Raw genomic sequence first — 112,316 nt, 5'->3', positions numbered from 1 at the left:
CGCCGGCCGCACGGCCGAGGTCGCGTGGGATGCCGCCGTCCAGCTGATGAGCGAGGAGTTTGGTGCGCTCTCAGACGAATATCAGCGCGCACGAGCCGCGGACGTGCGGGCGGTGGGGGATCAGGTCCTGCGCCAGCTGATCGGCGAGCCGGGCGTTTTTCCTTCGCAGACTGGCATTTTGGCCGCCGACGAGCTGAGCCCGGAAGAGGTGAGTGGGCTCGATCCGGATGTCGTGACGGGGATCGTACTCGCCAGCGGCAGTCCGACCGCGCACAGCGCCATTTTGGCACGTGCGAAGGGGATCCCCATGGTGGTCGGTGCGGGATCGGCGATCCTCGGTGTCGAGGCCGGCACGATGGTCGCGATGGACGGCGGCAGCGGTGAGCTGGTCATCGACCCGCGCGCCGAAACGCTCGCGAGTTTCGTGTGGAGAGCCGGAAAGCATGACTCTGAGCGGGCCGAAGCCGCGGCTCGAGCCGACGAGCCGGCGCGTACGGCCGACGGCGTCGGCGTCGAGGTGGCCGCCAATGTCGGAGCCGTTGCCGATGCCGCTCTGGCCGAATCGGCCGGAGCCGACGCGATCGGCCTGGTGCGCACCGAGTTCCTCTTTCTGGGACGGACGAAACCGCCGACCATCGACGAGCAGGAGGCGACCTATCGCGGCATCGCCGAGACGTTCGGAGGACGCCGGATCACCCTGCGTACGCTGGATATCGGCGCTGACAAGCCGTTGTCGTATCTGCCGTCGGTGCCAGAAGCGAACCCGTTTCTCGGCCTGCGTGGCATCCGGTTGGCGCTCGCACAGCCAAAACTGCTGCGCGACCAGATCACCGCGATCCGCAGGGTCGCCGCCGACCACGTCGTCGACCTGATGTTTCCGATGGTGTCCACAGTGGACGAGCTGCAGGCGGCGGTGGCGGTCGTCGGTGACGACCGGCCGGCCGGACTGCGGATCGGCGTGATGGTCGAGGTGCCGTCCGCCGCTTTGAACGCCGCCGCGCTCGCGCCGCTCGTCGACTTCTTCAGCATCGGCACCAATGACCTGACTCAGTACGCTTTGGCCGCGGAGCGCGGAAATCCGGCCGTCGCGGCACTGGCCGACCCGTTCGACCCCGCCGTGCTGCGGCTGGTCGATCTGGTCGTACGCGCTGCCGGCGATCGGATGTCGGTGTCGGTCTGCGGCGAAATGGCCGCCGACGAGTCGGCCGTGCCATTGCTGATCGGTCTGGGCATACGCGAGCTCAGTGTCGCACCCGTTGCCGTCGCGACCATCAAGCAGGCCGTACGCGCGACCGATGCGAAGGACGCGAAACTCCGTGCTCGGCGCGCGTTGAGCCTGCCGCACGCGCGAGCCGTACGCGAGCTGTTCTGAAATCGGTTGGACATCGGGCTGGCGGATCGGTTAGCTGGCCTGGTGACACGGATGCACGCCGACGAGTTCGACATCGACGCCGCGCTGGTCGAGAAGCTGGTGGCCGAGCAGTTTCCGCAGTGGGCCGGCAAAACAATCGCTCGAGTGGCATCGTCAGGCACGGACAACGCGATTTTCCGGCTCGGCGACGATCTGTCCGTACGGATGCCGCGGATTCCTGGCGCCGCCAAGCAGATCGAGCTGGAGGACCGCTGGCTGCCGAGGCTCGCGCCGCACCTGCCGGTGGCGGTCTCGGCGCCGCTCGCGAAAGGTGTGCCGACCGCCGGCTATCCATGGCCGTGGGCCATACATCCGTGGCTGGACGGGGAAAATCCGGTCGTCGGCCAGATCGGCGATCCGCGCCAGCTGGCGATGGAGCTCGCCGCCTTTGTGAAGGCACTGCGTGAAATCGACACGACCGGCGGTCCGGTGGCCGACCGCGGCCTACCGTTGGCCAGTCGCGACGCGTACACGCGAGATGCGATCGCGCGCAGCGAAGGCCTGATCGACACCGCGGCGGTCACGAAAGCATGGGACGCGGCGTTGGCCGCACCGCGATGGGACCGGCCACCGGTGTGGATCCACGCTGACCTCTCGCCCGGCAACATCCTGGTCAGGGACGGCCATCTCACGGCGGTCATCGACTTCGCCGCGCTCGGCGTCGGCGAGCCGGCCTGTGACCTGATCAACGCGTGGAATCTGCTGCCAGCCTCCGTACGCGCCGATTTTCGCGCGGCCGTCGACGTTGCCGACGCGACCTGGGCTCGCGCTCGCGGGTGGGCCCTGTCGATCGCGATCATCCAGCTGCCTTACTACAAGGACACCAATCCGGCGCTGGCCGCCAACTCCCGCCATGTCCTCAACGAAATCCTCGCGGAGTCCTGAGACAACTGTGCCAGGGGGCCGTCGGCTATCAGTTCGGCAGCCACGAGGCGCCGCTGACGTTCTTGGCAGCGGATGATACGGCAATGCGCGCGCCGAGCCGATCGTCCACAGATTCCGCCATATGCGTACGACGGAGAACCAAGTGACGCAGCATTTGGCGTGAGAACGCCCACGAGACTTCCTTGATCGTTTGCCGGCCGGATCAACCGCCGCCACAGGAATCGAGGTCGGTGGCTTTGCCGAGCGCGATCGAGTCGGCGATTGCGACGAAACACGGCAGCTCGCTGGGCAGTTCGTCCTCACCTGGATCAGGATGCACCCAGTCGCTCAGCCGAAGGACGGGGTGCAGACCGGGCTGGTCCACTGCCGCCAGCACCGCGTCCTCGTCCAGCAGCAGCTGATCGGGATGACGAGCGGCCAGCAACCGGATGAAGGCGAGCTCGCGCGGTGTTTCTTCGAGGTCGATCCCGGCTTCTGCGTAATCTTCGGCAGAGTACGAGAAGTGCTGTGGAGAGCCGCCGATGGTGACCTCGTAGTCGAACAGGTCGGCCTGCAGCTTACCTTCGATGAAAAGCGGAGTTTCGCCGGCCGCCGCGACCACCTCGGATGGGAAGAGCTCGCCGGGTTCCTCCAGCCGGTTTCCGAAGACCTGAACGAACCGTACGAACTGAGCCTCGGCTTTTCCCCACGCCACGAGCTGGATGGTGAGCAGCCAATCCGTTTCCGAGACATAGGCGATGAGCCGCATCGCGGCGTCGGGATAGTTGGAATTCCCTGGGGACAGCAGTGAATAGTCTTCCTGGGCCGCGTCGAGCTGACGCAGCACCTCGGCCTTGCGGCTGTCGTCCTGAGAGTTGCTCACCGGCTCCCCTTCAATGCCTTGATCTCGGCCTGTATCGTCTGCGCTTCGGCTTTCATCCGCTCGTACTTCGCGATCTTGCTCTTCAACCCTGTCACCGTACCGCCCTGCTTGACCGAGCAACTCTGGCAGTGCGGATAGAGCAGTTGTGCGCCGGCCGGAACGACCGGCTTGCCGTCCAACATGATGTCGAACAGTTCGCTGGCCGGCTGGTGGTCCGGAATGTAGAGCGGCTTGTCCGTTCTCGTGCAGGTGTGGCAGCCGTGTAGTGGACCCTCGCGGTTGGCCCACGCGCGATCGGCGTCCGTTGGCACCCGACTGGACGCCGGTCTCGGTGTGCCGGCATAGCTGCCGACCTTGAGGAGTGGCCGTACGGTGTGGTCGAGAATGCTCTGGCGCTTGGCCGCGATCGCGTCCTCGCTCTTCTTCAGCTTGGCCTCGAGTTTCTCCAGCTTCTTCTTGTCTTCTGGCGAGATGATCCGTTCGGACGGCGTGTCCGACCGTTGTACGGTCGCCTCGGCGTGGACGTACTCGTAGACGCCTTCCTTGCGGTCGACGACAAGGCGAAGGCTGGCAAGTCCGTAGCGGGATGTGATGCCGGGCAGCTTCGACTGGACGGCCGGCTCGTCCGGACCGCGCTTGATGGCGCCATGCGCGGCCTTGAGGCCACCGTCCAGATTGCCTTTCTTCCCGCCCCTGCCGAACTTCGCCTTCATCTTGGCCCAGATCTTCTTGCCGAAACCGACGATCTTGTCGGTGATGAAGTCGATGGCCTTGTTGACCGGCTTGGCCAGCGACTGGAAGAACGACTTGACCTTGTTGGCGATGCCGCCAACGCCGAGGATCGCCGCGAGCGCACCGATCAGTACGGGGATGGACTTGGCGAGGGCTTTCTCGATGAGCGCTGGTACGCCGCCCGAGCCGCCGCCGGCGATGGCGATGACGGCGTCCAGGACGGAGTTGACGAACTCGATGATCTGCGCGCCGCGTTCGACGATGAAGGTGACGATGTCGATGATCATCTTGCAGGCCTTGATGAACGCCGAGGCCGGGTTGAGCAGCGAGATGATCCAGGTGATGCCGGCCATCAGCACCGTCGGGATCAGATATTCGCTGATCTTGGAGAACAGGTTTTCCTTGATGTCGCCGACGCGTTCCTTGATGTCCTCCCACACCGCGCCGATGCCGCCAGAAGCGATTTTCTGCGCCACCGGTACGGATTTTTCCACCGCCTCCATGGCCGGTGCCGGTACGCCGCGCGAGATGATCCGCGCTTTGATGGAGCCCCAGGTCAGGCCGAGCATGGACGCGATCATGGTGATGATGCCGCGCAGGTCGAACTTTTCCGGCAGCTGTACGCCGGCCTCGGCCATCGAGCCCATCAGCCAGCCGACGAGGCCTTTCTTCAGGTGCGTACCGATGTTGGCCATGAAGGCCTTCAGGCCGGCACCGACCGCGGAGACCAGGTTGGACAGGAAACCGATGGGGTCCTTCAGGATCGCCATCACGGCGGAGGCGGCTTTGGCGAGTACGCCGAGCAACAGGTCCTTGAGTTTCAGGATGGTGTCGATGACACCCTTGACCGCGTCGACGGCCTTGGCGATCAGGCCCTTGTTTTTCTCTTTCTCCGCGGCGATCTCGTCGTCGACGCCTTTGAGCGCCTCGGTGTATTTGGAGGCCAGCGTGTTGACCAGGTCGTTGCCTTTGGCATCGACCGACTCGGTCAACTCGTCGAACTTCGACCCGAACTCGCCGGCGGCCTGCTTGCCGATTGCCTGCAGGTCCTTCGGCAGTTTCTGCACCTCGGCCTGCAGCTCCGTACGGCCCTGCGCGATGCGCGCTTTGGCGCGGTTGAGCTCACCGCCGATCAGGTCGGCGATCCCGGAGATGACGGTCTGCATACGCGACACGTAACCTTGCCGCGCGGTGACGAAAATCTGGTTGGCCTCGGCCGGCAGGCCGGCGAACTTGTCCTTGATCCACCGCAGTTTTCCGGTGAAGCCGGAATAGCGCTTGTCCTTGTATTCGTCCATCCGCCGCTTGTGGTCGGCGGTGAACGCGTCCCGCGCGGCCTTCTCGTCGGCGGTGAACTTGTCGTCGACCTGCTTGTCCAGGCCGGAAAGGATCGCCTCGACGTCGGTTTTGGTGGTGTCGAAGACCTTTTGCAGTTTCGCGGTGACCTGCGCGCGCTGCGTCTCGTTTTTGCTTTGCGCGCCTTGCTTGCCGGAGGTCACCTGCGCGCCAGCGGTCTTGCGGTCAGCGGCCAGCGCGTTCATCGCCGTCGCACCGGCGGACGCGGCGTGCGCCTTCGCGCCGGCCAGTGTCTTGTCCTCGGCCGCACGCACCTGACCCGGCGCGATGGCGGAGTGTTTTTCGCCGTCCTTCTTGGCGTGCAGCGCGTCGGTGAACTCCGGCTCGTTGGACTTGGCCAGCTGGTCCTCGGTGACCTGAGCCTGCGACATCTGGTCGTCGACCTGCTTGGGGCCGGCGGAGAAATCTGTCGCCGAGGCCGGTGCCTTGTCGGGGATGGCGTTGGCCGGGTTCGGTGCGCCGGGTGCTGGTGGCGGCTGGTCGGGTTTGAGTGGAGTGACCGGTTTTTCCACGGCTTTCGACGTGTCCGGCGCGGCCTTGGTGGCGGTGTCGATCGCGCCGGCGGAGGCTTTCTTGCCGTCGGCGACCTTGCCGGCGACCTGGCCCTTGACCGCGTCGGCCTTGCCGGAGGAGGAGAAATGGTCGGCCTCGTCCAGGTTTTTGGGCGCCTGCGCCGCGATCGCGTCGTTGACCGCCTTGATGAACGCCGCCTTGTTGAACTCGCCCGGCTTGGCGGCGTTCATCTTCTCCGCGTTGGCCGTCTTTCCCTGCGCCAGCTTGTCGTCGGCCGGCGGCTTGGCGGCCGCTCCGGCCGCGTCCGCCTCTGATTTCGCCGGCGCGTGCTTGGCCATTGTCTGCTGCTTCGACTTCACCTCACGCTTGAGCGCGGTGAACTTCGCATCAGACGCGGGGCCGCGACGGCCACCGGCATCGGGCGCCAGTCGCTGTACGGGAACGTCCTCGAGCGGAGCCTCGGCCGAGCCGCCGGATGTCACCGTGGGGGTCGGCGGCGCGGGAGCGACCATCCGCGACACGGCACGGTTTCCGGCCGTACGCTGCAACCGCTGCATGGCCGCGGCATTGAGCCGCTGGCCCGGTGACATGCCGCGATTTTCGTGGTGGTCGGCCGATTTCGGCGGTCGGTCACGCGGCACGGCCGGCTTCTGCTGTTCCCTGTCGGCCGGTGCGCGCACCGTTCCTCCCCACGGGTCGAATCCCCGTGTTTCAAGGTATCCGACGCGGGGTAGTGCTTTCGTGCCTGAAAGGGCAGAAGACCTTAGAAGTCGGCGTCGATCCCCAGATAAAGCTGCGCAAATGCCACCAGCGCCTCGCGCGAGCCGAGCAGTCGGCGGACCCGTGCCTGGGACAGCCGAGCCTTAAACGGATCCGCCGTGCCACTGTGGAAGATGTCGGACAACCACTGCGAAAACTCCTGGTATTGCCAGACTCGGCGCAGGCAGGCCGTCGAATAGCCGGCCAGCCGCGACGGGTCGCCGCGATAGTACGCGGCGATCGCTTCGGCCAGCAGAAGCGCGTCGTTGATCGCCAGGTTCATGCCTTTCGCCGCGATCGGCGCGACGACATGCGCCGACTCGCCAGCCAGATGCAGCCGGCCGTAGGACATCGGCTCGGTCACGTAGTTGTGCATGTCCAGCACGCGTTTCTCGAAGATCGGGCCTTCGTTGATTGGTCCGTCCGGGGTGCCGAGCCGCGCGTGCAGCTCCGTCCAGACGCGATCGTCCGGCCAGTTTTCCGGTGTGTCGCCGGGGCGGCATTCGAGATAGAACCGGGTGACCCGCGGGCCGCGCGCCATGTGTGCGCCGAAACCTCGCGGATGGATGCCGAAAAACACGCAGTCGGCCGATGGTGGCGCCTCGGCCAGCATGGCGAGCCAGCCGATGCCGTAGTCGTGCCGCGCTCGGATCGTTGTCGCGGCGGGAAAGTAGGTCTGTGTGACGCCGTGTGCGCCGTCGCAGCCGGCGACGAAGTCACAGTCGATCCGGTGTTGCCGGCCGGTGGTCGCGTCCACGTACGTGACGACCGGCCGCGCGCTTTCCAGCTCTGCCAACCGTACGTCGCTGACCTGGAAGCGTGCGTCGCCGCCGTTGGACGTGTGCAGGCCAACCAGGTCGGCCACCAGAAACTGTTGTGGATAGAGGAAATGCCGGCCTTCCACCACCTCGCCATAGCGTACGACGTGGCGCGCGCCTTCGAACCGGAACTCGAAGCGGTCCTGCTGCTCGGCCTCGCGCAGCAGCTGGTCGGCGAGGCCGTGCCGGTCGAGTGCGCGTACGGCCCATTCCTCGATGAATCCGGCACGCGGCCGCTGTTCGACAAACTTTCGGCTCTGTTCCTCAAGAAGTACGGTGTCGATGCCGCTTTGTCGCAGCAGGTTGGCGACCGCCAGTCCGGCCGGTCCGGCACCGACGACCGCCACCTGCGTACGCGTCGAGTCCATGAGAGTCAGTTTATGGGGAATTCAGCGCCCGCCAGGCTTTTCTGGCAGCCGGGGCCCACGCGTTGTGCCGGTGGGTGAACAAACGCGCGGCTTCGACGCCGGACCAGCGCGCCGGCAGCAGCTCGCGCGGCAGCGCCGGGTCGATGGCCGGAAACCGGCGCCACGCGTGCACCAGCTCGACCTGGCTGGTCAGTGGGTCCGTGCGCGCCTGGTCGCCGAAGTCCTCGATGAAGTTTTCGTACAGCGCCTCGACGGCGACCAGGTCCCACGCCTGCCGCACCATCGCGCGTACGTCCCCGACGCCTGGCCGGGTGGCGACGAACAGGTGCGCGTCGCCGGCCACGCCGGCCTCCCGCAGCACCTCGGTGACCTCGGCCTCACGGTCGGGATGCGTGCTGATCCACAGGCCGGCGCCGAGCGAGCCGAAACCGGCCCAGCCGAGCCGCGTACGCAGCAGATGCCGCGCGCGGCGGTCACTCTCGGGCACGCGCACCGACACGAGCAGCCAGCGGCCGTCCCAGTCCTGCGCCGGACCGGTGAAGGAATAGATGCGCTGGGCGCCGTCGGTGAGCATCCGTTCGGCGGTGGGCGTCAGGTGCCAGCGCGTACGCCGGCCGACCCGCTCGGCGGTGAGCCAGCCGTCGGCGGCCGTCCGCATCAGTGCCTGCCGGGTCGCCTTCTGGTCGACGCCGAGCTGCGTGAGCACCTCGATCAACGCGGACGTCCACGCCGTGTGGTCGTCTACCAGTGCAAACTCGCCGAGCACGGTGAACAGCAGGCCGCGCGCACTCGGCGCGCCGGCGGCGTCGCGGCGCGAGAGTGTCGGCTGGCTGCTGGTCATGGCGTACCTATTGTCCCTGATCTCGTCTCGCGGGCCGGCGACGTACGGCGTTATTCTACAAGCTGTTGACAGATAGTGGCCTGAGTGTAGAACATTGGGTCAGCAGCGAGGAGGCGTCGAGATGACCGAGCCCCGGGTCGACTTCAGGGTGGCTCCGCAGACCTACCGGCACTGGAAGCTGGCCACCGACGGCCCGGTCGCGACGCTCACGATGGACGTGGACGAACGCGGTGGCCTGCGTCCCGGCTACGAGCTGAAGCTCAACTCGTATGACCTCGGCGTCGACATCGAGCTCTACGACGCCGTCCAGCGGCTGCGGTTCGAGCATCCGGAGGTGCGCGCGGTCGTCGTCACCGGCGGCAAGGACAAGATCTTCTGCGCCGGCGCCAACATCCGGATGCTGGCCGCGTCACCGCACGCCTGGAAGGTCAACTTCTGCAAGTTCACCAACGAAACACGCAACGGCATCGAGGACGCGACCGCGCACTCCGGCCAGACGTACGTGGCGGCGCTGAACGGCACGGCCTCCGGCGGCGGTTACGAGATCGCGTTGGCCTGCGACCACATCATGCTGGTCGACGACCGCTCGTCGACGGTTTCGTTGCCGGAGCTGCCGTTGCTCGGCGTGCTGCCGGGGACCGGCGGACTCACCAGAGTGGTGGACAAGCGGCACGTACGCCGTGACCTCGCCGACTATTTTTCCACCCGTTCCGAGGGAATCGGCGGCCGTAAGGCGGTGCGGTGGCGGCTGGTCGACGAGGTGGTGCCGCGGCCGAAGTGGCACGAGACGGTCGCCGCTCGTGCCGCAGAGCTGGCCGAGCGCTCGTCCCGCTCCGGTGAGCGGGGGATTTCGCTGACACCGCTGGAAAAGAAGCGTGAGGACGATCGCATCTCATACGAGCACGTGACCGCGGTGCTGGACCGCGACGCCGGCACCGTCGAGATCACCGTGCACGGACCGGCCGACGAGCCCGGCGACTTTCACGCGCAGGGCGCGGACTTCTGGACGCTCGCGATGACCCGCCAGCTCGACGACCTCATCCTCGACCTGCGCACCAACGAGCTGGAAGCCGGCACCTGGATCCTGAAGACCGCCGGCGACGCCGATAAACTGCTCGCGCACGACCGGTTGCTGCTCGCGCATCGGGACGACTGGCTGGCCAGCGAAATCCTGCTTTATCTGAAACGTACGCTGAAACGGTTGGACGTCACCAGCCGCAGCCTGATCGCGCTGATCGAGCCAGGCAGCTGCTTTGCCGGCTCGCTGCTGGAGCTCGCGCTCGCCGCGGACCGGTCGTACCAACTTTTCGGAGTTTTCGAGGACATCGATCCGGACGCGACGCCGGCGACGATCGTGCTCGGCGAGATGAGCTTCGGCGCGTTGCCGATGTCCAACGGCCTTTCCCGGCTGCAGACCAGGTTTTTCGGTGACGACGCGTCTCTTACCGCGGCGCGCGAGAGGATCGGCGAGCCGCTGGAGGCCGACGCCGCCGCCGACCTCGGCCTGGTCACCTTCGCGCCGGACGACATCGACTGGGACGACGAGGTGCGGATCGCGGTCGAGGAGCGCGGCAGCTTCTCGCCCGACGCGCTGACCGGCCTGGAGGCAAACTATCGCTTCGTCGGCCCGGAAACCCTGGAAACCAAGATCTTCGGCCGGCTGACCGCATGGCAGAACTGGATTTTCAACCGGCCCAACGCCTCCGGCGAAAACGGCGCACTGCGCAAGTTTGGCACCGGACAACGCGCCGACTTCGACAGGAAACGGGTCTGAGAGATGCCTGACAAGGCCGATTACGGCGAGAAGATCCCCAACAACGTCGACCTGCACGAGGATCGGCGGCTGCAGCGGGCGCTGGAGTCGTGGCAGCCCAACTTCCTCGGCTGGTGGGAGTCGATGGGACCGGCGCTGCCGACGCAGGACGTCTATCTGCGTACGGCGGTCAACGTGGGCCGTGAGGGGTGGGCCCACTTTGGCCACGTGGCGATGAAGGACTACCGGTGGGGGATCTTCCTCGCCGAGCGCAACCGCGACCGGCGGATCGCTTTCGGCGAGCACAAGGAAGAACCGGTCTGGCAGAAGGTGCCCGGCGAATACCGGGCCGAGCTGCAGCGGCTGATCGTCATCCAGGGTGACACCGAGCCGGCTTCGGTGGAACAGCAGCGAAACCTCGGCGCCACCGCGCCGAGCCTCTACGACCTGCGCAACCTTTTCCAGGTGAACGTGGAGGAAGGCCGCCACCTGTGGGCCATGGTCTATCTGCTGCACGCGTATTTCGGCCGGGAAGGCCGAGAGGAGGCCGAGGAGCTGCTGCACCGCAACTCCGGCAGCGAGGACGCGCCGCGCATCCTCGGCGCCTTCAACGAGGAGACGCCGGACTGGCTGTCCTTCTACATGTTCACCTATTTCACCGACCGGGACGGCAAATACCAGCTCGGCACGTTGAAGGAGAGCGCGTTCGACCCGCTGTCGCGTACCTGCGAGTTCATGCTGAAGGAGGAGGCGCACCACATGATGGTCGGCACCACCGGTGTCGACCGCGTGGTGGAGCGTACGGTCCAGGTGATGAAGGAGCACGACACCGACGAGGTGGCCTCTTTCGGTGCCATTCCATTGAAGGTCATCCAGAAGTACCTGAACTTCCACTACAGCGTGTCGCTGGACCTGTTCGGCGGCGAGACCTCGACGAACGTCGCCAACTACTACACCGCCGGACTGAAGGGCCGGTGGATGGAGGAACGGCGCAAGGACGACCACAAGCTCACCAACGACTCCATCATGGTCGACTCGATCGACACCGACGGCGAGATCGGCCAGACCGAGGTGGCCGCGCTGGTTGGCCTGAACACCGATCTGCGCAGGGAATACATCTCCGACTGCCAGAGCGGTGTCAACCGGTGGAACCGCATCTTGGAAAGCGCCGGCCTCGCGCAGCGGCTGAAGCTGCCGCACCAGGCCTTCAACCGTAAGGTCGGCGCCTTCGCCGGCATCCAGGCCACTCCAGACGGTGAGAAGATTTCGCCGGAGGAGTGGGAAATGCGCAAAGGCCAGTGGCTGCCGACCGATGTCGACAAGGCGCACGTACGCTCGCTGATGCGTCCGGTGTACGAGCGCGGCAAGATCGCCGCGTGGATCGCGCCGCCACGCAACGGCATCAACAACCAGCCTTTCGACTACGAATACGTACGCTTTCCCTAGTGTCCTGGCGCAGGACACTAGTGTCCCGAGTCAGAAATTCGTCACTTGTCTCGGCGCCCAGACGGCGACTGAGCGCACTGGAAATGCGCCCGATACGCCCGGCATGAGGGCGCTTTTCCGGCACACGCAGTTACCGCCTGGATCCCCGAGCTAAGCAACGAATTTCCGACTCGGGACATTAGCCGTCAGCCTGGCGCGGCGGAGGTCGCCGCGCCAGGACTTGTTACGGCATAGGGCCTGTTTCGAAGTCCTACGCGGCGATAGCCGAGCCGCTGTCACATCTGTCTCGGGCCGCCTGACGGCGCGACGAAACCGCCCACGTGGCGCTGCCACGCCGGGCGGTCCCGCCGCACCGCCAGAGGACGTTTGGATCTCGACTCTCATCCACGTGGGACTTCGAAACAGACCCTAGCAGCAGATCTGCCGGCCAGGCTGGTGCACGCCGGGGAACCAGCCGCCGGGCGGGGGACAGCCGCCGGTGTAGATGCAGCGGCCTTTCGCCGGACTGGCCGCGGCTTCGGCCTTCGGTGCCATTCTGGCGATCGTGATGTCGACGATCCGGTTGACGATTTTCATACCAGACAACCCTTTCGAGTCCGACTGCAGAGGCGAGAACAGATAATCCGAAGGCATCGGCGCTGTCAATGCCGATACGCATTCGTGCGTACGAAAATCCGGTTTCAGGAGACCAGTCGGCGGACGACGACGGCGCGGACGCGGTCAACCGCAACAAAACCCTCCTGGCGAGAGTCGACGCTTTCCGCGCCGTTGTCGCCGACGACAACCATGTGACCGGCCGGGACCGGCTGACCGGCAACCGCGGAAAGCGCCGGGCCGAGGCCGGGCGGCACCGGATCCCCTGGTCCGGCGACCAGCCGTTTGACCAGCCAGAGGCGACCACTGGCCGGCATCGAGGCCGGCACGGGCTGACCATTTTCCATCAATGGCGCGAAAACCACCAGCTCTCCGACAGCTGGTAGGTGCGCTGTGGCGCGCCGCGCGAGCAGTCGCTCCCCATCGTGCAGCGATGGCTCCATGCTCGGACCATGGACGGTGACGACGACCAACGTGTGGCGTACGACCGCGACCACCGCTATGCTGATTAGCGCTAAAATCGCGAACGAGGCAACCATCTCACGCCAACGCCGGTGTGGCGTACCCGTGCGCGCTGATGCGCTGATCCGCGCCAAGGCGGCAGAAAGCCGGCGTGCCGTGGACGTGGAAGGCCCTGGCGACCGGGCCGCGGCGGCGTTCCACGACCACCCTGCTGACGCCGGACAACGCCGACACCATCTCCTCTTGTTCTTCGTCGTCGCGGATGACCGCCAGAGACCGTACGCGCGGCTGCGTACGAGCCGCGGCGGCGAAGTGCGGCAGGTTTTCGTGGCAGCTCTCGCATTGCGGATCGAAGAAGCCGACGAGCGTGCCGTCGGCGAGACTTTCGCGGCGCAGCAGCTCGCCGTCGGTGGTGACCGCTTCGAAGTCGTCGATCTGCGCGCCGACGGCCAGCAGCGGCTCGGTCGCCGCCTGGTCGCTGGAAATCCGGCTCTCGATGTCACGGATCCGGCGTAACAGGCCGAAAACCAGCGCCAGGTTGAGCAGGCACAGGACGGTCAGAAGGATGACGAGCGCGACGACGGCTGGCACGGAATCCTCCAAGGGTCGGCAGCCGGAGGATTTTATCGCTAAATGCGGTGCGCGCCAGGTCTCAGCGGGCTGACTGGCGGCTGGTGGCCGGCCGGAAGAGGTCGACGATGTCGTCCAGCGCGACGACCAGCGCTCCAGCCACCGCACCGGCCACGGCCGCGACCGCGGCGCCGGCGAGGTCGACACCGGCGGATCCGAGTGTGCCGGCGGCGCCGGCGATCGTTACGCAGATCAGGAAAATGTTTCGTACGACGTGGACTGGGCCGAGCGGCGTCGTCGACTTGCCGAAGCAGCGGCACGGCGTACGCTCGCCGCGTCGCACCGAGATGACGATGCCGACCGCGAAGGCGGCGAGCAGGACGGCGGCGATCGCGAAGCCGGCGACCGCGCTGCCGGCGTACGGCACCGCGACCAGCACGACGATCAGCGCTTCGGCGGCGACGACGACGTACGCGACCGGCCGCGCGAACGTCCCCGGCACGACGCGCATCTGCCGGACGGATGTGACGAACGCGGTGAACGCCGACGGCCCGACGAGCTTGGTCGCGGCGGAGGCGGCGAACACCACGCCGATCAGCAGGCGGCAGGCGATCGCCACGTAGTCCATGTCCCCGCTCCTCGGCTCGACGTGCGCGCAGGATATGTCCGGTCTGGCGAACGTGTCGAGATCTCCATCGCCGCACGCGGCACATGCGCGCCAGGCATCGATCTCGGTGGACGTGTCCTGATCAGGCAAAATGACTGTCGCTTTACGACCTTTTTCCTGGTCGTACGCGGTAAAACCGAACGACACGGTTGTGATTTGGGCGACCTGCTGAAACTTTGCCGGAGGTCGTGGTTAGAGTCATCGTGTTCGTCCGGTTCACCCGTCCTTCATCCGGAAGGCAGCCGGGCGGCCGCCGAGTCCCTCCGCGGAGGGAGCCGGGGACCCAGGTTCCTGGGGTGAATCCGCCACGTGCGGTAGGGCGACTCCTGGCCCGAACCCGTCAGCTAACCCGGTAGGCAGCCGAAGGAGAGGAGAGTCGCGTGGTCCACCTCCACGCAGTTCACCGTCCCGCTGTGCCGAGGACGGTGGACGAGTAGGGGTCCGACGTTGAGGTACGCGACCAACGATCCGCCGCCGGGCACGCTCCTGCAGGGCAGCACCAAAGCGTCGTACTTCTGGGACGACGGCTCCGGCATCGCCGGCGACACCGGTGATCCGGCCGGTGGCCAGGGGATGCACAAGGGCGTCTTCGCCAGTCCGAGCTGGCCGCTGGGCACCGAGGGCTACGTCACGTACAACGGCCGCAAGGCCGACTTCGTGATCGGTGACCGCGGCCCCGGCTTCCCGTCCGACCACGGCGTCATGCTGGACATCGACGGCCAGACGTACGCGCAGCTGACCGGCGGACACTGGAACAGCGAGACGCACATGGTCGACGGCTTCGGGCCGGGCCACATCCAGGTCACGTACGTGGTGACCAAGTGGGGCAGTGGCACCGGGGTCAAGGGTCCGCCGCAGCCGTTCTCCAGCGGCGCGTGGAAGGTGCACGACCCCCGGCCCAACCTGCCGAAGGTGCAGGTCACGACCACTCCGGTGACCGGTCCGGCGAAGAGCAAGACGCTGGTCGAGCACGGCACGATCGCCGACAACAACGTCACCGCGACCGCGCCGGCCGCGGCTCCGCACGCGCTGGCTGACCCGGTGGTCGCTCCGGCGACCGCGGTGTCGGCGATGGTCGGCATCGGCCTGGCCGCCGCCGTCGTCAAGGTCCGCCAGCCCGGCGGCATCGGCGCGCCGGCTGGCCGCCACCGGCACACCTCTGGCCGTCACCGCCGCGGCGCGATCACCTTCGCTCCGGCCGTACGCCCCTCCTTCGCCATGTAGCTCGTCACCCTCGCTGGGTCAAGCGTCGCCGTCGGCGAGTGCGGCCGGCGCGTCGGCGAGTGAGAAACGGTCGCGCAGCCGGCGGAAGAAGTCGCCTGGCCGGATGCGTACGAGCTGCGCCGCGTGCTCGGCCGGATGGACGGTGATCCAGTCGCCGGGGTCGAGTACGCCGCGCAGCTGCCCGTCGACGCTGACCGCCACCTGACCGGAGCGGTCCAGCACGCGTACGGACGCGGCCTCGTCGGCGGCCAGCACCACGCTGCGGTTGAAGATCATGTGCGGCGCGACCGGCGTGAACACCAGGCCGCTCAGCTTCGGCGACAGGACCGGACCGCCGGCGGCCAGGTTGTAGGCCGTGGAGCCGGTCGGACTGGACACGATCAACGCGTCCGCCGAATACGAGGCGAACTCGCATTCGCCGAGGTAGACGGCCAGGCTGGCCTGCCGGTCGCGGGCCAGCTTCTCGAACACCACGTCGTTGAGCGCGGTCACGTCCAGCTCGACGCCGACTCCCTTGGTCTGGCTGACGACCCGTCGCGGTGGCGGCGGCAACAGCGGCCCGCGACCGTACGTAAGCAGCGCCTGGATGCCCTCCGGGATCTCCAGCGGCCGCGACGCGCGCATGGTGAGCATCAGCCGGTCGTCGATGCGTGCCTCGCCGGAGAAGAACGCCTCCAGCGCCTTCTCGACCTCCGGCGGCTCGACCTCGGTCAGGAAGCCGACCCGGCCGACGTTGACGCCGAGCACCGGCACGTTGTCCTGCGCCGCGACGCGTACGCCGCGCAGGAACGTGCCGTCACCGCCGAACGTGACGATCAGCGACGGATGGCCGGCAGCGGCGGCCTCCTCCTTCGCGTGCCGGCGCACCTGGTGGCCGTCGTCCCACTTCCACACGTCGATGAGGCTGGTCGCGATCTCGTTGCGCGCGGCCCACTCGGTCACCTGCTGAGCGGCCCGCACGGCGGCCTCGCGTCCCTCGTGTACGACGAGCCCGATGCGGCGGTCGGTCATCCGGTCCTCCTTGGTTTGCCCTCTCAGTCTTACCGAAGGGGTACGACTGCGACCGTCCGGTCCGATCGCTGGCCCTCTGTGTGACTTTTGACCTCAGGAGGGCCGAGGTGGCAGCGACTGTGGCGGTTTCACCGGTGACCACGCCGGCGGACCAGATCGCCGAGCTCCGTCGCGCCTCGGCGCGGCGGATGGTCGTCGGCTTGTACGAGCTGACCGGCGACCTCGCGGAGGCGCAGGAGGCGGTGCAGGAGGCCTTCGTACGCGCGGTCGCCTCGCCGGCGAAGGTACTGGCCGCCGACTCGCCGGAGCAGTGGATGTGCGCGGTCGTCTTCAACATCGCGCGTACGCGCTATCGCCGCCGCCGAAGACTCGACATGCTGATGCGCCGCGAGCCGCCGAACCCGGTCGCCTTGCCTGGCGTCACTCCCGACCGTGTCGCGTTGCTCGACGCGATGCGCAAGCTGCCGCACAAGCACCGCGAGGCGATCGCCTTGCACTACCTCGCCGACCTGGACGTGGCCGAGGTCGCCGCGATCCTGTCCGTACCCACCGGCACCGTGAAGTCGTGGCTCAGCCGCGGCCGCGCCCGACTCGCCGCGGTGCTAGGGCCTGTCGATGACGCTCGATCTCAACGGTCCGAGCCTGGACGAGAGCATGGTCGAGCTGCCGGCGTACGACCGGATCCGCACCGCCGGACGGCGCCGCCGCCGGGTCAGACGCGCCGGCGGTCTGGTCGCAGTCGTCCTGGCGATCGGGATGGTGACCGGCGGCGGCGTGGTGTTCGTCAACGGAACCGCGGTGGTGCCGGCGACAGCCGTCGCGGCCGAGCCGTGGACCTTCCGGCAGCCGGCGACCCTGGTCACGCAGGTCGTCACCCCGGCCCGAGACGGCTCCTACTGGTTGGCCGGCGACGGCCAGGTGGCGGTCAGCCACGACCGCGGTCGCACGTGGAGCCGCGGGTCGTTTCCGTGGCCGACGACGTACGCGGCTAGCTATGACGGCCGCATCGGATACGCGCTGACCAGGCACAACGTCAGCCGGACCAGCGACGGTGGCCGCTCGTGGTCGGCTCCGCTGCCGGCCGCGATCGACAATCCGGGCGCGCTGGAGGTCGCGCCGTCCGGCCGGCTGCTGACCTTCGACATCCGCGACCGCGGTTCGGTGGCGATGGCCAGCGGGGACGGTCGGACGTACGAGTTCGCCTTCGGCAACGACGTGCTGAAGGTCGACGGCCTTGTGCGGACCGCCACCGACGCATACGCCTATCGGCTCTCGGGCGCGTACGCGGGCCGCATCGTCACCGTCTTCGACGACCGGTTCGCCATGACGATGGTCCCGCCCAATGTCACGATCGGTCGGTGACCAACTCCGCGGCGACGGTGGCCTGGACCCAGTCGCGCCACCGCGCCGCCGTCCAGCCGCGCTCGGCGACCAGCATCGTGTGCGTGTCGACGCTGAACACCGTGTAGATCACGTCGCCGAGCCGGTCGGCGTCGGTGTCGGACCGCGCTCCGGGCAGCGCCAGCAGGAGAGTGGCGAGCCGCTTGCTGAACTCGCCGCGCGCTCGGTGGAGCTCCTCGACCAGCTCGGCCACCGCCGGATCGGCCGCCGCCGCGTGGATCGCGCGATAGATCGGTGCGACCCGGCCGGTCGACTCCCACATGTGCCGCACGGCGTGCCGCCAGCCGGCCATGGCGTCCGGGCACTCGGCGAGCTGTGCGACCCAGTCGCGCTCGAGCAGCGGCACCGGTGCGTCGTCGCCGACGATCGCCACGTCGTGTGCCGCCGACAGGATCGCGACCTTCGACCCGAAGGCCAGGTAGAGCGTCTGTACGGCGACGCCGGCTTCGGCGGCGATGTCGCCGACCGTGGTCGTGACGTATCCGTCCGTCGTGAACAGCCTGGTCGCCGCGCGGACGATCTTCTCGCGCGTGGCGGTGCCGCGCCGCGTACGACCTCGGTCGCGCATCACAACCCCCTTGCCCTGACTGGAATGCCATTACACAATAGCGTTCTAGCCGTCGTCGTACCAGCTTAGGAGGGTCACCAGCCATGACTCGGATTGCCGTCGTCTACTACTCCTCGACCGGGTCGGTGCATGCGATCGCCGAGGCGGTCGCCGAAGGCGCCGTCGACGGCCGTGCCGAGGTGCGCCTGCGACGCGCCGCCGAGCTCGCTCCGGATGCGGTCATCGAGGCCAACGCGCAGTGGCGCGCACATCGCGACGCCACCGCGCACATCGAGACCGCCAGCACCGACGACCTGGTGTGGGCCGACGGGTTCGCCTTCGGTACGCCGACGCGCTTCGGCCAGCCGGCCTCGCAGCTCAAGCAGTTTCTGGACACCACCAGCGGCGTCTGGCAGGCGGGCCACCTGGCCGGCAAGCCGGCGATCGGCTTCACCAGCACCGCCGAGCGGCACGGCGGTCAGGAGTCGACGCTGCTCGCGCTCTATCACACGCTGCACCACTGGGGTTCGATCATCGTGCCGACCGGATACGTCGACTACGAGCTTTCCCATGCCGCCGGCGGAAACCCGTACGGCATCAGCAGCATCGGCGGCGACGGCCTGCCGGACAAGCACGTGTTGGCGCTGGCGCGCTTCCAGGGCCGCCGGCTGGCCGACCTCGCGAAGGCATTGGCACCAGTACGTTTGGCGGCGTAGGGAATATCTTCTCTGGCAGCTGCCGTTGCCGTCGATGGACGCCTGCTGAGAGGGGATCGCTGTGCCTCGGTTCGCCAGCCCGGCCGACGTGGCGGCATACGGTGAGTATCGCGTCGTACGCGACGACCGGCCGCTCTACCGGTTCGCCGGACGCCTCGGTTCCGGAGATTTTCCGGCCGAGGCCGGCAGATATCACCTCTACGCCGGCTGGTTCTGCCCGTGGGCGCAGCGCTGTGTCATCGAGATCGGCCTGCACGGCCTGGAAGACGTGATCAGCGTGTCCTATGTGGACAATGACAGGGACGCGCGCGGCTGGGCCTTCCGCGAGACCTATGGACCCGATCCGGTCAACGGTTTCGCGTTGTTGCGCGAGGCGTACGAGGCGACCGAGCCGGGTTTCGACGGACACGTGTCGGTGCCGACGCTGTGGGACCGTCAGACCGGCCGGATCGTGAGCAACGACTTCGCCGGCATCGGCGTCGACATCGCCACGCGGTTTGCCGAGTTTTCCAACGGTGCCAACACTTATCCCGCGGCGTTACGCGACCAGATCGAGGAGCTCGACGGCTGGCTCGGCGCGGCGGTCAACCGCGGCGCCGGCGCCGCCGCGGCGGATCCGGCCGCACGTGCCGCTTTGCTCGACGCTTTCGCCGAGCTGGACGCACGGCTGGCGAAATCGCGTTACCTGCTGGGATCGCGGCTGACCGAGGCCGACGTACGGCTGTGGGTCACGCTGGTCCGCTATGACGCCGGCCCCAACGCCGAGCGCACGATCAACCCCGGACTGCCGGAATATCCGCATCTCTGGGCGTACGCGCGCGAGCTCTACCAGATCCCGGCGTTCGGCCGCAGCACCGACTTCGCCAGCTTCAGCCGACCCGGTGCCACCGTGCCCGACTGGGACGTCGTCGTCGAGCGTTCGTACGCGGCATGAAACAGATCCATCTCGCCGCGCACTTTCCCGGCGTCAACAACACGACGGTGTGGAGCGATCCGCGCTCCGGCAGCCACATCGAGTTCGCCTCCTTCGAACGGTTCGCGCGCACGGCCGAGCGGGCGAAGTTCGATTTTCTGTTTCTCGCCGAGGGTTTGCGGCTGCGCGAGCAGGGCGGCCAGATTTACGACCTGGACGTCGTCGGCCGGCCGGACACCTTCACCGTGCTCGCGGCTTTGGCCGCGGTGACCGAGAAACTCGGCCTGGCCGGCACGATCAACTCGACCTTCAACGAGCCCTACGAGGTGGCTCGCCAGTTCGTCAGCCTCGACCACCTCTGCGGTGGCCGCGCCGGCTGGAACGTCGTCACCTCGTGGGACGCCTTCACCGGCGAGAACTTCCGGCGCGGCGGATTCCTGCCGGAGGACCAGCGATACGAGCGCGCCGAGCAGTTCATGCGGACGGCATGGGAGCTCTGGGACTCGTGGCGTGACGGCAACACCGGCGCGTTTTCGCACGAGGACAGGCATTTCCGCATCTCCGGACGGTTCAACGTGCCGCCTGGACCGCAGGGCCGGCCGGTCATCCTGCAGGCCGGCGACTCCGACGCCGGCCGCGAGTTCGCCGCGGCGACCGCCGACGCGATCTTCACCCGGCACGCGACTTTCGAGGCCGGCAAGGCATTCTATGCCGACGTGAAACGGCGGCTGGCACGTTACGGACGTACGCGCGACCAGCTCGTCGTGCTGCCGGCGGCGACTTTTGTCCTCGGTGACACCGATGCCGAGGCGGAGGAATACGCGGCGGTGGTGCGTCGCCAGCAGGTCAGCGGCCAGACCGCGATCAAGTTTCTGGAGCAGGTCTGGAATCGCGACCTGTCCGCGTACGACCCGGACGGACCGCTGCCGGAGGTCGATCCGATCGTGGGGGAGAACACCATCTCGCGTGGCCGCGCGAGCGTACGCGCTTTCACGGATCCGTTGGAAACCGCGCGGAAGTGGCGCGAGAGGGCGGCGGCCGAGAAGCTGTCGATTCGCGACCTGATGGTCGAGGTGATGAGCCGGCAGACGTTCGTCGGATCGCCGCGGACAGTGGCCGGACGGATCAACGACTTCGTCCAGGCCGACGTCAGTGACGGCTTCATCATCGTCCCGCACATCACGCCGAGCGGCCTGGACGACTTCGCCGACAAGGTGGTGCCGCTGCTGCAGGAACGCGGTGTGTTCCGCACCGACTACTCCGGCGACACATTGCGCGATCACCTTGGAGTTTGAGTAAGTTCTGCGTCATGCGCTTCATGATGCTGATGATCCCGCGCGAATACGCCTCGGCGCCGGCCCACGACGAGATCGACGCGATGGCGCGTTACAACCAGACGCTGAAGGAGGCCGGCGTGCTTCTGGCGCTGGACGGCCTTCTGCCGCCGTCCGCCGGCGCACGCGTCTCGTTTTCCGGTGCCGGCAAGCCGGTGGTCACCGACGGCCCGTTCGCGGAGGCGAAAGAAGCGCTCGGCGGCTATTGGGTCATCGACGTACGCTCGCGGGAGGAGGCCGTCGCGTGGGCCAGCCGGTGTCCGGCCGGGCCAGGTGACGTGATCGAGATCCGCCAGGTGGACGAGGCCGATCCGTTTCCGGCCGAGTAGATGGACGCGCATCGCACCGTCGAGGCGGTCTGGCGGATCGAGTCGACCCGGCTGATCGCCGGGTTGACCAGGATGGTGCGCGGCGATGTCGGACTCGCCGAGGAGCTGGCGCAGGACGCGCTGGTCGCGGCACTGGAGCAGTGGCCGGCATCCGGTGTGCCGGACAATCCTGGCGCCTGGCTGATGGCGATCGCCAAGCGCCGGGCCATTGACCATTTCCGTCGTCGCGAGCGGTTGGACCGCAAACACCGGGAAATGGCGCGAGATCTGCGGATCGCCGAGGAGTTGCCGGATCTGGACGACCACGTCGGCGACGACATCCTGCGGCTGATGTTCATCGCCTGCCATCCGGTGCTGTCGACCGAGGCGCGGGTGGCCTTGACGTTGCGGCTGCTCGGCGGCCTGACGACCGAGGAGATCGCGCGCGCCTATCTGGTGGCCGAGTCGACGGTCGCGCAGCGGATCGTACGCGCCAAGAAAACCCTTGCCGCGAAACGGGTTTCGTTCGAGCTGCCGAGCCTGCCGGAGCGGCTGCCGTCGGTGCTCGAGGTGATTTACCTGATTTTCAACGAAGGTTACGCGGCGACCGCCGGCGACGACCTGGTCCGGCCGGCGCTGTGCCGCGAAGCGTTGCGGCTCGGCCGCATTCTTTCCGAGCTGGCACCCGGCGAAGCAGAGGTGCACGGCCTGGTCGCGTTGATGGATTTCCAGGCCTCACGCGCGGCAGCGCGCGTCGGACCGGACGGCGAAATGGTGCTGTTGCTGGAGCAGGACCGAGCGCGCTGGGACCACGTGCTGATCGGGCACGGCTTGGCCGAGCTGCGCAAAGTCGAGGAACTGGGCCGAAAACCGGGACCGTACGCGCTGCAGGCCGCCATCGCCGCGTGCCATGCGCGCGCTCACACCGCCGAGGCGACCGACTGGCCGCGGATCGCCGCGCTCTATCGGGTGCTCGCCGAGCTGACGCCGACACCGGTCGTCGAGCTGAACCGCGCGGTCGCCGTCGCGATGGCTTTTGGCCCCGCTGTTGGCCTTGAGCTGGTCGACTCGCTCGTCGACGAGCCGGCGATGCGCGACTATCACCTGTTGCCGAGCGTACGCGGTGACCTGCTTGTCAAACTCGGACGGCTGGACGAGGCCCGCGCCGAGTTCGAACGCGCGGCGGCGCTGACCCGCAACACTCGCGAACGGACGTTTCTGCTCGGCCGTGCCGCGGCCTGCTGATTGACATTTGCCGCGGATTTCGCGTATCTTCCCTCGCATACGTTCTTGTCTGTGAAGGCATTCATATCCATGAACCGATATGAAGGAGGAACGGTGAGCAGACGGGTCATCGTCGGCTGCCTGTTGGCGGCCGGCCTCGCGGTGAGTACGGCGGCGCCCGCGCAAGCGGCACCGGCCTGGACCAGCTATTCGCCGTCATTCACGGTGCAACAACAGGGATGCGGATCGGTCAGCGGCCTGACGTTCACGATCAACTGCACGTCGAGCAGCGGCTATGACCGCGCCGAGCGGCGCTATCAGAACTACACGCACAGCCAGCACCGCTTCCAGGGATCGTTCCGCATCACCAGCATGGGTGGCACGCGGATGAGCCTCAAGCAGACCTTCCGCGACGGTGTCGGTCCGTTTTTCCTGCTGGCGGTGGAAAGAGGCGGCCGGCTCTACTCGGTCGAAGGTGGCGCGACGATCGCCACCGGCGCGACCGTCGGCACCACGGTGGCGGTGCAGACGATCCACCGGATGGGGAACGACTATCGGGTCTACATCAACGGATCGTTGAAATACACCGAATCCGCTCCACCCAGCGGCAACTATTACGACAAGATCGGTGCCTATCGTACGGCCAGCGGCAGCGGCTCCATCTCGGTGGTCTGGAGCAACCTCTCCTTCGCATACCAGTGAAAATCGTCTGGCTGTTGATGGTGGCCGTGGTGGTCGCCGGATGCGGATCGGCGACCACCACGCTCACCGCCCGGTTGGATTCGCCGGTCGACGTCACGCTTTCCTGGCATGACAGCGGTCCGGCGCCACTGGGCCGTGTCGTCGAATACGCGAACACCGCGGCCGGGCCATACACGATCCTGGATTTCCTTGCGCCGTCACGGATGTCGTACGCGCACCGGAAGCTGATCCCGCGGACGGCCTTCTCCTACCGGGTCGTTCCGTACTATGGCCAGGTTTCCGCGATCGTGGAGCTGGCGCTGCCGCCGGGAAAATACGACGACGCCCCGGCGGACTGGGCTCGGCCGCGTACGGTGGCGCAGCCGGCCGTCGCTCGGCAGCCGCTGCGCGCCGGTGGCCGGCCGACGGACCTGCGCACAACCGTCATGAACGCCAACGGAGTGCGGCTGACCTGGACGGATCGCGCCAGCGACGAGGCCGGCTATCTGGTGGAGCTGAGGCCGGCCGGCAGCGCCGACTTCCGGGTCGTGCAGCTGCTCGACGCGAACGTCAACTCGACCGGGATCGTCACCCTGCCGGACGAGAAGGTCGCGGCATGTCGGGTGGTTGCCTTCTATTACGGCGAAAGCTCCAACACTGTCAGCGTCACTACCGGCGACGGCTAGCACGTGGTAACGTCGCGTTTCTAGAAACGGACCGTTACCGAATGGCGGGTCGATGGCCAGGCTGACGCGCGCTGAGCAGCAACGACGTACGCACCAGCAGCTGCTTGAGGTCGGCCTGGCGGTGTTTCTGCGGCGTGGTTATCTGGCCGCCACCGTCGAGGAGATCGCGTCCGAGGCCGGCTTCACCCGAGGGGCCGTCTACAAGCATTTCGGCGGCAAAGAGGGCTTGTGGACGGCGATTGTCGACAGCCGCGCTGACGCGCTCCTGGCGGGATTGCGCGAGGCTCTGGACCGCGTGTCGAGCCGCGACGAGTTGGTCGCCACGCTCGCCTCCGGCGTCGGCTCGGCCGATGGGGACGCGGCCAGGTGGACCGTCGTGTCGACCGAGTTTTTGGCCGGAGTCGCCGACAAACCGGAGCTTGCCGCCGCGATCGTCGCGGCGCAGCGACAACGCGAGGAGCAGATCGCCGAGCTGCTGGCCCGGCATTGCGACCGCTTGCGCGTACGGCCGACTTTGCCGTTGTCGCTGGCAGTCGTGGCGCTGCCGTCGCTCGGCGGGGGGCTGGCGCTGCGGCGTGGTGTCGATCCGGCCGTCGACCTCCGCGCCACCGTCACCGCTGTCGTGGAGGTGATGTTCGATCATGACTGATCTGCTGGTGACCGCCGTCTGGATCTGCTTTTTCGCGCTGAACATGGGATTGCTGGTCTGGCTGGCCAGGCGCGTCCGGCGGCGCGGAGTGGGGGACAGCGTGCTGAGTCCGATCGAGGAGATCTGGCATCCGGCGATTCGCGAATATCGCTTCGAAACGCAGGCGCAGGAGGAGCGGATGGTCGCGCGTACGTCCCCGGACGACCCGCTGGACAAGGACGCCTAGCCAGTTTTTGGCCGTAGGGCGTCGATGATGAGGTCGAGCAGCCGCGCCGTCTGGCCGGGAGTGTCCGCGCTGGCCAGCAGTGTGCCGAGCAGCAGCACGGTCACGTCGTCTGGGTCGGTGTCCGCGCGGAGCATGCCGGCCTCGGCGCCGCGGGCCAGCAGCGTGGCCAAGGCGGCGCCGATACGTTCCCGCGTGGCCGACGTGGCGATACGGCCGGAGGCCCAGCCGGCGCGGAGCGTCTCGGCCATCGCGCGTTTGGTGGCGACGAAGGTCGCATAGCGCTCCATCCAGGCACGCAGCGCGGCGTCCGGCCGATGCCGGCGGAGCAGGTCAGGCACGCTGCCGGTGACATCGTCGAGCTCGGCGGCGTAGACGGCTTCGACGAGTGCATCGCGAGTCGGGAAGTGGCGATAGAGCGTACCGATGCCGACGCCGGCGTCGCGCGCGATGGTTTCCAGCGGCACCGGCCCGCCGGCCGCCGTGTAGGCGGCCTTCGCCGCCTCGATGAGCTTGTCGCGGTTGCGCTCGGCGTCGACGCGCGTACGCCGCGGTGTCGGTTCGGCGGTAGCCAAAACGGAGGAACCTCCGGTACGGTCGTAGTGAAGCGGAGATTCCTCCGCTTCGTTGAGCGTACTCGGAGGGCCCGGTTATGACCACGAACAGTGCCGGACGGCTCGGCGAGCGTACGGTGTCGCGCGTCGGCTTCGGGGCGATGCAGCTGCACCGCCTGCACGCCGACCGCGACGCGGCGATCGCCGTGATGCGGCATGCGCGTGACCTCGGTGTCGATCACGTCGACACGGCTCAGTTCTATGGCGACGGCTTCGTCAACGAAGTCATCCGCGATGCCATCGGCGACGATGACGGCGTCGTGATCGTCAGCAAGGTCGGCGCTGAGCCCGACCCGGACGGTCCTCGTCCGTTGCGGCTGGCGCAGCGGCCCGAGCAGTTGCGGGCCGGCGTGGAGGCCAACCTCGCCACGCTCGGCGTCGAGCAGATCCCGGTCATGAACCTCCGCCGGGCGGACGGCGGGCCAGGCATTCGCGCCGAAGGTGACCAGGTGGTCGATCTCGACGACCAGCTCGCGGTCATGACGGCGCTGCGTGACGAGGGCAAGATCGGCGCGATTGGCCTGAGCGGCGTGACGATCGAGATCCTGCGCCGGGCCCTGCCCGCCGGCATCGTGTGCGTACAGAACGCCTACAGCCTGGTCGCGCGTGAAGACGAGGACATGCTGCGGCTCTGCGCCGACGAAGGCATCGCCTGGGTCCCGTTCTTTCCGCTTGGCGGTGCTTTTCCCGGCCTGCCCAAGGTCGCCGACGAGCCGGCCGTGACCGCCGCCGCGCAGGCCCTCGGCCACAGCCCCGCGCAGATCGGTCTCGCCTGGCTGCTGCACCACTCGCCAAACGTGCTGCTCATCCCGGGGACCGCCGACCGCGACCATCTCGAGGCCAACCTGGCCGTCGGCGCGATCTCGTTGGACGACGCCACGATGGCCACGCTGGACGCCGTACCGTCTCAGTCAGCCGAGGTCACCCTGGGCTGAGTGGAGGGTCTCGATGGACCGGCTGGCGGCGGCCGGATCGTCGCCGAAGCCGACCGCGAGGCGACATGTCATGTCGGTCAGCAAAAACCGGACCTGGTCGAGCGGCAGAAGCCCGGTCAACGCCAACGTGATCATGCCGTGTCCGGCGGTCCACAGCTCGGCGGACCAGCCGCGCAGGAGGGCCGGCTCGGCCGGCTCGAACCGGCCGGCGTCGACGCAGCGGTCGACGGCGGCGACCAGGCGCTCGAACACTCCGGTGCCGGCGTCCTCCGTACGCTCCGGCGGACGGTCGACGAACATCGCGCGATACAGGTCGGGGTCGCCGAGCCCGAACGCGAAGTAGGCGAGGATGGCCGAGCCGAGGTCGGCGACCGGATCGTCGGTGCGCGGGATCGCGTCGAGGTCGGCCTCAAGCCTGCCGAAACCGTCTCGACGCAGCTCCCGGCGCAGCTGGTCCATGCTGCCGAAATGCGTGTAGACGGCGATCGAGGACGCACCGACCTCGGTGGCCAGCCGGCGCGTCGACAACGCCTGCGGCCCCTCGGTGCTCAGCAGGCGTTTCGCCGCGGCCAGCAGGGCCGCGCGTACGGCCGGATCGGCGGATCGAGGACTCACGCTCCGAACAATACCATTGCAGCGTTATATAACAGTGCTATCGTACCTCGTGTGAAAAGACAGACGTCTGGCGCGGTGCTCGGGCTGGTCGTGGACATCGGCCTTCCGCTCGTCGCGTACTACGCACTGCACGCTCTCGGCGCCGTCGACTGGGTCGCCCTGCTGGCCGCCACGGCCGCGGCCGGCGTACGACTCGTCGCCGTGGCCGTGTGGACGCGACGGGTCTCCTGGTTTGCCGCGATCATGCTCGCGATGTTCGGCGTCAGCCTGGCACTGGCCTTCGTTCGCGGCGATCCGCGGTTTCTGCTGCTCAAGGACTCTTTCACCACGGCCGCGCTCGGCCTGGTGTTTTTGCTGAGTCTGCTCGGAAAACAGCCGCTCACGCTGGCCGGTGCGCAGACCTGGCGGCCGGCGCTGGCGCGGGAGCTTGCCGCGCTGTACGACCGCGATCCAGCCGCGCGTCGCGCTTTCCGTGCCAGCGCGCTCGGCTGGGGCGCTGGACTCCTCGCGGAAGCGGTCGCGCGGGTGCCGCTGATCTATCTGGTGCCGGTGGACGTGATGGTGGGGCTCTCCACCGGCATGATGATCGCCGCCATGGTCGCGTTGGCTGGTTGGAACGCGCTCTACATCGCGCAGGTCGCGCGGCGGCATCCCGCGCTCGCCGTGCTGCTGCCGCCCGGTTTCAGGTTTTGATGCCGTAGTGGCCGAGAGCCGGCTCGAGGAGGTCGAAGGCATCGCGTGCTTTCGCAGCGAGCAGGCGGCGGATCGTGGCGCGTGACTGGCCGTCGAGAATGCGTCTCACGCTTTCGGCGAAAAGTACGCGGTGGACCGATGCCAGCTGTGCGGCGACGACGCGTTGCCGCGTATCGTCGACGCCGGTCTCGGCGGCGATCGCGTCACCGAGTGCCTGCTCGCGTAAGTCGGCGATCTCGCGCGCTCGGCTGATGAGTACGTGGCTGTTCTGGACTAGTCGCGCGAATGTCGCGGTCGGTGGACCGAGGCTCACCGCGCCGGCGGCGAGCCGGTCGAGGTAGTCGCGGCGTACGGCTGTGAGGATGCTCTCGCCAACGGCGCGTGCGGTGACCGCGTCGGCCAAGCCGTTGATGGCCGCGTCGGCATGGTCGAAGACCAGGTCCTCTTTACGCGGAAAGTGGTTGGTCACGGTCATTTTCGACACGCCGGCGGCCTCGGCGACCTGCGCGATCGTCACCGCGTCGAAACCGTCGGCGGCGAACAGCTCCATCGCGACGTCCGAGATCGCCTGCCTGGTCTGCTGTTTCAGGCGATCCCGTAGTCTCATGCCGCTCAGCTTAGATTAGGTTGGACCAACTGGCTATGTTCGACCTATGCTAGCGGCATGTTCGATGAAGCCGCCGAGCGGCGGGCGATCCTTGAGATTGGCCAGGCGATGCGGGATGCCTGGAATCGCGGTGATGCCACCGGTTTCGCGTCGCTGTTCACCGATGACGCCAGCTTCGTGGCGTGGACCGGAGCGCACGGATACGGACGGCAGGCCATCGCCGAGGCGCACCGGCCGCTGCTGGCGGGACCGCTGGCCGGCTCGCGGCTGACGATGACGGACGAGTCGCTGCGGTTCATCCGCGCCGATGCTGCCGTCCTGGTCACGACGGGTGCGGTGGTGTCGACCGAGCGGGACCATCGGTCCATTCAGACATTGGTGCTGGTCAAGGACGACGGCCGGTGGCAGGTGTCGGCGTTTCAGAACACCAGGGCGGAATCGTGAACCGCATCCCACCGCCGGTCACCCTCGCTCGCGTGCTTCTCTTGTTGATCGCGTTGTCGCATGTGGCGATTCCGGTCGTGATGTGGTTGCGGAAAGGGGAGATCGCTCAGGAAATCGCCGCTCAGCATCCGGAGGTTTCGGTTGCGGCCGCGACGACGGCCGCGTTGGTCGCGGCGGCCGTCTTTCATGGAGTGCTTTTCGTGGTCAACGGTTGGTTGGCGTGGATCGTACCGTCCGGGCGGCGCTGGACGCGTTGGGTGGTGACCGGCGTACAGGTTGCCGCCGTGGGTTTTGGTTTTGTGTCGTGGGGAAGCTCGGGGATGTTTCATTTGGTTATTCCGGTCGTGGATGTGGTTGCGGTGGGTGTGATTGGGTTGTTGTGGTTGCCGAAGGGGCCGAGGGGTTTCTTTGCGCGGAGGAGTGCTGATACGGCGGCGGGTTCTGGCTGAGGATTAGGGGTTCCGGTTGTTGCGGTGGTGGGTGCGGGGTCTTGGGTTGGGGAGGTGGTTGGGTTTCTGGTTGGTGCGTGGGGAGGGGTTGCGATTTTGATTGGTGTGGTGGGGAGGTGTTGGGTTTTCTGTTTGTTGCGGTGGGGGGGTGGTTGCGTCTTCCCGTTTGTTGCGGTGGGGAGGTGGTCGCGTCTTCCCTTTGTTGCGTTGGGGAGGTGGTTGGGCCTTCATGTTTGTTGCGTTGGGTGGGTGGTTGGGTTTTTCGCCTGCGCGGCGGGCGCTCCTGCGCGGAGGGCGACCTCAAGGGAGGGGGCGCGTGGATGCTAATCGGTGTGCGTGGGGGTGCGGGCGGTGGTTTGTGGGCGGGGCTGGGTTTTCTGGGCTTGCTCGTTCTCCCCGTCGGCGCCCGGAGGGAACCACATTTTCGGAGGGGCCGCCGAGCTTGGGTGGGTGGTTGCGTTTGTTTGGCGGCGGCCCCTCCGACAATGTGGTTGGCTGCGCCCGCCGACGGGGAGAACGAGCAAGCCAGGTCACGTGTGGGAAGCAACCCGTCGGCATGGACGCCATCACAGCGTCCGGGTGGTGCTGGTGTGGCTACTGTGGCTGGCAATGCGGGCGAGGCGGCTCTGCTGCGTAATACTTGTTTAACAAGACATCAAAATAGACATTTGGTGCAGCCCAACAGCCACAACAGCATTATCAGCCTCAGTAGTCACACCCGTCACAGCCTCCGGTGATCGCGGGGTGTGAAAGCCTTGTTCCTTGCGTCCAACGCAAGTAACTCGACATTCATGCCATCCGCGACCCTCACAAGCCGGACATTTAGCGCTCCACACGCCTTCTCATCCCACATACTGGACCTTCACGCCACCCACCGGGACGCCACGGCACCGCCGGCGACCCAGCCACACTCCACACCACAAACAAACCGCACCCGCCGCACCCAACCGGACCAACAACGAAACCCCGCGCACCCCTCCCCTTGAGGTCGCCCTCCGCGCAGGAGCGCCCGCCGCGAAGGCGCCACCACCCCAAAACGCAACAACCAGGAAAACCCCACCACCCCAAAACGCAACAATCAGAAACCCAACCCTCCCAGGGCTGAGTTTGCATCCGCTGATACCTAACAGTACGATGCATCGCACCGTTAGGTATGGGAGGACCGTGAAAGTCGCGAAGGACTTGGTGGCCGCGTCGGCGACGCCGATGGTGCTTGGCATTTTGGCGGAAGGCGAGAGCTATGGCTATGCCATTCTGCGGCGGATCAGTGAGCTGTCCGGCGGTGAGCTGGACTGGACCGAAGGCCTGCTTTATCCATTGTTGCACCGGCTCGAACGCCTAGGGTATGTGGAGGCGAGCTGGCAGGCGGCGGTCGGTGAGCGGCGGCGGAAGTATTATCGGATCACTGACCAGGGGCTGGCCGAGCTGGCCGAGCAGCGGCGGCAGTGGGACACGGTCGCACAGGCGCTGAAAAAACTGGGCGGCACGGGCGTGCTCGCGGTGATGCCGTTGGAGGGGCCGGCGTGACCGCGCGTGAGGACGAGCTGGAGAAGCAGTTCGCGCAATGGCGGCATTATGTGCAGCGGCGCAAGGAACTGCGGACGGCCGATGTCGATGAGTTGGAGGATCACCTCCGCGGTTGCGTCGACGAGCTGGTCGAGGCCGGTCTGACCGCCGACGAGGCGTTTTTGGTCGCGGTCAAGCGAATGGGAAGCTTGGACGAGCTGTCCCGCGAGTTTGCCAGAGAGCATTCCGACCGGCTGTGGAAACAGCTGGTGCTCACCGGCGACACCGGTGGCTCGGAGACCGACCGGCGGTCGCGGCTGGACCTGTGGGTGATGTGCGTCTGCGCGGTCGGCGCGGCGGTTTCGGTGAAGGTGCCGGAGCTTTTCGGCGTCAAATGGCAAGGCAACATCGAGTTCTACGCGGCGAACTTCAGCCTCTTCGCGTTGCCGTGGCTGGCGGCCTACCTCGGCTGGCGCCGACGGCTCAACAGCGTGCTGATCGCGATTTTGGTGGCGTTGTTCGCGATCGGAGCGGTGGCGGCCAACGTGTATCCGGTCGCCGAGACCTCTCAGGCCGTCGTCATCTCGGCCATTCACCTGCCGATCGCCCTGTGGTTCGTGGTTGGTCTGGCGTACGTGGCGACCGACTGGCGTTCGTCTCGGCGGCGGATGGATTTCGTCCGCTTCACCGGCGAATGGTTCGTCTATTTGGTGCTGATCGCACTCGGCGGCGGCGTACTCGTCGCGTTTGTCTCCGGCACATTCGCCGCCATCGGAATCGCGCCGTACACGTTCATCTCGCAGTGGCTGGTGCCGTGCGGTGTGATGGGCGCGATCGTCGTAGCCGGATGGCTCGTGGAGGCGAAACAAAGCGTCGTGGAGAATATCGCGCCGGTGCTCACGCGGCTGTTCACCCCACTGTTCACGGCCGTGTTGCTGGCGTTTCTCGTCGCCGTCGTCTGGACCAGTGCTGGCATCAACATCGAGCGTAATGCGTTGATTCTTTTCAACCTGTTGCTGGTCGTCGTGCTGGGCCTGCTGCTTTATTCGCTGTCGGCACGCGATCCGCTGACCCCGCCTGGCCTGTTCGACAGGCTCCAGCTCGCGCTCGTGGTCAGCGCACTGGCCATCGACGTGCTGGTGCTGGTGGAAATCACCGGCCGCATCACCGAGTTCGGCACCACTCCCAACCGGATCGTGGCGCTCGGCGAAAACGTGGTCCTGCTGGTCAACCTCGCCTGGTCGGCGTGGCTGCTGGCGCGGTTCGTGTTGCGGCGTACGCCGTTCGCGGCACTCGAACAGTGGCAGACCGGCTACCTGCCGGTGTACGCGGCGTGGGCCTGGATCGTCGTCTTCGTCCTGCCGCCATTGTTCAACTACGCATGACCCGTCGCCAATGTTTGGCGCGCTCGACGAGATCTCCGCTGAGTACGTCCAGAAACGCGCTCATGCCGGCGAGCCGGTCGCCGGCCGGGGTGCCGGCGCCGAGGATGCCGGCGGCACGTTTGGCGGCCTCGGAAAGCCGAGCCGTACGCCGCGCGCTCGCCACAGCGGAGTGAAACCAGACATCTTTGTCGATGACGTAACGATAAGCGCGCCGTCCCGGCTCCCGCTCACGACGGATCATCCGTTGCTCAAGCAGATAGCGCACCGCCGTTGAGATCGACGCGGGGCTGACGCGCAGCCGGTGGACGAGTTCGGCAGCGGTGCTGGCGCCGGACTCCGTGGTGCAAAGAAAGGCGAGCACTCTGGCCGGCATCCGTGCCAGGCCGGTGCTCGCCAGCACCTCGGTGAGCTCCGCCTCGATCGCGCGCACAGCCGGCGCGCGCTCGTACGAGGCGGGAGCCGGCGGCGGTCCGCCGCGGCGGCCGCGCCACTCGGTCTGCAGGTGAGCGCGTCGCGGGTCGTATCCGCCCGGTCCGCTGTTTCTGCTCACCTCACGGCTGATGGTCGAGGTCGGCCGGCCCAGCCGGCGCGCGATTTCGGCGTACGCGAGCCGCTGCGCGAGCATTGTCGCGATCCGTTCACGGTCTCGCTGTGTCAGCCTCGGCATGATCGACAGTATTGCGTTCCGCGCCATCTCAACGCAACGGTGGTCGTTGCGTTCAGCGCCATTCTTAGCTGCTGAAACGCGACAACACCTGTCGGGACCGGGTCGTTGCAAAGTACGTTTCGACGCGTTCTGAAGTCACGTACGAGGAGACAGTGATGTCCGTCCAGCAACTGCTCGACAGAGCGGTGTCCAACGGCGAGGTGCCCGGCATTTTGGCGCAGGTGTGGCACAACGGCGACACGTGGTGTGGCACGGCAGGTGTGTCGGACCTGGAGAGCGGTCGCACTCGCCAACCAGGCGACCATTTCCGGATTGGCAGTGCCACCAAGACATTCGTGGCTGTCATTGTGCTGCGGTTGGTCGCGGACGGCCGGTTGAGCCTCGACGACACGGTCGACACCTGGCTTCCCGGAGTCGTACGCGGCAACGGCCATGACGGTCGGCGGATCACCGTACGACAGCTGCTCAACCACACCAGCGGCCTGTTCAACTACGCGATGGATCCGGTCTTGATTGAGCGCTATTACACGCCGGCGCTCTTGGAGCACCGCTTCGACGGTTATACGCCGGAGCAGCTGGTCGCGTACGCCATGGCGCATCCGCCGTTGTTCGAGCCCGGGACGGACTGGATGTATTGCAACACCGGCTATGTCCTGGCCGGCATGATCATCGAGAGGATCACCGGCACGACGTTCGGCGAGGAACTGAAGCGGATCGTGACCGGTCCGCTGGAACTGTCCGGCACGTACATGCCGAGCCGCGGTGACTCGGGCATCGCTGTCCCGCATGGCCGCTATTACTCGAATCTGAGCGTTTCGCGGCCAGAAGCGCGCATTCACGACCTCACCGAGATGAACGTGAGCATGGCCTGGACCGGCGGCGGGATGATTTCGACCGCTGGCGACATGCTCCGGTTTTTCGGCGAGCTGCTGGCCGGCCGGTTGCTGCCACCCGAGCAACAGAGGGAAATGTTCACCACGGTCCCGACCCACGACTGGCATCCGAAGCTGCCTGGCGCCGGCTATGGCCTCGGCGTCGCGTCGATCGTGCTGCCGGACGGCACGACATTGTGGGGAAACGGCGGCGCGATCAACGGATCCTGGTCGTACGTCTTCGGCCGGCGCGACGGCTCACACCTGATTGCCGCGAATGTGAACGCCGACTGGACGTACGGCGACTGGAGCGACCCCATCGGCGTCTTCACCGACCTGGTCGCGGCTGAATTCGGCTGATTCGTCGCTGCCGTCTTGACGCGTGGCGAGTCTGATCGTACGGTGCCGCTCGGCAATCGTTTTCTCGGTCTGGAGCGCCGCGATGAGATGGTTCCGTTCCGCAGCTGCCGTCGTCGCCGTCGCCGCCGTCGCCCTGTTGCTCGCGCCTGTTCGGCCGGCCGCGGCCGCGACCGCACCGGCCGCGCCTGGCACGATCGTCGAGCCGTTGGGCACCGGCGCCGCGTCGATCATCCGCAGTGACTTCGTCTCCAACGGACACCGCAACTTCGAGGTCGCGGCACTGCAGGGCAACACGCTCGTGCATTACTGGAAGGACAACGGCGACACCAACTGGGCCTGGCACCGCGGCCAGGTGATCAGCACCGCGGCGACCGGTCCCGGCGCGATCGTACAAAGCGACTTCATGTCGGGAGGACACGGAAATCTGGAGGTGTTCGTCCAGGAAGGCGACCACATCCAGCATTACTGGCACGACAGCGGCCAACCGAACAGCCGCTGGCAGCGCGGCGGCAACTTCGGTTCCGGCGTCACCGGGCCGCCGTCGGTGATCACCAGCGACTTCGTCTCCAACGGGCACCGCAACTTCGAGGTCGTCGTGCCCGAAGGCAACAATCTCGTGCATTACTGGCACGACAACGGAAACGCCAGCAATCCGTGGCAACGCGCGAAGGTCGTCACGACCACCGCCAGTGGTCCAGGCTCGCTGATCCAGACGACTTTCATGTCCGGCGGCCACGGAAACCTCGAACTGGTCGTACGCGAAGGCGACCACCTGGTGCACTATTGGCACGACAGCGGCGCGCCGGACAGCGCGTGGCAGCGCGCGACGAGCTTCGGCTCCGGCATCACCGGCGCGCCGTCATTCATCCAAAGCAGCTTCGGATCGGGAAACTTCGAGGTCGTCGCGCCGGCCGGGTCGGAGCTGGTGCATTTCTGGAAGGACAACAGCAACACGGCGAATCCCTGGGCGGTGGCCGGTGAGCCGCGGATCACCGGGATCAACTCGGCGGCATCGCTGATCCAGACCGACTTCGGCTCGCCCGGCAACCTCGAGCTGGTCGTGCTCGGTCCACGCGCGCCGGTGCCGGACGGCGCGCAGGTCAGCGGGAACGCCACCGACTACCGGCTGATCCATTATTGGCACGACAGCAGCAATCCCGGTGCGGCCTGGGGACAGGCACAAGATATCGCCTACCGTGGCCGCAGCGAGAAAGTGTGTCAACAGAGCGGAAAATGGGACCTGGAGCGGCTGGCGCCGACGGTCAACGGCACGAGCGGGCTCAACTACAGCGAATGGGCCACCGACCTGGGCTATCCCGTCGACGACGGCACCACGCTGAGCCTGATGTTCGGTGACACGCACCTGAACCACACGCCGATTTCCACCGACGAGAAGAACAGTCCCGACGACGTCGTCCTGCAGACGCGGCAGACCACCGCGCCAACCGACACCAACTGCCTGCAGTTGACACCTGTGCCGGAGGGAAACACCGTCACACCAGCGATCGTGACCGTCAACGGCAGCCGGGACACCAACTTCCTGCAGGGCTTCTTCAACGTGCCGACCAGTGGGTTCGCCGCGGGCGGCAGCACGTACGCGGCGTTTTGGACCAAGCACTGCATGACCGCGACGATCTGCAACTACGGCACCAACCAGGTGGGCGAAGGCTGGATGACCAGACGCAACGCCGACGGCACGACGTACGAACGACTTTTCCGGCTGCCGCCGGCATTCGTCTACACCGCCTCGGTCAACTCCGACACGATCGCCGGACTGCCGGCGGACCAGAGGAAAGGCGCGTACGTCTACGGCGTGCCCAACTATCGGGCGAGCTACCCATATCTCGCGTACGTGCCGGCCGGCTCGGTCGCCGACCAGAGCAGCTGGCGGTATTTCACCGGTCTGGACGCAGGCGGCAGTCCGCTGTGGAGCGCTGATCCGGCGCAGGCCAGCAACGTCTTCAACACCGGCGACCAAAGGCCGTGCATCGGCGAGTTTTCGGTGTCGTGGATCGCGCCGCTGCAGAAATGGCTGATGCTCTACAACTGTGACCCCGGCGTGGTCGCCCGGTTCTCCGACACGCCATGGGGTCCGTGGTCGGCGCCGAGCACGATTTTCAGTCCTGGCGCCGACAACGGCCTGTGTCACTTCATCCACGACGGCTCGCGCGACTGCGACAACACACACGAACCCGGTGCCACCAACGGCGGCGGACCGTACGCGCCGTTCATCCTTTCCCGCTACACGTCCGGAAACTCCACCTCCGCGACCATCTACTACCTGCTCTCCACCTGGAATCCATACCAGGTCGTGGTCATGCGCGCGACACTCCATGCCTGACGATGCCGGCCACAATGCGTGTGTCTGGCATGATGCCGATGCAGCGCGCGATGATGCGCCGGCTTGTGCGGCGCCGGTTTGGCCACCGTACGGGCCGGCTCCGGCTGACCGACGAAAGATGCGGTCAGCGCCTGTTCCTGCGGGCTGTTGTGTGCCAGCGCCGGCGCGACGGATGTGTCGTGCGAGACCGTCAACGCGATCGTCGAAGCCGTGCCGGTGGCGAGTACGGCAGCGACACCGGAATAGGAGATCAGCTGCTGGAGGCGGCGTCTGCGCCAGTAATAGTCAAGTCGCAAGGTGGAGTCCTTTCGTCACGAAGATCAGGTCGGGGCCAGCCGGAGCAGTTGTACGCGTCGGTCGCGGAGCGCGCGCGATCGCACGCGGTGGTGCCGGCAGTGCCGACTCCAACTCCAGCGTCAGCCGCAGAAGCTCGCGTGGCTGGTCGAAAGCGATCACACCGACGCGTCGAGCGCCTTCGTCGTAACCGAAAACCGCTCTTCGCAGGTGTTTCAGCTTGCCGGACAAGGGAACGCTGTTGGTCGCGAGCGCCGGGAGGCCGACACCCTGGATCCGCCGGCCATACTGTTCCGACCAGAACGCCGGCATCGGACAGTACGGCCGAGCACGCGATCGCCCCGCCAGCAGGTTTTGCGCCGCCGCGCGTCCCATTTCCACCGCGTTGAGCCAGTGTTGGCAGGTCCGCGGCGTTTCATCGAAGCGGAGATTCGGCCAACGCGCCACATCGCCGGCGGCTACCACGTCCTCCGTGCCTTCCACGAAACACGTTGGATCGCAACGGATTCCGCCGTCGGTGTCGATTCCCGCGCCACGAAGCCAGTCCGTGTTGAAGACGCTGCCGATGGCGACGACGACGCAGGACGCGGTCAGCACCCGGCCGTCGGACAGCCGTACGGCCACGTGGTCCGGCCGGCGGTCCCAGCCGGCCGTTGTCACGCCCAACACGAGGTCGGTTCCGTTGCGGCGGTGGAAATCGTTCATCGCCTCGCCACATTCCTCGCCGATGACACCGCCGAGCAGCGTCGCCGAGCGCCCGACCAATGTGACGGCGCGGCCGGTTTCCCGGAGGCTGGAGGCGATTTCGCAGGCGGTGAATCCGGTGCCGATGACCACGACGCGACCACGCGACCGGCTCAGCGTCGCGCGGATGGACCAGGCGTCGTCGAGCGTACGCAACACATGTATGCGCGGATCTTGTCGTGGTGCGCCGGAAAGATGCCGCGCTTGTACGCCGGTCGCGATGACCAGGCCGTCATAGCGCAGTTCTTCGCCGCCCGGCAAGGACACCACATGCCGGCCGGGAGCGAGCCGCCAGGCTCTTGTGCCGATCCGCCAACAATCACCAAGGTCGACGTACGACCGCAGCGTGATGTCGTCGGCGCCGCCGCGTTGCGTGAGCACCTGCTTGGACAGCGCCGGGCGATGATAGGGCGCGTACGGCTCGTCGCCGACGATCAGGATGTCGCCGTCGAAACGCAACTCACGCAACCGTTCCGCGGCGCGCAGGCCGGCCAGTCCGGCACCGACGATGACGATCCGTTGCCGGCCGCGCGTCACGGCGTACGCTCACCGGACACATGGATCGCACGCATCGGACACATTCGCGCGGCGGCGATCACCTGTTGTGCCTGGGAGGCAACGACTCTGCCGGCGTACCGGAGCCGTTGCCCTGGCGCCAGCTGGAAATACTCCGGAGCCTCCAGCTGGCAGAATCCGTACAGGTGGCAGCGCTGGTTGTCGACGCTGACTTTTACGGCGTGGCGCAAGGTCCTGCGATGGCGCGGCGTCCGGTCGTCACGCATCGCGACTCCGCGCCGACGTGAGGAATCCGGTGGATTCCAGATATCTGGTCGGTGTGAACCGCAATGCGGCCACCAGCACGGTTGGGGCGAGTGCGGAGAGTCCGGCGATCCACAGCACCGCGAGCGTGCCATTCGCGACCGCGCCAAGCCAGGAATGCGCGACGCCGAGCGCCACCGCCAGATATGCCAGCCGGTGAAAACGCAGCCATCGGCGGTAAACGATGAAGCGCATCAACGCCGTCGACAACACGACCGCGATCATGAGGTCGACCGCGATAATCCCCAATGTCCAGCGGGTCGGCGCGTTCGGAAACAGCGGCACGACCAGCGCACCGACGCTGAATCGCTCGTCGAGATCGGTCAGGAACAGGAATGTCGCGGCGTGCGCCACCGACAATGAGATGGCCAGGACGGCCAGCGTCGCATGGCTCCGGCGCATCGGAACACGCCCGGTGATCCGGCCGATCCAGCCGGTGGTAACGAAAACTCCCCAACTCAGGCTCAGGCACAGCGCCACGTACGCGGTGTGCGCGAATGCCTGCGCGACGGACCGTACGACCGCGTCATGGGCCGAATGTGCGGTCGTGGCGGTCACCAGGTGCGGCCACACGGGATCGTCCTTCCAGTGTTTTCTGGAATGTCGAGCCCCCGACTTGCTCGGTTATACACCAAAACAGCGCCGGTGAATATATGCCGCACTCATACTTGCCGCGGTGAACCAGGATGGTCGCCGACGGGCGAAACGAGCAAATGGATTCCTCGCTGGAATAATGCGAAACGTTACTGATCGGCCGCTTGTGGTCGCGAGTCCGCCGGGTCGGGTGTTTCTTCGGCACGCGATCCGACGGTTGACGGTCGGTGGCCCCTCGGTCGTGATCGGTCACTGGCTCGGTTCACAGGGTGGGTCGAATGGCGTCGACTGGTGTCGGCGGATCTCGCGGGTCGTTCGACGGCGGGGTCCGTCCTCGCCTTTGTTAGCCATCACGCCACGCCGGCACCCCTACCCTCTAGCCTGGCACTTCTAGCTTTCTCGATCAAGTAAGAGCGCGGGCTTCCCAAATCGTCCAGCGTCGGCCTAGGGTGCCTAGTTAATCGTTTAACTAGCGATCGGGACGGACGTGATGGCGGTACGGATGCGCGACGTGGCGGCGGCCGCCGGCGTGTCGGTCGCCGCTGTTTCGCTTGCTCTGTCCGGAAATCCGCGTATCCCGACCGAGACCCGGGACCGGATCGCGGCTGTCGCGCGGGAGATGGGCTATCGGCCACATGCCGGTGCTCGCGCGCTGCGTACCGAGTTGACCGGCTCGCTCGGGCTGGTGATCAGCGACGTGGCCAACCCGTTCTTCGCCGAGCTGGCCGGCGAGATCCAGCGCGCCGCGGCGGCGGAGGGATTTTCCACCGTACTCTGCAATTCCGACGAGGATGCCCGAGTCCAGGACGAGTATCTGCAGACGCTGCTGGCCGGCAGTCGGGTCGACGGCGTGATCCTGGTGCCGGCGGCGGCGATGACGGCCGGGCTGGAGGCGGCCGGAAAATCCAAGGCACGGCTGGTGTTCCTGGACCGGCCGGTCGAGGTGTCCGGCCGGGGTGCGGCGGCGCGGCACCTGGCCGGCTGCCCGGTCGTACGGAGTGCGGCGGCGGACGCGTTGGCGCAGGTGGCCGACCTGCTGACCGGTCTGGGTCACCGCCGGATCGGGATCATCGCGCCACCGATGGCCACCGCCGTCGGCGTGGAACGCACCGAGCTGATGATCACGTCTTTGACCGCTCGCGGTGTCGCGGCCACCGACATCACCGTCGCCGAAGGCGATTTTCGGCAGGACAGCGGCGAACGCGCGGTCAGCCAGCTTCTCGGCGCGGCCGCCCGGCCGACCGCGATCTTCGGCGCCGACGGCCTCATGACCATCGGCGCGATCAAGGGTCTGCGCGCCGCCGGCCTGCGCATTCCGGCCGACGTTTCGGTGGTCGGATTCGACGACGCGCCGTGGTTCGACCTTTTCGACCCGCCGCTGACCGCGGTGGCGCAGCCGATCGCCGGCCTTGCCACGGCGGCCGTACGCGCGATGATCCATCTGGTCGACGGCTCCTTACCGGCTCTGCCGGACGCCGCCGCCGCGACGCCGCCGTGCGCACTGGTACGGCGCGCGTCGTGTGGACCGGCGCCGGCCTGATTCTTCGTTGACGTACAAGGAAGGGATGCACTGATGCGTTACCCGCAGTCTCGCCGGTTCCGGATCGCGACCGGCGTCGTGCTGGCGGTCGGACTGGCCGTCACCACGACGGCCTGCAACCGCGGCAGCTCGGCCAACTCCAGTTCCGGCAGCGGACAGGCCAAAATCGCCATCGTGACCCGCGACTTCACCAACCCGTACTGGGCCGCGCTGCGGGACGGCGCGATCGCCGAAGGCAAGAAGCAGAACGTCACGGTGAACGTGCAGGCCGGCGACAACGAAACCGACTCTTCGGGTGAGAACGCCAAAATCTCGACACTGGCCGGTCAGAACTACAACTGTTTTGGTGTGGTGCCGGTGAACGCGACCAATGTCATCACGCCGTTGGTGCCGGTCGCGCAGAAAGGCATCCCGATCCTCAACCTGGACACCCAGATCGACCCGGCCGCGTCCAAGTCGGCCGGTGTCTCGTACGCCTCGTTCATCGGCTCGGACAACCTGCAGGCCGGCACGCTGGCCGGGCAGGCGCTGCAGAAGAAGGTCGGCAGCGGAAACGTGGCGATCCTGCAGGGCATCGCCGGCGAGCAGAACGGCATCAACCGCGAGAAGGGTTTTGCCGCCGCCACCACCGGGAAACTGACGGTCGTCGCCAAACAACCCGCCGATTACGACCAGAGCAAGGCACAGACGGTCACCGAGGCCATTCTGCACGCTCACCCTGACATCAAGGGAATCTTCGCGGCCAACGACACGATGGGCCTCGGGGCAGCGCAGGCGGTGAAGAACGCCGGAAAGTCCGGCCAGATCACCATCATCTCGGTCGACGGCATCAAGGCGGCGCTGCAGGCCGTGCAGTCCGGCACGCTGTCGGCGACCATCACGCAGTATCCGTACGCCGAGGGCCAACTGGCCGTCCAGGCGTGCATCAAGGCGGTGGCGAAGAAATCCGTGCCGGCCCGGATCGTGGCGCCGATCAAGCTGATCGACAAGTCCAATGTGGACAAGGCGATCGGCAGCTTCCCGCAGCCGTTCGAGCCCTACCAGAACCCGCTGGCGGGCTAGCGCTGTGACCACCACCGTCGTTTCCGAGCCGCAGCGGCGGCGTACGGCCACCGTCGTCAGCGCCGGAGCCCGCTATGCCGCGCCGATCGGACTTGTCCTCGTCTTCCTCGCTTTTTTCATCGCCACACCGGACTTCCTGACCGTCTCCAACCTCAGCGACCTGCTGGTGTCGGCGTCGATCCTGATGGTGCTCGCGATGGGGCAACAGTTGGTCGTCACGGTCGCCGGCATCGACCTGTCGATCGGTGCCAACCTGCCGTGGTCGGCGGCGTTGCTCGGCTTCGCGGTCACCCAGGGCTGGCCGCTGCCGGTCGCGATCCTGCTGGCCGTGGCCGGCGGTGGTGTCATCGGCGCGATCAACGGCATTCTGGTCGCCCGGCTGAAAATGAGCGACTTCATCGTCACGCTCGGCTCGCTCAGCGTGGTCAGCGGCGTGACTTTGCTGCTGACACAAGGCAACACCGTAGCGGTCAACTCGGGTTTCCTGCGTGGCCTCGCGTTGGGCGGCGTCGGACCGATCCGCTGGTTCTGGCTGGTCGCGCTGGTCGCCGCGCTGGTGGTGGCGTTCCTGCTGTTTCGTACGCCGACCGGCACGCATTTGCTGGCCACCGGTGGAAACATCGATGCGGCCAGGGGAGCCGGCATCCACGTGTCGCGGATGCGGCTCTACGCCTACCTCGGATCGGGCCTGTTCTGCGGGCTCGCCGGCGTGCTGCTCGTCGCGCGCACCGGCGGCGCCGATCCGTCGCTGCAGACCAACCTGCTGCTCAGCTCGATCGCGGCGGTCGTGCTCGGCGGGTCCAGCCTGTTCGGTGGCCGCGCGTCGGTGCTCGGCTCGGCGACCGGCGCCGTACTGCTGCAAAGCCTGATCAACGGCTTCACGCTGATCGGGATTTCGCAGTACTACCAACCGATCGCGGTCGGTGCCGTGGTGCTCGGCGCGGCTTTCATTTCCAGGTTCCAGAAATAGCGGGGGTGCGACACTCATGACCGACCTGGTGAAGTCATCGACCCTGCTCGAGGTGCGTAATGTGCACAAGGCTTTCGACGCCGTACGCGCGTTGCAGGGCGTCGATCTGACCATCTACAAGGGAAAGGTCACCGCGTTGCTCGGCGACAACGGTGCCGGGAAGTCGACGCTGGTACGCTGCCTGACCGGCGTACATCCACCGGACTCCGGCGAGATCCTGTTCGAGGGATCGCCGCTGCGGCTGAGTTCGCCCGACGACGCGCGAAAACGCGGCATCGAGACGGTCTACCAGGAGCTCGGACTGATCGAGGACCTGCAGGTCTGGCAAAACCTGTTCCTCAACCGAGAGCTGGTCTATCCGGTCCCGTTCGTACGGATGCTCGACAAGAAGCGGATGATCAGCCGCAGCAGGCAGATCCTCACCGAGCTGGACGTGAACGTGCCAAACGTCCGCACCACGGTCCGGCGGATGTCAGGTGGACAACGGCAAAGCATCGCCATCGCCAGAGCCGCCAACTGGGGAACGACGCTGGTGATCATGGACGAGCCGACCGCCGCACTGGGCGTCCGGGAAACGGCCGCGGTGGAGGCTTTGATAGACAGGCTGCGAAAAGCCGGCGTGACCGTGCTGCTGGTGAGTCACGACATGGCACAGGTCATGCGGGTCGCCGACAGCGCCTGGGTCCTGCGCCGCGGCCGCGCGGCCGCACACCGCGACATCGGCTCCACGACCGGTGACGAGCTGGTCGGCCTGATCACAGGTGCGATCGCCGGCGACATCGATGCCTGATCAGGTCGTGGTGATCGGCTCGGTCAACGTCGACCACGCCGTACGAGCCGACTTTTTCCCGGCACCGGGCGAAACCATCGCCGGCCGGGAGGTGCGCACCGGGCTCGGCGGAAAAGGCGCCAACCAGGCGGTGGCCGCTCGGCTGGCCGGCGCCGCCGTCCGGATGGTCGGCCGGGTCGGCGCCGACAGCGACGGCGAAAAGGCGAAACAACGGCTCGCCGACCGCGGGGTGGATGTGGCCGGCGTCGGTACGGTCACGGACGTGCCGACCGGCAGCGCCTGGATCACCGTCACGCCGGACGACAATTCGATCATTGTCGTGCCCGGCGCGAACGCTCACTGGGACGACGGGCAATCCCTGTCGTCGGACGGCGTTACGTTATGCCAGCTGGAAATCCCGCTGGCAGTTGTCGAACGAGCGGCATCGGAGTGCACCGGCACCTTCGTACTGAACGCGGCGCCGGCCCAACCGCTGCCCGACTCGTTGCTCGCGCAGTGCGACGTTCTCGTTGTCAACGAACACGAACTGGGCGTGGTCGGTCCGGGTTTCGACGTACGTGCGGCGCACGCGGCTTTGCTCGATCGCGGTGTCGGCGCTGTCATCACCACGATCGGTGCGGCCGGCGCGGTGCTCACAGATGCCGGCGAAACACTGGAACTACCAGCGATTCCGGCCGATGTCGTCGACACGACCGGCGCCGGCGACGCGTTCGTCGGCGTACTCGCCGCGCGGCTGACCGCCGGCGACAGCCTGCGCGAAGCGGTCCGATGGGGGATGGCGGCCGGTTCGCTGGCCGTCCGGCGGGCCGGTGCGCAGGAGTCCTTTCCGACCGCTATGGACATCCGGCAACTCCTGGGCAGTTGACCTGCCCCAGTCCGAAAAAAGGGGAGAGCCATGCGATTCAACCGTATCTTTCTGGGGATCTCCGCGGCCCTGAGCGCCACCGCCATCGCGGCCGCCGCTCCGGCCACGTCGGCTCCGGCGGCGCCGAGCGCCGCCGGCCAGAAAGTCATCTTCGACACCGATTTCGGCCAGCTCAACGACGACTCGCAAGCGCTTTATCTGTTGCTGCAGGGAGGCGCCGACATTCTCGGCGTCACCACGGTCAGCGGCAACACCTGGGCCGCCGAGGGCACCGCGTACGCACTGAAACAACTGGAACTCGTGCACCGGCAGCACATCCCGGTCTACCAGGGTGCCTCGGATCCGCTCCTGGGCAGCCGGCAGGACAAGCTGGCGACCGAGGGCGAGATGTTTGGCAAGGTCACGTACAAAGGCGCGTGGAGCCGGCAGCGGCCGACCGACTATCGCCACCTGGCCACGCCGCCATATCGCGGGTATGCACACACGGCCAAGGCGAACGGCTCGGCCGTCGACTTCATCGTGAACCAGGTGAAACGCAACCCGCACCAGGTCACGCTGTTCGTCCTCGGTCCGGCGACCAACATCGCGCTGGCCGTCAAGCAGCATCCGGAAATCGTGCCGCTGGTCAAGCAGGTCATCTACATGGGTGGCGCGTACGACGTGCCGGGAAACCAGGGACCGTCGGCGGAGTTCAACGTCTGGTTCGACCCGGAAGCCAGCCGCATCGCGCTGAACGCGGCATTTCCGCAACAGACGATCGTGCCGCTCGACGTGACGGACACCGTGCTTTACGGCAAGGCCCAGTACGATCGCATCGCGAGCGCTCCGGCGACGCCGATCACGCAGGAGTTTCGCGATCTGCAAGGCCCCGGATTTGCCAAGGATCCCAACAAAACCGAGTATGTCTATGACGCGTTGACCTCCGGCATCTTCCTCGATCCGACGCTGGTCACCTCGGCATCGACGCGAAAGGTCCAGGTCGACACCGTCTACGGCTACGACTATGGCCGTACGCTCGGATACCAACCGTCGCTGGCACCGACCGGCACTCAGTCGGCGCGCGTCGTACAGCGGATCGACGTCGACAGGTTTTTCGAGCTCTACGTCCGCGAAATGACCAGCCCGGTGCGCCACTGACGACTGTACGCGTGCATATCGCACATGTTTCGCCGTTGTTTCCCGCGCCGGCCTCACCGATCCGCGGTCCGCAGAACCGAACGGTAGTACGTCCGGGCGTCATCCAGCACGGCGACCAGATCACCGAACCGCTCGGCCCGTGTCGAGGGCGCGAAGTTGCCGTGCTCGGCGACGAACGCCTGCAGAGTGTCGAGAAAGTCCAGGCACCAGCGGGCGTCGGCGAGCCGGCCGACGCGGCGGCCGCCGACATCGACGTATACCGGCGAGGTGTGCGCGAGGACGCTGCTGTCCAGCGTGTTCGGATGGCCTGGACCGCGGGCGATCGCGGCATACCATCCCGGTCCGTCCACTGTGGACGTGAAGGCCAGCTCACCCGGCGCTCCGCTGGCCAACACGCCGTCCGGGCCGACGATCGTCATCTCCTCCACACCCACGCCGGTGACCGCGGCGGTCATGTCCAGGCGGTCGCCAGAAGAGAGCTCCAGGACCTCACCAGGACCGTGTCCGTTCACGGCGAAAGTCAGCCATGGACCGTTGGTCACGATCGTACGACCGGCCCGGATCGCCTGCTGGAAGGCCTCGACCGAGAGCGGCTCGTCATCGAGTTTGGCATAGACCCGCGCCCAGCCGGGCGGGTTGGACGCGACGACCGGACCGTGCGAGAACGACAGGAACACGTCCGTACCAGCCGTCGCGGCCAGCCGGATGCCGCAGGAAAGCAGGCGATGGTAAAGGAAAATGGCACCCTCGTGCATGAGCGGCGACAGTACGTCCACCGAGTCGACGACACCGAGCGCGGCGTCGGCGACCAGCTCCCGTGCCTCCACCGACCGCGGAAAGCTGAAGAACCGGTCGGTCGACCAGTCGTCGGGAAATGCCGAGTTGGACGGATGCGCGTAGCCGACGGTCGCCGACAGCGACCGCAGCTCCTCGCAGGCGGCTTTGTTCGGCGGCCAGTCGTCGGGATGTTCGGTGCCGTCGAACCCGGAGAAATACCGCTTCGGGGGCGCGGTCACGCCGAGACCGTGGACATGACCGAGCAGGTTGTTGCGGTATTCCACACCCATCCGCGCGACGGCGTCCGCAGACGAGAAGGGCAGGTCCGCGCCGGCGAAACTTTCCAGCATTTCGCGGTCATAGACATGGGCGCCGGAGAAGTTTCCCGCCACCAGGTTCATCAGGTGCAGGCCCTCGCCGGCCTGCATCCGCGCGGCGTCGAGCGGATGGCACACCAGATCGCCGCTGTAGTTCTGGTGGACGTGCAGGTCGCCGCCGTACCATCCGTCCGCCGCCGGGTCGATCAGCCGGGACGGCTCGCATTCCACCGTGACAGTCCGTCCCGCCTCGGGACGGACCTCGAACTCGGTCCGGTCGAACTCCAGCCCGCGCGTGCAGGCGACCCGCAGGTCATCGGCCGGTACGGCAAGCGTCACGGTGTCGGCGTGAAAGAACGGCCGATGGTGGATGTCCCATTTCCGCAGGACCCCGTCCGGAAACCAGGCCCCACCGGTCGAGTCGACGACAGACCAGCGAGCACACCCAGACGCCGACAACCGCAACTCGGCCGCCTCGCACGGCCGAACGGCGTCTGTCACCTCCAGCCGCACCTCGCCGAACCGGAGGTCGAAGGCGTCGTGCACGTCCGTCACGACGATCGCCGCTCCCCGAGGTGCGACCGTCACGTCCTGTCCGGCGACGACGAGCGAGATTTCCCGATCCAGAGCCGAATCGACGATGACGTCGATCTGCCGCCGATGGCCGGCGATCACCGGGCGCGCCGCTCCACGGCGGGCGGCCAGGGCGCCGGACTCGCTCACGGTGACCACCACGACTCCGGCCGGGACCTCGTCGCCGATCAACTGGCGGACCGCCGCCGCCGAGTCGCCGCCGGTTCGTTCGAGCGCATCGAAGAACGGCCCCAGCAGGGAGAACCGGGCCCACCGGAAGACATCCGGCATCGCCTCGTCGCCCCAATCCCAGCCGATCCGGTCCCGCAGCCGCCGATAATGTGCCAGCGCCTCGATAACCTCGGCGGGCAGGTCGAGTGTGGTGGTCTCGTGGCAGCACATGGTCCAACTCTGCCAGAACATCTCGGATCCGGCAGGATCAGTTAGCCGAGGTCCTGATCTTGCTGGTGGGCGTTTTTTCCGGCTCGAACAGTGGCCGGGCCGGTTCGGGGATGCCGCGGCGGATGTCGCCGGGGCTGCGTTCGGGCCGGCGTGGCCGGGTGGCGATGGAGTCCAGTTGCCAGGGCACGCTGGTGACCATCACGCCGGGTTCGAACAGCAGCCGGCCTTTCAGCCGCAGCGCACTTTGGTTGTGCAGCAAGTGTTCCCACCAGTGGCCGACGACGTATTCGGGAATGTAGACGCAGACCACGTCACGCGGACTTTGTCGTCGTACGTTTTTCACGTATTCGACCAGTGGACGAGTGATCTCCCGGTACGGCGAGTCGATCACGGTCAGTGTGACGGGGATGTTGTTTTCCTGCCATTTCCGGCGAAGTTCGTCGGTGGTCGCCGGGTCGACGTTCACCGTGATCGCGGTCAACGTGTCGGGTCGGGTGGCGCGCGCGAACGCGATCGCGCGAAGGGTCGGTTTGTGCAGGGTGGAGACCGGTACCAACGCGTGTACGCGGCTGGGGAGAACGGTGCTGGTCTTGTCCGGCGCGAGTTCCTGCCGTACGCGGGTGTAGTGCCGGTGGATGCCGCGCATCATCAGATAGAGCAGCGGGATGGCGATCACCACGAGGTACGCGCCGTTGAGGAACTTCGTTGCCATCACGACGATCAGGACGATGCCGGTGAAACACGCGCCGACCGCGTTGATGACGCGCGACTGCTGGATCCGCACCCGGTCGGCGGCGGTGGCCGCGGTCCTGAGCTCGCGGGTCCAGTGCCGCACCATTCCGGCCTGACACAGGGTGAACGAGGTGAAAACGCCGACGATGTAGAGCTGGATCAGCCGGGTCGTGGAGCCGTCGAACACGTAGATCAGCAGACCGGCGATGCCGGCCAGCGCGATGATTCCGTTGGAGAAAGCCAATCGGTCGCCGCGGGTGTGTAGTTGCCGCGGCATGTAGCGATCCTGGGCCAGGATCGAACCCAGCAACGGGAATCCGTTGAAGGCGGTGTTGGCGGCCAGGATGAGGATCAGCGCCGTGGTGGCCTGGATGTAGTAGAAGAACACGTTGCTGTCGCCGCCGAACACCGATGCGGCGATCTGCGCGATGACCGTACGCTGCGCCTCGGTGTGGCAGTTGCCGGCGAAACCGCCCAGATCGCAGGTGTTTTCGGCGATCCGTACGTGCGCGATCATCGCCAGCAAGGTGATGCCGGCGAACATGGCGATGGACAGCAGCCCCATCGCGGTCATGGTGCGCGCGGCGTTCAGACTTTTCGGCTTGCGGAAGGCCGGTACGCCGTTGGAGATCGCCTCGACGCCGGTCAGCGCCGTGCACCCGGACGAGAACGCTCGCAATATCAGGAAAACCAGCGCCAGGCTGCTGAGCCCCACGTACTCCGGCCGGATCGTGTAGCCGGCGCTTTCGGCGACCGGCGCGTGGCCAATGGCCGTACGGGCCAGGCCGACGACGATCATCACCATCACCCCGACGACGAACGCGTACGTCGGCACCGCGAACGCCCGGCCTGACTCGCGGACACCACGCAGGTTCATCGCGGTCAAAAGAACGATAAAGGCGATGTTGATGCCGACCCGGTACGGGTTCAGCTGCGGGATCGCGGAAATGATGTTGTCGACACCGGCCGCGACCGACACCGCCACCGTCATGATGTAGTCCACCAGCAGCGCCGCGGCGACCACCAGACCCGCCGAGCGGCCCAGATTGCGGGTGGCGACCGTGTACGAGCCGCCGCCGCCGGGATAGGCCTTGACCACCTGCCGATAGGACAGCACCACGACGGCCAGCAGGACGACCACCGCGAGACCGACCCACGGTGCCAGGTAAAGAAAAGCCAGCCCGCCCAGGCTCAGGATCAGCAGGATCTCCTGTGTCGCGTACGCGACCGACGACAGCGGGTCGCTGGCGAAAATCGGCAGCGCGATCCGCTTGGGCAGCAACGTCTCGCTCAGTGAGTCGCTGCGAAAGGGGCGGCCGAGCACCGCCCGCTTGATCCACGACGTGGGTGTCGGCACGTCAGGGAGCATAAAGTCGGCCGCAGCCGCGACGCTGTATGGATCTCGTTAAGATCCCGCCCGTCGGCGTAGCCGGACAATCAAGGCCCGAAGTGTCGCGAGCAGGCCGGAATATAATGCCGGCCCTTTGACCGTCGACAGTCACCAGCTCACGGTCACCCCAGCCGGTCGCGGTTGGTTTGGCGAAAGGTGGATGGGGTGGCGTTGTGGGTGCGTTTGAACGCGACGCTGAAGGCGAACGGGTCGTGGTAGCCGACGGTCCTGGCCACGGCGGCGACGGTGGAGGTGGTGTCTCGGAGCAGGTCGGCGGCGATGGTCATGCGCCAGTTCGTGAGATAGGTGAGCGGCGGCTGGCCGACCAGCTTGCTGAAGCGTGCGGCGAAGGTGGCGCGTGACAGGCCGGTCTTGGCGGCGAGATCGTCGACGGTCCACGGGTGTGCGGGGTGCTCGTGCAGGAGCTGGAGCGCGTCGCCGATGGCTGGATCCGACAGAGCACGGCACCATGCGGGCAGGGTGGGTTCGGCGCGAGCGCACCACGCGCGGAGGGCGAGGACGAGGAGCAGGTCGAGCAGGCGCCGTAGGACGGCATCCTGGCCGGGTTCGTCCAGGCGGGTTTCTCGGGTGAGCAGCTCGAGCACCGGGGTGGTGCGGGGCTCGGCCGCTATGACCGCGAGTGGTGGAAGCATCGCCAGGAGGCGGTCGGTGACCGCACCGTGGAGGTTGTACGCGCCGCGGAGCAGGATCGTCGCGCCCGCGGTGTCCTCAGCAAGACCGTACGTTCGCGTGCTGATGTTCGCGTGGTCCGCTGGTACGTCGCCTGCTCCGGCGAGGTATTTGCGGCCCTTGTGGATGACGTACTGTTCGGGTGTGTCGGCACTGTCGGCGATCGTGTAGCGCGGTGTCTTGCTGATGAGCGCCACGTCGCCGGCCCTCAGGTCCGTCGGTGATCCGGCATGCCCGGCGAGCCGGATCGTGGCGGGGCCGCCGAGCGTCGCGATGATCGTGAGCGTCGGCGCGTCGGCGTACGTCATCGACCACGGTGGTGGATGGATGAGCTGCCGCACCTGCGCGTCGGTGGCTTGAGCGCGGGACAGGAGGTCGCTGAGTACGTCCACGCCATCAAGGTAGACGATCGCAAAGGTATCTCGGAGTTCTGCCGATGGATCGTCTGACTGGCGTGGTGTTGCGTTGATGGTGTGACCCACCTACCCGACCTTGACAAGAGCGTTCCTTCGAAGAATCGTCGCGGATCCCGCTCCGCGGCGTCCGTGAAACAGGCGAGGACCCGGGCACAGGACTGGATCGTGTTGGTCCTGTTGTGCCTGGCGCAGTTCATGTGCGTCCTGGACGACACGATCGTCAACATCGCGCTGCCGTCCATCCAGGCCGAGCTCGGATTCACCGGTGCCGGTCTGCAGTGGGCGCTCAACGGATATCTGCTGACCTTCGGCGGACTCCTGCTGTTGGCCGGTCGTGCGTCCGACCTGTTCGTACGGCGCACGGTCTTCCTGACCGGCCTGGCGGTGTTCGGCGCGGCGTCGCTGACCTGTGGTCTTGCGGCGAGCTCCGGCATGCTCGTCGTCTCGCGAATCGTCCAGGGCGTCGGCGCGGCCCTGATGTCGGCCTCGGCGCTGGCCATCCTCACGGCGACCTTCACCGGCCCGGCCCGCGCCCGCGCATTTGGTGTGTGGGGCGGGATATCCGGTTTCGCGGGCGCTACCGGTGTGTTGCTCGGCGGCGTGCTGACCAGCTCGCTCAGTTGGCGCTGGGTGTTCCTGGTCAACGTGCCGGTCCTGATCGTGGTGGCCGTCCTCACCCTGCGCCGCGTGAGTGCCACCCGTTCGCCGACGCGTGCCTCGCTCGATCCCTGGGGAGCTGTCACCGTTACGGCCGGCATCGGGCTGCTGATCCTGGGCATCGTCGACTCCAACCAGTACGGCTGGGGTTCACCGTGGACTCTGTCACCGCTGGCCGCGGCGACGATCCTTCTGGTCGCCTTCGTACTGGTCGAGTCCAGGCATCCCGCGCCGCTGGTCCCACTCGGCGTCTTCGCGCGGCGCAACGTGACCGGCGGCGCGATTTGCGCGCTGTTGCTGGCAAGTACGATGCTCGGCACGTTTTTCTTCCTTTCCCTGTATCTCCAACAGGTGCTTGCCTTCAGCGCCGTCCAGAACGGGGTCGCGTTCCTGCCGTTCGCGATCGCGGTCATGGTCTCCGCCGGGATGTCCGCTCGGCTGGTCACCACACTCGGCTTCAAGCCGCTGCTGATGGCGGGGTTCGGGCTCCTGGTGGCCGCGCTGCTCTGGCTGGCGCAGGTCCACCTGGCCGGCAGCTATTGGATCGACGTACTGGGACCGGCACTGCTCGCCGGCGTCGGGTTGGGAACGCTGCTGGTCAGTTCGGTGACCGCCACGACCCAGGATCTGAGTGGCGAAGGCGAGCTGGGGCTCGCGTCCGGCCTGGTGACCAGTACGAACCAGGTCGGCGGCGCTCTCGGACTGGCCGTCCTGTCGACCGCCGCGTTCGCTCGCGCCGGCGACCAGACAGCCGTACGTGCCCCGGCGCCGGAGGCACTGCTGGCCGGGTTCCAGCTCGCCTTCTATCTCGCCGCCGGCCTGTCATTTCTCGGGTTCCTCGTGTCCGCGCTGGTGATCACGCGCAGCGCCGGGCAGCCGTTGAACGAGGCGCAGCGGATCGCGCGGCACTGACCATCCTCGCCAACCGGCACCGTCGTGGTCGTTCCAGGTGAAACCGATCGGGACGTTGCGTGGCGTGCCAACGTACGCCCGCCGGGCCAGGTCGCGGGCCAGCAGCTCCTACGCGCAGAGCCGGGACCGCCGCCGTGGCCAGCCGACAAAGGGTCGGCTGGCCACGGCGTTATCGGTCCTGCTGATTTCTCCTGGTTTACTTGTCGATCTCGTAGCGCAAGAGTGTGATGCCGTTGGTGAACAGTGTCGCCTCTTCCGGCTTGAGGTCGTGTCGATCCTCGAAGACGCGCGTCCCGGTGCCGCGTGAGACCGGGCAGACCAACAGCCGCACTTCGTCGACGAGCCCGGCATCCAGCAACGAGTGCATGAGAGTCAGGCTGCCCCACAGCCAGATGTCCTTGCCGTCATCGGCCTTCAGTTCCCGGACGGTGGCAGCCGGGTCCTTGGTCACCGTCGCGGCGGGGAACTCACCCCATGGGGCCTCGTTCAGTGTCGAGGAGGCGACGAATTTGGTCAGATCGTTGAGTTTCTGGCCGTACTCACCCTGCTCCTTGGCGTTGGGCCAGTAGCCGTTGGACATCGCGTACGTGTTCGCGCCCAGGATCATCGTGTCAACCGAGTCGATGAATCCCATCACGCTTGCCTTGTACGCCGGGTCGGTCTTCTCAGAAAAGGGCTCCGCCGTGACAAAGCTGAGCCCGCCGTCGTCCTCGGCTGCGATGTTGTCAACGGTCACCCACTGCTGAACTACCAGTTTTCGCATAGGTCGATCTCCTTTCCCGGTCAGCTTCGCCGATCCTGCGCGCGAGCGTCATCATCAGATCTGGGGATGTACCAGTCCGGTGAACACCCGGCACGTACACAGCGGGCCCCGGAACGCCGGACAGTCCGGTGCTCAGTTTTGCCGCCAGCGGAAGGAGATCTCCGGGTACTGGGATGATGGCCGGTTCAGCAGTGGTGAGGACCAACCCTTCAGGTGCCGGTCGAAGAACGCGCGGACGTACGCGCGAGTGATGGGGACGGCGCGCGAGCGGATCGCGGCGGTGCCGAACAGGGAGTCGATCTGGCTGGCCGTGAGGATGTCGGGAGTGCCAAGGAAATCCAGCAGCGGCGCCGGATCCATGAACGTCCAGTGGCCGCTGCCGGCGAGGTCGAGGTGTCGGCCCCAACCGCGATGGTGCGCTTGGAAAAGCTTCCAGTGGGTGCCGAAGGGACCGTCCTCGGGTGCGAAATCGCCCGCCTCGGTCAACAACATGAACGGATGTGGCAGGCCGTTGGTCGCGACACTGGTCGCGATCGAGCTGTCGATCCCCAGTCCGGCGACAATTCTGGAGTCGACGCCCATCGCCGCCGACACCGCCGATCCACCGCGGGAATGGCCGAAGGCGCCGATGGGGCACCGGGGGTCGCGCAGCAGGTCGACGACCAGTCGCAGATCGCCAGAACGCAACTCGTCGAGTTTGTCGGGCAGTTGCTCCTCGGTCCAGCCGGGGATCTTCGGGTCGCCCATGCCGACGATCCGACCGTGGGGAAACCGCACCGCGACCGAGTCGAACGTGTGGTCCAGCGCCACCACCAGATAACCGTGACTGGCCAGGTCTTCGCAGAGGGCGGTGGCGCTGGCTCGGTACGAGCCGGATCCGTGGCTGTAGAGGACGATGGGAAACGTGCCGGCGCGTGGCGCGTCACCGGTCGAATGCGTTCGGATCCGGCAGAATCGGCCGGGAAGCGAGACACCCAGGCCCTGGTCCAGTCGATCGCTGACCGATCGGCTGACGTACGCGGCGCAAGGTCCGCCGGGCCGCCGGGTCGGATACCAGAACTGCACCATGATCTCGCGCCGGCGCTTCGTGAACGGATCGATGCGGACCGGATCGACGACATGGCGAACGGTGGTCGCGATCGGCCATCTCCCGGTCGGCGTCGCCAGCGCCGGAGCCGAAGCTGCCCGTGCCGGGGTGGCGGACAGCAGGCCAGGTGCGGTGGCAGCCGCCACACCCACTGCCAGAAGGGTCGCCAGTCGCCGCCTGCTCAGGTCAGATCCGTGCCAGGGCGATGATGTCCATTTAGCGGTCATGGACTCATCTCACCGAGCGGACAGCGCTGACGGTATCTGCCGATCGGCAGATACCGTCAGCGAACTCGCGGAGGCGGTGGTCAGGCGTTGATCTGTTTGGCCGCGTCGGTCGATTCGATGGCGATCTTGCGGGGTTTGGCCTGCTCGACGACCGGGATCCGGATCGTCAGCACGCCCCCCTCGTAGCTGGCGTTGACATGTTCGGCGTCCAACGTGTCGCCGAGGAACAACTGGCGGCTGAACACCCCGCACGGGCGTTCGGCGACGGTGAGTTCGACGTCGTCACCGTACTCGGTCCGTCGTTCGGCCTTGACCGTCAGGACGTTGCGTTCCAGGTCCAGTTCAATCGAGTCCGGTGCGATGCCGGGCAGGTCGAAGTGCACGACGTACTCGTCCCCTGACCGGTAGGCATCCATCGGCATGGCCGCCGGCCGCGTGCGAGTGCCGTTCGCGTCTTCTTGGGTCCTCTTTTGGCGCGACTCCTGGTTTGCCGGCTGTCGGGGCAGCCGTCATCGGTGCGGCGGGGCGGATGCCGGGGCCGCCGCGCGGCACCGCGTCACGAGACGCACGGCGGTCGGAAGACGGAGGACTGGTTGAGGCTCGGACCGCCCGAACGAAGGGCTGGCGGCCACCGACTCCGCCTCGCTTTCTATCGCCTTTCCACGGCGTCGCGGACAGACCTCACCTCCTCTCACCTACCGATCGGGTGCTGTGAAAACTCGAGCCTGGTACGTGTAAAAGCGGCGGCGCGCGCTGCCGGCGTCGACGCGACCGTGGCCGTGCCGACCGCCCGGCTAGGCGACGTGGCTGGCCGGCAACCAACTCCGGCGGCCTGTCAGGTTGGTGGGGCTTGGCGAGGAACTGACAGGGCGGTGGCTGCTGTCGGCCGGGATACGACGCGGCGATGATCGCGTCGAACTCCGCCCGCAACCACTCCACGTCGGCTGACACGGCGTCGGCGAAACAGCCCAGCGTCGCCGTGTCGGAGGCCCAGGTGGGGCACGTTGTCGCTGTTGGCATCGAGGCTCACTCCCCAGTACGTCGCTGGCACGTACACCAGGTCATTCACCCTGATATTTTTTCTATAGCGCAGACTGTAGATTGTGTCAAGAGGTCGTTGCAGATACCATCACGTGATGACTGCGGAATCGGCGCGCTCAACGAGCCGCCCCGACCGGTTCGACGACCTGGCCCGGCTGGATGACCAGGACTATCCCACCTACACCACGGGCCAGGGCGCCACCTTGCTGGACGTGCAGGTGGCGTTCCTACGCAGCCTGGACGCCGCCGGCGTCGTACGCCCCGCACGCTCCGCCGGCGGACACCGCCGATACAGCAGGCGCCAGCTCGCCCGCGTCAGCCGGCTACGCGACCTGTTCGACGAAGGGCACAGCATGGCAGCGGCGGCCCGTATCGCAGACCTGGAAGATCAGCTCGCCGACGCCCACCACGAGATCGCCGCGCTGCACGAGCGGCTCGCGCGCACGAACCAACCGGAGTGATCCGGCGGTCCCGGCGTCCAGGCAGTTCTGTACCTACCAGTATGTACACTCAGGTCATGGAGATTCACCGGAATGGAGAACGGCGGCGCGGGCCCGAGGAATGGTTCACCGGGGTCGTTCACCTTACGCCGATCGCGACGCCGGCTGACGACTCGCGGCTGGCCATCTTCGACGTGGTGTTCGAGGCTGGCGCGCGTACGGCGTGGCATTGGCATCCGCACGGTCAGGTCCTGCACGTGACCGAGGGTTGGGGTCGGGTTGGGCGACGGAACGCGCCGGCAGAGGAGATCCGCCCCGGCGACTCGGTGCGGATCGCGCCAGGCGAATGGCACTGGCACGGCGCCGGCCCCACGACGAGCATGAGGCATCTGGCCGTACAGGAAGCGGCGGAAAACGGCACGACCGCCGAGTGGGGTGAGCACGTCACCGACACGGACTACCAGGGTCGCGCGACGCTTCTCAGGTCGCGGCTGACGGCCGCGAAGCGTACGGAAAGCGTGGAGGTGCGGCGAATTCGGCTGTCGCCAAACGAGGTCCCAGGCGCACACGTCCACAACTGTCCGGTGGTCGGCAGCATCGAGCAGGGCTCGGTCACCTTCCAGCGCGAAGGCGAGCCATCGGCCGTACTTGGGCCTGGCGACGTCTTCTACGAACCCGAGGCCGTGACCATCTCGCGGTTCGACGCGGGGCCGGACGGACTGACTTTCCTCGCGTACTTTCTTCTCGACGGCGGCCAGTCGCCGGAGATCGAGCTGGTGGCGAAACACTAGCGAGCAGCAGATGACCGACAGTCAATCCCCCGCGGGTAGCGGCCGTCGGCGCATGGGACGCATCGATGTCGGCGATCATCGTTCTTGCCTGCGGCCTCTGCGGTCTCCTGGTGAGGGAAGCAGGCAGCCGTGCCCTGCGGCGGCAGTGGCTGTGTGAGCACTATCTAACGAAGCGCTGCCGGATTTCCTGACAGGATTTTCTTCATTCTTTCGGCGCCGCGGAGCTGGCGAGCCGGGAAGCATTCCCATCCTATTGGTGCCCCCGGCAGGAATCGAACCTGCGGCCAAGTGCTTAGAAGGCACCTGCTCTATCCGCTGAGCTACGGGGGCCAGTCAGGCAGCACAGGGGGACGTGGAGCCGGCCCCCGTACGCCGCGGTCAACAGGGTAGCCGCTCACCCGGTGTATTCACAGCCAGCCGTTCCGCCGAGTCACACCTCAGCCGCTCCGGCATCCGGGATTGCCCCAGACCGGCATAATGCCCTGCGACGTTCGGGAGGGTGAATGATCGAGTCGCGGGATGGCCGGGAGGTCGTCGTCACCGGAGTCGGTGTGGTGTCGCCGGCCGGCATCGGCGCGGAGGCCTTCTGGGCCGGGTTGTCCAGGCCGGTGGAGGATGCCACGACGCGCGAGGTGACCGGGTTCGACCCGGCCGACTGGGGGCTGACCAAGCAGCAGGTCAGGCGTACGGACCGGTTCGTACAGTTCGCGCTGGCGGCGAGTGCCCAGGCGCTGGCCGACGCCGGTTATGCGGACGACGGCCTGGACGATCCGGAGCGGTGGGGGATCGTGATCGGCAGTGGCATCGGTGGCGCGCTGTCGTGGGAGACACAGGCGTACGTGCTGCGGGATTCGGGGCCGCGCAAGGTCTCGCCGTTCACCGTGCCGATGGTGATGCCCAACGGCGCCGCCGGCGCCGTGTCGATCCGCTATGGCCTGCGCGGTCCGTGCGAGACGATCTCCACCGCCTGCGCGACCGGTACGCACTCGGTCGCGGCGGCGGCTCGGCTGGTCGCGTCGGGGCGGGTGGACCGCGCCATCGCCGGCGGCTCCGAGTCGTGCATGACCGGCACGAACGTTGCCGCTTTCGGCAACATGCGGGCCCTGTCGCCGACCGGCCGGTCGCGGCCGTTCGACCCCGATCGTGACGGGTTCTGCGCTGCCGAGGCGGCGGGCTGCCTGGTGTTGGAGACCGCCGAGTCGGCGGCCAGCCGCGGCGCGCGGGTGTACGCGAAGGTCGCCGGCGCGGCTTCGACGGCGGACGCGTTCCACATCACCGCGCCGGCTCCAGGCGGCGCTGGCGCCGCGCGGTGCATGCGGCTGGCGATCGAGGATGCCGGCGTACGCGTCGAGGACGTCACGCACGTCAACGCGCACGGCACGAGTACGGAGCTCAACGACGCCGCCGAGGCAGAGGCGATCAACGCCGTTTTCGGTGCGCACCGGCCGGTCGTCACCTCGATCAAAGGCGTGACCGGTCATTCGCTCGGAGCCGCCGGCGCGGTCGAGGCGGTGGCTCTGGCGTTGACTTACAAGCACAGGACCATCCCACCGACCATCGGCACGTCCACTGTGGACGAAAAGCTCGATCTCGATGTCGCGTTGACGCCGCGCGAGTGGCAGCCGGGGGTCGCCTTGTCCAACTCGTTCGCCTTCGGCGGACACAACGGGACGCTGGTCTTCACCCCAGCTGGAACAGCCACCCCAGCGACGGCAGTGTGACGGCGGCGATGAGCAGGCCGCCGATGATGGCGGCGGTGCCGGAGATCAGGTAGGTCCACGGCTGCGTACGCGTGTCGAAGCCGTCGACCAGCACGTTCGCCGGATCGTCCGGCAGATAGCGGACCGCCACCTGGCCGCCTGGCCGCAGCTTCTTGGACCTGGCGACCCGGCCGACCGACCGCGAGGCGGTCGAGGTGACCGTCACGGTCCGGCCGGCCGCCTGGAAGCTGACCTCTGCGCGCGTGCTCAGCCGTGAGCGGCGCAGGCGGACCAGCGTCGCCTTGGTCGAGCGGCCTTCGCGGCGCAGCAGCGCGTGCCGGCGCGACTCGGCGACGCCACCGCCGACGTACACGAGTCCGATCACGACCAGCAGCACCGCCAGACCGATCAGCACCGCCAGTCCGAAGTGATCCACGTGCTGAGCCTACATACCACGTCTGGCGGCGTTTTCCGGGTTTTCCACACCTCGATTCGCCGTCCACAGATTTGCCGCCGGCCACGCCATGACCTGGACTTTCGCGGGATCGTGGAGACACCGCGAGGCAAGGAGAGGCAGATGTCAGGAGAACCCTTGGTGACGATGGTGGGCAACGTCGCCGGTGGACCACACCTCAAGAAGGTGCGCAACGGCTGGTCGGTGTGCAACTTCACCATCGCCGCCAACCCGCGGCGCTTCGACGCGACCAGCAAGGAGTGGAAGGACGACGATCCGCTCTTCCTGCGGGTGAACTGCTGGCACCAGATGGCCAAGAACGTGGCGGCCAGCCTGGTGAAGGGCGATCCGGTGGTGGTCTATGGCAGGTTCCTGGTGCGGCAGTACGAGGTGGAGGGCCAGCGCCGCACGTCCAACGAGATCGAGGCGATCAGCGTCGGGCCCAACCTGCAGTTCGGCCAGTGCAGGTTCAGCAAGGAGCCGGCCGGGCCGCCGGAGCAGGAGGTCGTACGCGCCGCATAGCAGTCGGTGCGACATCCTAAGAGGTCCCTACGTGCGGCCTCTAAGATCGGAGGCCGTGACTGATAACGATTCCCGGGTGGCTGAGCTTGCCGCCGCCGTGCAGCGGGTGCTGCCGTCCGTACGAGCCGACCTGGAACGGCTGGTCCGCATCCCCAGCGTGAGTGTGGCGGACTTCGACCAGTCCCACGTGCGGGCGTCCGCCGAGGCGGTGGCGACACTGTTCCGCGAGGCCGGCGCGGCCGACGTGCAGATCCTGTCGGTGCCGGGCGGCGCGCCGGCGGTCGTGGCGACCTATCCGGCGCCGGAAGGAGCGCCGACCGCGCTGCTGTACGCGCACCACGACGTGCAGCCGCCGGGGCCGGACGAGCTGTGGGAGAGCCCGGCGTTCGAGCCGACCGAGCGCGACGGCCGGCTGTACGCGCGCGGTGCGGCCGACGACAAGGCTGGCATCGCCGCGCACCTGGCCGCTCTGCGCGCGTACGACGGCAAGCCGCCGGTCGGCGTGACGATCTTCGTCGAAGGCGAGGAGGAGATCGGCTCGCCGACGCTCGGACAGTTCCTCGCCGCCTACCGGGACCGGCTGGCCAGCGACATGATGGTGCTTGCCGATTCCGGCAACTGGGCCATCGGCCAGCCGGCGCTGACCGTCAGCCTGCGCGGCCTGGTCGACTGCTACGTGAACGTACGTGTGCTGGAGAAGGGCGTACACAGCGGCATGTTCGGCGGCGCGGTGCCGGACGCGCTGACCGCGTTGTGCCGGCTGGTCGCCACGCTGCACGACGAGGAGGGTCACGTCGCCATCCCAGGCTTCGGGCCGGCGATGGACAGCGAGCTCGACATTCCGGAGGACCGGCTGCGCGCCGAGGCCGGCATGCTCGACGGTGTCGGCCTGATCGGCAGTGGCCGGCTGACCAGCCGCGTGTGGAATCAGCCGGCGCTGAGCGTGCTGGCGATTGACGCGCCGCCGACCAAAAAGGCGTCCAACACGCTGCTCGCCTCCGCGCGCGCGAAGCTGAGCCTGCGCGTGCCGCCGGGCAGCGACGCCAAAGCCGCGTACGAGGCGTTGGTCAAGCACCTCCACGAAAACGCGCCATGGGGTGTCCAGGTCACCGTCGACCCGGGTGAGATCGGCCAGCCGTACGCGATCGACGCGACCGGTCCGCGCTACGACGCCGCGCGGCAGGCCTTCGCCGACGCGTGGGGTGTCGAGCCGGTCAACATGGGGATCGGCGGCTCGGTGCCGTTCCTGGCCGAGTTCGCCGACCAGTTCCCGGAGGCGGCGCTGCTGGTCACCGGCGTCGAGGACCCGGCGTCCGGCGCGCACGGTCCCAACGAGAGCCTGCACCTCGGCGAGTTCGCCAAGGTGTGCCTGGCCGAGACCCTGCTGCTGGACAAGCTCTCGCGGCTCTGACGTAATCGGATTCCGATTGCGTCACGGCACCAGGACGACCTTGCCGGTGGCCTGGTTGGTCTCCATGTACGTGTGTGCCGCCACCACGTCGTCCAGCGCGAAGACGCGGTCGAGGTTTGGCTGGTACGTGCCGGCCTCGACCTCGTCGACGATCCGCTGCAGCGCGCCGGCGCTGCCTTTGAAGTCGTCGCTGTGATACGCGGTGAGCTTCGAGCCGGAGGGGATCATCGCCACCGGCTCGAAGCTCGGGATGGCCCAGACGCCGCTGAGCATGCCGGTCACGCACACCGTGCCGCCGCGGTGTACGAGGTGCAGCGACTCGACGGTCGTGGTCGCGCCCACCAGCTCCAGCACGTAGTCGGGGCCGTCCGGCCAGATCTCGCGCACCTGTTTGCCCAGGTCCTCGCCGTTGTCGACGATCACGTGGTCGGCACCGCCGGCGGTCAGCGCGGCGGTCTTGTCGGGGCGCCGGGTGGTGGCGGCGGTCTCGACGCCATAGCCGCGTGCCATCGACAGTGCCGCCATGCCGACCGACGACGTGCCGCCACGTACGAGCAGCCGGCCACCGCTGCCGGGACCGATGCCGAGCGCGTCCATGGATCCCTGAGTCGTCAGGTAGGTCTCCGGCAGCGCGGCGAGGGTGTGCCAGTCGAGCGTCGTCCGCACCGGCATCAGCAGCTCGTTGGGCAGCAGCGCGAAGTCCGCATAGCCGCCGTCGAACTCGCGCCCCATCTCACCCATGATCGCGGCCACGGTCTGGCCGACCGCCAGCGCCGGATCGGTCGACTCGGCGACCACGCCGACGCACTCGATGCCGAGCACGCGCGGGAAGCTCACGTTTGGCGAGTGGCCCTGCCGGGTCATCAGCTCCGACCGGTTCAGCCCGGCGCCCTTCACCTCGACCAGGCTCCAGCCGTCCCGCACGGCCGGTCGCGGCACGTCGCGGACCTCCAGCACCTCGGGACCGCCGGCTCGTACGCACACCGCTGCTCGCATGTTCGTCTCCTGTGTCCTGATGTCATACCCGCCGGATAACGTACGTGCCATGAGCTGGCATTCCATCCTGGTGTTCCCGCCGGCCGCCGTGCTGGTGGCGCTGACGCCGGGCGCCAACAACCTGCTCGCGCTGTCCAACGGCATGCGCAGCGGCTCGCGCGCGGCGGTCGGTGGCCTGCTCGGCCGGCTGGCCGCCTTCGCGGTGTTGCTCACGCTCGCGGTGGCCGGCCTCGAAGCGCTGCTGGCCGCGTCCCGGGTCGCGTTCGAGGTGGTGCGCTGGCTCGGCGTCGGCTATCTGGTCTATCTCGGCATACGCACGATCGTCCGGCCCGGCCTGATGCTGGGGGCCGCCGGCCTGCTGGCGACCGCGAAGGCGCCGAGCTGATGCTGCTGACCAGGCTGGTCGAGACGTCCGCGGCGGTGGCGGCGACGCGCAGCCGGCGTGAGAAGGCCGAGTTGCTGGCGGCGGTGTTGCGCGAGGTCGAGCCGGAGGAGGTCGTGCCGGCCGTCGCCTACCTGTCCGGTGAGCTGCGCCAGCGGCAGATCGGCGTCGGCTGGCGGAGCATCCAGGACGTGCCGGCGCCGGCGGCCGAGCCGAGTCTGACGGTCGCCGCGGTCGACACGGCATGTGCTCGCATCGGTGCCACGACCGGAGCCGGATCGCAGGCACAGCGCCGCACGCTGCTCGGCGACCTGTTCGGTCGCGCGACCGCCGTCGAGCAGGAATTTCTGCGCCGGCTGCTGACCGGCGAGCTGCGGCAGGGTGCGCTGGCGGGGCTGATGGTCGACGCGATCTCGCGAGCGACCGGCATCGAGGTTCCACACGTGCGGCGTGCGTTGCTGCTGTCCGGCGACCTGCGCGGTGTCGCTGCGGCAGCGCTCGGCGGTGGCGCTGCGGCGCTGGCCGAGTTCCGGCTGGAGGTCGGCCGCGCGCTGGAGCCAATGCTCGCCGGCACCGCGCCCGACATCGACTCGGCGATCGAGAAGGTGTGCCCGGCCGCGGTCGAATACAAGCTCGACGGCATCCGCATCCAGGCGCACCGCGACGGCGACCAGGTGCGGCTGTTCACCCGCAGCCTCGACGACGTGACCGCGCGGCTGCCGGAGGTCGTCGAGGTCGTACGGGCCCTGCCGGTCCGGCAGATCGTGCTCGACGGCGAGGTGATCGCGCTCGACGACGACGGCCGGCCACACCGGTTTCAGGTGACCGCGAGCCGCACCGGCCAGCGCGGCGACCCGCGGCGGCTGCGCGAGCGGATGCCGCTCACCGCCGCGTTTTTCGACATCCTGCACCTGGACGGCGACGACCTGCTGGACGAGCCGGGGGACCGGCGCTGGTCCGCGCTGGAAAAGGTGGTGCCGGCGGCCGCGCGGATCACGCGCGAGGTGGTGGAGTCGGCGGAGGCGGCCGGGAGGGTGTACGCGGCGGCGCTCGCCGCCGGCCACGAAGGTGTCGTCGTCAAGGCACTGGACGTGCCCTATCAAAACGGTCGCCGGGGTGGCGGCTGGCTCAAGGTCAAGCCGCGGCACACGCTCGACCTGGTCGTGCTCGCCGTCGAGCAGGGGCACGGCCGCCGCCGCGGCTGGCTGTCCAACCTGCACCTCGGCGCGCGCGACGAGGCGACCGGCGATTTCGTCATGCTCGGCAAGACGTTCAAGGGCATGACCGACGAGATGCTGGCCTGGCAGACGGAAAAGCTGCGCGCGCTGGCGGTCGAGGAAGGCGACTGGGTGGTGCGCGTACGACCGGAGCTGGTGGTCGAGATCGCGTTCGACGGCGTGCAGAACAGCACGCGCTATCCGGGCGGCATGGCGTTGCGGTTCGCGCGCGTCTTGCGTTATCGCGAGGACAAGAAGGCGTCCGAGGCCGACACCGTGGAGACCGTACGAGCGATCTACGAAGGCCGTCCGACGGCATAGATCCGCTCCTTGAGCGCGGTCTCCGCCTCCTCGCGGCTCATCCCCAGGTCAAACCAGAGCTGGTCGGCGCGTTCGCCGTCCAGTCCGGCGGCGACCCAGGAGAACACGCCGGTGAGGATCACGCTGTCGCCGCCCGGCGGCCGCGCGCCGAGCGCGAACGACACGGCCAGCGCGGCGCGGGTGGCGATCACCCGGTCGGGGTCGTCCGGCAGCCGCCGGGCCGAGGTGAGGAACACCGGCTCGTCGATGATCTTCAGCCAGTCGACCACCGACCCGGCCACCTGTTGGTCGAGGATGCCCTCGATCGACGTGCGTACGGCCGGGCCTGGCTCGTCCGGCAGCCAGCCGAGCCAGTGGTCCGGTGGCTCGAGCCGCCTGAGGTCGTCGCGCACCGGTCCGTGGTCGGGGTTGCGTTCGTAGTCGCCGGTCGCCTTTCCGTCCGGCCCGACCAGGAAGACACCGACGATCGCCTCGGCCGGCACGTATCCGTTCGGGTCGCTGACCATCGTCGCGTCGATCTCGGCGACCGCGCCGCCGGGGTTGGCCGCGGCGGCAGCCGTCAGCTCGGCCGGAAGTTCACGCCGTTCGCGCGGCCATTGCCGCTGGTCGCTCATCCCTCAGACAGTACGGCGGCGGCGCGAGCCAGCAGATAGCGCTGCTCCGGCATGCTCAGCGTGAGGCTCGCCGCGCGCTCGTACTCCGACCGCGCGGCGGCTCGATCGCCGGACAGGTCGAGCAGATGTGCGCGTACGGCGTGCACGCGATGGTGGCCGGCGAGCGGTGCCTCGGCGGCCGCCAGCTCGGCCAGGCCGGCGGCCGGTCCGCGTACCATCGCCAGCGCCACGATCCGGTTGAGCGACACCATCGGTCCCGGCGCGATGGTGGACAGCAGGTCATAAAGGCCGAGGATCTGCGGCCAGTCGGTGTCCTCGTAGCGCGCCGCCTCGTCGTGCACGGCGGCGATCGCGGCCTGCAGCTGGTACGGGCCGACCGGCGCGCGGGCGAGCGTCGCGGCGATCAGCTCGCTGCCTTCGGCGATGAGAGCGGCATCCCACAAGCCGCGGTCCTGCTCGGCGAGCGGCACCAACGAGCCGTCGGCGAGCGTGCGCGCCGGCCGCCGCGCATCGGTGAGCAGCATCAACGCGAGCAGGCCAGCCACCTCGCCGTCGTCCGGCGCTTCGGCGAGCAGCTGGCGCGTCAGCCGGATGGCCTCCGCCGACAGCTCGACGCGGTGCAGCGACGACCCGGAGCTGGCCGTGTAACCCTCGTTGAAGACCAGGTAGAGCACCTGCAGCACCGCGTCCAGGCCGTCCGGCAGCTCGAAGCGCGCACCTTTGATCCGCGCTTTCGCGCGGCTGATGCGCTGCGCCACGGTCGCTTCCGGCACGAGGAACGCGCGCGCGATCTCGGCCGTGGTGAGGCCGCCGACCGCGCGCAGCGTCAACGCGACCTGCGACTGCTCGGTGAGCGACGGATGGCAGCACAGCTTGAGCAGTGTGAGCGTGTCGTCGACCGACGAGACGACCGGCGGATCGGTGGCCATCGCGGCGACCGTCTCCTCGCGCCGCTGCCGGGCCGTGTCGCTGCGCCACATCTCCGTACGCCGCCGCGAAGCGACCGTGATCAGCCAGCCTTTCGGGTTGGCCGGCATGCCGTCGACCGGCCACTGCTGCGCGGCCGCGAGCAGCGCCTCCTGCACGGCGTCCTCGCAGATGTCGAAACCGCCATGACGGCGTACGACCGCGACGAGCACCTGCGGCGCCAGCTCGCGCACCACCCGTTCGATGGTCATCCGAAAGCGCTGAGATCCAGCGTCGGCCGCACCTCCACGACGCCGAAAGCGGCTTCAGGGATCCGGCCGGCGATGTCGTACGCGCGCTCCTCGCTCACGCAGTCGACCAGATAGAAGCCGGCCAGATGCTCCTTGGCCTCGGCGAACGGTCCGTCGCTGAGGCTGGTGCGGCCGTCGTGCGCGGTCACCCGCGTCACCTTCGTCTGCGACACCGGCTCGGTCGCCACCAGCTCACCGGACGCGCGCAGCTCGTCGTTGAGCACCTCGTACGCGCGCAGGCCGGCGGCTCGCCGCTCCGGCGGCATGCTCTGCCAGAGCTTGGCCATCTCCGGGTTGTGGTAGATCAGGATCAGGTATTTCACGGTGCCAGATTCTGCCAAGTTTCCTCCGCCGGCATGTCGAGAACGGCCGTGGCCGGGACGGATCCTTTCAGGCGTTGAGTGCGACGAGCAGGTCGGTCGTACGCGCGCGGTCGGCGGCGGAGCCGAGCGGGAAGGCGATGAACTCGGTCGCGCCGGCGTCGAGCTGCCGCTGCAACTGCCGCTCGACCGACGACTCGTCGCCGACGACGACCACGTCCTCGACGCCGCCGGCGCCTTCGCGCTCCAACATCGACCGATAGCTCGGCAGCGTCGAGGCCATGCCGAAGTTGTCCTTGACCCACCCGCGTACGGCCGCTTCGTCGGAGGTCACCGACACCATGACGGCGGCGACGATCCGTGGCGTAGCCGACGCGGCACTGCTGATCGCCGGCACGACGTGGTCGGCGAGCGTGGCCGGGCCGGCCCAGTTGGTGATCGTGCCGTCGGTCAGCTCGCCGGCGATCCGCAGTGTGACCGGCCCGAGCGCGGAGACGAGTACGCCCGGCGGCCGCGATCCCGGCACGGTCACCGCGCCGGCCGCTTTCAGCGTCTCGCCTTCGTACGCGATCGACTCGCCGTGCAGCAGCGGCACCAGCGCCGACAGATATTCGCGCAGGTGGCGCGCCGGCCGGTCGTACGAGATGCCGAAGCGCTCCTCGATCACCACCCGGTGGCTGAGGCCGACGCCGAGCGTCAGCCGGTTGCCGACCATCGCCTGCACGCTCAGCGCCTGGCTGGCCAAGGCCAGCGGATGCAGCGGGAAGGTCGGCACGATCGCGGTGCCGAGCTCGATCCCGGGCACGGCCGGCGCGGTCGCCGCGAGCACGCTCAACGGATCCCAGTCGTAATGCTGGCCGGTCCAGAATCCGGCCAGGCCTTTCGCCGCGGTCGCTTCCGCGGTGAGTTCGTCGAGCGACTTGCCGCGCTCGTCGATCAGCAGTCCGATACGCATGAGGCTCCTTAACTGGAGGAAATTCCTCCAGTTAGCCTACCTCGGTAGAGTCGCCGGGTGACACTCCGAGCGGACGCGCGGCGCAATCGCGAGCAGATCCTCGCCGCGGCGCGCCGGCTGCTGGTCGAGCACGGACCAGACCATCCGCTTGAGGACATCGCGAAGGCAGCCGGCGTCGGGATCGGCACGCTCTACCGGCGGTTTCCTGACCGCGCGGCGCTCGTCGACGCGGTGCTCCACGACGGCATGGACCAACTGGTCGACGCGGCGCAGGCGGCGCTGCGAGAGGAGTCGGACGCGTGGTCGGCGCTCTGCCGGTTCGTACGGTTCTGTGTGCGTACGCGGCTCGGCGGACTGAGCGCGGTGATCGATCCGCTGCGGCACGAGCAGATGCGGCTGCGACCGGAGACGGTGGCGCGCCGGCGCGTCCTCACGGCGGCGCTGGGGGAGATGATCGGCGCCGCTCAGCAGGCCGGCGACCTGCGTACGGACATCGGCGTGGGTGACCTCGGCATGCTGATCAACGTGCACGTCCGCCAGTCGGCCGGTCTCGCCGACCTGAGCGAGCGGGTCGACGCGCGGCTGGCCGAGCTGCTGCTCGCCGGCCTGCGCGCGTCGGCGCAGGAGGAGTTTCCGCTGCCTGGCGAGCCACTCGGCGCGCCAGACATCGACGGCTGATTTTGGGCCCCCGTTGCCAGAGTCGTCGGCGCGTACGACAAAACCTTCGACCGTCGCTCCTCGGCGGGGTCCTTAGTCGGCGGCTTCGGCCAGGATCTGCCGGTGGACGCGGCGCTCCACGAAGACCGACAGCAGCGGGATGACGCCGGCCAGCATCACCAGCACCGTCTTCTTCAGCGTCCAGCCGACCTTGTTGCCGAGGTCGAAGACGCACAGCAGATAGACGATGTAGACCAGGCCGTGCGCCGGCCCGACGATGCTGACCACGGTCTTGTCGTGCGCCAGGTATTCCAGCGGCATCGCCACGAACAGCAGCACGATCAGGCCGACGGCGGTCACGTACGAGAGGATCTGGTAACGCAGCAGCGGACCGCGCAGCTCCTTGCGGGTCGGCCGGCGGGTCTGGACGTCAGCCATCCTGTTTGGCCAGCCAGGCGAGATAGTCGTTGTACTTGGCCAACGCCGGATCGTCCTCCTCGTGCGCCTTCACCAGCACCGGGACCGGCGCTGGCTCTGGTCGCGGCTCCGGCTCGGCCTCTTGCTGAGCCAGCGCGCGAGCCTCCAGCTGCATCATCCGGAACCAGGCCCACACCACGAACGCCGCGAACAGCGGCCACTCCAGCGCGTATCCGGCGTTTTGCCAGGTGCCGGTCGGCGAGCCGGCCCGCACGGTCTGCCACCAGGCACCGGCGACGCAGATCGCGAAGAGCACGACGGCGACGACGTGCTTCCAAAGCCATCGCCGGGAGAACATCACCTGCCGCACGCTCACAGCGTAACCCCCGGCCGCTGAGAGCAGCCTTACAGATACGCCTTGGCCGGCTTGACCATCGCGCGGACGGTGCGGCCGTCGTGGAACTCGCCGATCGCGGTCATCTCCCAACCGTCGGCGGCGCGGCGCAGCGTACACATCACCACGCCGGTGTGCGCCTTGGAGCCGGACAGGTCGAAGCGTACGAGCTCCTCGCCGGTGACGTCGTCGAGCAGCCGGCACCAGGCCGCGGACAGGTCGCTGAACTTCTGGCCGGAGAAGCTGTTGACGGTGAACACCAGCGCGACGACGTTTGGCGGGATGCCGGTCAGGTCGACGAAGATCTGCTCGTCGTCGCCTCCGCCGCCACCGACCAGGTCGTCGCCGGAGTGCCGGACCGCGCCGCCGGCGCCTTTCTGCGACATGAACCAGACCTTGTCGACGTCCTTGGCGCGCGCGTCGTAGAGGATCGCCGATGCGTCCAGGTCGATCGACCGGCCGGTGCCGGCGGCCCACCCCAGGCCCATCCGTACGCGGGTCAGCGGCGGCGCGCCGGTCTTCACCAGCGAGACGCTCTGGCCTTTCTGCAGGTTGACTTTTCCCTTGTCCAGGTTGATCTTTCCGGGCGCCGGTGCGGGTGGCTGCTGATAGGCCGGCGGTGCCGGTGGCTGCTGGTAGGCCGGTGGTGCTTGCGGCGCCGGGTCCTCCACCGAAATGCCGAAGTCGGTGGCGATCCCGGCCAACCCGGTGGCGTACCCCTGGCCGACCGCGCGCACCTTCCAGGCGCCTTGCCGGCGATAGATCTCGACGATGACCAGCGCGGTCTCGGAGCCGAGGCCGGGCGGTACGAAATGCGCGACCGGCGTGCCACCGGCATCGCTGACGGTCGCCGCGAGCCCCTGCACCATCGCGAACGTGCCGGGACCGTCGATGGTCGCCGTGATGACCACCTTCTCGATGTCGGCCGGAACGGCCGCGAAGTCGATGCGCAGCGTCGACGGCGGCTGCAGGTGCACACCGGGACCGGCCGGCTGGTTGAAGAACACGAAGTCGTCGTCGGAACGCACCTTGCCGGTCGCGGTGACCAGCAGCGCGGCGATGTCCAGCGGCGTCGAGGCCGACGCGGTGACGACCGCCACCGGACCCGGCAGCGCGGTGTTGGCGCCTTTGGTCAACTCCACCGGCATGTGCTTCCCCCAGAGACTCCGCTGCTGTTTCCCGCCACCCTACGGGCACCGAGCCAGCGAAGCCGGCGGGTGGGTGTGACCGGCGGCATAGACTCGGTTGCACTCGCGAGGAGGCAATAGATGAGTGTTGGCGACGCCGCACGAGCGAAGAGTTTGTCGTCGCGTACGCGATTTCCGGGGATAAGTCCACGTGCGTACGAGCATCCCGCCGACCGCGGCGCGCTGGTGGCGCTGCGCTCGGTGCCCGGTTTCGACAAGGTCCTGAAGGCGATCTCCGGCGCCGTCGGCGAGCGGAGCGTACGGCTGCTGGCGCTCGCCTCGCACGTACGCGTGTCGCCGCGGCAATATCCGGTGCTCGACCAGATCCGCAACGAGACGGCGACCACGCTGGACATCGCGCCGGTGCCCGAGATGTTCGTCGTCCGCGACCCGAATCCGCAGGCGATGGCGATTGGCCTGGACACGCCGATCATCACCATCACCACCGGTCTGCTGGAGCTGTGCGACGACGATGGCCTGCGGTTCGTCGTCGGCCACGAGATGGGGCATGTGCTGTCCGGCCACGCGCTCTATCGCACGATGCTGCTGTGGTTGATCCAGCTCGCGCAAAACTTCGCCTGGATGCCGCTGGGCTATTGGGGCCTGCGCGCGATCATCCTGGCGTTGCAGGAATGGTTCCGCAAGTCCGAGCTGTCCTGCGACCGCGCCGGCCTGCTGTGCGTGCAGGACGCGAAGGCCGCTCTGCGCGTGCACGCGATGCTGGCCGGCGCGACCGATCCGGACGAGATGGACGTGTCCGGCTTCCTCGACCAGGCGAACGAGTACGAGTCCGGCGGCGACATCCGGGACAGCATCCTGAAGCTGCTGCACCTGTCCGGCCAGACCCATCCGCTCGCCGCGATGCGCGCCTCTGAGCTGCAGAAATGGGCGGCCAGCGAGACGTACGCGCAGATCCTGGCCGGCGACTATCCGCGCCGCTCCGACGACGCGTCCACGCCGATCAGCGACGAGGTGAAGGCGGCGGCGCGGTCGTATAAGGAGGCCTTCACCACCTCGCAGGATCCGCTCAACAAGGCGATGAACGACGTCGGCGGCCTGTTCGCCGGCGCCGCGACGCGCGTACGCGACTGGATGACCAGCTCGTCATCGAGCAGCTCGCGCGGCACTGGCGCGCCATGGACCGACACCACCGACCACGAGCCTCCACGCGACGACACCGCTCCGCCACCACCGCCCACCTGACCCGTTATTGGTCGCATGGCCACCATGCGTGCGTCTGGCGCACGCATGGTGGCCATGCGACCACCGGTCAGTTGTGCGGCTGCTCGACGTTGGGGTGGGTGGGGTCGAGCCAGCTATTGTCCTGCGCGTTGCCGTTGTACGCGCTCTGGTAGTAGTCGTTGAAGTACTGGCCGGCGACTGGTTCGCTGCAAGGTTTCCGCAAGGTGACCACCGCTCACGGCCGGACGCACGCATGGTGGCCATGCCCGCGCTGGACGCACGCATGGTGGCCATGCGACCGTCCGAGTGGATGGCACCATGACGGCTTGCGTTGGCGTCATCGTGGTGTCATAGTAGTGCCATGGATTTGACGCCGTACGTGGAGCAGCTACGCCGCGAGCTTGCCGTGGCCGCCGAAGCCGGAGGTGACGAGGCTCGCGCGATGGCCGAGCGGCTGACCGGGCCGCTGGAGTCGGCCGCCCGGCTGGTGCTGCTGGAGGCGCTGTCGGCCGCGGCCGACGAGATCACCCGTGACCTCGCGCCGGGGTCGGTCGACCTGCGGCTGCGCGGCCTCGACCCCGACTTCGTGGTCGCACTGCCGGCGAGCGACCAGCCGGAGGAGCAGCCCGCCGCGCGCGAGGAGCTGCCGCCGGTGCCGGAGGCCGAGGACGGCTCCACTGCGCGGATCAACCTCCGGCTGCCCGAGCACATCAAGGTCCGCGTCGAGGAGGCCGCGAGCAAGGCCGGCCTGTCGGTCAACTCCTGGTTGGTACGCGCGCTCGCCGCGGCCACCGCGCCGGCCGCCACGCCGCGGCCACCGTCACCGCCAACCGGCCGCGGCCAGCGCTACACCGGCTGGGTCCGCTGACCTCTACTCGATCGCCTTTCCAGCAGACCCGGAGGGACTGCCATGCCTACTTTCGACACGCCTGAGCCGATTTCAGTCTCGGTGACCATCAACTACGGCAACGCGCGCGTCATCGCCGGCGACCGCACCGACACGGTGGTGGACGTACGGCCGAGCCGGCCCAACCGGCAGGCCGACGTCACGGCCGCTGAGCAGACCACGGTCGAGCTGGTGAAAGGCCAGCTGGTCGTACGCGCGCCGAAGCGGATGATCATGTTCGGCCGCGGCGGCTCGATCGACGTGACGATCGAGGTGCCGACCGGTTCGACGCTGCAGGCCGAGGCGGCCTGGGCCGGCATCCAGACCGACGGCCGGCTCGGCGACTGCACCATCCAGGCCGCCGGCGGCGACGTGCAACTCGGCGACACCGGCCGGCTGGACGTGCAGTCGGCGCACGGCAGCATCGTCGCCGGCGACGTGGACGGTGACGTGGAGGTCAGCAGCGCGTCGAGTCGCATCCGGATCGGCGATGTGGCCGGCTCGGCGACCATCCAGAACTCCTCCGGCGACATCAGCCTCGGCGCGGTCGAAGGCGACGTGAAGCTGAGCGGCGCGCACGGCGACCTGACCATCGACCGGGCGCTGCGCGACGTGACCGCGACGACCGCGTCCGGTGGCGTACGGATCGGCGAGCTGGTGCGCGGCGAGGTCAACATCCAGACCGCCTACGGCCGCATCGACCTCGGCATCCGGGAAGGCACCGCGGCCTGGCTCGACCTGTTTTCCAAGAACGGCACCGTACGCAACTACCTCGAGGAAGCCGACCGGCCGGACGGCGCCGGGGACACCGTCGAGGTGCGTGCCCGTACGAACTACGGCGACATTTCCATCCGCCGTCCCTGACCCGAGTTTTCCCTGACAGTCGCCGGAAAAGCCGGTGGCTGGAGACTTCACACCCTTTTTCAGGCACCACCACATTCCGCGATGACCCCTGCGCGAAAACAGGAAGGAACCGCCGTGGCCGAAGCGATCGTGGCCGAAGGTCTGGCCAAGAAGTACGGCAAAATCGTGGCGCTGGACGGCATGAACCTGTCCGTGCCGGAAGGGACGGTCTTCGGTCTGGTCGGCCCGAACGGCGCCGGAAAGACCACCACCGTCAGGATTCTCACCACGCTGGTGAAACTCGACGGCGGCCGCGCGAAGGTCGCCGGTTTCGACGTGGCGACGCAGGCCGCCAAGCTGCGCACCAGGATCGGCGTCTCCGGTCAGTACGCCGCGGTCGACGATTACCTGACCGGCGCGGAAAACCTGGAGATCGTCGGCCGGCTCTATCACCTCGGCCGGCGGCGCAGCAGACAGCGCGCACGCGAGCTGCTGGAGCGTTTCGACCTGGCCGAGGCCGGCGACCGTCCGGTGAAGGGCTATTCCGGCGGCATGCGGCGGCGGGTCGACCTGGCCGCCGCGCTGGTCGCCAACCCGCCGGTGCTGTTTCTGGACGAGCCGACCACCGGCCTCGACCCGCGGGCGCGGATCGCTTTGTGGGACGTGATTTCCGAGCTGGTCGCAGGTGGCACGACGTTGCTGCTGACCACGCAGTACATGGAGGAGGCCGACCGGCTGGCCGACCGGATCGCGGTGGTCGACCACGGCCACGTGATCGCGCTCGGCACCGCCGACCAGCTCAAGGACCAGATCGGCGGCGACCGGATCGAGCTGACCGTGACCAGCGCGGCCGACCTGCAGACCGCCTGCTATGCGCTGGAACCGCTGGCGGTCGGCGAAATGCAGACCGACCTCAGCGGTCTGCGGGTGACCGTACCGGTCGCCAGCGGCGCCGCCTCACTGGCCGAGGCGCTCGGCCGGCTGGCCAACGTCAGCGTCAAGGTGAGCGACGCGGGCCTGCGCCGGCCGACCCTGGACGACGTTTTCCTTTCCCTGACCGGACACAAAGCCGAAACCGCGAAGGAGCTGACCCGATGACCGCTGTGACGATGGCGATCACTGACGGATGGACGATCGCCAAACGCAACACGCTCAAGATCCGCCGCGCCCCTGACTGGCTCGGGTTCCTGCTGCTGTCGCCGATCATGTTCGTGCTGCTGTTCAACTATGTTTTCGGCAGCGCGATCCACATCCCTGGCACGTCCTATCGCGAGTTCCTGCTCGCCGGGATCTTCGCGCAGACGGCGATTTTCGGCGCGCAGCTGTCCGGCTATGGCCTGATCGAGGACCTGCAGAAGGGCAGCATCGACCGGTTTCGCTCGCTGCCGATGTCGCCGGCGGCCGTGCTGATCGGGCGTACGACCAGCGACATGCTGATGAACGCGGTCAGCCTCGCGGTGATGGCGGTGACCGGCCTGGTCGTCGGCTGGCGCATCCACTCGTCGCCGGCCGAGGCGGTGCTCGGATTCGTGATGTTGTTGTTGCTCGGATACGTTTTTTCGTGGGTCGTGGTGATGGTCGGCCTGGCGCTGCGTACGCCGGAGGCATTCAACAACGCCAGCATGGTCCTGATGTTTCCGTTGACCTTCGTCGCCAACACGTTCGTGCAGAGCAGCGGACTGCCGCAGCCGCTTCGCGCGATTGCCGAATGGAGCCCGGTGTCGGCCTTCACCCAGGCCGTACGCGAACTTTTCGGCAACACCAACGCGGCCATGCCGGAGCCGACCGCGTGGCCACTGCAGCATCCCGTGGTGGCCGCGCTGCTGTGGACCGTGGCGCTGCTGGCGATTTCCATTCCGGTGGCCACCTGGCTCTATCGGACCGCTGTCAGTCGCTAAGCCTTTCCAACGAAAGACAAGGAGAATCTCGATGAAATGGGACGTGCATCCAGCGCAGTTCTGGCTCCGCGGCGAGCGGCCGGCCGGTCCGGTGGCGTACGAGGAACAGCTTGGCATGTGGGTCGTCTACGGCCATCCGGAGGCGCAGCAGGCGCTCAGCGACCCGTCCGTCTTCTCCGCCAACATCATGCGGCTTTTCCCGCAGTACGAGGACAACCCGTTCAACCAGGGAAACCTGCTGCGGATGGACCCGCCCAAGCACCGCAAGCAGCGGATGCTGGTCAGCCACGCGTTCACGCCGAAGATCGTGGCCGACCTGGAGCCGCGGATCGCCGCCATCACCGACGAGTTGCTCGATGCCGCGATGGACCGCGGCCGGCTTGAGCTGGTCGCCGACGTCGCGTATCCGTTGCCGGTCATCGTGATCGCCGAGCTGCTCGGCCTGCCGGTCAGCGACCGCGAGCTGTTCCGCGACTGGGCCGACAGCCTTTTCCAGCAGAGCAACGAGTTTTCCATGAAGGACGAGACCGGCGGCTCGACCCCGGAGGAGACCGCGAAACAGGTCAAGGCGCAGGACGAGATCTTCGAGTATCTCGGCGGCCGTGCCGAGGAATATCGCAAGCGACCCGGCGACGGCCTGCTTTCGCAGCTGGTGCACGCGGAGATCGACGGCGACCGGCTGAGCAACCAGGAGATCGTCACGTTCGCGACCATCCTGCTGCTGGCCGGCCACGTCACCACGACGATGTTGCTCGGCAACACCGTCCTGTGTCTGGATGCCAATCCGGACAAGCAAAAACTGGTACGCGACGACCGCGCGAAGCTGCCGCTGGCGATCGAGGAGTCGTTGCGCTTCCTGACGCCGTTCACCGCCACCTACCGGGTCACCAACCGCGAGGTGGAACTGGCCGGCAAGAGGATCCCGGCCGACCAGATGGTGCGGATCTCGCTCGGCGCGGCCAACCGGGACGCGCGCGTGTTCGCCGACCCGGACACGTACGACCCGACCCGCGACCCCAACCCGCACATGGGTTTCGGCCGTGGCAACCACTTCTGCATGGGTGCGCCGCTGGCCCGGCTGGAGGGACGGGTCGCGCTGGACATCCTGCTCGACCGTTTTCCGGTGCTGCGTACGGACGAGGCGAACCCGCCGACGTTCATGCCGACACCGGAGATGACCGGGACGCGTACGCTGCCACTGATCAGTAGCAGGGCTCAGTAGCTGACCGACTCCTCGTCGAAGGTGACGCTGGCGAAACCCTCGATTTCCTTCTCGGGCTCGACGAGTTTTGCCGCCATCATCAGCGAAGCGACGGCGGAGGCGCCGGCGAGGCCAGCGACCAGCCAGCGGTTGGCCTTGGGCAGTTTGCGCCAGGACAGCACGGTCGCGGCGAAGTCGGCGAGGTCGGCAAGGCCGCCGAAGGCGATCCACCGGGACGCGGACACCAGCGTGTCGTCGTTTTCCTGTTCACCCATGGCGGTGAGGGTGCCGAGGCCGATCACCACGTCGCGTCCACCCAGCGCGCGGGCCAGCACCTTCGACCCGGTGCGGTCGGCCTCGGCGCCGATCCAGCTGCGGCCGACCAGCTCCGGTGCCACCATGGCGGAGATGCCAAGGACCGCGCGGCCGACAGCCAGCCAGCGTGCGCCGGCGGCCGCGCGCTCGGGAGTGAATGGCGTCATACGTCCACTGTGACATGCTCTGGCGACTCCGGCTGGTTGGCGCGCTCCCGGCGCCTTTTCCGGACTTCCAGCATCGCCAGCAAAACGTATCCGGCCACCGCCATCACGCCGAAGGTGAACCACTGGTAGGCGTACGACTCGTGGTTTCCTTCGCTGAGCGTGCCCTGCGGGATGAGCTGCGGCAGCTGGCCGGTGACCGGTGGATTTTGGCTCACCAGCTCGACATATCCGTCGTAGACCGGTCCGCCGGCCGGCAGTGTCGCCGGGTCGATGCGGGTCACCGACACGAGCTTGCCGACCGTGGTCTGGTGCGGGTCGCCGCCTTCCGGCAGCCGGACCCGGCCGGTGACGGTCACCGTGCCGTCGGCGCCGGCGACCGGTGCCGGCACCGGCTGCTCGATCGACGCGCGGGGACCCGGCGGGATCCAGCCGCGGGCGATCAGCACGCGGTTGCCGTCGGCCAGCACCAGCGGGGTGAGCACGTACAGGCCGTTGTCGTCGGCGATCTGGCGATAGCGGACCAGGATCTGGTGTGCGGTGTCCCACCGGCCGGTCGCGGTGACCTTGCGATATTCGTTTGCCGCGGCAGGTGGCGCGCCGACTCGCATCAGCTGCTGGACCGGCGTGCTGACCGCCGCCCGGGTCGCCAGGATGTGCTGGTTTTCGTCGCGTACCTGCTGCAGTCTGCCGAGCTGCCAGAAACCGAGGCTGATGAACGCGACGACCATGACGACGACGAGTGCGCCGAGCAGCAGCCACTTCGGCTTGCGGAGAAACGCCAACACACTGTCACGGTACGCCAGCGCGACCGGCGCTCCGGTGCCGGCTCATCGACGCTACCGGCGCCACCGACCTATCGGCGGTCGTGGCCACCAGGCAGCTCTGACGACAAGGCGCGCATCAGGGCCAGGATCACCTGGTTGGTCGGTGTCGGCACGCCGTGCCTGGCCCCCAGCTCGACCACCGCGCCGGTGATGAACTCGTGCTCGGTGGGCCGGCCGGCGAGCCGGTCGTAGAGCATCGAGCTGCCGCCGCCGTTGCTGCCGACGTACGCGCGATATTGCTGTGTCGCCGCGTCGACCTCGTCGTCCCGGAAGTTCGCGCCGTCGGCCTTGCCCACCGCGACGGCTTCGGTGATCAGGTCACGGGTCAGCCGTACGATGTCCGGCTCGGCCATCACGTCCAGCCGGCGCAGGGTGAGCGCGGTGATCGGGTTGGCGGCGGCGTTGCCGAGCAGCTTGCGCCAGGCGACCGTGTGGAAGTCGGCGTCCTCGACGGCCGGGATCTGCGAACCGGCCAGCAGCTTGGTGAACCGGGCCGCGGACGGTCCGGCCGGCAGGCTGATCCGTCCGTCCGAGTGCAGCGACACCTCACCTGGCGCCGTGCGCTCGGAGGCCTGGAAGATCATCGCCGGCAGCACCTTGGCCTCGACCAGTGGGCGTACGCGCTCGTCGACGCGGATGCCGTTCTGCACCACGACAACGACGGTCTGCGGCCCCACCAGCCGGTCCAGCCACGGCCGCGCGCCGGCGGTGTCCTGTGCCTTGGTGGTGACCACCACCCAGTCGTGTGCGGTCACCTCGACCGGATCGGTGACGGTGTGCGCCGGCACCTCGGACACCGTGCCGTTCTTGGTGATCCTGATCCGGTCGAAGCCGGTGCGTACGCAGAGCGTCGGCGTGCCGCCGGCCTCGGTGAAGGCCCAGCCGATCGCACTGCCGATCGCGCCGGCTCCGACGATCGCGACCGAGGTCACAGGTTTTCCTCCTTTGGCCCGTACGCCCAGATCCAGCGTTGCATCGCTTCGAAGTACGCGTCGCGTGCCGGCTTCTTCGACAGCGCGAGGTCGTGCATGCCGCCGGTGATCCGCTGGACCGTCACCAGCCGGCCGAGGCCGGCGGCCCAGCGGTTCATCTGCCGCACGTCCAGCACGGCGTCGGCGGCGAACAGCGCCTCGTCCCAGCCACGCGTGACGATCGACGCGGCCGACGAGGCGACCAGCACCGGGCACGGCACGTCCAGGCCGGCGTGTACGCGACGCTGCGCCGCGAGGATCGCGCGCAGCCAGCCGGCCCGCAGCGGCACGCCGACGATCGGCTTCCACACCTGATCGTGGTCCCACTCGCCATAGTGCGCGCTGCTGATCGACTCCATGTATGGCGTGCGATAGAGCGACGGGATGATCGTCATCGGCCGCCGCTGGCCGATCACGCCGATCGCGCTGTCGCTGACCGTACGCATCGCCGCCGGCACCGGCAGGTCGAGGAACGGCGAGTTGAGGATCAACGCGTCCACCAGTCCGCGGCCGCCGCGGCGCTCGCGTCGCGCATGAGCCCACAGCGGCGCGATCAGCCCGCCGGTGGAGTGCGCGTTGATCACCAGCGTGTCCAGGCCGTCCTCGGCGATCAGCCGCTGCGCGGCGTCCAGGTCGGCCGCGTACTCACCGAGGTTGCGGCAGAACGCGATGGTCTGGTGGTCACGCAGGCTGCGGCCGTTTTTGCGCAGGTCGATCGCGTAGAAGTGATAACCCTGGTCGATCCAGAAGTCGGCCAGGTGGGTCTGGAAGAAATAGTCGGCGTAGCCGTGCACGTAGAGCACCGCGCGCGTGGTCGGAAACTCGGCGCGGCGGCGTACGACGGTGGCGACGACCGGGCCTTCCTCGTCCGGCGCAAACTCCAGCGTCGTCTGCTCGTACGGCTCGCCGAGCAGGTCGGTCGTCCAGGTGCGTTCTGCTGTCCTCGGCACGCTCTCAACCGTACGCGGCGCGGCCGACGATTCGCGCTCGCAGCCGTCCGCTTGACTGCCCGATAATGTCCGTGGCCAGCAGGTTCGATGTCGGCGGCGCATAAAAGTGGCCGATTTGTCGCCATCTGGTCACCGATCTTTTCTGCTTTTGCGCATAACGCGCTGCAGTCGAAGAGTTACGCATAGCCTGTGCGGGTGATCGTCAACGTCGTCGGCATCCCGGGTGACCATCCGCAGCTTCCGGAGCTGCTCGACCAGGCTGACCTCGTCGTCGGTGCGCTGCCACACCTGGCCGCGGTGCCCAACGACGTGCCGGTGGTCGAGCTGGGGCCGGTCGAGGACGCGCTGGAGGCCATCGAGAAGCTGCGTCTGGACGAGGTCGCGATGACCATCGCGGCCGAGAAGATGCCGCGTACGGAGGCGGAGCCGACCGAGGTCATCTCGACCGGCAAGGGGCAGGCACAGGTGGTGGTGCTGGCCTCCGGCGATCCGACCTTCTTCGGCGTCGTACGCGCGTTGTCCGACCGTTTCGGCCGGTCGTCGGTGCGCGTCTGGCCGGCCGCCTCGACGCTCTCGCAGATGTTTGGCCAGCTCGGGATGAGCTGGGATGACGCGATCGTGATCAATGCCAACGGCGGTGGTCCGGAGGGCAGCAGGCGAGCGCTCAACGCCTGTCTGGCCTATCCGAAGGTCGCGGTGATCAGCACGGACGGCGACCTGCCCGGCCGGATCGGCGGTGGCCTGAAACACCGCGACCGGATGATGGCGGTGGCCTCCGGCGTCGGTACGCCGGACGAGCAGGTCGTCGAGCTGAGCCCGGCCGCGGCCGGAGCGCAGCGGTTCGCGCCGACGACGGTGACGGTCGTGTGGAGACCGGTCGGCCTCGGCGTCGCGCCGGTCGCCGGCGTACACGTGGCCGCCGGAGCACCGCGTACGCCGCACATCTGGGGGTTGGCCGACGAGGAGTTCGCACATGAGGACGCGACGATCACACCTGCCGAGGTGCGGGCGATCGCGTTGGGGCGGCTGGGACCGGGCCCTGGTGACCTGGTGTGGGACATCGGGTCGGGGGAGGGCTCGGTCGCGGTCGAATGCGGCCGGTTTGGCGCGGCGGTGCTGGCCGTCGAGCCGGACCGGGCCGCGTGCGTACGCATCGAGACCAACGCCAGCGCGCACTCGGTCGAGGTCGACATCGTCACCGGCCGCGCGCCGGCCGCGTTGGCCGAGCTGCCGGACCCCGACGCGGTGTTCGTCGGCGGTGGCGGCCCGGAGGTGGTGGCCGCCTGCGCGGCGCGGGCCCGCCGGTGCGTGGTGGTCGCGGTGTCCACTGTGGACCAGGTCACAGCCTGCCGAGCTGCGCTTACGTCGGCCGGGCTTGCCGTTGACGGGGTCCTGCAGCAGGCTTCAGGATTGGCCGGGCTCGGGTCCGGTGAGCGGCTGGCGACGGCCAGGCCGACATTCCTGCTGTGGGGGGAAAGATCGTAGCTCCATATCTGCTCGGCCTCCGCTTCGCCGGACGCAGGGTGCTCGTCGTCGGCGGTGGCACCGTGGCGCAGCGCCGGCTGCCGGCGCTGCTCGACGCCGGCGCCGAGGTCACCGTGGTCGCGCCCGCCGTGACCGCTGGCATCGAGTCGCTGGGCGTACGCATCGAGCTGCGGCCGTACGTGTCGTCCGATGTGGACGGTGCCTGGTTCGTGCTGGCCGCCACCGACGATCCAGCGGTCAACGCGCTGGTTGCGGTGGATGCCGAGGCGCAGCGGATTTTCTGCGTACGCGCGGATGAAGCCTCCGACGGCAGCGCGTGGACGCCGGCGGTCGGCCGGCACGACAACGTGACCGTCGCCGTACACGCCGGCCGTGATCCGGTGCGGGCCGCGGCCATCCGCAGCGCGATCGTCGAGCGGCTCGCCGACGGCTCGCTGGACGCGCCAGCCGTACGCCCGTCCGGCACCGGCATCCCCGGTGTCGCTCTCGTCGGTGCCGGCCCCGGCGATCCGGAGCTGATCACCGTACGCGGTCGCCGGCTGCTCGCCCGCGCCGACGTGGTCGTCGTCGACCGGCTCGCGCCGCATCTGCTGCTGGACGAGCTGCGCGGTGACGTGGAGGTCATCGATGCCGCGAAGATCCCGTATGGCCGCTACGTGGCGCAGGAGGCGATCAACGAGGCGCTGGTTTCCCGTGCGCTGGCGGGAAAGTTCGTCGTGCGGCTGAAAGGCGGCGACCCGTTCGTCTTCGGCCGCGGCGGCGAGGAGATCGAGGCGTGTGTCGCCGCCGGTGTCCCCGTACAGATCGTCCCCGGTGTCACCAGTCCGATCGCCGCACCTGGCGCCGCCGGCATCCCGGTCACCCATCGCGGGATCGCGCACGAGTTCACCGTCCTCAGTGGACACGTGGCGCCGGACGATCCGCGATCCCTGGTCGACTGGGCGGCTTTGGGGCGGCTGCGGGGGACTTTGGTGCTGATGATGGCGATCGAGCGGCTGCCGGCCATCGCCGCCGCGCTGATAGACAACGGCCGAGCGCCGGCTACGCCGGCCGCCGCCGTACAGGAGGGGACGCTCGGCAGTCAACTGGTCGTCAAGGGGACCCTGGAGACCATCGCCGACGACGTGTCGGCCGCCGGCCTCAAGCCACCGGCCGTCGTCGTCATCGGCGACGTGGTCGCGGTAGCCGACCGCCTCCTGCCCGCCCTGCGCATCTGACGACGCAATCGGATTCCGATTGCGTCTTTGCCCCGGCCCTGACCAGCCCCTGTTCCCTCCCCGCTCCCATTCGGACACGCGATTGACGGCCCGATTGTGACTTTTGTTGACCGCCTACCAGTGAGTAGTGGTCAACAAAGCAACAATCGGACATATCGTCAGCGGCGGGTGGAGACCGGGACGATCATGGGGGTGTCGGTGACCGGGTCGGGCAGAATTTTGGCGTCCACGTCGAAAACCTCGCGCAGCAGAGCCTGGGTGAGCACCTTCCGCGGTGGCCCGGCGGTGACGATGCGGCCGGATCTCATGGCGACCAGGGTGTCCGCGTAACGCGCGGCCAGGTTCAGGTCGTGGAGGACCATGACGACGGTGGTGCCGCGCGAGGCGTGCAGCTCGCGTACGAGGTTGAGCACGTCGAGCTGGTGAGCTAGGTCCAGGTATGTGATCGGCTCGTCGAGCAGCAGCAGATCGGTGTCCTGCGCCAAAGTCATCGAGATCCACGCCCGCTGCCGCTGACCGCCGGACAACTCGTCGACCACGCGGTTGGCGTGCTCGGCCATGCCGGTGAGCCGCAGCGCCTCGGTGATCTTCGAGTCGTCGGCGCTGGACCACTGCTTTATCCAGCTCTGGTGCGGATGCCGGCCGCGCGAGACCAGGTCGGCCACCGACAGGCCGGCCGGCGCCAGCGGAGTTTGCGGCAGGATGCCGACGGTTTTCGCGACCTCCCGGGTGGACATCCGGTGGATCTGTTTGCCGTCAAGCAAAACCGCGCCTGACCGCGGCGCCAGCAGCCGGCCGAGAGCGCGCAACAGGGTGGACTTGCCGCAGCCGTTCGGACCGATGATGACGGTGATCTCGCCGTCGGCGACGGTCAGGTCGAGGCCGTCCACGACCACCAGCTCGCCGTAGCCGAGCCGCAGTTGTTCGGCGCGCAGCCTCACGCTTGGACCTCCCGACGCTTGCGGACGAACAGATAAAGCAGATACGGCGCACCGAGTACGGCGGTCAGCGCACCGACCGGCAGGCCGCCGGGCAGCAGGCGTACGGCCAGATCCGCGGCCACCGTCAACAAACCGCCGAACACCATCGACGCCGCGAGCGGTGGCTGCACCGACCGCGTCAGCCGTGCGGCCAACTGCGGTGTCGCCAGCGCGACGAAACTGATCGGTCCGGCGGCCGCCGCCGCGATCGACGCCAAGGCGGCCGCCAGCAACAACAATCCGCCACGCGCGGCGTCGACGCGTACGCCCAGACCGCGGGCCGTGTCGTCGCCGAACTGCAAAGCACCAGTCGTGCGGCCGAAAACCAGCGCGACCGGCGCCAGCACGACCAGCGCCAACGCGGTCGGCCACACCGATTCCCAGCCGACGTCGCCGAGGTTGCCGACCAGCCAGGTGGTGGCGCGCGCGGCGTCGTCCACGTCGCCGACGGTCAACATCCAGTAGACGAGGTTTGCCGCCATGGCGGCGATTCCGATGCCGACCAGCACCATCCGGAAGCCGTCGATGCCGCGCCGCCACGACAGCAGATAAAGCAGCGCACCGGCCAAAACTCCGCCGGCGAGGCCGGCGATCGGTACGCCGACGCCGCTGGCCAAACCGCTTGCCTGGCCGCGATATCCACTGAGCAACAGCACGCCGACGGCGCCGACCGCGGCACCCCAGCTGATGCCGAGCACGTCCGGACTGGCCAGCGGGTTTCGGGAGATCGACTGGAAAATCGCGCCGGACAGGCCGAGCGCGACGCCGACCAGCGCGCCGGTGAGCGTACGCGGCATCCGCAGGTCGAAGATGATGCCGCGCATCCGGTCGTCACCGCCGCCCAGCAACGTCCACAAAACGTCTGGCAACGCGATGTGCGAGCTGCCGATGCCGAGGTTGATGCCGGCGACGGTCAGCAGCAAGGCACCGGCGACCAGGGGGACGAGCAGGCCGCGCAGCCGCACTGGCCACGCGACCGGCCCCAGCCGGAAGACGCTCACAGCCGCACCAAAGCCTTCCTGCGTACCAAAGCGATGAAGACCGGCGCACCGACCAGCGCCAGCATGATGCCGACGTCGAAGGCGTCGCCGGACAGCACCCGGCCGAGAATGTCGGCCACCAGCAACACATCCGCGCCGAGCAACGCGGCAAACGGCACCAGCCAGCGATAGTCCGGACCGGCGATCATCCGTGCCAGGTGCGGCACGACCAGGCCGACGAAGGCGATCGGTCCGCTGGCCGCCACCGCCGCTCCGGCCAGCAACGTGACCGTGACGACGCCGAGCACGCGCGTACGCCGGATACGGTGACCGAGCGCCGCCGCCACGTCGTCGCCGAGCGCGAGCAGGTTGAGGCCTGGCGCGCAGGCCACCGCGAGCACGAGGCCAGCCAACAAAAACGGCGCGGTCTGCCAGACGACCGAATAGTCGCGAGCCGCGATCGACCCGACCCGCCAGAACCGGAACACCTCCATGCCGCGGCCGTCCAGCAGCACGATCGCCGAGACCAGGCCGCCGAGCAGCGCCGACACGACCGCGCCGGCCAACGCGAGCGTCACCGGCGTGACCGCGTTGCCGCCGACGCCACCGAGCACGTAGACCGTGACGCTGGCGATCAGCGCGCCGGCGAAGGCAAACCAGATGAAGCCATAGAGCGTGTTGATGCCGAGCGTGACGACCGCGATGACGACCGCCAGCGCGGCGCCTTGCGTCACGCCGAGCAGCCCTGGATCGGCGAGCGGATTGCGCGTGTGGCCCTGGATCAGCGCACCGGCGGCGCCGAGCGCCAGGCCGACCAGCACGCCGAGGAGCGTACGGGGGACACGCAGCGACCGGACGACGATCGCGTCAGGAGTGTCGAGATGCGTGGTCAGCGCCGACCACTGCACGTCGAACGGGATGAATCGCGATCCCAACGCCAAGCTGGCCAGGCAGACCACGGCGAGCACGACCAGCAGAGCGAGAAGCCCGAGCAGCCGCCGCTGTTGGGGCCGCATTGCCATCCGCCAGGCCTTTCCGCTTATGCTGCTAGCTGCTCGTTAGGGAAGCCTAACCGTACACAAAGGATCCTCGATGTCTCGTTCACGACCGTACCGACTGGTTGCCGCCATGCTCGCCGGCTGCCTCGCCCTGACCGCGTGTGGGTCCGGATCCGGAAGCGGTGCCGCGTCCGGAACATCGCAGAACGGATTTCCTCGTACGATCCAGCACGCGATGGGGCAAACCACGATCCCGAAACAACCGCAACGGGTTGCCGCGCTCGACGCGAGTTTCGTCGGAGCGGTGCTGTCCCTGGAGACCGAGGTCGTCGCGTACACGAAATACCGGTCCTACAACAGCCTTCCGGACTATCTCGGCGATGACCGCAAATATGGCAAAAACGCCAAGGCGATCGGCGAGCTGGAAAGTCCTGACGTCGAGCAGCTCTACGACATCAAGCCGGATCTGATCGTGTCGGCGAAGGTGCGGCACGAGAAGTTCTACAACGAGTTCTCCAAAATCGCGCCGACCGTCTTCACCGACACGACGGCGGCCGCGTGGAAGACCAACATGCGGCTGGTCGCCAAGGCGCTCGGCAAGGAAGCTTTGGCGGACAAGAAAATCGCCGCGTACGAGGCACGCGCGCGCAAGATCGGCGCCGAGATCAAGGCAAAACTCGGCAAGCCGGCGACCGTGTCGGTGGTCCGTTTCGTGGAAGGTGAGCCGACCGTACGGCTCTACAGCAGCCGCTCCTTCCCCGGCACGGTGATGGCCGACGCGGGCCTGACCCGTCCGGCCGGCCAGCCCAACTCGACCACGGCGATCTCGGACAACCTGAGCCAGGAGGACATCCTCAAGCTCGACGCCAGCACGATTTTCGTGTCCACGTACACGGATCCGGCCAAGCCCGGCGACGCGCCGATCGGCCAGTTCGAGGCCAACCCGCTGTGGAAGAAGCTCACCGGCAAGGTGGTCAGCGTGAGCGACACCACCTGGTTCACCTCGGTCAGCATCCAGGGCGCGCAGGCGATGCTCACCGACCTGGCCAAGCAGTACGGCGTCGACCCCGCGCTGAGCTGAATGCACGCATGGCCACCATGCGTGCGTCCAACGCACGCATGGTGGCCATGCGAACTCAGAGCCGCGGAAGCTCGCCGGAGCCGCGGGGGATGAGGCGGGTCGGCACGGTGTGCGCGGCCGGCGCGGACGTGTCGCCGGCCATACGTGCGAACAGCCGGCCGACCGCCAGCCGGCCGACCGCCGCCGGATCCTGTGCCATCACCGACACGCCGGGCCGTACGATCGCCGCCAGTGGGATGTCGTCGAAGCCGACCAAGGCGACTCGGCTCTCCATGCCGAGCTCATGCAGCGCCTCGACCGCGCCGATGGTGACCAGGTTTTGGCTTGTGAAAACGGCTTCCGGCGCATGCGCCGCGAACAGCTCGCGCGCCACGGCACGCGCCTGCTCGGCCGTACGCAACCCGTGCCGCACCAACCGCTCATCCGGCCGCAGGCCGGCTGCCGACAACGCGTCGGTGAAGCCGGCATACCGGTCGCGGGCGGTCTGGATGGCCAGGTCGTCGCCGAGATAGGCGACCGTACGCCGCCGCGTACGCAGCAAATGTTCCACGGCGAGCCGCGCGCCGCCGCGGTTGTCCGAGACGATCGCGTCGGCCAGCAGCGGCTCGGGCAGCCGGTCGATGAGGACAAAGGACATGCCGGCCTGCTGCTCGGTCAGCACGTGCCGCTGGTCGCCGCCGGCCGGCTGCACGATCAGGCCGTCCACACGCCGGTTGACCAGCGCGCGCGTCAGCTCACGCTCGCGCTGCGGGTCCTCGTCGAGGCTGGCGGCGAGTACGACGACGTTGTGTTCGCGCGCGAAGTCCTCCACCGCGCGCAGCACGACACCGGAGTACGGGTTGCTCACGTCGTCCAGCAGCAGGCCGATGGTGTTCGTACGGCCGCCCGTACGCCGGAGGTTCGCCGCGGTCAGGTTGGGCCGATAGCCGAGCTGGTCGGCCGCGGCGCGTACCCGCTCGACCAGCTCCGGCGCCACCGTCGGCACGCCGTTGACCACGCGCGACACGGTCTTGATGCCGACGCCGGCCAACGCCGCCACCTCGCGCATCGTCGGACGCGCGCTCACCCAGCCTCGAGCGTGGCCGCTCCGGTCATGATGGCGACCGCCTCGGTCGGCGTGTGTGACTTCGGCGTGACCACACCGGCGCAGCGGCCCAGCCGCTGGATGTGGATCCGGTCCGCCACCTCGAAAACCGTCGGCATGTTGTGGCTGATCAGGATGACGCCGAGGCCGCGCGAACGCAGGTCGCGTACGAGTTTGAGCACCTGACCGCTTTCGCGTACGCCCAAGGCCGCCGTCGGCTCGTCGAGGATGACGACCTTGCCGCCGAAGGCCGCCGCGCGCGCCACCGCGACCGCCTGCCGCTGGCCACCGGACAGCGTCTCGACCGACTGGGTGATGGTCTGCAGCGTCGTGATGCCGAGGTTGTCGATCTGCTGCTTGGCCTCCTTGCGCATGCCGCCGGTGTCGAGCATCCGGAACACCGATCCGAGGATGCCGGGCCGCCGTCTTTCGCGCGCCAGGAACATGTTGGACGCGATGTCCAGGCCGGGCGCGACCGCGAGCGTCTGGTAGACCGTCTCGATGCCGGCCGCACGCGCGTCCTGAATGTTGTGGAAGGACACCGGTTTTCCGTCTACCGCAATGGTTCCGGCGTCCGGGATCATCGCGCCGGACAGGCATTTGATCAGCGTCGACTTGCCGGCGCCGTTGTCGCCGATGATCGCCAGCACCTCGCCCGCGCTCAGCTGGAGGTCGACGCCGGCCAGACCCACGACCCGGCCGAACGCCTTGACCAGACCTTTCGCTTCCAACACCGGGCTCATGTCTTCACCCGCCGGATCCACTGGTCGGCGGCCACCGCCGCGATCACCAGTACGCCGACCGCGAGCACCTGGTAGTTGGGGTCGATCCGCATCAGCGCGAGGCCGTTTTCGAAGACCTGCACGATGAGCGCGCCGATCAGCGAGCCGACGACCGCGCCGCGGCCGCCGAACAGGCTGGTGCCGCCGATGACGACAGCGGTGATGCTCTCCAGGTTGGCATTGAGGCCGGCGTTGGGGTCGGCGCCGTTGATCCGGCCGACCAGGATCCAGGCGGCTATCCCGAAAACCGCGCCGGCGACGACGTACGCCGACAACAACACCCGGCCGGTGCGTACGCCGGCCAGCCGTGCCGCCTCCGGATCGTCACCGGTCGCGTAGAGGTGGCGGCCCCACGCGGTCTGCCGCAGTGCGTACGCGAAACCCGCATAGAGCAACAACATCATGATGACGCCGATGGTCAGCTCAAACCGGCCGAACGAGATCGTCGCGCCGGTCCAGGTCAGGAATGTGCCTGATGGCAACGACATCGTCTGGCCGTGCGCGTAGATCAGCGTGATGGCGGTGAAAATGCTCAGCGTGCCGAGCGTGACGATGAACGGTGGCAGCTTGATCCTGGTCACCAGCAACCCGTTGACCAGCGCGGCGAACACCGCCAGCACGAAGCCGATGCCGAAGGCCAGCGCGCTCGGCGTGCCGCTGGTGGCCAGTTTTCCCATCACCAGCGTGGCCATCACCATGATGGCGCCGACCGACAGGTCGATGCCGGCGGTCAGGATGACCAGTGTCTGGCCGACCGCGAGCGAGCCGACCACGGCGGCCTGCTGCAGCAGGATCGACAGGTTTTCCGGTCGTACGAACCGCGGGTTGGCGACGGTGAAGACCACGCACGCGACGACCAGGATGACCAGCGGACTGAGCGCCGGCATCCGGTGCAGCACGCCGTGCACCTGGCGGCCGATGGTCGGCCGCGGCCGCAGGATTTCCTCGACGGCCATCTCAGCTGCCCCAGCAGGCCTTGGCCGCGTCCGCCGGCGTCTGGCTGGTGACGCCCGGCAGCGGGTTGGCGGTCACCAGTGCCGTACCGGTGTCGATGAAGTTCCTGCCGGCCGGCAGCGCCGGCTTCTTGCCGCCACGCGCCAGGGCGGCGATGGCCTGTACGCCGACGCTGGCCATCTTCCCGGGATACTGCGCGGAATCCGCGGCGATGTCGCCCGACTTGACCAGTCCGTTGACATATTTGCAGCTGCCGTCGATGGTCAGCACGAGCACGTTCTTTTTGTTGGCGGCCTTCAAAGCCTGCAGCGCGCCGTCGGCGGCCGGCTCGTTGATCGTGTAGACGACGTTGATGTCGCCGTTGGCCGACAGGCAGTTTTCCATCGCCGTCTTGCCACCGGGGATCGCGCCGGTGGTCGGCTGGTGGCAGGCGATCGTGTAGTCACCGCCTTTTCCGCCGGTGTAGCGGCCGGCCTTGGCTTCCTGGCCGTTCTGCGTCTTGTTGCCGGGGTCGATCCCCATGCCTTCCAGGAAACCGTGGTCGCGCGAGGTGTCCACCGAGACGACCTGGTTGTTGAACAGGTCGAGCATCGCGATCACCGCCTTGGCGCCGTTGAGCTTGGTCGCCGCGTACTGGCCGATCAGCTTGCCCGCCTGCTCGTTGTCGGTCGCGTACGTGACGTCGACAGTGCTCGGCGGCGTCGGCACCGTGTCGAGCGCGATCACGAAGATGCCGGCCTTGCGGGCCTTCTGCAGCTCGGTGTTGACCGCGTCGCCGTTGGTGGTGATCAGGATGCCCTGGTCGCCACGCGAGATGGCGTTGTCGATCGCGGTGATCTGCGTCTGCGTGTCGCCGTCGGTCTTGCCGGCGGCCACCGTGAGGTTGACTTTCTGGGCGGTCGCGGCCTTCTGAGCGTCGCTCTGCATCGAGACGAAGTACGGGTTGGACAGGGTCTTGAGGATCAGCGACACGCCGACCGTGTCGGACGCGCCTGAGCCGCACGCCGTCAGGATCAGCGAGCCGGCGAGCGCCGCGGCCATGGCGAAAGCCGTACGGCGCGGCAGATTGCGAGATTTGTCCATCTGTCGTCCCTCCGAGACAACGTTGTCTCGCCGTTATAGGGCAACAGGTGTGGCGTACGCAACAGTCGCGTCCGGATCAGGAGAGGGGAGTGGACGCGCGCTGGGTCGCGTCCACAACCGTAAAGTCGGGCAATCGGGCCCCGATTGCCCGGTCTGCTATTGCTTCGAATACGCCGTCGGACGTACGGCGATGACCACGCGGTCGGCGGCGTCCGGCGGAGGCGCCGGATCCGGCCGGCCATAGCGCTTGGCCAGCTGCACGTAGAACGCGCCGGTCGGGTCCGGCGTGACGCTCTCGACCACGCCTTGCGCCTGCAGATAGCGATACGGTCGCTCCGGGTCGAGCACCGAGAGCGCGACGTGCGGGTTGGTCTCGATGTTGCGCAGCTTGGTGCGGCGCGTGGTGTGGGTGAAGCGGAGCAGCTCGCCGTCCCAGTCGAACCACATCGGCGTGACCGACGGCTCGCCGTCGGGTTTCACCGTCGCCAGGTGGCCGAAGTTGGGTTGCACGAGCAGCTCTTCGTATCCGTCTGGAATCTTGCTCATGCCCTCAACATTAGAGGGCGCGGCCTCTTAGCCTCGATCCACCGATTGTTCGACGTGTCGGGGCCATGGATCGCGGTCGGCGGCTCAGCCGGCCGGACCGCAGCGCATTGGTCAGGCGAGTCTCAGCAGCACAGTTTACCCAACGTGTGGGCGACAAACTCCGGCATTCGCCGAGTGGCGCCGCTTTTCTGGCGGCGGCCACGGGCGTACGCCCCTGGCCGGCCGCATCTACCTGACACGTCAGCAAATCGGTGGATTCAGGCTTGGTCGGTGAAGTCCCACCTGGTCGCGCCGTACGGCTCGGCGCTGGCGACGCCGACGGCGCGCCGCAGGTCGAAGCGCCACAGCTGCCACGGTGCCGGTCCGGCGCTCGGCGCGCTGTACGGCGCGGTCAGGGCGTCGCCGTCGACCGTCGCCGGCCAGCCGCCGTCGCGGAAGACGGCCGCCACTCTGTCCAATGTGGACGCGTCGGTGACCCGGTGCGCCTCGCCTTCCATCGTCACGTCGACGCCGCGCAGCCGCACCGAGACCGTACACACCGGATTTTCCGCCAGGTTGCGGGATCGGCGCGTCGCCGGACCGCCGACGAAATACAGTGTGTCGTCGACCCAGATCGCGCCGACGCCGGCGGAATGCGGCCGGCCGTCCGGTCGTACGGTCGTCACGAAAAACGTGAGGTCGGTCGTCGGAGTGTCGGCGACGAGCACGTCGCGTACGCGGCTCCACGGCAGCTCGGCGTTGCCATACTGGTCGAGGTTGCGGGTCGAGGTGGGTTCGCTCATGTTGGTTGTCATACCCGTGCGTCGGACGAGCCGCGCGCGAATCGACATCGCCGCCGAACAATTTTGCTGAACCGATCCGGGTGGTGGCGCGACTGCGGCAGTATGAACCGGATGGAGGGTCGGCCGAAGCCGGTTTTCGCTGGCGCGCACGCGCTTTTGACGATGATCCAGGATCTTTGCCGGCGGCCGGCTTTCTTCAGCCGCGGCGCGGAGAAGCGGATCTGGGGTGACCAGCCGTTGCCGCTGGTCTGCCTGCGGGGCGAGCCCGGCTCGTCGGCGTTCCTCAACGCGCTGGACGCGGAGCTGAGCGAGGTCGAAGCGCCGCACGTACGCGTCGACGCAGCGACAGCGGCGGCCCAGTCGGCGTCGCGTTGGGCCTCCACCGACCCGGCGACGCCGTCGCGGCAGGTGCCGCTGCTGCCGTTGCTCGACGAGCTGAGCGTCAAGCTCGCCGCGACCTCCTTTGGCGGCGCGCGCGTGACGCGCTTCGACCACTACCGGCTGGCCGACTGGCTGACCGGCCAGAACCTGCCGCCGGCGCACGGCCGCGACGACCGTGCCGGCGTGATCCAGCTGCTGCGCGGCTGGATCGGCCAGCGCAAGCGGCCGGAGCTGGTGCCGGACAACGAGATCGTCGACATCGCGCCGGGGTGGCCGGCCAAGCTCGGCCTGCGGATCGCGCTGTGGCTCGGCCGGCGGGTCGGCTATCGCTGGTTTTCCGACCGCGTACCGGGTCTCGGCCGCGAGACGCGCTGGTTCATGCGGCAGCAGTTCATGGTGCCGCGGCACTCGGTCGGCTTCCTCGGCTTCGCCGAGCGACTCACCGCCGGCCGGCGCGACTCGGAAAACAAGGAGCAGCTCGACCGCCTGCTCGTACACGCCTTCCTGGAAGATCTGCGGATCGCCTACCGGCGACGGCATTTCAAGATCTTCCCGCGCCGGCGCGGCTGGCGGCGCACGTCGTACGTGATCGTGCTGCTCGACAACGTCACCGCCACCAACGGCGGTTGGGACCTGCTGCGGCTGATCAACGACGTACGCAACGAGACCGGCGAGCTCGACCCGATGCTCGTCGTCGCCGCGAGCGTCGAGCCGCCGCCGCCGTATGTGCAGGTCGGCGCGGTCCCACCGGCGGAGGCGATCACCGCGTTGCGGATGTGGCGGCAACGCCTGCCGGTCCGGCGGCAGCTGCTCACCAGCGACGCCAGATATCTGGTGGTCACCGTGCCGGCGCCCAGCGAGCCGGCGACGCTCGACGGCAACGACTCCGGTGCCTGGTCGACCGGCGACGCCTTCCGCAGCCGGCGGCCACCGCTGCTCGCGCGCCGCGGCATCGTGGAGTCGGTCGCGGTCGTGCTGGTGACGGCCGCCTTGGTGCCGGCCGCGATCCGCGCGGAGCGCTATGACAGCGCGGGATGCTCGCTGTTCGGCTCGGCGATCCCCGGTGTGTCCGTACGGCCGGCGCAGGTCGAGGCGGGCGACAGCCAATGTGTCGGCTACAGCGACAACAGTGCGCAGCTGTTTGGCACCGACCCACGGCTGCGGCGCGCCGAGCTCGGGGTCTTCGACCAGAACCGTACGGCCGAACGGCTGCACGACGAGGACCCCGACCGGCCGTTCGTCAGCGTCGTCTACTTCGCCGGCCTGACCCACCGCGACGTGGACCCCAACACCGACCAGTCCTGGGCCGAGGAGCTGGAAGGCGTCCTGTTGCGGCAGCGGTTGCAAAATGTGATGTCCCGGTCGGAGCCGCTGTTGCGGGTGATCGTCGCCAACGGTGGCAACGCGATGAAGGATTCGCCGGCCGTCGTACGCGACATGCTCGCGCCGCTTTTTCGTTCCGATCCAACGATTGTCGGGGTCATCGGACTGGATCGCACGGTCACCGAGACCGAGGAGGCGATCGGCGAGCTCGGCGTCCTCGGCATGCCGGCGGTCGGCACGACCCTCACCGGTCCGCAGCTCACCGACCTCTCGCCGCTGTATTTCCAGCTGTCGCCGGGAAACGCTCGTGAGGCGGAGCTGGTCGCCGCGTACGCCAAACACGTGCACGCTCGTCGGGTCACGACCTACCATCCGCCGCTGACCAGCGGCGACACGTACGTGCGGAGCCTCGTGGAGCTGGTGACGGCCAGCCTGCGGTCAACCGGTGTTCCCACCGCCGACATCGGCTGGCAGGGCGCGGTGTCGGACCTGTCGTCGCTGTGTCGGTCGCCAGGTGACCGCAGCGACGAGATCGTGTTTTTCGCTGGCCGCGACGATGATTTCGGCGATTTCATCCGTACGGTGACCAGAGGCTGCTATCGCCGCGACCAGCTGCCGCTGATCCTCGGCGACGACGCGGTGTCGCGTTTCGTCGAGCACGAACAGGACCGCACGCAGGACGCTCTCGCCGGCGTCCCGGTGTCGTACGTGACGCTGGCCAGCCTCGCGGTGCTTTCCGGACCTTCCTGCGTCAACGGCATGCCGCTGCCGGCCGACGGCGGTGGCACGCCGCTCGCCGCGTTTTGCGCCGGCTATCACACACTGCGCCAGGAATTGGCGCGAGAGCTGACCGGAAAAGACGCGCCATCGCTGCCGTGGCCAGGCGAACGGATCGGTCAGGCCTATGACGCGTCCGGTCTTTTCGTCGACGCCGTCACCGAAATGCAGCGACGCGGCCGGAGGTCCGGTCAACCGTACGAACCCAACCCCGGCGCGCTCGCGCAGCAACTCCGCGAGACGGTTTTCCTTGGTGCGACGGGGACGATCGACTTCGGCAGGTCGCGGTCGGGAGACAACCGCAACATCGCGATCCTGCGGCTGGCCGACCTGCGCGACATCTCCGCGACGCCAACCTGTCTTTATCTCATCGGAGATCTTTACGAGCAGGGCCAGCGCCGCGGCGCCAACGGCTGTCCGGTGCACTGATGACGACGGCCCTGGTGTTGACTCTTCCCGGCGCCGAGCCGCTGATGGAGGCGGCTCGGCGCGTACGTCCTGAGCTGGTCCGGCCGGGCCTGCCGGCGCACGTGACGGTGCTTTATCCGTTTCTTCCCGCGGCAGATCTCACCGGATTGCCGTCTGTGGTGCCGCCGGCGGTGTTGGCCGATGCCGTTGTGATCGGTGCGATGGCGGCCGTGCCGGTGCCGGCACTGCAACCGTACGTCGACGCATTGCGGGCACGGTGGCCGGAGATTCTGCCGTACGACGGACGATTCGGCGCGAATCCGCCGGCTCATCTCACGCTCGCCATGGGATCGGATCCGGTCGAACTGGCCGTGGTCGCCGATGCGGTGCGACCACTGCTGCCGATGCGTACGCGCGCCGACGCCGTACACCTCGTCGAGGCGACCGGTTCCGGCTGGCGGATCCGCACCACGGTGCCGCTCGATTTTGGCTTGCCTCCATGAAAATTGTCGTGTCTTGGCGGGCGATTTACTGTCGCCGATAGATCGTGCGCCAAGAGTTTGCTTGCATTTATTGAAGAATTAGCGCGTTGTAGTAGGTAGGTCGCGCTTATTCATTAATTGGGTAGGAAAATTCACCGTCGGCGCCTGGTAGCCGCGTACGCCGTGTGTCAGCCTGACCGCGGTCCCTCCTGATGGCAGCAGTCGTCCCGCGCGATGCGGCGACGGCTTCTGCGTGCTGCCTCCGTGAGGGCCCCCGCCCGCTGACCTGAGGGAGTCGCGATGAGAGCTGTTGGAGTCCTCGTAGCGCTGGCATTGGTGGTCGCTGCCGCAGCACCGGCCGCCGCGAGCCCGCACAACCGAGTTTCGTTGGCAGCGAAGTGTTCGCAGTCGTACCTGCCACTGCCAGACCCGGCCTGCACGCCAGGTGCGACCAACCCGGACGTGACGCAGTCGACGATCGGCAGCACCATCTGCGTGTCCGGCTGGACGTCCACGATCCGTCCGCCGACCAGCTACACGAATCCGCTGAAGCAGCAGGGGATCGTCGACTATGGCTACAGCGACAGCAAAATGTCCGACTACGAGGAAGACCACTTCCTCCCGCTCGAACTCGGTGGCGCGCCGAAAGACCCGGCCAACCTCTGGCCCGAGCCGCATTCCGGCGACCAGAACTCATACAGCAAGGACAGCGTCGAAAACGCCGTGAAAAAGGCGGTATGTGCAGGCAAAGCCAGTCTCGCCGACGCGCAGCACGCGATGCTCACCAACTGGACCACCGCCGAGTCCGTACTCGGCATCGGCTGATCGGCACTTGTTCGGGACAGCGAGTTTGGAAGGATAATCGGCGTAAATCGGGCGGTCTACGGTGGCCGCCAAGTCGGTTGCGGTTCCGCTTTTGGGTATGTGTTGGGATTTCTGATGTGCGTTGGGGAGGTGGTTGGGTTTTCTGGTTGTTGCGTGCGTGGGTGGTGGGTTTTTCGCCTGCGCGGCGGCCGCGCCTGCGCGGCGAGCGACCTCAAGGGAGGGGGCGCGGAACGCCAATCGGTGTGCCTTGGGGGGTGCGGGCGGCGGTTTCGCGCGGGGCTGGGTTTGCCTGGCTTGCGTACGTGGTTGCGTTTGGTGGGCGGCGGCCTATCCCGAAAATGTGGTTGGCTGTGCCCGCCGACGGGGAGAACGCGCAAGCCAGCCACATTAGTAACAACAGTATTGTTCGCCTCGTTGGTCGCACCAGTCACAGCCTCTGGTGATCGGGTGGGTGTGAAAGCCTTGTTTCTTGCATCAAGCGCTAGTAATTCGGCTTTCAGGGCATCTCCGAATCTCGCAACTCGGACATTTAGCGCTACGCCCGCTCTCCGGTCCCACATAATGGACCTTTGCGCCACCTACCGGGACGACACCCCTTGCCGCAGGCATGGTTTCATCGGATCGATGAGAGCTGACGGGGTGACGCGTCTTCATGTCGGTTGCGCGATGTGGAACCACAAAGCGTGGCCTGGGCGGTTCCTGGCGCCATCGCTGCCGGCCAAGGAGCGCCTGCGGGCGTACGCCGGCTGGTGCAACGCGGTCGAAGGTAACACCACCTTCTACGCGACTCCGTCTCGAAGCACCGTCGAGACCTGGTCGGAGCAGACCGACTCCGGCTTCCGGTTCTTGGTCAAGTTGCCAAAGATCGTCACACACGAGCGCCGGTTGCTCGGGGTCGAGTCCGAGATGCGGACGTTCCTGGATGCGATTGAACCGCTCGGCGAACGGGCTGTGCTGTGGACCCAGTTGCCTGCCTCGTTCAGTCCGTCGGAGGTCGATGTCCTCCGCCGCTTTCTGCGCCGGCTCCCGGCCGACCGCCGGCGCGCCGTAGAGGTGCGTCACCCCGGGTTTCTTGCCGACGCCGGCACCACGTCGTTGTTGGAGAAGGCGTTGGCCGACGCGGATGCCGAGTGGGTGCCCTTCGACACCACCGTTTTCTTCCAACTTCCACCGACCAGCGAGGCCGAGCGGGACGCTTGGGGCAAGAAGCCGCGGCTGCCGAGGCGGACCCGAGCCCTCACCGACCGGCCAATTGTCCGCTACCTGGGCCGAGACTCAGTGGCGGATACGGTCGCGGGCTGGCGGCCGTGGACCGCGGTGGTCGCCGGCTGGCTGCGCGAGGGCCGGTCGCCGACGTTTTTCTTGCACACTCCCGACAACGACAACGCGCCAGCACTCGCGCGCCGCTTCCACCAGGACGTACGAGCTCTCGTGCCCGACCTCGCCGCGCTCCCCGAGCCGGGACCGCTCGACGCCGCAACCCTGTTCTGAGCGACGGGGCGGCCCGAACTCATTCACCTGGATCAGCGAGAGCGCGCAGGCCGGTCACGGTCGCGGCCGCATCGCCGACTCGGTCAAGCAGCTGCCGCTCGGCCATCTCGACCTTGGGCGCCAGGCGACGGTGCGCCGATCGGCCGCGAGGGGCGAGGTGCACTCGTACGCGCCGACGGTCGGCCAGGTCCACCTCGCGATAGACGGCGGCGGTCGTGACCAGGCGGTCCACCACCCTGGTCAGGGTCGGTCCGGTGATCATGGTCCGCGCGGCGATTTCGGCCATCGTCAACGCGCCCTCGGTGACCAGGGCTTCCACGACCAGCCACTGGTCCAGCGACAGGCCGTCGGCTTTCAGGATCTCCTCGACTCGTACGGCGGTCAGCCGCGCGGCCCGGGTGAGCAGCCCGGTCAGCGATCCTTCGAGGCTCACCGATGGGCGTACGGTGGACGGATCGTCGGTCGTCACGCCCAACCCGCCCTTCCGCGCCAGCCGCGCCCTTGCCGAAACCGATCCTGATCGTAATACTTCCAACGCGAAGTAAGTCAACTCCACCGCACGGAGCAGGTATGGTGTTCGGCACGGTGGCACCGACGCGGCGGCAGGACTGGCGGGTGGCGATGGTCATCCCGCTGCAGGGGCCGGCCGGCCTGTTCGGCCCGTCCTGCGAGGCGATCACCGAGCTTGCCGTGCGCGAGCTGAACGCAGAAGGCGGGATTCTCGGCCGGGAAGTCAGTGTCGAGGTGGTCGACGGCGGTGCCGAGCCCGAGGTGGTGGCCGGCAGGGTCGACCGGCTGGTGACCGACGGAAGCGTGGACGCGGTCAGTGGCTGGCATCTGTCGTCCGTACGGAACGCGCTTGCTCCCGTGGTGTCGCGGCGTGTGCCATACGTGTACACCTCCCTTTACGAGGGCGGCGAGCGTCGGGACGGGATCTTCTGCTCGGGGGAGACGCCGGCGCTCCAGATCCGCCCGGCGTTGCGGTGGTTGCGCGACAATCTCGGGGTCCGTCGGTGGTTCGTCGTCGGCGATGACTACGTGTGGCCGCACGCGTCCAATGCAGCCGTCCGCCGGTTTGCCCGTGAGCTGGATCTGCGGATCGACGGCGAGTCGTTCGTACGGTTGGGCTGCGGTGATGTGCCGGGATTGGTGGAAAAGGTGGCGCATGCTCCGTCCGACGGGGTGCTGATGTTGTTGGTCGGCCAGGACGCGGTGGAGTTCAACCGCCATTTCGCGGCCAGGGGACTGCACGAGCGGCTGGTGCGGTTCAGTCCGCTGATGGAGGAGAACATGCTGCTGGCCAGCGGCCTCGGCGCGACCGTGAACCTGTTCTCGTCGGCGTCGTACTTCCGGTCTCTGGTGACCACCGACGCGATGGACCTGCTCGGTGGTTATCTGGATCTGCACGGTCCGTCGGCGCCACCGCTGAACAACATGGCCGAATCCTGTTACGAAGGCCTGCACGCGCTCGGCGAGCTGGTCAACCGCGCTGGTACGCCGGACTGGCGCGCGATGAACGCGGCCATCGACGGCGTGGCCTTCCACGGGCCGCGGGGCACCGTGGAGTTCCACGGTCAGCAGGCGACCCAGTCCGTACACCTGGCCCTCGCCGACGGGTACGACTTCGAGATCGTCACCCGCCTCTGACGCTCGGTCCGGCACTCTTGACAGCACTCGCTGGTGCCTTTAGTTTCATCTGAATTCATTTCAAGTGAAACTGTCGGCGAACGCGGAGGCTCAGATGAGCAATGTCGGACTCCTGTACGTCGGTGCGGTGCTGCTGGTCAACGGCCTGATGCTGCTCGGCCTGGTGCCGCCGCGGTCGGCGGCCGGGATCAACCTGTTCGTCGGCGCCCTCCAGTGCGTGACGCCGGTCGTACTGATCGTGCAGGCGGGCCACGACCGCGAGGCGATTCTCGCCGCCTCCGGCCTGTTCCTGTTCGGCTTCACGTACCTGTACGTGGGCATCGCGAACCTGGCCGGCCTCGAGCCGCAGGGCATCGGCTGGTTCTCGCTGTTCGTTTCCGGTGCCGCGGTGATCTATGCGGGGCTCTCGTTCTGGCACACGGCCGATCCGGTGTTCGGCGTGATCTGGCTGGCCTGGGCACTGCTGTGGTTCCTGTTCTTCCTGGTGTTGGGTCTGGGCCGCGAACGCCTGACCCGGTTCACCGGCTGGGCGGTGGTGTTGTTGAGCCAGCCGACCTGCACGGTGCCGGCGTTCTTCTCCCTGACCGGTGGATATCGCTCGAACGCGACCATCGCGATGATCGCGGCCGCGCTGGCCGTTCTGCTGGTCGCGGTCGCCGCCCTCCTCGGATTCCGAGGAGTCGAAGCCAGAAGTGAAGCCAGAAGTGAAACCAGAAGCGAAACTGGTGCCGTCGTCGACGGTGCCTCGACCTAACGAGGAGTTTCGATGCGACACGGTGACATCTCGTCGAGCCCGGACACGGTCGGCGTGGCGGTCGTCAACTACAAGATGCCGCGCCTGCACACCAGAGCGGAGGTGCTGGCCAACGCGCGGAACATCGCGGACATGGTGGTCGGCATGAAAACCGGGCTGCCAGGCATGGACCTGGTGGTGTTCCCGGAGTATTCGACCCAGGGCATCATGTACGACGAACGGGAGATGTACGAGACGGCCGCGACCGTTCCCGGCCAGGAGACCGACATTTTCGCCGCTGCCTGCCGGGAAGCCAACACCTGGGGCGTCTTCTCGATCACCGGTGAGCAGCACGAGGACCACCCGAACAAGCCGCCGTACAACACGCTCGTCCTGATCGACAACACCGGGGAAATCAAGCAGAAGTATCGCAAGATCCTGCCCTGGTGCCCGATCGAGGGCTGGTATCCGGGCGATTCGACGTATGTCACGGACGGCCCGAAAGGCCTGAAGATCTCGCTGATCATCTGCGACGACGGGAACTATCCGGAAATCTGGCGGGACTGCGCGATGAAGGGCGCCGAGCTGATCGTCCGCTGTCAGGGCTACATGTATCCGGCCAAGGACCAGCAGGTGCTGATGGCCAAGGCGATGGCGTGGGCGAACAACTGCTATGTGGCGGTCGCCAACGCGGCCGGCTTCGACGGCGTCTATTCCTATTTCGGGCATTCTTCGGTGATCGGCTTCGACGGCCGTACGCTCGGCGAGACCGGCGAGGAAGAGAACGGCATCCAGTATGCCCAGCTGTCGCTGTCGGCGATCCGTGACGCCCGCAGCTTCGACCAGTCGCAGAACCACCTGTTCAAGCTCCTGCACCGGGGATATTCCGGCGTGCACGCGGCCGGCGACGGTGACAAGGGCGTGGCGGACTGCCCGTTCGAGTTCTACCAGCTTTGGGTGACCGACGCGCAGAAAGCGCAGGAACGCGTGGAGGCCATCACCAGGGACACCGTCGGCGTCGCCGACTGCCGGGTCGGCAACCTTCCGGTCGAAGAATCGATGGAGGCGTAGGGCTTCTTACCGGCCCAGAGAGCGGATCATGCCTTTTCTCACCGACATGTATCACGAGCAGAACCGGCGCCGGGCCGAACAGGAGTCCGGCGCCGATTCCTCGGCGGCACCCGAGTCCGGCCCCGCTTTCTCGCCGGAATCGCTGTCGACATGGCTCTCCGCCGGTGTTCTCGGCCAGGACGAGGCGATCGAAGCCGTCGTACGCGCGGTGCTCATCGCCCACGTCGGCGCCGGGCGACCGGACCGTCCACTGTCGACACTCCTGCTGGTCGGGCCGACCGGAGTGGGAAAGACCGAACTGGTGCGCCAGTTGGCCGCGCGCCTGCGGTCCGGGCCGGACGACCTGTGCCGGGTGGACATGAACTCGTTCGCCCAGGAGCACTACGCCGCCTCCTTCAGCGGCGCGCCGCCCGGATACGCCGGCAGCAAGGAATCCTTCAGTGTCTTCGATCCGTCCACTGTGGAGGGTGATCCGTACACGCCGGGCATCGTTCTCTTCGACGAAGTCGAAAAGGCGCACCCGACGGTGCTCCGGGCGCTCCTGCAGGTGCTGGACACCGGACGCCTACGGCTGGCCAACGGCCAACGCACGATCTCCTTCCGTAACAGCCTGGTCTTCCTCACCTCGAACCTCGGCACCGCAGAACACGCCCGCCGCCGGACCACCCGGTGGCGTCGCCTCCTCGACAGACTGGGCGGACGTCGTCCCACTGCCCTGGCTCGAATGGCCGCGCACGGCGACCAGGAGGCAGTGCTGGCCGCCGTACGAACCTTCTTCGATCCGGAATTCCTCAACCGCATCGACGAAACCGTCAGATTCCACGAGCTGACTCCGGCTCAGGCCAAGCTGATCACCCGGCGGGAAACCGATCTCCTTCGCGCCCGGCTGGCCCGTCGATCCATCCAGCTGGAAATCGACGACTCCGTTATCGCCACCGTGACGAAGGCCGGTTTCGATCCGGTCTACGGCGCCAGAGGCATCGCTCGCGCCGTACGCACCATGATCGCCAGCCCAGCTGCCGCCGAAATTGTCAGAACCCGCCCCACCGGCACCGCCGACCTGACGATCACCGCCACCGTCACGAACAACGACATCGTCTTCACTGCTACCGGCCGATGAGCGGCATCGGAGTGGCGCGCACCGGTTCCCTGCCGCCGCCATCGGTTGGCCCGCAAGGATGAACGTCAATGTGGCGTTTGTCGTTGACCTTGGGGTTTTCGCGCAGGGTGCGTCGGGTGTTGGGTGATCCTGGTTGGGGTTGGGTGGGTTGTCGTGCGCTGGCTGGGGAGTGGTTTTCGGCCGGAGATAGAGGTGCTGGTGTGACTGCTGTGGCCGACCGTGCAGGTGTGACGGCCTGACCGGGTAATACTTGGTTAACAAGACATCAAATCGGGCAATTGGCGCGCCCGGACATTGAGCCGGCCCGGCGAGTGGTCACAACGGCAGTAACTCGACATTCATGTCACCAACAAACCTCACAAGACGGACATGTAGCGTTACACGCGCCTGTGGATCCCATAAAGTGGACCCTTTCGCCACGTACCGGGACGCCATGACACCTTCCGAGCCGGTCCGCGCAGCCGATGGCTGGATGGACATCACCCGGTCGCTGCGCTGCCGGCCGATGACCCGGATAGGCGGCTCTCGGAGCAGGGTGGCCAGCCGGGATCCTCGCGTTGCCAGCCGTCGGGCGTCCAGTGAGGCGGAACCAGTCACCAACCTGGAGGTTAAAACTCAAGTCGAGCCAGGCAGACTCCGGCCAGCGGACGAGTGGACCTAATGTTTGGACCATACGAAGCGCGACGCAGAAACCCGACTGGACCACACGGGTGGGGGCCGGGGGCTCGCCCCCGGGGCGGGGTCTGGGGCTCCGCCCCAGAGAGACGACGATGTTCCGCCACCCCGAAGGCGTGCCCGCCGAGCCAAGGGACGAGTGGGGCGGGTGGGGCTCGAACCCACGACCGACAGATTATGAGTCTGCTGCTCTAACCGTCTGAGCTACCGCCCCTCGACCGGCCCTGGCCGACGCCGGTGACAGCGAGCCGAGCCTGTGACATCGTACGCGGCGGGATCAGGTGAGGAGCCAGGTGGTGGGACAGGGTACGGGTCGGGTGTGTTTCCTGTTGCGGGTGCGGCCGGACCGGATGGACGAATACCGGCGGCGGCACGAGAACGTGTGGCCGGAGATGCTGGAGGCGTTGCGGGCGGCGGGGTGGTCAAACTACTCGCTGTTCATCGATGACGACGGGCTGGTCGTCGGATACGTCGAGACGGGCGACTTCGATGCGGCGTTGGCGGCGATGGAGCGTACGGACGTGAACGCGCGGTGGCAGGCGGAGATGGCGGAGTTCTTCGTCGGCCTGGACGGCCGGCGGCCGGACGAGGGGATGCACGTCCTGTCGGAATATTTCCACCTTCCGTGACGCCGATCGACGAGCTCCGCGCGGCGCTGCCTGACGGTCGCGTGTTGACCGAGGCCGACCTGGTCGCACGGTATGTGCACGACGAGGCGGAGTGGGCGTCGTACGGTCAGCCGGCGGCGGTCGTACGGCCGCGGAGCGCCGACGAGGTGCGCGACCTCGTCCGGGTCTGTGCCAAACACAGAATGCCGATCGTGCCGCGTGGTGCTGGTACGGGGCTGTCGGGCGGCGCCAATGCGATCGATGGTTGCGTGGTTGTCAGCATGGAGGCGATGGCGGCGATCGTGGAGATCGACGCCGCCGAGCATCTCGCGGTCGTGCAGCCGGGAGTGGTCAACGACGACCTTCGCGCGGAATGCCTGAAACAGGGCCTCTGGTATCCACCGGATCCGGCCAGCTCGCCGTGGTCGACGATCGGCGGCAACGTGGCGACGAACGCCGGTGGGGTGTGCTGCGTCAAGTACGGCGTCACGCGCGATTACGTGCTGGCGCTGGAGGCGGTGACGGCCACCGGCGAGGTGATCAGGGTCGGCCGGCGTACGGCCAAAGGTGTCGTCGGCTATGACCTTTGCGGCCTGCTGGTTGGATCGGAGGGCACCCTCGCGGTGATCACCGAGATCACCGTACGGCTGCTGCCGGCTCGCGACGACGCCGAGCGTACGGTCGTCGGCTATTTCGACGACCTCGTCCAAGCCGGTGAGGCGGTCGCGAAAGTGTCCGCAGAAGGTGTCGTCCCGTCCGCTCTGGAGTTGGTCGACCGCCACTGTCTGCGGGCGGTCGACGACTGGAGGCACATGGGCCTGACCGAAGAAGGCAACGTCCTGCTCCTCGGCCGCAGCGACGCGCCTGGCGATGCCGGCGAGGCCGAGGTGGACGCGATGTTGCGATGTTTCCAGGAGGCCGGCGCCAGCTGGGCCGTACGGTCGACCGACGCGGTCGAGGCGGACGCGCTGTTTTCCGCGCGGCGGCTGGCATATCCGGCGCTGGAGCGGCTCGGGCCGGTGCTGACCGAGGACGTGTGCGTGCCGCGCCGCAAAGTCCCCGAGATGCTGGCCAGGATCCAAGCCACCGCACGCGAGTTTGACACCCAGATCGCCAACATCGCGCATGCCGGCGACGGCAACCTGCATCCGCTCATCATCACCCAACCCGGTGACGAGCAAGCGAAAAACCGCGCGTTGAAAGCTTTCGACCAGATCGTCGACGACGCGATCGCGCTCGGCGGCACGGTGACCGGCGAGCACGGCGTCGGCCTGCTGAAGCGCCGCGGCATGGCCGCCGAGCTCGGCGCGGCGGTGCTGGACATGCACCGGGCGATCAAGAAAGCTCTCGACCCGGCGGGGATCCTCAACCCGGGAAAGGTGTTCTGATGCCGGACGAGCTTGAGCGGTCCACCATGCGCGTGGTCAGTGCGCGGCTGATCCCGTTTCTGATGGTCTGCTATTTCCTGTCCTATCTGGACCGTACGAACATCAGCATCGCCGCCCTCACCATGAACAAGGACCTCGGCCTCACCGCCACGCAGTTCGGCCTCGGCGCCGGCCTGTTCTTCATCGGCTATTTCATCTTCGAGGTCCCCAGCAACATGATCATGCACCGGGTCGGCGCCCGGATCTGGATCGCCCGGATCATGATCAGCTGGGGGATCGTGGCCGCGCTGCTGGCCGCCGTGCAGGGACCGGTGAGCCTCTATGTCGTACGAATCGTCCTCGGCATCGCCGAAGCCGGCTTTTTCCCGGGAATCATTCTTTATCTGACCTACTGGTTCCCGGCCAGCTATCGCGGGCGCGCGGTCGGCCTGTTCATGTCGGCGGTCGCGATCTCCACCGCGGTCGGCGCACCGATCGGCGGCCTGCTGCTGGGCATGGACGGCTTGTTCGGCCTGGATGGCTGGCGCTGGCTGTTCATCCTGGAGGGCGTGCCGACGGTGGTCGTCGGTGTCCTCGTTTTCTGGCTGCTCCCAAGCAAACCGGCCGACGCCGGCTGGTTGTCGACCGAGCAGCGCGGCTGGCTCACCAGCCGGCTCACCGCCGAGGCGCAGACCACCAGTGCGCGGCATCACATCTCCGCGCTCGGCGCCATCGTGAAGCCGCGTGTGCTGGCACTTTCGTTGATCTACTTCGCAACCGTGTTCGGCCTGTACGGCATCGGCTTCTGGCTGCCGCAGATCATCAAGTCGAGCCTGGGAATTTCCAGCAACCTGCAGGTGTCGCTGCTGACGGCTGTTCCGTACGCGTTGGGAGTCGTGGCGATGGTGACGTGGGGTCGATGGTGCGACCGTACGGGCCGCTATGCGGTCGGTACGGCGGTGCCGATGCTGATCGGCGGGGCCACCCTCGCCGCGTCGGCGTTCCTCACCGGCCTGCCCTGGCTCGGCTATGCCGGACTGTGCGTCTGCACGGTCGGCGTGCTCATGTCGTTCCCCGGTTTCTGGGGGCTGCCTGGCGCGTTCCTGACCGGAGCGGCCGCGGCCGCCGGGATCGCCACCGTCAACACGATCGGCAACCTGTCCGGCTTCGTGGGGCCGTACTGGGTCGGTTTCCTGAAGGGCCTGCTCGGCTCCGACCAGTGGGGCCTGGTGAGCATCGGTGTGGTGATGGTGGCCGGAGCTGTCGCGACCGTCGCGCTTGGCAACGCGCCGCGCGTAAGGACCGTAGAGACAAGAGTGTGATGGCAGAACCGAAAACCGGCCGGGACCTGATCTGGCTCGTCGCGCTCGGCGCGGCATTGTGGGGGACCGACGCGCTGCTGCGGCTGCCGCTGGCCGAGTCGTTGCCGGCGACCGCGATCGTGGTCGCCGAGCACCTGATTGTCGTCGTTGTGTTGCTGCCATGGATGCCGGCGGCCGTACGTGCGTTCCGCTCGATGAGCGCGATCGAGCGGTGGTGCGTGGTCGCCATCGGCGCCGGCTCGTCCGCCTTGGCGACGTGGCTGTTCACGCTGGCCTTCGCCGGCGGCGATCCGCTGACCCCGCTCGTGCTGCAGAAGCTGCAGCCATTGATCGCGATCCTGGCCGCGCGGCTGTTCCTCGGCGAGCGGATCCGCGGCCGGTTCTGGCTGTTCGCGGTGCCGGCGCTGGCCGGTACGTGGCTGGTCGCCTTCGCCGATCCGCTGCACATCCAGCTCAAAGGTGCGCAGGCCGCGCTGTTGGCGGTCGGCGCGGCCGCGTTGTGGGCCGCCGGCACCGTGCTCGGCCGGCGGGTCAGCGTCGCGTACGCGCCGACGACCGTCACGTCGCTGCGCTATGCCTTCGGCCTGCCGGCGAGTCTGGTGATCGCGTTGGTCGTCGGTGGTCCGGTCGGCCTGTCGGTCGGCTTCTCGGTCGGCCATCTCTGGTCCGACCTGCTCGGCCTGGTCGGCCTGGCGCTGATCCCCGGGCTGCTGGCGCTGAGCCTCTACTACCGCGGTCTGTCGCGTACGCCGGCCGCTCGCGCGACCCTCGCGGAGCTGGCTTTTCCGTTGACCGCGGCGGTGATCGGCGTCGTCTTCCTGCACGGCCAGTTCACCGTGAGCCAGTGGATCGGCGCAGCACTGGTGGTCGGCTCGGTGACCGCGCTCGGCTGGCACGAGCGGTCCAGCGCCAAGCCGGCGGTCAGCCCCGAGCCGGCCCGTGAACTCGTCGGCTGAGGATTTGTATGTCGCCTGTATGAGGCTTGTCCATGCTGTCCCTGCGCCATGTTCGGAGAGGGAGAGTGAGGACGGACATGAAGACTGTCAAGCGCGCGTTATCCCTGGTCGCCGCCGTCGCGGCGGTCGTGTTGGTGGCGGCCGCGCCGGCGTACGCGGCGACCGGCACCGTACACACCGACTCCGGTGTCGCGCTGACCGTACGGTCGGGCCCACACACCAGCTCGACCGCGGTCGGCAGCATCGCCGACGGCACCTCGGTCACCATCGACTGCCAGCTCAACGGCGACGCGGTGACCGGCAAGTACGGCACCACCGACATCTGGGACCACGTGCCGTCCAAGGGTGGCTACGTCAGCGACGCGTACGTCTACACCGGCAGCGACGGCCGGGTCGCGCCGGACTGCTCCGGCAGCACGCTGTCGTGCTCGACCTCCGGCACCGGTGACCCCAACAGCTGCAGCCAGGCGGTCAGCTGGGCCAAGGCACACGTGCACACCAACTACGACGCGAACTACTACCGTTGGTGCGACCGGATCAACGCGTGGGCCTACGGCTGGAGCGCCAGCGGCTCGGAGACGGCGTACGTCCACTGGACGCAGATCCCGTCCTCGTACAAGCATCCCGGCGACACCTCGGTGCCGGCGGGTGGACTGGCGTTCTTCAGCAACGGCGGCTCCGGCCACACGATGATCTCCATCGGTGGCGGCAACTTCCTGTCCAACGACATCCACGGCAACGGCACGTACACGCAGACGACGATCGCCGAGATCAAGAGCAGCTGGGGCCAGACCTACCTCGGCTGGGCCCAGCCCTGGTTCAAGGTCAACCACTGAGGTCCGCATGGCCACCATGCGTGCGACCAACGCACGCATGGTGGCCATGCGACCTATCCGAACCAGCCGAGGCCGCTGGCCTTCTCGTTGATGTGGTGCTCCAGTACGCCGCGGAAGTCGGTCGCCATCGCCTGCGCGTGCGGGATGGAGAACTTGACGATCGCGTCGTGGCCAGAGCGCAGCAGGCCGCCGCGCCGGTCGACCTCGATCACCACGGTGATCTCGTGCGGGTTGGTCAGGAAGGTCAGCTCGACCTCCTTGACCTTCCCGCGGAACTGCGGCGCCGGATGGAACTCGATCTCCTGGTAGAACGGCAGGTCCTGGCCGGCGCCGAAGCGGTTGACCGTGCCGGCCTCCAGGTCGGCCGACTTGAACTGGAAGCCGAGCAGCCCCATCGCGTCCAGGATGCCCTGCTGTGACGGCAGCGGCGCGATCTCCAGCGGGTCGAGGTCGCCGGGGTCGACCGACTTGGCGACCCGCAGCTGCGTACGCACGCCGACCTTCATGCCGTCCAGGTGCCGGCCGTAGACGTAGGTGATCGGCGCCTCCCACGGTACCGGCAGCTGGAACGGGATCTGCGCGTTCTGGCCGGCGGCCACCCGCATCGGCGGCGTCGCCTCCAGCCCGCCGAACTTCACGTCGCGGCGGTGCTCGCCGTTGTCGGTCTCGTACTCGACCTCGGCCTCCAGATCCAGCCGGATCCCCTGGATGTCCAGGTCGATGCTGCCGCCGATGATGTTCAGCACACCGGTGACCGCGCCGCCAGGCGTGGCGACCGGATGGTTCAGGACCGCGTCGATCTTGGCGCCGCCGGCGTTGAACCCGGCCAGAAACCGCTTGAAACCCATGTCGTACTTCCTGTCGACCGTGTGGAGAACGCCAGTCTGCCGTACGGCGCCAAGAGCCGGTAAGGAACCGGCCAAGAGGATCTTTCAACTAGTGAAAAGTTGCGCTCCGTGCAATCATGGCTGGCGTGGCACGCGAGGGGCTGATGGAGGCGCCGGGCCTGCGCGAACGCAAGAAGCAAGCGACCCGGCGCGCACTCCGCGACACCGCGCTGCGGTTGGCCGAGGAGCATGGGCTGGACGGACTGACCGTCGAGGCCGTGTGCGCCGAGGTCGGTGTGTCCACGCGTACGTTCTTCAACTACTTCCGGTCCAAGGAGGAAGCGCTCGTCGGCGACGGCCCCACGCTGCCGCCGGACGACGTCGTCGACCGGATCTTCGCCGAGCACGCCGAGCGCGGTCCGCTGGCCGGCGCCACCGCGGTGCTGCAGCTCATGGCCGACACCGGGACGCAGCCGGACGTACGCCACAAGGCGTTGATGTTCGAGCGGTTTCCGACGCTGGTGCCGGCGGTGCTGGCCCGGTTCGCCGCCTTCGAGCGGAGCCTGGCGGCCGCGGTGGCCCGCAACCTGGGCGACCGCCAGCTGCCCGACTTCTATCCGGACCTGGTCGCCGCCACCGCGGTGACGGCGATGCGGGTGGCCGGCAAGAGGTGGAGCACGTACGGCCAGGATCGGCCACTAGCCGAATATACGGCCCAGGTTTTCGCCGTATTTCATAAGGAGCTGGCATGATGCGGCTCCTGATCATGGGAGAGAACAGTTGAGTTCGACCAACCACGCCGGTGCTGCCGCAACGGCGCAGCAGACCGTGCAGCAAGGCCCCCAGCCGCTGAGCCGGCGGCAGATCCTGGCCGTCGTCGGGGCCCTGATGCTGGTCGTGCTGCTCGCCGCGCTCGACCAGACGATCGTGTCGACCGCGCTGCCGAAGATCGTCGGTCAGCTGCACGGCCTGACCGACCTGTCCTGGGTCATCACGGCGTATCTGCTGTCGTCGACGATCGTGTTGCCGATCTATGGAAAACTCGGCGACCTGATCGGCCGGAAATGGCTTTTCCAGCTGGCCATCGTGATCTTCCTGGTCGGTTCGGCGCTGTCCGGCGCGGCGCAGGACATCGGCCAGCTGATCGCTTTCCGCGCTCTGCAGGGAATCGGTGGCGGTGGCCTGATGATCGGCGCGCAGGCCATCATCGGCGATCTCGTACCACCACGAGAACGTGGTAAATATCAGGGCCTGATTGGTGGCGCCTTCGGCATCGCGTCGGTGGCCGGTCCGCTGGTCGGCGGCGCGCTCACCGACATCGGCGACAGCACGTGGCGCTGGTGTTTCTACATCAACCTTCCGCTCGGTGTCGTCGCGATGATCGTCACCGCGCTCGCGCTGAAACTTCCGCGCCGTAAAGCGAAATTCAGCCTCGACTACTTCGGTGCCGCGCTGCTGGCCGGTTTCAGCACCTGCATCGTGCTGATCACCAGCTGGGGTGGCACCAAGTACGACTGGGGGTCGCCGCAGATCGTCGGCCTGAGCATCGGGTCCGGCGTACTGCTGGTGCTGTTCGTCGTGGCCGAGATCTTCGTCAAAGAGCCGATGCTGCCGCTCAAGCTGTTCAAGAACAGCCTGTTCGCGCTGACCAGCCTGATGGGGATCGCGCTGGGCATCTGCATGTTCGGCGCACTGAGTTACGTGCCGACCTTCCTGCAGATGGTCGACGGCCGCAGTGCCACCGTCTCGGGTCTGCTGATGTTGCCGATGGTCGCCGGAATGCTGGTCGCCTCGCTCGGCTCCGGTCAGCTGATCAGCCGTTTGGGGCACTACAAGACTTTTCCGATCGTCGGCACCGCCGTGCTTGGCGTCGGCCTCTTTCTTTTGTCGCGGCTGGACCAAAGCAACCCGATCTGGGAGAACAGCATCTATTTCGCGGTGGTCGGCCTGGGCCTGGGCATGGTGATGCCGACGTTGGTCCTGATCGTGCAGAATTCGGTGCCGTTCCACGAGATGGGGGCCGCGACCTCGGCCTCGAACTATTTCCGGCAGATCGGCGGATCGCTCGGCGCGTCCCTGGTCGGCACGATCCTGGCGACGCAGCTGACCGACAAGATCCCGCAGTACGTGCCGGCCGCGGCGGCCAGCCGGCTGCCGGACACCAACAGCCTCACACCGACGCTCGTACGCGCGCTGCCGGCCGAGATCGGCAACGGCATCATCAAGGCGTACAACGACGTGCTGCCGCCGATTTTCCTCTACCTGGTGCCGATCATCGGCGTCGCCTTCGTGCTTTCGTTCTTCCTCAAGCAGATCCCGCTGCGCTCGCACGCGGCTCCCGGCGAGTCGATCGCCAGCGAGCCGCCGCAGGTGCCGGTGGCCTCCGGCGGCCAGCAGGCACCTGCGGACGCGGCCGGCGCGGCGGCCGGCTCTATGGTGGGTGCCGTGGCTGAGACAGCAGGCGTCGGTCCAGGCGGGACGCCACCGCCGCCGAACGGTCAATCCGGCTATCCGACCCAGCGTCCGCTCGCCGCGGTGCCGGCCGGCCAGCCCGAGACCGCCGCCGCGTTACCGGTCGCCGCGGTCGTACAGAGCCAGAACGGGACGCAGCCGATGCGGCCGCAGCGGCAGGTCGTGCCCACCTATCCGCAGATGACCACGCCAAACGGCCACGTGCCGCTGCGTGGATACGTACGGGGTGGCGGCAGCGGCCAGCCGCCGATCGGCGACGCGGTGCTGACGCTGATCGACTCGGGCGGCCAGCAGCTCGGCCGCGGCCGCAGCGGTCCGGACGGCCGCTTCGAGCTGGCCACGCCGGGTCGCGGCAACTACGTGCTGATCGCGCGGGCGGCCTCGCACCAGCCGCAGGCGACGATGATCTCGGTCGGCGACACGCCGGCCAGCCTCGAGGTCGTGCTGATCGGTACGAGCGGGCTGACCGGCACCGTACGGGTCAGCGGCGGCGGTGCCTTGGCCGGCGCGATCGTCACCCTCGCCGACGGTCGCGGCGAGGTGGTCGCCTCGCAGCCGACCGACGAGACCGGGTCGTACACCTTCTCCGAGATGGTCGCCGGCACGTACACGGTCGCGGTGAGCGCGCCGCGCTATCACCCGGTGGCGGCGCTGGTGGAGGTCGCCGAGGGCGGCATGACCCGCTATGACGTCGACTTCGCAGGCGCGGCGAGGTTGCGCGGCCGCGCCTTCGGCGGCTCGGCGCACAGCCCGCTCGCCGACGCGCGCGTGACGCTGGTCGACGACGCCGGCAACGTGGTCGCCGCGACCACGACCGACGCGGACGGCGTGTACGCCTTCCCGGAGCTGCCGGAAGGCAGCTACACGGTCGTCGCGACCGGCTATCCGCCGGCGGTCAGCACCGTCAGCCTGGACGGTGGCAAGGAACACCAACACGACGTGCTGTTGACGCATGAGGAGAGCCGATGACGACGGAGCCGGCCACGGCTGAGGCTGGTGGAGTGCGCGCGACGGTCCAGACGAGCGACGGCTGGGCCATCACCAGCGCGATCCTGACCGTCACCGACGCGTCCGGCCGGCAGGTCGGCCGGGCCATGGCCGACGGCGACGGCGTCGTGTCGACCGGCCGGCTGGCGCCGGGGACCTACACGGCGATCCTCACCGCGGCGGGTTACACACCGTCGGCGCGTACGGCCATCGTCACCGCCAGCGGCTCCGCCGAGCTCGGCACGCTGCGGTTGTCCCGGCTGCCCGGCTCGGACCTGCCGGCCACCGGCCGGTGGACCATCGACCCGGCGCACACCAGCATCGTGGTCGCCGCCCGGCACATGGGCCTGACCACGGTCAGCGGCCGGTTCACCACGTTTTCCGGCCGGATCCAGATCGCCGACCCGGTCGAACGCTCGTCGGTGACCGCGGTGATCGAGGCGGACAGCATCGACACCGCCAACAAGATGCGCGACGATCACCTGCGCTCGGCGGATTTCCTTGCCGTCGACCAGTTTCCGACCATCACCTACAGCGGGGTCGGCATTGTGCCGCGCGGTCCGGACCAGTGGACGCTGTCCGGCGATCTGACCATCAAGGACGTGACCAAGCCGGTCAGCCTGGAGCTCACCTACCTCGGCCTGCGCGTCGACCCGTGGGGAAACACGCGCCTCGGCCTGAAGGCGACCGGCGAGCTGCGGCGGGGTGACTTCTCCATCACCTACCACCAGGTCCTGGCCGCCGGCATCGACGCGGTCGGGACGACCCTGCGCGTCGAGATGGACATCCAGGCCGTCCACGGCGACCAGCTGCCAAGCCTGGAAGGCTGACCGCCGCCGAATACCTGCTACGGCACGTAATTGTCGTACCCAGGTGACAATCTGGCCCCCACCCAAGAACGGGCGGGGGGTGGGTTCGCGTGGAAACTTACATAAGTAGACGATCTTGGTCGAGATGCACGCATGGCCACCATGCGTGCATCGCTGCGGTGGAGCGCTAGATGTGCACACGACTCAGCTGGGCATGTCTTCAGCTAAACTGAAGACATGCGATCCGACCGGCAGCTGGCTGACACCGCACACGAGCTGCGCTTGAGCATGATGCGGCTGGTCCGCCGGCTGCGTCAGGAAAAGACCGCGCTCGTACCGCCATATCCGCAGCTCGCCGTGCTCGGCTGGCTGGATCGCGACGGTCCGATGACCAACACCCGGCTGGCCGCGGTGGAGCGGGTCACGCCGCAGACGATGGCGCGTACGACGGCCGAGCTGGTCGCCGAAGGATTGATCAGCAGAGCTGAAGACCCGACCGACCGGCGGCAGGTCCTGCTGGCAGTCAATGAGCGCGGCCGGCAGCTGCTGGAGGAGGACCGGCGGCGGCGCGACACGTTCCTGGCGACCGCGATGGCGACCGAGCTGACGCCGACCGAGCGGGAGCTGCTGCGGCTCGCCGCCGGCCTGCTGGACAAGCTCGCCGAGGCGGCCAGGTGACCCAGGCCGCGACCACCGACCAGCGCCGGGGCCTGCCGATACGGTTCAGCGCCGCGGTCGGCCTCGGCACGCTGCT

General features: G+C 67.8%; 114 protein-coding genes, 2 tRNA genes, 1 pseudogene and 1 riboswitch (2 of these 118 cut by a window edge). Of the genes and pseudogenes, 66 read left to right on the top strand and 51 right to left on the bottom strand.

The annotated features are described in order from the left end of the window. Positions 1-1,372: the 3' portion of a phosphoenolpyruvate--protein phosphotransferase gene (gene ptsP / locus GNX95_RS13170; protein WP_222853549.1), read on the top strand. 995 nt of this gene lie to the left of the window's left edge; only the last 1,372 of its 2,367 coding nucleotides appear in the window; its start codon lies beyond the left edge, outside the window; its stop codon occupies positions 1,370-1,372. A gap of 51 nt (positions 1,373-1,423) precedes the next feature. After that, on the top strand, positions 1,424-2,296 hold the full coding sequence (locus GNX95_RS13165) for an aminoglycoside phosphotransferase family protein (protein WP_163508024.1): 873 nt from the start codon (positions 1,424-1,426) through the stop codon (positions 2,294-2,296). Between the two features lie 202 nt (positions 2,297-2,498). Here GNX95_RS13165 and GNX95_RS13160 read toward each other — a convergent pair whose 3' ends face one another. The 4 genes from GNX95_RS13160 to GNX95_RS13145 form a co-directional block, all read right to left on the bottom strand. Beyond that, complete coding sequence (locus GNX95_RS13160) at positions 2,499-3,158, bottom strand: DUF7003 family protein (protein WP_163507375.1); 660 nt, start codon at positions 3,156-3,158, stop codon at positions 2,499-2,501. After that, positions 3,155-6,439, bottom strand: a complete 3,285-nt coding sequence (locus tag GNX95_RS13155) for a phage tail protein (RefSeq protein ID WP_163507374.1) — start codon at positions 6,437-6,439, stop codon at positions 3,155-3,157. The genes GNX95_RS13160 and GNX95_RS13155 overlap by 4 nt, the downstream gene beginning before the upstream one ends. 83 nt (positions 6,440-6,522) lie before the next feature. Continuing rightward, a complete protein-coding gene (locus tag GNX95_RS13150) occupies positions 6,523-7,704 on the bottom strand; it encodes a 4-hydroxybenzoate 3-monooxygenase (RefSeq protein ID WP_163507373.1) in 1,182 nt (393 codons plus the stop codon). 10 nt (positions 7,705-7,714) lie between these two features. Continuing rightward, positions 7,715-8,545 (bottom strand): PaaX family transcriptional regulator, encoded by an 831-nt coding sequence (locus GNX95_RS13145; protein ID WP_163507372.1) that lies wholly within the window; start codon positions 8,543-8,545, stop codon positions 7,715-7,717. Between the two features lie 121 nt (positions 8,546-8,666). Between GNX95_RS13145 and boxC the strand changes: the two genes are divergently transcribed. Further along, entirely contained in the window at positions 8,667-10,319 is a 1,653-nt protein-coding gene (gene boxC, locus GNX95_RS13140; RefSeq protein WP_163507371.1) for a 2,3-epoxybenzoyl-CoA dihydrolase, read from the top strand. A 3-nt stretch (positions 10,320-10,322) separates the two neighbouring features. Beyond that, positions 10,323-11,744 (top strand): benzoyl-CoA 2,3-epoxidase subunit BoxB, encoded by a 1,422-nt coding sequence (gene boxB / locus GNX95_RS13135; RefSeq protein ID WP_163507370.1) that lies wholly within the window; start codon positions 10,323-10,325, stop codon positions 11,742-11,744. 408 nt (positions 11,745-12,152) lie between these two features. On the opposite strand, the gene GNX95_RS13130 is transcribed toward boxB, so the two are convergent. From GNX95_RS13130 to GNX95_RS13115, 4 genes are all read right to left on the bottom strand, one after another. Then, positions 12,153-12,320, bottom strand: a complete 168-nt coding sequence (locus tag GNX95_RS13130) for a hypothetical protein (protein WP_163507369.1) — start codon at positions 12,318-12,320, stop codon at positions 12,153-12,155. Positions 12,321-12,424: 104 nt separating this feature from the next. Continuing rightward, positions 12,425-12,877 carry a S26 family signal peptidase gene (locus GNX95_RS44270; protein WP_222853547.1) on the bottom strand — a complete coding sequence of 151 codons (453 nt, stop codon included), beginning with the start codon at positions 12,875-12,877 and terminating at the stop codon, positions 12,425-12,427. 1 nt (position 12,878) lies between these two features. Beyond that, positions 12,879-13,391, bottom strand: a complete 513-nt coding sequence (locus GNX95_RS13120; RefSeq protein ID WP_163507367.1) for a TlpA family protein disulfide reductase — start codon at positions 13,389-13,391, stop codon at positions 12,879-12,881. Between the two features lie 61 nt (positions 13,392-13,452). Next, positions 13,453-13,998, bottom strand: a complete 546-nt coding sequence (locus GNX95_RS13115; protein ID WP_163507366.1) for a MauE/DoxX family redox-associated membrane protein — start codon at positions 13,996-13,998, stop codon at positions 13,453-13,455. Between the two features lie 280 nt (positions 13,999-14,278). Beyond that, positions 14,279-14,411: riboswitch (cyclic di-AMP (ydaO/yuaA leader) on the top strand. Positions 14,412-14,484: 73 nt separating this feature from the next. Between GNX95_RS13115 and GNX95_RS13110 the strand changes: the two genes are divergently transcribed. Beyond that, positions 14,485-15,261: a hypothetical protein gene (locus GNX95_RS13110; RefSeq protein ID WP_163507365.1), complete on the top strand. Its 777-nt coding sequence runs from the start codon at positions 14,485-14,487 to the stop codon at positions 15,259-15,261. An 18-nt stretch (positions 15,262-15,279) separates the two neighbouring features. Here GNX95_RS13110 and GNX95_RS13105 read toward each other — a convergent pair whose 3' ends face one another. Continuing rightward, entirely contained in the window at positions 15,280-16,272 is a 993-nt protein-coding gene (locus GNX95_RS13105) for an NAD(+)/NADH kinase (protein ID WP_163507364.1), read from the bottom strand. Between the two features lie 188 nt (positions 16,273-16,460). On the opposite strand from GNX95_RS13105, the pseudogene GNX95_RS43130 reads away from it, so the two are divergent. Then, positions 16,461-16,808, top strand: a pseudogene (locus GNX95_RS43130) (sigma factor); the annotation flags it as partial. 79 nt (positions 16,809-16,887) lie between these two features. Further along, positions 16,888-17,634, top strand: a complete 747-nt coding sequence (locus GNX95_RS43125; RefSeq protein WP_246281649.1) for a sialidase family protein — start codon at positions 16,888-16,890, stop codon at positions 17,632-17,634. On the opposite strand, the gene GNX95_RS13090 is transcribed toward GNX95_RS43125, so the two are convergent. Next, the gene (locus GNX95_RS13090) at positions 17,618-18,241 is read right to left on the bottom strand and encodes a TetR/AcrR family transcriptional regulator (protein ID WP_163507362.1); all 624 of its coding nucleotides are present in this window, start codon (positions 18,239-18,241) and stop codon (positions 17,618-17,620) included. The genes GNX95_RS43125 and GNX95_RS13090 overlap by 17 nt on opposite strands. Before the next feature lie 83 nt (positions 18,242-18,324). Between GNX95_RS13090 and wrbA the strand changes: the two genes are divergently transcribed. The 9 genes from wrbA to GNX95_RS13045 all read left to right on the top strand — a co-directional run bounded on the left by wrbA (position 18,325) and on the right by GNX95_RS13045 (position 24,957). Then, complete coding sequence (gene wrbA, locus GNX95_RS13085) at positions 18,325-18,936, top strand: NAD(P)H:quinone oxidoreductase (protein ID WP_163507361.1); 612 nt, start codon at positions 18,325-18,327, stop codon at positions 18,934-18,936. A 61-nt stretch (positions 18,937-18,997) separates the two neighbouring features. Next, positions 18,998-19,870 carry a glutathione S-transferase C-terminal domain-containing protein gene (locus GNX95_RS13080; protein WP_163507360.1) on the top strand — a complete coding sequence of 291 codons (873 nt, stop codon included), beginning with the start codon at positions 18,998-19,000 and terminating at the stop codon, positions 19,868-19,870. Further along, a complete protein-coding gene (locus tag GNX95_RS13075; protein WP_163507359.1) occupies positions 19,867-21,144 on the top strand; it encodes an NtaA/DmoA family FMN-dependent monooxygenase in 1,278 nt (425 codons plus the stop codon). Before GNX95_RS13080 ends, GNX95_RS13075 begins: the two co-directional genes overlap by 4 nt. A gap of 14 nt (positions 21,145-21,158) precedes the next feature. After that, positions 21,159-21,512, top strand: a complete 354-nt coding sequence (locus tag GNX95_RS13070; RefSeq protein WP_163507358.1) for a YciI family protein — start codon at positions 21,159-21,161, stop codon at positions 21,510-21,512. Further along, positions 21,513-22,736: an RNA polymerase sigma factor gene (locus GNX95_RS13065; protein ID WP_163507357.1), complete on the top strand. Its 1,224-nt coding sequence runs from the start codon at positions 21,513-21,515 to the stop codon at positions 22,734-22,736. A 93-nt stretch (positions 22,737-22,829) separates the two neighbouring features. After that, positions 22,830-23,417, top strand: coding sequence for a hypothetical protein (locus GNX95_RS13060; RefSeq protein WP_222853545.1), 588 nt, complete (start codon positions 22,830-22,832; stop codon positions 23,415-23,417). After that, positions 23,414-24,082, top strand: a complete 669-nt coding sequence (locus tag GNX95_RS13055; RefSeq protein WP_163507356.1) for a fibronectin type III domain-containing protein — start codon at positions 23,414-23,416, stop codon at positions 24,080-24,082. Before GNX95_RS13060 ends, GNX95_RS13055 begins: the two co-directional genes overlap by 4 nt. A 52-nt stretch (positions 24,083-24,134) precedes the next feature. Further along, complete coding sequence (locus GNX95_RS13050; RefSeq protein ID WP_163507355.1) at positions 24,135-24,731, top strand: TetR/AcrR family transcriptional regulator; 597 nt, start codon at positions 24,135-24,137, stop codon at positions 24,729-24,731. Then, complete coding sequence (locus tag GNX95_RS13045) at positions 24,724-24,957, top strand: hypothetical protein (RefSeq protein ID WP_163507354.1); 234 nt, start codon at positions 24,724-24,726, stop codon at positions 24,955-24,957. The genes GNX95_RS13050 and GNX95_RS13045 overlap by 8 nt, the downstream gene beginning before the upstream one ends. Here GNX95_RS13045 and GNX95_RS13040 read toward each other — a convergent pair. Beyond that, entirely contained in the window at positions 24,954-25,529 is a 576-nt protein-coding gene (locus GNX95_RS13040) for a TetR/AcrR family transcriptional regulator (protein ID WP_163507353.1), read from the bottom strand. The genes GNX95_RS13045 and GNX95_RS13040 overlap by 4 nt on opposite strands. A gap of 77 nt (positions 25,530-25,606) precedes the next feature. On the opposite strand from GNX95_RS13040, the gene GNX95_RS13035 reads away from it, so the two are divergent. Continuing rightward, positions 25,607-26,503: an aldo/keto reductase gene (locus tag GNX95_RS13035; protein WP_163507352.1), complete on the top strand. Its 897-nt coding sequence runs from the start codon at positions 25,607-25,609 to the stop codon at positions 26,501-26,503. Here the strand turns inward: GNX95_RS13035 and GNX95_RS13030 are convergent. Further along, positions 26,480-27,118: a TetR/AcrR family transcriptional regulator gene (locus tag GNX95_RS13030; protein ID WP_163507351.1), complete on the bottom strand. Its 639-nt coding sequence runs from the start codon at positions 27,116-27,118 to the stop codon at positions 26,480-26,482. The genes GNX95_RS13035 and GNX95_RS13030 overlap by 24 nt on opposite strands. 51 nt (positions 27,119-27,169) lie before the next feature. Here GNX95_RS13030 and GNX95_RS13025 point away from each other — a divergent pair, with 51 nt between their 5' ends. After that, on the top strand, positions 27,170-27,811 hold the full coding sequence (locus GNX95_RS13025) for a VC0807 family protein (protein WP_163507350.1): 642 nt from the start codon (positions 27,170-27,172) through the stop codon (positions 27,809-27,811). On the opposite strand, the gene GNX95_RS13020 is transcribed toward GNX95_RS13025, so the two are convergent. Continuing rightward, positions 27,801-28,418, bottom strand: coding sequence for a TetR/AcrR family transcriptional regulator (locus GNX95_RS13020; RefSeq protein WP_163507349.1), 618 nt, complete (start codon positions 28,416-28,418; stop codon positions 27,801-27,803). The genes GNX95_RS13025 and GNX95_RS13020 overlap by 11 nt on opposite strands. 57 nt (positions 28,419-28,475) lie before the next feature. On the opposite strand from GNX95_RS13020, the gene GNX95_RS13015 reads away from it, so the two are divergent. The 4 genes from GNX95_RS13015 to GNX95_RS13000 all read left to right on the top strand — a co-directional run bounded on the left by GNX95_RS13015 (position 28,476) and on the right by GNX95_RS13000 (position 32,202). After that, positions 28,476-28,862: an SgcJ/EcaC family oxidoreductase gene (locus GNX95_RS13015; RefSeq protein ID WP_163507348.1), complete on the top strand. Its 387-nt coding sequence runs from the start codon at positions 28,476-28,478 to the stop codon at positions 28,860-28,862. Next, complete coding sequence (locus GNX95_RS13010) at positions 28,820-29,311, top strand: hypothetical protein (protein ID WP_163507347.1); 492 nt, start codon at positions 28,820-28,822, stop codon at positions 29,309-29,311. The genes GNX95_RS13015 and GNX95_RS13010 overlap by 43 nt, the downstream gene beginning before the upstream one ends. Positions 29,312-30,475: 1,164 nt before the next feature. After that, positions 30,476-30,838 carry a PadR family transcriptional regulator gene (locus tag GNX95_RS13005; RefSeq protein WP_163507346.1) on the top strand — a complete coding sequence of 121 codons (363 nt, stop codon included), beginning with the start codon at positions 30,476-30,478 and terminating at the stop codon, positions 30,836-30,838. After that, the gene (locus tag GNX95_RS13000) at positions 30,835-32,202 is read left to right on the top strand and encodes a permease prefix domain 1-containing protein (protein WP_163507345.1); all 1,368 of its coding nucleotides are present in this window, start codon (positions 30,835-30,837) and stop codon (positions 32,200-32,202) included. Before GNX95_RS13005 ends, GNX95_RS13000 begins: the two co-directional genes overlap by 4 nt. Here GNX95_RS13000 and GNX95_RS12995 read toward each other — a convergent pair. Then, positions 32,189-32,869, bottom strand: coding sequence for a GbsR/MarR family transcriptional regulator (locus GNX95_RS12995; protein ID WP_163507344.1), 681 nt, complete (start codon positions 32,867-32,869; stop codon positions 32,189-32,191). The two genes, GNX95_RS13000 and GNX95_RS12995, sit on opposite strands and share 14 nt — an antisense overlap. Before the next feature lie 155 nt (positions 32,870-33,024). On the opposite strand from GNX95_RS12995, the gene GNX95_RS12990 reads away from it, so the two are divergent. Continuing rightward, positions 33,025-34,101, top strand: coding sequence for a serine hydrolase domain-containing protein (locus GNX95_RS12990; RefSeq protein WP_163507343.1), 1,077 nt, complete (start codon positions 33,025-33,027; stop codon positions 34,099-34,101). Positions 34,102-34,183: 82 nt separating this feature from the next. Continuing rightward, entirely contained in the window at positions 34,184-36,442 is a 2,259-nt protein-coding gene (locus GNX95_RS12985; protein ID WP_163507342.1) for a DUF4185 domain-containing protein, read from the top strand. Here GNX95_RS12985 and GNX95_RS12980 read toward each other — a convergent pair. Genes GNX95_RS12980 through GNX95_RS12965 form a run of 4 tightly spaced genes read right to left on the bottom strand, consistent with a single transcriptional unit; the run spans position 36,379 to position 38,872 of the window. Continuing rightward, the gene (locus GNX95_RS12980; RefSeq protein ID WP_163507341.1) at positions 36,379-36,738 is read right to left on the bottom strand and encodes a hypothetical protein; all 360 of its coding nucleotides are present in this window, start codon (positions 36,736-36,738) and stop codon (positions 36,379-36,381) included. The genes GNX95_RS12985 and GNX95_RS12980 overlap by 64 nt on opposite strands. Further along, entirely contained in the window at positions 36,728-38,017 is a 1,290-nt protein-coding gene (locus GNX95_RS12975) for an NAD(P)/FAD-dependent oxidoreductase (RefSeq protein ID WP_163507340.1), read from the bottom strand. The genes GNX95_RS12980 and GNX95_RS12975 overlap by 11 nt, the downstream gene beginning before the upstream one ends. Continuing rightward, positions 38,014-38,262: a ferredoxin gene (locus GNX95_RS12970; RefSeq protein ID WP_163507339.1), complete on the bottom strand. Its 249-nt coding sequence runs from the start codon at positions 38,260-38,262 to the stop codon at positions 38,014-38,016. Before GNX95_RS12970 ends, GNX95_RS12975 begins: the two co-directional genes overlap by 4 nt. Further along, positions 38,255-38,872, bottom strand: a complete 618-nt coding sequence (locus GNX95_RS12965; RefSeq protein WP_163507338.1) for a ferric reductase-like transmembrane domain-containing protein — start codon at positions 38,870-38,872, stop codon at positions 38,255-38,257. Before GNX95_RS12965 ends, GNX95_RS12970 begins: the two co-directional genes overlap by 8 nt. A 523-nt stretch (positions 38,873-39,395) precedes the next feature. On the opposite strand from GNX95_RS12965, the gene GNX95_RS12960 reads away from it, so the two are divergent. The 6 genes from GNX95_RS12960 to GNX95_RS12935 are packed head-to-tail and all read left to right on the top strand — an operon-like array spanning position 39,396 to position 45,257. Beyond that, entirely contained in the window at positions 39,396-40,433 is a 1,038-nt protein-coding gene (locus GNX95_RS12960) for a substrate-binding domain-containing protein (RefSeq protein ID WP_163507337.1), read from the top strand. 33 nt (positions 40,434-40,466) lie between these two features. Further along, on the top strand, positions 40,467-41,495 hold the full coding sequence (locus tag GNX95_RS12955) for a sugar ABC transporter substrate-binding protein (RefSeq protein WP_163507336.1): 1,029 nt from the start codon (positions 40,467-40,469) through the stop codon (positions 41,493-41,495). Between the two features lie 4 nt (positions 41,496-41,499). Next, positions 41,500-42,465, top strand: coding sequence for an ABC transporter permease (locus tag GNX95_RS12950; protein WP_246281583.1), 966 nt, complete (start codon positions 41,500-41,502; stop codon positions 42,463-42,465). A gap of 16 nt (positions 42,466-42,481) precedes the next feature. Then, complete coding sequence (locus GNX95_RS12945) at positions 42,482-43,255, top strand: ATP-binding cassette domain-containing protein (RefSeq protein ID WP_163507334.1); 774 nt, start codon at positions 42,482-42,484, stop codon at positions 43,253-43,255. Continuing rightward, a complete protein-coding gene (locus tag GNX95_RS12940; protein ID WP_163507333.1) occupies positions 43,248-44,120 on the top strand; it encodes a ribokinase in 873 nt (290 codons plus the stop codon). The genes GNX95_RS12945 and GNX95_RS12940 overlap by 8 nt, the downstream gene beginning before the upstream one ends. Before the next feature lie 30 nt (positions 44,121-44,150). Next, positions 44,151-45,257, top strand: coding sequence for a nucleoside hydrolase (locus tag GNX95_RS12935; protein ID WP_163507332.1), 1,107 nt, complete (start codon positions 44,151-44,153; stop codon positions 45,255-45,257). Between the two features lie 53 nt (positions 45,258-45,310). Here GNX95_RS12935 and GNX95_RS12930 read toward each other — a convergent pair whose 3' ends face one another. The 3 genes from GNX95_RS12930 to GNX95_RS12920 all read right to left on the bottom strand — a co-directional run bounded on the left by GNX95_RS12930 (position 45,311) and on the right by GNX95_RS12920 (position 50,530). Beyond that, complete coding sequence (locus tag GNX95_RS12930) at positions 45,311-47,347, bottom strand: CehA/McbA family metallohydrolase (RefSeq protein ID WP_163507331.1); 2,037 nt, start codon at positions 47,345-47,347, stop codon at positions 45,311-45,313. 16 nt (positions 47,348-47,363) lie between these two features. Beyond that, entirely contained in the window at positions 47,364-49,415 is a 2,052-nt protein-coding gene (locus GNX95_RS12925; RefSeq protein WP_246281582.1) for an APC family permease, read from the bottom strand. A 155-nt stretch (positions 49,416-49,570) separates the two neighbouring features. Then, positions 49,571-50,530: an AraC family transcriptional regulator gene (locus tag GNX95_RS12920; RefSeq protein WP_163507329.1), complete on the bottom strand. Its 960-nt coding sequence runs from the start codon at positions 50,528-50,530 to the stop codon at positions 49,571-49,573. A 189-nt stretch (positions 50,531-50,719) separates the two neighbouring features. Here GNX95_RS12920 and GNX95_RS12915 point away from each other — a divergent pair, with 189 nt between their 5' ends. Next, positions 50,720-52,123 (top strand): DHA2 family efflux MFS transporter permease subunit, encoded by a 1,404-nt coding sequence (locus tag GNX95_RS12915; RefSeq protein ID WP_163507328.1) that lies wholly within the window; start codon positions 50,720-50,722, stop codon positions 52,121-52,123. 196 nt (positions 52,124-52,319) lie between these two features. Here the strand turns inward: GNX95_RS12915 and GNX95_RS12905 are convergent, their stop codons facing one another. The 3 genes from GNX95_RS12905 to GNX95_RS12895 all read right to left on the bottom strand — a co-directional run bounded on the left by GNX95_RS12905 (position 52,320) and on the right by GNX95_RS12895 (position 54,616). Continuing rightward, positions 52,320-52,886 carry a dihydrofolate reductase family protein gene (locus tag GNX95_RS12905; protein ID WP_163507327.1) on the bottom strand — a complete coding sequence of 189 codons (567 nt, stop codon included), beginning with the start codon at positions 52,884-52,886 and terminating at the stop codon, positions 52,320-52,322. Between the two features lie 132 nt (positions 52,887-53,018). Then, positions 53,019-54,125 carry an alpha/beta hydrolase family protein gene (locus GNX95_RS12900; RefSeq protein WP_163507326.1) on the bottom strand — a complete coding sequence of 369 codons (1,107 nt, stop codon included), beginning with the start codon at positions 54,123-54,125 and terminating at the stop codon, positions 53,019-53,021. Between the two features lie 155 nt (positions 54,126-54,280). Next, positions 54,281-54,616 (bottom strand): Hsp20/alpha crystallin family protein, encoded by a 336-nt coding sequence (locus tag GNX95_RS12895; RefSeq protein WP_343034837.1) that lies wholly within the window; start codon positions 54,614-54,616, stop codon positions 54,281-54,283. 720 nt (positions 54,617-55,336) lie between these two features. Between GNX95_RS12895 and GNX95_RS12890 the strand changes: the two genes are divergently transcribed. Both GNX95_RS12890 and GNX95_RS12885 read left to right on the top strand, forming a co-directional pair. After that, positions 55,337-55,702, top strand: coding sequence for a MerR family transcriptional regulator (locus tag GNX95_RS12890; RefSeq protein ID WP_163507324.1), 366 nt, complete (start codon positions 55,337-55,339; stop codon positions 55,700-55,702). Between the two features lie 56 nt (positions 55,703-55,758). Continuing rightward, positions 55,759-56,472 carry a (R)-mandelonitrile lyase gene (locus GNX95_RS12885; protein ID WP_163507323.1) on the top strand — a complete coding sequence of 238 codons (714 nt, stop codon included), beginning with the start codon at positions 55,759-55,761 and terminating at the stop codon, positions 56,470-56,472. Positions 56,473-56,726: 254 nt separating this feature from the next. On the opposite strand, the gene GNX95_RS12880 is transcribed toward GNX95_RS12885, so the two are convergent. Then, positions 56,727-56,802, bottom strand: a tRNA-Arg gene (locus tag GNX95_RS12880). A gap of 173 nt (positions 56,803-56,975) precedes the next feature. Here GNX95_RS12880 and GNX95_RS12875 point away from each other — a divergent pair. Further along, positions 56,976-58,193, top strand: a complete 1,218-nt coding sequence (locus GNX95_RS12875) for a beta-ketoacyl-[acyl-carrier-protein] synthase family protein (protein WP_163507322.1) — start codon at positions 56,976-56,978, stop codon at positions 58,191-58,193. Here GNX95_RS12875 and GNX95_RS12870 read toward each other — a convergent pair. Next, positions 58,153-58,608 (bottom strand): DUF3592 domain-containing protein, encoded by a 456-nt coding sequence (locus GNX95_RS12870; RefSeq protein WP_163507321.1) that lies wholly within the window; start codon positions 58,606-58,608, stop codon positions 58,153-58,155. The genes GNX95_RS12875 and GNX95_RS12870 overlap by 41 nt on opposite strands. A 141-nt stretch (positions 58,609-58,749) precedes the next feature. On the opposite strand from GNX95_RS12870, the gene ssb reads away from it, so the two are divergent. Both ssb and GNX95_RS12860 read left to right on the top strand, forming a co-directional pair. Next, on the top strand, positions 58,750-59,148 hold the full coding sequence (gene ssb, locus GNX95_RS12865) for a single-stranded DNA-binding protein (RefSeq protein WP_163507320.1): 399 nt from the start codon (positions 58,750-58,752) through the stop codon (positions 59,146-59,148). Positions 59,149-59,224: 76 nt separating this feature from the next. Then, complete coding sequence (locus GNX95_RS12860) at positions 59,225-60,559, top strand: dipeptidase (protein ID WP_187369651.1); 1,335 nt, start codon at positions 59,225-59,227, stop codon at positions 60,557-60,559. Between the two features lie 21 nt (positions 60,560-60,580). Here GNX95_RS12860 and GNX95_RS12855 read toward each other — a convergent pair whose 3' ends face one another. Then, positions 60,581-61,555 (bottom strand): zinc-binding dehydrogenase, encoded by a 975-nt coding sequence (locus GNX95_RS12855; protein ID WP_163507318.1) that lies wholly within the window; start codon positions 61,553-61,555, stop codon positions 60,581-60,583. A gap of 49 nt (positions 61,556-61,604) precedes the next feature. Here GNX95_RS12855 and GNX95_RS12850 point away from each other — a divergent pair, with 49 nt between their 5' ends. Next, on the top strand, positions 61,605-61,940 hold the full coding sequence (locus tag GNX95_RS12850) for a LysE family translocator (RefSeq protein ID WP_163507317.1): 336 nt from the start codon (positions 61,605-61,607) through the stop codon (positions 61,938-61,940). Further along, positions 61,940-63,475, top strand: a complete 1,536-nt coding sequence (locus GNX95_RS12845) for an ATP-dependent DNA ligase (protein WP_163507316.1) — start codon at positions 61,940-61,942, stop codon at positions 63,473-63,475. The genes GNX95_RS12850 and GNX95_RS12845 overlap by 1 nt, the downstream gene beginning before the upstream one ends. Here the strand turns inward: GNX95_RS12845 and GNX95_RS12840 are convergent. The 4 genes from GNX95_RS12840 to GNX95_RS12825 form a co-directional block, all read right to left on the bottom strand. After that, positions 63,451-64,089: a hypothetical protein gene (locus GNX95_RS12840; RefSeq protein WP_163507315.1), complete on the bottom strand. Its 639-nt coding sequence runs from the start codon at positions 64,087-64,089 to the stop codon at positions 63,451-63,453. The two genes, GNX95_RS12845 and GNX95_RS12840, sit on opposite strands and share 25 nt — an antisense overlap. Beyond that, positions 64,086-65,267 (bottom strand): RNA polymerase sigma factor, encoded by a 1,182-nt coding sequence (locus tag GNX95_RS12835; protein WP_163507314.1) that lies wholly within the window; start codon positions 65,265-65,267, stop codon positions 64,086-64,088. The genes GNX95_RS12840 and GNX95_RS12835 overlap by 4 nt, the downstream gene beginning before the upstream one ends. Next, on the bottom strand, positions 65,264-65,629 hold the full coding sequence (locus tag GNX95_RS12830; protein WP_163507313.1) for a YciI family protein: 366 nt from the start codon (positions 65,627-65,629) through the stop codon (positions 65,264-65,266). The genes GNX95_RS12835 and GNX95_RS12830 overlap by 4 nt, the downstream gene beginning before the upstream one ends. A gap of 67 nt (positions 65,630-65,696) precedes the next feature. Continuing rightward, entirely contained in the window at positions 65,697-66,581 is an 885-nt protein-coding gene (locus GNX95_RS12825) for a TIGR03564 family F420-dependent LLM class oxidoreductase (RefSeq protein WP_163507312.1), read from the bottom strand. A 57-nt stretch (positions 66,582-66,638) separates the two neighbouring features. On the opposite strand from GNX95_RS12825, the gene GNX95_RS12820 reads away from it, so the two are divergent. After that, a complete protein-coding gene (locus GNX95_RS12820) occupies positions 66,639-67,259 on the top strand; it encodes a TetR/AcrR family transcriptional regulator (RefSeq protein WP_163507311.1) in 621 nt (206 codons plus the stop codon). A gap of 72 nt (positions 67,260-67,331) precedes the next feature. Here the strand turns inward: GNX95_RS12820 and GNX95_RS12815 are convergent, their stop codons facing one another. Genes GNX95_RS12815 through GNX95_RS12805 form a run of 3 tightly spaced genes read right to left on the bottom strand, consistent with a single transcriptional unit; the run spans position 67,332 to position 69,197 of the window. Continuing rightward, complete coding sequence (locus GNX95_RS12815) at positions 67,332-67,676, bottom strand: DUF3817 domain-containing protein (protein WP_222853544.1); 345 nt, start codon at positions 67,674-67,676, stop codon at positions 67,332-67,334. Further along, positions 67,669-68,013 (bottom strand): hypothetical protein, encoded by a 345-nt coding sequence (locus GNX95_RS12810; RefSeq protein WP_163508020.1) that lies wholly within the window; start codon positions 68,011-68,013, stop codon positions 67,669-67,671. The genes GNX95_RS12815 and GNX95_RS12810 overlap by 8 nt, the downstream gene beginning before the upstream one ends. A 47-nt stretch (positions 68,014-68,060) precedes the next feature. Continuing rightward, complete coding sequence (locus GNX95_RS12805; RefSeq protein ID WP_163507310.1) at positions 68,061-69,197, bottom strand: TerD family protein; 1,137 nt, start codon at positions 69,195-69,197, stop codon at positions 68,061-68,063. 120 nt (positions 69,198-69,317) lie between these two features. Between GNX95_RS12805 and GNX95_RS12800 the strand changes: the two genes are divergently transcribed. Further along, on the top strand, positions 69,318-70,439 hold the full coding sequence (locus tag GNX95_RS12800; protein WP_163507309.1) for a M48 family metallopeptidase: 1,122 nt from the start codon (positions 69,318-69,320) through the stop codon (positions 70,437-70,439). Positions 70,440-70,506: 67 nt separating this feature from the next. Here GNX95_RS12800 and GNX95_RS43795 read toward each other — a convergent pair whose 3' ends face one another. Then, positions 70,507-70,641 carry a hypothetical protein gene (locus GNX95_RS43795; protein WP_281356898.1) on the bottom strand — a complete coding sequence of 45 codons (135 nt, stop codon included), beginning with the start codon at positions 70,639-70,641 and terminating at the stop codon, positions 70,507-70,509. 138 nt (positions 70,642-70,779) lie between these two features. On the opposite strand from GNX95_RS43795, the gene GNX95_RS12795 reads away from it, so the two are divergent. The 5 genes from GNX95_RS12795 (at position 70,780) to GNX95_RS12775 (ending at position 75,267) form a co-directional block, all read left to right on the top strand. After that, positions 70,780-71,286: a toxin-antitoxin system HicB family antitoxin gene (locus GNX95_RS12795; protein WP_163507308.1), complete on the top strand. Its 507-nt coding sequence runs from the start codon at positions 70,780-70,782 to the stop codon at positions 71,284-71,286. Positions 71,287-71,328: 42 nt separating this feature from the next. Further along, entirely contained in the window at positions 71,329-72,168 is an 840-nt protein-coding gene (locus GNX95_RS12790; RefSeq protein WP_163507307.1) for a DUF4097 family beta strand repeat-containing protein, read from the top strand. A 114-nt stretch (positions 72,169-72,282) separates the two neighbouring features. After that, positions 72,283-73,245 (top strand): ATP-binding cassette domain-containing protein, encoded by a 963-nt coding sequence (locus GNX95_RS12785; protein ID WP_163507306.1) that lies wholly within the window; start codon positions 72,283-72,285, stop codon positions 73,243-73,245. Beyond that, positions 73,242-74,045: an ABC transporter permease gene (locus GNX95_RS12780; protein ID WP_163507305.1), complete on the top strand. Its 804-nt coding sequence runs from the start codon at positions 73,242-73,244 to the stop codon at positions 74,043-74,045. The genes GNX95_RS12785 and GNX95_RS12780 overlap by 4 nt, the downstream gene beginning before the upstream one ends. A 31-nt stretch (positions 74,046-74,076) precedes the next feature. Beyond that, on the top strand, positions 74,077-75,267 hold the full coding sequence (locus GNX95_RS12775; protein ID WP_163507304.1) for a cytochrome P450: 1,191 nt from the start codon (positions 74,077-74,079) through the stop codon (positions 75,265-75,267). Here GNX95_RS12775 and GNX95_RS12770 read toward each other — a convergent pair. The 4 genes from GNX95_RS12770 to GNX95_RS12755 form a co-directional block, all read right to left on the bottom strand. Beyond that, positions 75,261-75,728 (bottom strand): hypothetical protein, encoded by a 468-nt coding sequence (locus GNX95_RS12770; protein ID WP_163507303.1) that lies wholly within the window; start codon positions 75,726-75,728, stop codon positions 75,261-75,263. The two genes, GNX95_RS12775 and GNX95_RS12770, sit on opposite strands and share 7 nt — an antisense overlap. Continuing rightward, on the bottom strand, positions 75,725-76,513 hold the full coding sequence (locus GNX95_RS12765) for an SURF1 family cytochrome oxidase biogenesis protein (protein WP_163507302.1): 789 nt from the start codon (positions 76,511-76,513) through the stop codon (positions 75,725-75,727). Before GNX95_RS12765 ends, GNX95_RS12770 begins: the two co-directional genes overlap by 4 nt. A gap of 68 nt (positions 76,514-76,581) precedes the next feature. Further along, positions 76,582-77,484 carry a 2-dehydropantoate 2-reductase gene (locus GNX95_RS12760; protein WP_163507301.1) on the bottom strand — a complete coding sequence of 301 codons (903 nt, stop codon included), beginning with the start codon at positions 77,482-77,484 and terminating at the stop codon, positions 76,582-76,584. Beyond that, positions 77,481-78,473, bottom strand: a complete 993-nt coding sequence (locus GNX95_RS12755; RefSeq protein WP_163507300.1) for an alpha/beta hydrolase — start codon at positions 78,471-78,473, stop codon at positions 77,481-77,483. Before GNX95_RS12755 ends, GNX95_RS12760 begins: the two co-directional genes overlap by 4 nt. 195 nt (positions 78,474-78,668) lie before the next feature. On the opposite strand from GNX95_RS12755, the gene GNX95_RS12750 reads away from it, so the two are divergent. After that, positions 78,669-79,958: a bifunctional cobalt-precorrin-7 (C(5))-methyltransferase/cobalt-precorrin-6B (C(15))-methyltransferase gene (locus GNX95_RS12750; protein ID WP_222853543.1), complete on the top strand. Its 1,290-nt coding sequence runs from the start codon at positions 78,669-78,671 to the stop codon at positions 79,956-79,958. Continuing rightward, positions 79,940-81,175, top strand: a complete 1,236-nt coding sequence (gene cobA / locus GNX95_RS12745) for a uroporphyrinogen-III C-methyltransferase (RefSeq protein WP_163507299.1) — start codon at positions 79,940-79,942, stop codon at positions 81,173-81,175. Before GNX95_RS12750 ends, cobA begins: the two co-directional genes overlap by 19 nt. Positions 81,176-81,333: 158 nt before the next feature. On the opposite strand, the gene GNX95_RS12740 is transcribed toward cobA, so the two are convergent. The 3 genes from GNX95_RS12740 to GNX95_RS12730 are packed head-to-tail and all read right to left on the bottom strand — an operon-like array spanning position 81,334 to position 84,157. After that, the gene (locus GNX95_RS12740; protein ID WP_222853542.1) at positions 81,334-82,116 is read right to left on the bottom strand and encodes an ABC transporter ATP-binding protein; all 783 of its coding nucleotides are present in this window, start codon (positions 82,114-82,116) and stop codon (positions 81,334-81,336) included. Then, positions 82,113-83,156 carry a FecCD family ABC transporter permease gene (locus tag GNX95_RS12735; RefSeq protein ID WP_222853541.1) on the bottom strand — a complete coding sequence of 348 codons (1,044 nt, stop codon included), beginning with the start codon at positions 83,154-83,156 and terminating at the stop codon, positions 82,113-82,115. The genes GNX95_RS12740 and GNX95_RS12735 overlap by 4 nt, the downstream gene beginning before the upstream one ends. Further along, positions 83,153-84,157 (bottom strand): FecCD family ABC transporter permease, encoded by a 1,005-nt coding sequence (locus GNX95_RS12730; protein ID WP_163507298.1) that lies wholly within the window; start codon positions 84,155-84,157, stop codon positions 83,153-83,155. Before GNX95_RS12730 ends, GNX95_RS12735 begins: the two co-directional genes overlap by 4 nt. 70 nt (positions 84,158-84,227) lie before the next feature. On the opposite strand from GNX95_RS12730, the gene GNX95_RS12725 reads away from it, so the two are divergent. After that, positions 84,228-85,214: an ABC transporter substrate-binding protein gene (locus tag GNX95_RS12725; protein ID WP_163507297.1), complete on the top strand. Its 987-nt coding sequence runs from the start codon at positions 84,228-84,230 to the stop codon at positions 85,212-85,214. 55 nt (positions 85,215-85,269) lie between these two features. On the opposite strand, the gene GNX95_RS12720 is transcribed toward GNX95_RS12725, so the two are convergent. From GNX95_RS12720 to GNX95_RS12695, 6 genes are all read right to left on the bottom strand, one after another. Then, positions 85,270-86,280, bottom strand: coding sequence for a LacI family DNA-binding transcriptional regulator (locus tag GNX95_RS12720; protein ID WP_222853540.1), 1,011 nt, complete (start codon positions 86,278-86,280; stop codon positions 85,270-85,272). Next, positions 86,277-87,041: an ATP-binding cassette domain-containing protein gene (locus tag GNX95_RS12715; RefSeq protein WP_163507296.1), complete on the bottom strand. Its 765-nt coding sequence runs from the start codon at positions 87,039-87,041 to the stop codon at positions 86,277-86,279. The genes GNX95_RS12720 and GNX95_RS12715 overlap by 4 nt, the downstream gene beginning before the upstream one ends. Then, a complete protein-coding gene (locus GNX95_RS12710; RefSeq protein WP_163507295.1) occupies positions 87,038-88,036 on the bottom strand; it encodes an ABC transporter permease in 999 nt (332 codons plus the stop codon). Before GNX95_RS12710 ends, GNX95_RS12715 begins: the two co-directional genes overlap by 4 nt. 1 nt (position 88,037) lies before the next feature. After that, complete coding sequence (locus GNX95_RS12705; protein WP_163507294.1) at positions 88,038-89,117, bottom strand: substrate-binding domain-containing protein; 1,080 nt, start codon at positions 89,115-89,117, stop codon at positions 88,038-88,040. A 156-nt stretch (positions 89,118-89,273) separates the two neighbouring features. Then, complete coding sequence (locus GNX95_RS12700; RefSeq protein ID WP_163507293.1) at positions 89,274-89,663, bottom strand: PPOX class F420-dependent oxidoreductase; 390 nt, start codon at positions 89,661-89,663, stop codon at positions 89,274-89,276. A gap of 257 nt (positions 89,664-89,920) precedes the next feature. After that, entirely contained in the window at positions 89,921-90,445 is a 525-nt protein-coding gene (locus GNX95_RS12695) for a pyridoxamine 5'-phosphate oxidase family protein (protein ID WP_163507292.1), read from the bottom strand. Between the two features lie 111 nt (positions 90,446-90,556). Between GNX95_RS12695 and GNX95_RS12690 the strand changes: the two genes are divergently transcribed. The 4 genes from GNX95_RS12690 (at position 90,557) to GNX95_RS12675 (ending at position 96,132) form a co-directional block, all read left to right on the top strand. Continuing rightward, positions 90,557-93,355, top strand: a complete 2,799-nt coding sequence (locus tag GNX95_RS12690) for a type 1 periplasmic-binding domain-containing protein (protein WP_163507291.1) — start codon at positions 90,557-90,559, stop codon at positions 93,353-93,355. Next, the gene (locus tag GNX95_RS12685) at positions 93,355-93,837 is read left to right on the top strand and encodes a 2'-5' RNA ligase family protein (RefSeq protein WP_163507290.1); all 483 of its coding nucleotides are present in this window, start codon (positions 93,355-93,357) and stop codon (positions 93,835-93,837) included. Before GNX95_RS12690 ends, GNX95_RS12685 begins: the two co-directional genes overlap by 1 nt. Before the next feature lie 279 nt (positions 93,838-94,116). Then, positions 94,117-94,641, top strand: a complete 525-nt coding sequence (locus GNX95_RS12680) for a hypothetical protein (protein WP_163507289.1) — start codon at positions 94,117-94,119, stop codon at positions 94,639-94,641. 639 nt (positions 94,642-95,280) lie between these two features. Next, on the top strand, positions 95,281-96,132 hold the full coding sequence (locus GNX95_RS12675) for a DUF72 domain-containing protein (protein WP_246281580.1): 852 nt from the start codon (positions 95,281-95,283) through the stop codon (positions 96,130-96,132). Positions 96,133-96,151: 19 nt separating this feature from the next. Here GNX95_RS12675 and GNX95_RS12670 read toward each other — a convergent pair whose 3' ends face one another. Further along, positions 96,152-96,601 (bottom strand): MarR family transcriptional regulator, encoded by a 450-nt coding sequence (locus GNX95_RS12670; RefSeq protein ID WP_246281579.1) that lies wholly within the window; start codon positions 96,599-96,601, stop codon positions 96,152-96,154. Positions 96,602-96,702: 101 nt separating this feature from the next. On the opposite strand from GNX95_RS12670, the gene GNX95_RS12665 reads away from it, so the two are divergent. From GNX95_RS12665 to GNX95_RS12650, 4 genes are all read left to right on the top strand, one after another. Beyond that, a complete protein-coding gene (locus GNX95_RS12665) occupies positions 96,703-97,779 on the top strand; it encodes a substrate-binding domain-containing protein (RefSeq protein ID WP_222853539.1) in 1,077 nt (358 codons plus the stop codon). 94 nt (positions 97,780-97,873) lie between these two features. After that, positions 97,874-98,533 (top strand): AmiS/UreI family transporter, encoded by a 660-nt coding sequence (locus GNX95_RS12660; protein WP_163507288.1) that lies wholly within the window; start codon positions 97,874-97,876, stop codon positions 98,531-98,533. 12 nt (positions 98,534-98,545) lie between these two features. Next, entirely contained in the window at positions 98,546-99,583 is a 1,038-nt protein-coding gene (locus tag GNX95_RS12655) for an aliphatic amidase (protein WP_163507287.1), read from the top strand. A gap of 28 nt (positions 99,584-99,611) precedes the next feature. Continuing rightward, the gene (locus GNX95_RS12650; protein ID WP_163507286.1) at positions 99,612-100,703 is read left to right on the top strand and encodes an AAA family ATPase; all 1,092 of its coding nucleotides are present in this window, start codon (positions 99,612-99,614) and stop codon (positions 100,701-100,703) included. A gap of 815 nt (positions 100,704-101,518) precedes the next feature. Here the strand turns inward: GNX95_RS12650 and GNX95_RS12645 are convergent. Further along, positions 101,519-101,592 (bottom strand) — tRNA-Ile (locus GNX95_RS12645). 136 nt (positions 101,593-101,728) lie between these two features. Here GNX95_RS12645 and GNX95_RS12640 point away from each other — a divergent pair. The 5 genes from GNX95_RS12640 to GNX95_RS12620 all read left to right on the top strand — a co-directional run bounded on the left by GNX95_RS12640 (position 101,729) and on the right by GNX95_RS12620 (position 106,467). Continuing rightward, positions 101,729-102,007 (top strand): L-rhamnose mutarotase, encoded by a 279-nt coding sequence (locus GNX95_RS12640; protein ID WP_163508012.1) that lies wholly within the window; start codon positions 101,729-101,731, stop codon positions 102,005-102,007. After that, positions 102,004-103,374 (top strand): FAD-binding oxidoreductase, encoded by a 1,371-nt coding sequence (locus tag GNX95_RS12635; RefSeq protein ID WP_163507285.1) that lies wholly within the window; start codon positions 102,004-102,006, stop codon positions 103,372-103,374. Before GNX95_RS12640 ends, GNX95_RS12635 begins: the two co-directional genes overlap by 4 nt. After that, positions 103,374-104,675: an MFS transporter gene (locus GNX95_RS12630; protein ID WP_163507284.1), complete on the top strand. Its 1,302-nt coding sequence runs from the start codon at positions 103,374-103,376 to the stop codon at positions 104,673-104,675. Before GNX95_RS12635 ends, GNX95_RS12630 begins: the two co-directional genes overlap by 1 nt. Continuing rightward, the gene (locus GNX95_RS12625; RefSeq protein WP_163507283.1) at positions 104,675-105,631 is read left to right on the top strand and encodes a DMT family transporter; all 957 of its coding nucleotides are present in this window, start codon (positions 104,675-104,677) and stop codon (positions 105,629-105,631) included. Before GNX95_RS12630 ends, GNX95_RS12625 begins: the two co-directional genes overlap by 1 nt. 77 nt (positions 105,632-105,708) lie before the next feature. Then, on the top strand, positions 105,709-106,467 hold the full coding sequence (locus tag GNX95_RS12620) for a hypothetical protein (RefSeq protein WP_163507282.1): 759 nt from the start codon (positions 105,709-105,711) through the stop codon (positions 106,465-106,467). Between the two features lie 53 nt (positions 106,468-106,520). On the opposite strand, the gene GNX95_RS12615 is transcribed toward GNX95_RS12620, so the two are convergent. Then, positions 106,521-107,315, bottom strand: coding sequence for a sporulation protein (locus tag GNX95_RS12615; RefSeq protein WP_163507281.1), 795 nt, complete (start codon positions 107,313-107,315; stop codon positions 106,521-106,523). Positions 107,316-107,440: 125 nt separating this feature from the next. On the opposite strand from GNX95_RS12615, the gene GNX95_RS12610 reads away from it, so the two are divergent. From GNX95_RS12610 to GNX95_RS12590, 5 genes are all read left to right on the top strand, one after another. Continuing rightward, on the top strand, positions 107,441-108,046 hold the full coding sequence (locus GNX95_RS12610) for a TetR/AcrR family transcriptional regulator (protein WP_163507280.1): 606 nt from the start codon (positions 107,441-107,443) through the stop codon (positions 108,044-108,046). Positions 108,047-108,074: 28 nt separating this feature from the next. Further along, positions 108,075-110,735 carry an MFS transporter gene (locus GNX95_RS12605; protein WP_163507279.1) on the top strand — a complete coding sequence of 887 codons (2,661 nt, stop codon included), beginning with the start codon at positions 108,075-108,077 and terminating at the stop codon, positions 110,733-110,735. Then, entirely contained in the window at positions 110,732-111,583 is an 852-nt protein-coding gene (locus GNX95_RS12600; protein WP_163507278.1) for a YceI family protein, read from the top strand. Before GNX95_RS12605 ends, GNX95_RS12600 begins: the two co-directional genes overlap by 4 nt. A gap of 216 nt (positions 111,584-111,799) precedes the next feature. Continuing rightward, entirely contained in the window at positions 111,800-112,240 is a 441-nt protein-coding gene (locus GNX95_RS12595) for a MarR family winged helix-turn-helix transcriptional regulator (protein WP_163507277.1), read from the top strand. Next, positions 112,237-112,316, top strand: partial view of an MFS transporter gene (locus GNX95_RS12590; RefSeq protein ID WP_163507276.1) — the 5' end (the start) only. It continues 1,318 nt past the right edge of the window; 80 of the gene's 1,398 nt are visible here — the first part of the coding sequence; the start codon lies at positions 112,237-112,239; its stop codon lies off the right edge, out of view. The genes GNX95_RS12595 and GNX95_RS12590 overlap by 4 nt, the downstream gene beginning before the upstream one ends.

This window comes from Fodinicola acaciae (assembly GCF_010993745.1).
GTDB lineage: Bacteria > Actinomycetota > Actinomycetes > Mycobacteriales > HKI-0501 > Fodinicola > Fodinicola acaciae.
Note: the sequence above shows the minus strand (reverse complement) of the source record. Positions and strands in the feature narration are given on the sequence as shown.

Bases quoted from the DNA above. Each gene is read 5' to 3' on its own strand.
- GNX95_RS12770 (WP_163507303.1), bottom strand. From the start codon at position 75,728: ATGACGCCATTCACTCCCGAGCGCGCGGCCGCCGGCGCACGCTGGCTG.
- GNX95_RS12790 (WP_163507307.1), top strand. From the start codon at position 71,329: ATGCCTACTTTCGACACGCCTGAGCCGATTTCAGTCTCGGTGACCATC.
- GNX95_RS12690 (WP_163507291.1), top strand. From the start codon at position 90,557: ATGGAGGGTCGGCCGAAGCCGGTTTTCGCTGGCGCGCACGCGCTTTTG.
- GNX95_RS12945 (WP_163507334.1), top strand. From the start codon at position 42,482: ATGACCGACCTGGTGAAGTCATCGACCCTGCTCGAGGTGCGTAATGTG.
- GNX95_RS12930 (WP_163507331.1), bottom strand. From the start codon at position 47,347: ATGTTCTGGCAGAGTTGGACCATGTGCTGCCACGAGACCACCACACTC.
- GNX95_RS12825 (WP_163507312.1), bottom strand. From the start codon at position 66,581: ATGCGTATCGGACTGCTGATCGACGAGCGCGGCAAGTCGCTCGACGAA.
- GNX95_RS13115 (WP_163507366.1), bottom strand. From the start codon at position 13,998: ATGGACTACGTGGCGATCGCCTGCCGCCTGCTGATCGGCGTGGTGTTC.
- GNX95_RS12895 (WP_343034837.1), bottom strand. From the start codon at position 54,616: ATGGATGCCTACCGGTCAGGGGACGAGTACGTCGTGCACTTCGACCTG.
- GNX95_RS12665 (WP_222853539.1), top strand. From the start codon at position 96,703: ATGGTGTTCGGCACGGTGGCACCGACGCGGCGGCAGGACTGGCGGGTG.
- GNX95_RS12725 (WP_163507297.1), top strand. From the start codon at position 84,228: ATGTCTCGTTCACGACCGTACCGACTGGTTGCCGCCATGCTCGCCGGC.
- GNX95_RS12815 (WP_222853544.1), bottom strand. From the start codon at position 67,676: ATGGCTGACGTCCAGACCCGCCGGCCGACCCGCAAGGAGCTGCGCGGT.
- GNX95_RS12875 (WP_163507322.1), top strand. From the start codon at position 56,976: ATGATCGAGTCGCGGGATGGCCGGGAGGTCGTCGTCACCGGAGTCGGT.
- GNX95_RS12810 (WP_163508020.1), bottom strand. From the start codon at position 68,013: ATGTTCTCCCGGCGATGGCTTTGGAAGCACGTCGTCGCCGTCGTGCTC.
- GNX95_RS12615 (WP_163507281.1), bottom strand. From the start codon at position 107,315: ATGGGTTTCAAGCGGTTTCTGGCCGGGTTCAACGCCGGCGGCGCCAAG.
- GNX95_RS12960 (WP_163507337.1), top strand. From the start codon at position 39,396: ATGCGCGACGTGGCGGCGGCCGCCGGCGTGTCGGTCGCCGCTGTTTCG.
- GNX95_RS12985 (WP_163507342.1), top strand. From the start codon at position 34,184: ATGAGATGGTTCCGTTCCGCAGCTGCCGTCGTCGCCGTCGCCGCCGTC.
- GNX95_RS44270 (WP_222853547.1), bottom strand. From the start codon at position 12,877: ATGGTTGCCTCGTTCGCGATTTTAGCGCTAATCAGCATAGCGGTGGTC.
- GNX95_RS13150 (WP_163507373.1), bottom strand. From the start codon at position 7,704: ATGGACTCGACGCGTACGCAGGTGGCGGTCGTCGGTGCCGGACCGGCC.
- GNX95_RS12955 (WP_163507336.1), top strand. From the start codon at position 40,467: ATGCGTTACCCGCAGTCTCGCCGGTTCCGGATCGCGACCGGCGTCGTG.
- GNX95_RS12680 (WP_163507289.1), top strand. From the start codon at position 94,117: ATGAGAGCTGTTGGAGTCCTCGTAGCGCTGGCATTGGTGGTCGCTGCC.
- GNX95_RS13050 (WP_163507355.1), top strand. From the start codon at position 24,135: ATGGCCAGGCTGACGCGCGCTGAGCAGCAACGACGTACGCACCAGCAG.
- GNX95_RS12840 (WP_163507315.1), bottom strand. From the start codon at position 64,089: ATGAGCGACCAGCGGCAATGGCCGCGCGAACGGCGTGAACTTCCGGCC.
- GNX95_RS12650 (WP_163507286.1), top strand. From the start codon at position 99,612: ATGCCTTTTCTCACCGACATGTATCACGAGCAGAACCGGCGCCGGGCC.
- GNX95_RS12705 (WP_163507294.1), bottom strand. From the start codon at position 89,117: ATGGACAAATCTCGCAATCTGCCGCGCCGTACGGCTTTCGCCATGGCC.
- GNX95_RS12990 (WP_163507343.1), top strand. From the start codon at position 33,025: ATGTCCGTCCAGCAACTGCTCGACAGAGCGGTGTCCAACGGCGAGGTG.
- GNX95_RS12715 (WP_163507296.1), bottom strand. From the start codon at position 87,041: ATGAGCCCGGTGTTGGAAGCGAAAGGTCTGGTCAAGGCGTTCGGCCGG.
- GNX95_RS12970 (WP_163507339.1), bottom strand. From the start codon at position 38,262: ATGCGTGACGACCGGACGCCGCGCCATCGCAGGACCTTGCGCCACGCC.
- GNX95_RS12935 (WP_163507332.1), top strand. From the start codon at position 44,151: ATGCGATTCAACCGTATCTTTCTGGGGATCTCCGCGGCCCTGAGCGCC.
- GNX95_RS13105 (WP_163507364.1), bottom strand. From the start codon at position 16,272: ATGACCGACCGCCGCATCGGGCTCGTCGTACACGAGGGACGCGAGGCC.
- GNX95_RS12845 (WP_163507316.1), top strand. From the start codon at position 61,940: ATGCTGCTGACCAGGCTGGTCGAGACGTCCGCGGCGGTGGCGGCGACG.
- GNX95_RS12685 (WP_163507290.1), top strand. From the start codon at position 93,355: ATGACGACGGCCCTGGTGTTGACTCTTCCCGGCGCCGAGCCGCTGATG.
- boxB (WP_163507370.1), top strand. From the start codon at position 10,323: ATGCCTGACAAGGCCGATTACGGCGAGAAGATCCCCAACAACGTCGAC.
- GNX95_RS13165 (WP_163508024.1), top strand. From the start codon at position 1,424: ATGCACGCCGACGAGTTCGACATCGACGCCGCGCTGGTCGAGAAGCTG.
- GNX95_RS13065 (WP_163507357.1), top strand. From the start codon at position 21,513: ATGGACGCGCATCGCACCGTCGAGGCGGTCTGGCGGATCGAGTCGACC.
- GNX95_RS12625 (WP_163507283.1), top strand. From the start codon at position 104,675: ATGGCAGAACCGAAAACCGGCCGGGACCTGATCTGGCTCGTCGCGCTC.
- GNX95_RS12630 (WP_163507284.1), top strand. From the start codon at position 103,374: ATGCCGGACGAGCTTGAGCGGTCCACCATGCGCGTGGTCAGTGCGCGG.
- GNX95_RS12660 (WP_163507288.1), top strand. From the start codon at position 97,874: ATGAGCAATGTCGGACTCCTGTACGTCGGTGCGGTGCTGCTGGTCAAC.
- GNX95_RS13035 (WP_163507352.1), top strand. From the start codon at position 25,607: ATGACCACGAACAGTGCCGGACGGCTCGGCGAGCGTACGGTGTCGCGC.
- GNX95_RS12695 (WP_163507292.1), bottom strand. From the start codon at position 90,445: ATGAGCGAACCCACCTCGACCCGCAACCTCGACCAGTATGGCAACGCC.
- GNX95_RS12905 (WP_163507327.1), bottom strand. From the start codon at position 52,886: ATGCGAAAACTGGTAGTTCAGCAGTGGGTGACCGTTGACAACATCGCA.
- GNX95_RS12595 (WP_163507277.1), top strand. From the start codon at position 111,800: ATGCGATCCGACCGGCAGCTGGCTGACACCGCACACGAGCTGCGCTTG.
- GNX95_RS13070 (WP_163507358.1), top strand. From the start codon at position 21,159: ATGCGCTTCATGATGCTGATGATCCCGCGCGAATACGCCTCGGCGCCG.
- GNX95_RS12655 (WP_163507287.1), top strand. From the start codon at position 98,546: ATGCGACACGGTGACATCTCGTCGAGCCCGGACACGGTCGGCGTGGCG.
- GNX95_RS12805 (WP_163507310.1), bottom strand. From the start codon at position 69,197: ATGCCGGTGGAGTTGACCAAAGGCGCCAACACCGCGCTGCCGGGTCCG.
- GNX95_RS12780 (WP_163507305.1), top strand. From the start codon at position 73,242: ATGACCGCTGTGACGATGGCGATCACTGACGGATGGACGATCGCCAAA.
- GNX95_RS12835 (WP_163507314.1), bottom strand. From the start codon at position 65,267: ATGACCATCGAACGGGTGGTGCGCGAGCTGGCGCCGCAGGTGCTCGTC.
- GNX95_RS12640 (WP_163508012.1), top strand. From the start codon at position 101,729: ATGGACGAATACCGGCGGCGGCACGAGAACGTGTGGCCGGAGATGCTG.
- GNX95_RS12855 (WP_163507318.1), bottom strand. From the start codon at position 61,555: ATGCGAGCAGCGGTGTGCGTACGAGCCGGCGGTCCCGAGGTGCTGGAG.
- GNX95_RS13145 (WP_163507372.1), bottom strand. From the start codon at position 8,545: ATGACCAGCAGCCAGCCGACACTCTCGCGCCGCGACGCCGCCGGCGCG.
- GNX95_RS13020 (WP_163507349.1), bottom strand. From the start codon at position 28,418: ATGAGACTACGGGATCGCCTGAAACAGCAGACCAGGCAGGCGATCTCG.
- GNX95_RS13015 (WP_163507348.1), top strand. From the start codon at position 28,476: ATGTTCGATGAAGCCGCCGAGCGGCGGGCGATCCTTGAGATTGGCCAG.
- GNX95_RS12995 (WP_163507344.1), bottom strand. From the start codon at position 32,869: ATGCCGAGGCTGACACAGCGAGACCGTGAACGGATCGCGACAATGCTC.
- GNX95_RS12700 (WP_163507293.1), bottom strand. From the start codon at position 89,663: ATGAGCAAGATTCCAGACGGATACGAAGAGCTGCTCGTGCAACCCAAC.
- ssb (WP_163507320.1), top strand. From the start codon at position 58,750: ATGTCAGGAGAACCCTTGGTGACGATGGTGGGCAACGTCGCCGGTGGA.
- wrbA (WP_163507361.1), top strand. From the start codon at position 18,325: ATGACTCGGATTGCCGTCGTCTACTACTCCTCGACCGGGTCGGTGCAT.
- GNX95_RS13075 (WP_163507359.1), top strand. From the start codon at position 19,867: ATGAAACAGATCCATCTCGCCGCGCACTTTCCCGGCGTCAACAACACG.
- GNX95_RS12710 (WP_163507295.1), bottom strand. From the start codon at position 88,036: ATGGCCGTCGAGGAAATCCTGCGGCCGCGGCCGACCATCGGCCGCCAG.
- GNX95_RS12620 (WP_163507282.1), top strand. From the start codon at position 105,709: ATGAAGACTGTCAAGCGCGCGTTATCCCTGGTCGCCGCCGTCGCGGCG.
- GNX95_RS12940 (WP_163507333.1), top strand. From the start codon at position 43,248: ATGCCTGATCAGGTCGTGGTGATCGGCTCGGTCAACGTCGACCACGCC.
- GNX95_RS13130 (WP_163507369.1), bottom strand. From the start codon at position 12,320: ATGAAAATCGTCAACCGGATCGTCGACATCACGATCGCCAGAATGGCA.
- GNX95_RS13090 (WP_163507362.1), bottom strand. From the start codon at position 18,241: ATGCGCGACCGAGGTCGTACGCGGCGCGGCACCGCCACGCGCGAGAAG.
- GNX95_RS12890 (WP_163507324.1), top strand. From the start codon at position 55,337: ATGACTGCGGAATCGGCGCGCTCAACGAGCCGCCCCGACCGGTTCGAC.
- GNX95_RS12800 (WP_163507309.1), top strand. From the start codon at position 69,318: ATGAGTGTTGGCGACGCCGCACGAGCGAAGAGTTTGTCGTCGCGTACG.
- GNX95_RS12850 (WP_163507317.1), top strand. From the start codon at position 61,605: ATGAGCTGGCATTCCATCCTGGTGTTCCCGCCGGCCGCCGTGCTGGTG.
- GNX95_RS12885 (WP_163507323.1), top strand. From the start codon at position 55,759: ATGGAGATTCACCGGAATGGAGAACGGCGGCGCGGGCCCGAGGAATGG.
- boxC (WP_163507371.1), top strand. From the start codon at position 8,667: ATGACCGAGCCCCGGGTCGACTTCAGGGTGGCTCCGCAGACCTACCGG.
- GNX95_RS12795 (WP_163507308.1), top strand. From the start codon at position 70,780: ATGGATTTGACGCCGTACGTGGAGCAGCTACGCCGCGAGCTTGCCGTG.
- GNX95_RS12775 (WP_163507304.1), top strand. From the start codon at position 74,077: ATGAAATGGGACGTGCATCCAGCGCAGTTCTGGCTCCGCGGCGAGCGG.
- GNX95_RS13045 (WP_163507354.1), top strand. From the start codon at position 24,724: ATGACTGATCTGCTGGTGACCGCCGTCTGGATCTGCTTTTTCGCGCTG.
- GNX95_RS12600 (WP_163507278.1), top strand. From the start codon at position 110,732: ATGACGACGGAGCCGGCCACGGCTGAGGCTGGTGGAGTGCGCGCGACG.
- GNX95_RS12730 (WP_163507298.1), bottom strand. From the start codon at position 84,157: ATGGCAATGCGGCCCCAACAGCGGCGGCTGCTCGGGCTTCTCGCTCTG.
- GNX95_RS43125 (WP_246281649.1), top strand. From the start codon at position 16,888: ATGACGCTCGATCTCAACGGTCCGAGCCTGGACGAGAGCATGGTCGAG.